Origin of the sequence: Thalassobacillus pellis (assembly GCF_016908295.1) — a bacterium.
Classification (GTDB): domain Bacteria; phylum Bacillota; class Bacilli; order Bacillales; family Halobacillaceae; genus Thalassobacillus; species Thalassobacillus pellis.
Genome location: NZ_JAFBDO010000008.1, coordinates 57,672 through 147,726, shown reverse-complemented (window position 1 = coordinate 147,726; position 90,055 = coordinate 57,672). Strand labels below are relative to the sequence as shown.

Annotated in this window: 93 protein-coding genes, 15 tRNA genes, 2 rRNA genes, 1 pseudogene and 2 riboswitches (1 of these 113 running past the window's edge); of the genes and pseudogenes, 86 read left to right on the top strand and 25 right to left on the bottom strand. The window is 39.3% G+C overall.

The window, feature by feature from the left end; genetic code table 11:
* The 20 genes from JOC33_RS18840 to JOC33_RS18745 all read left to right on the top strand — a co-directional run.
* A 23S ribosomal RNA gene (locus tag JOC33_RS18840) occupies nt 1-91 on the top strand; the annotation flags it as partial.
* A 134-nt stretch (nt 92-225) separates the two neighbouring features.
* Nucleotides 226-339: ribosomal RNA gene (gene rrf / locus JOC33_RS18835) — 5S ribosomal RNA — on the top strand.
* 22 nt (nt 340-361) lie between these two features.
* A tRNA-Asn gene (locus JOC33_RS18830) sits at nt 362-436 on the top strand.
* 1 nt (nt 437) lies between these two features.
* Nucleotides 438-530, top strand: a tRNA-Ser gene (locus JOC33_RS18825).
* Between the two features lie 8 nt (nt 531-538).
* A tRNA-Glu gene (locus tag JOC33_RS18820) sits at nt 539-613 on the top strand.
* A 19-nt stretch (nt 614-632) separates the two neighbouring features.
* Nucleotides 633-708, top strand: a tRNA-Val gene (locus JOC33_RS18815).
* A gap of 61 nt (nt 709-769) precedes the next feature.
* Nucleotides 770-846 (top strand) — tRNA-Met (locus tag JOC33_RS18810).
* Between the two features lie 64 nt (nt 847-910).
* Nucleotides 911-987, top strand: a tRNA-Asp gene (locus tag JOC33_RS18805).
* Between the two features lie 42 nt (nt 988-1,029).
* Nucleotides 1,030-1,105: transfer RNA gene (locus JOC33_RS18800), tRNA-Phe, on the top strand.
* 28 nt (nt 1,106-1,133) lie between these two features.
* Nucleotides 1,134-1,209 (top strand) — tRNA-Thr (locus tag JOC33_RS18795).
* A gap of 106 nt (nt 1,210-1,315) precedes the next feature.
* A tRNA-Tyr gene (locus tag JOC33_RS18790) sits at nt 1,316-1,401 on the top strand.
* A gap of 39 nt (nt 1,402-1,440) precedes the next feature.
* Nucleotides 1,441-1,514 (top strand) — tRNA-Trp (locus JOC33_RS18785).
* A 12-nt stretch (nt 1,515-1,526) separates the two neighbouring features.
* Nucleotides 1,527-1,602: transfer RNA gene (locus JOC33_RS18780), tRNA-His, on the top strand.
* A 14-nt stretch (nt 1,603-1,616) separates the two neighbouring features.
* Nucleotides 1,617-1,691, top strand: a tRNA-Gln gene (locus tag JOC33_RS18775).
* Nucleotides 1,692-1,698: 7 nt separating this feature from the next.
* Nucleotides 1,699-1,773 (top strand) — tRNA-Gly (locus tag JOC33_RS18770).
* Between the two features lie 27 nt (nt 1,774-1,800).
* A tRNA-Cys gene (locus tag JOC33_RS18765) sits at nt 1,801-1,874 on the top strand.
* Between the two features lie 11 nt (nt 1,875-1,885).
* A tRNA-Leu gene (locus JOC33_RS18760) sits at nt 1,886-1,967 on the top strand.
* A 159-nt stretch (nt 1,968-2,126) separates the two neighbouring features.
* Entirely contained in the window at nt 2,127-3,089 is a 963-nt protein-coding gene (locus JOC33_RS18755; protein ID WP_205094103.1) for a tyrosine-type recombinase/integrase, read from the top strand.
* A gap of 159 nt (nt 3,090-3,248) precedes the next feature.
* Nucleotides 3,249-3,995 (top strand): helix-turn-helix domain-containing protein, encoded by a 747-nt coding sequence (locus tag JOC33_RS18750; RefSeq protein WP_205094102.1) that lies wholly within the window; start codon nt 3,249-3,251, stop codon nt 3,993-3,995.
* Nucleotides 3,996-4,148: 153 nt separating this feature from the next.
* Complete coding sequence (locus JOC33_RS18745) at nt 4,149-6,179, top strand: hypothetical protein (protein WP_205094100.1); 2,031 nt, start codon at nt 4,149-4,151, stop codon at nt 6,177-6,179.
* A 116-nt stretch (nt 6,180-6,295) separates the two neighbouring features.
* Here JOC33_RS18745 and JOC33_RS18740 read toward each other — a convergent pair whose 3' ends face one another.
* The 3 genes from JOC33_RS18740 to JOC33_RS18730 form a co-directional block, all read right to left on the bottom strand.
* A complete protein-coding gene (locus JOC33_RS18740; RefSeq protein WP_205094098.1) occupies nt 6,296-7,015 on the bottom strand; it encodes a hypothetical protein in 720 nt (239 codons plus the stop codon).
* 75 nt (nt 7,016-7,090) lie between these two features.
* On the bottom strand, nt 7,091-7,330 hold the full coding sequence (locus JOC33_RS18735; protein ID WP_205094097.1) for a hypothetical protein: 240 nt from the start codon (nt 7,328-7,330) through the stop codon (nt 7,091-7,093).
* Nucleotides 7,331-7,662: 332 nt separating this feature from the next.
* Nucleotides 7,663-8,877, bottom strand: a complete 1,215-nt coding sequence (locus JOC33_RS18730) for a hypothetical protein (RefSeq protein WP_205094095.1) — start codon at nt 8,875-8,877, stop codon at nt 7,663-7,665.
* A 392-nt stretch (nt 8,878-9,269) separates the two neighbouring features.
* Between JOC33_RS18730 and JOC33_RS18725 the strand changes: the two genes are divergently transcribed.
* Both JOC33_RS18725 and JOC33_RS18720 read left to right on the top strand, forming a co-directional pair.
* Nucleotides 9,270-10,277 (top strand): HNH endonuclease, encoded by a 1,008-nt coding sequence (locus tag JOC33_RS18725; RefSeq protein ID WP_205094093.1) that lies wholly within the window; start codon nt 9,270-9,272, stop codon nt 10,275-10,277.
* A gap of 48 nt (nt 10,278-10,325) precedes the next feature.
* Complete coding sequence (locus JOC33_RS18720) at nt 10,326-11,702, top strand: toll/interleukin-1 receptor domain-containing protein (protein ID WP_205094087.1); 1,377 nt, start codon at nt 10,326-10,328, stop codon at nt 11,700-11,702.
* On the opposite strand, the gene JOC33_RS20755 is transcribed toward JOC33_RS18720, so the two are convergent.
* Together JOC33_RS20755 and JOC33_RS18710 are read right to left on the bottom strand one after the other, a co-directional pair.
* Nucleotides 11,608-11,865 carry a GerAB/ArcD/ProY family transporter gene (locus JOC33_RS20755; protein WP_205094085.1) on the bottom strand — a complete coding sequence of 86 codons (258 nt, stop codon included), beginning with the start codon at nt 11,863-11,865 and terminating at the stop codon, nt 11,608-11,610. The two genes, JOC33_RS18720 and JOC33_RS20755, sit on opposite strands and share 95 nt — an antisense overlap.
* A 13-nt stretch (nt 11,866-11,878) precedes the next feature.
* Nucleotides 11,879-13,360, bottom strand: coding sequence for a spore germination protein (locus JOC33_RS18710; RefSeq protein ID WP_205094083.1), 1,482 nt, complete (start codon nt 13,358-13,360; stop codon nt 11,879-11,881).
* A 304-nt stretch (nt 13,361-13,664) separates the two neighbouring features.
* On the opposite strand from JOC33_RS18710, the gene JOC33_RS18705 reads away from it, so the two are divergent.
* The 7 genes from JOC33_RS18705 to JOC33_RS18670 all read left to right on the top strand — a co-directional run bounded on the left by JOC33_RS18705 (nt 13,665) and on the right by JOC33_RS18670 (nt 21,099).
* On the top strand, nt 13,665-14,510 hold the full coding sequence (locus JOC33_RS18705; RefSeq protein WP_239534307.1) for a sulfite exporter TauE/SafE family protein: 846 nt from the start codon (nt 13,665-13,667) through the stop codon (nt 14,508-14,510).
* Nucleotides 14,511-14,522: 12 nt separating this feature from the next.
* Entirely contained in the window at nt 14,523-15,911 is a 1,389-nt protein-coding gene (locus tag JOC33_RS18700) for a bifunctional metallophosphatase/5'-nucleotidase (protein ID WP_205094081.1), read from the top strand.
* A 59-nt stretch (nt 15,912-15,970) separates the two neighbouring features.
* Nucleotides 15,971-16,282: a DUF1805 domain-containing protein gene (locus JOC33_RS18695; RefSeq protein ID WP_205094125.1), complete on the top strand. Its 312-nt coding sequence runs from the start codon at nt 15,971-15,973 to the stop codon at nt 16,280-16,282.
* Between the two features lie 217 nt (nt 16,283-16,499).
* Nucleotides 16,500-17,291 (top strand): sporulation protein YunB, encoded by a 792-nt coding sequence (gene yunB, locus JOC33_RS18690; RefSeq protein ID WP_205094080.1) that lies wholly within the window; start codon nt 16,500-16,502, stop codon nt 17,289-17,291.
* Between the two features lie 58 nt (nt 17,292-17,349).
* Nucleotides 17,350-17,530: riboswitch (Lysine riboswitch) on the top strand.
* A gap of 134 nt (nt 17,531-17,664) precedes the next feature.
* A complete protein-coding gene (locus JOC33_RS18680) occupies nt 17,665-19,245 on the top strand; it encodes a Na+/H+ antiporter NhaC family protein (protein ID WP_205094068.1) in 1,581 nt (526 codons plus the stop codon).
* A gap of 218 nt (nt 19,246-19,463) precedes the next feature.
* Nucleotides 19,464-20,993 carry a sodium-dependent transporter gene (locus tag JOC33_RS18675; protein ID WP_205094067.1) on the top strand — a complete coding sequence of 510 codons (1,530 nt, stop codon included), beginning with the start codon at nt 19,464-19,466 and terminating at the stop codon, nt 20,991-20,993.
* Nucleotide 20,994: 1 nt separating this feature from the next.
* Nucleotides 20,995-21,099: a methionine/alanine import family NSS transporter small subunit gene (locus JOC33_RS18670; protein ID WP_205094066.1), complete on the top strand. Its 105-nt coding sequence runs from the start codon at nt 20,995-20,997 to the stop codon at nt 21,097-21,099.
* Nucleotides 21,100-21,692: 593 nt separating this feature from the next.
* Here the strand turns inward: JOC33_RS18670 and JOC33_RS18665 are convergent.
* Both JOC33_RS18665 and JOC33_RS18660 read right to left on the bottom strand, forming a co-directional pair.
* Nucleotides 21,693-22,667: a M23 family metallopeptidase gene (locus JOC33_RS18665; protein ID WP_205094065.1), complete on the bottom strand. Its 975-nt coding sequence runs from the start codon at nt 22,665-22,667 to the stop codon at nt 21,693-21,695.
* A gap of 125 nt (nt 22,668-22,792) precedes the next feature.
* A complete protein-coding gene (locus JOC33_RS18660; protein WP_205094064.1) occupies nt 22,793-23,443 on the bottom strand; it encodes a YhcN/YlaJ family sporulation lipoprotein in 651 nt (216 codons plus the stop codon).
* Between the two features lie 140 nt (nt 23,444-23,583).
* On the opposite strand from JOC33_RS18660, the gene JOC33_RS18655 reads away from it, so the two are divergent.
* A complete protein-coding gene (locus JOC33_RS18655) occupies nt 23,584-23,859 on the top strand; it encodes a YutD family protein (RefSeq protein ID WP_205094063.1) in 276 nt (91 codons plus the stop codon).
* Nucleotides 23,860-23,902: 43 nt separating this feature from the next.
* Here JOC33_RS18655 and JOC33_RS18650 read toward each other — a convergent pair whose 3' ends face one another.
* Both JOC33_RS18650 and glpX read right to left on the bottom strand, forming a co-directional pair.
* Entirely contained in the window at nt 23,903-24,172 is a 270-nt protein-coding gene (locus JOC33_RS18650; protein ID WP_205094062.1) for a DUF3055 domain-containing protein, read from the bottom strand.
* Between the two features lie 12 nt (nt 24,173-24,184).
* Nucleotides 24,185-25,162, bottom strand: a complete 978-nt coding sequence (gene glpX / locus JOC33_RS18645; RefSeq protein ID WP_205094061.1) for a class II fructose-bisphosphatase — start codon at nt 25,160-25,162, stop codon at nt 24,185-24,187.
* Nucleotides 25,163-25,302: 140 nt separating this feature from the next.
* On the opposite strand from glpX, the gene hepT reads away from it, so the two are divergent.
* The gene (gene hepT, locus JOC33_RS18640) at nt 25,303-25,740 is read left to right on the top strand and encodes a type VII toxin-antitoxin system HepT family RNase toxin (protein WP_205094060.1); all 438 of its coding nucleotides are present in this window, start codon (nt 25,303-25,305) and stop codon (nt 25,738-25,740) included.
* Between the two features lie 37 nt (nt 25,741-25,777).
* Nucleotides 25,778-26,548, top strand: a complete 771-nt coding sequence (locus JOC33_RS18635; protein ID WP_205094059.1) for a TIGR01457 family HAD-type hydrolase — start codon at nt 25,778-25,780, stop codon at nt 26,546-26,548.
* Between the two features lie 242 nt (nt 26,549-26,790).
* On the opposite strand, the gene JOC33_RS18630 is transcribed toward JOC33_RS18635, so the two are convergent.
* Nucleotides 26,791-27,309, bottom strand: coding sequence for a phosphatidylglycerophosphatase A family protein (locus JOC33_RS18630; protein ID WP_205094058.1), 519 nt, complete (start codon nt 27,307-27,309; stop codon nt 26,791-26,793).
* 122 nt (nt 27,310-27,431) lie between these two features.
* Between JOC33_RS18630 and JOC33_RS18625 the strand changes: the two genes are divergently transcribed.
* Together JOC33_RS18625 and JOC33_RS18620 are read left to right on the top strand one after the other, a co-directional pair.
* Entirely contained in the window at nt 27,432-28,397 is a 966-nt protein-coding gene (locus JOC33_RS18625) for a protein kinase family protein (protein WP_205094057.1), read from the top strand.
* An 87-nt stretch (nt 28,398-28,484) separates the two neighbouring features.
* Nucleotides 28,485-29,450, top strand: a complete 966-nt coding sequence (locus JOC33_RS18620; protein ID WP_205094123.1) for an NAD(P)-dependent oxidoreductase — start codon at nt 28,485-28,487, stop codon at nt 29,448-29,450.
* A gap of 76 nt (nt 29,451-29,526) precedes the next feature.
* On the opposite strand, the gene JOC33_RS18615 is transcribed toward JOC33_RS18620, so the two are convergent.
* Nucleotides 29,527-29,748, bottom strand: a complete 222-nt coding sequence (locus tag JOC33_RS18615; RefSeq protein ID WP_062440865.1) for a NifU family protein — start codon at nt 29,746-29,748, stop codon at nt 29,527-29,529.
* A gap of 165 nt (nt 29,749-29,913) precedes the next feature.
* On the opposite strand from JOC33_RS18615, the gene JOC33_RS18610 reads away from it, so the two are divergent.
* The 5 genes from JOC33_RS18610 (at nt 29,914) to JOC33_RS18590 (ending at nt 33,442) form a co-directional block, all read left to right on the top strand.
* Nucleotides 29,914-30,243 (top strand): YuzD family protein, encoded by a 330-nt coding sequence (locus tag JOC33_RS18610; RefSeq protein WP_205094056.1) that lies wholly within the window; start codon nt 29,914-29,916, stop codon nt 30,241-30,243.
* Nucleotides 30,244-30,355: 112 nt separating this feature from the next.
* A complete protein-coding gene (locus tag JOC33_RS18605) occupies nt 30,356-30,592 on the top strand; it encodes a YuzB family protein (protein ID WP_205094055.1) in 237 nt (78 codons plus the stop codon).
* Between the two features lie 195 nt (nt 30,593-30,787).
* On the top strand, nt 30,788-31,618 hold the full coding sequence (dapF, locus tag JOC33_RS18600) for a diaminopimelate epimerase (RefSeq protein WP_239534316.1): 831 nt from the start codon (nt 30,788-30,790) through the stop codon (nt 31,616-31,618).
* 92 nt (nt 31,619-31,710) lie between these two features.
* Nucleotides 31,711-32,073 (top strand): HesB/IscA family protein, encoded by a 363-nt coding sequence (locus JOC33_RS18595; protein ID WP_205094053.1) that lies wholly within the window; start codon nt 31,711-31,713, stop codon nt 32,071-32,073.
* 424 nt (nt 32,074-32,497) lie between these two features.
* Nucleotides 32,498-33,442 (top strand): NERD domain-containing protein, encoded by a 945-nt coding sequence (locus JOC33_RS18590; protein WP_205094052.1) that lies wholly within the window; start codon nt 32,498-32,500, stop codon nt 33,440-33,442.
* Between the two features lie 149 nt (nt 33,443-33,591).
* On the opposite strand, the gene JOC33_RS18585 is transcribed toward JOC33_RS18590, so the two are convergent.
* A complete protein-coding gene (locus tag JOC33_RS18585) occupies nt 33,592-34,581 on the bottom strand; it encodes an NAD(P)/FAD-dependent oxidoreductase (protein ID WP_205094051.1) in 990 nt (329 codons plus the stop codon).
* 329 nt (nt 34,582-34,910) lie between these two features.
* On the opposite strand from JOC33_RS18585, the gene JOC33_RS18580 reads away from it, so the two are divergent.
* The 3 genes from JOC33_RS18580 to JOC33_RS18570 all read left to right on the top strand — a co-directional run bounded on the left by JOC33_RS18580 (nt 34,911) and on the right by JOC33_RS18570 (nt 37,544).
* On the top strand, nt 34,911-36,131 hold the full coding sequence (locus JOC33_RS18580; RefSeq protein WP_205094050.1) for an FAD-dependent oxidoreductase: 1,221 nt from the start codon (nt 34,911-34,913) through the stop codon (nt 36,129-36,131).
* Nucleotides 36,132-36,396: 265 nt separating this feature from the next.
* Nucleotides 36,397-36,714 carry a YuiB family protein gene (locus tag JOC33_RS18575; protein WP_205094049.1) on the top strand — a complete coding sequence of 106 codons (318 nt, stop codon included), beginning with the start codon at nt 36,397-36,399 and terminating at the stop codon, nt 36,712-36,714.
* 143 nt (nt 36,715-36,857) lie between these two features.
* Nucleotides 36,858-37,544 (top strand): 3D domain-containing protein, encoded by a 687-nt coding sequence (locus JOC33_RS18570; protein WP_239534304.1) that lies wholly within the window; start codon nt 36,858-36,860, stop codon nt 37,542-37,544.
* Between the two features lie 340 nt (nt 37,545-37,884).
* Here JOC33_RS18570 and JOC33_RS18565 read toward each other — a convergent pair whose 3' ends face one another.
* Nucleotides 37,885-38,361, bottom strand: coding sequence for a divergent PAP2 family protein (locus tag JOC33_RS18565; protein WP_205094119.1), 477 nt, complete (start codon nt 38,359-38,361; stop codon nt 37,885-37,887).
* 143 nt (nt 38,362-38,504) lie between these two features.
* On the opposite strand from JOC33_RS18565, the gene JOC33_RS20750 reads away from it, so the two are divergent.
* Nucleotides 38,505-38,750, top strand: a complete 246-nt coding sequence (locus JOC33_RS20750; RefSeq protein ID WP_420825725.1) for a DUF2642 domain-containing protein — start codon at nt 38,505-38,507, stop codon at nt 38,748-38,750.
* Nucleotides 38,751-38,781: 31 nt separating this feature from the next.
* Here the strand turns inward: JOC33_RS20750 and deoD are convergent, their stop codons facing one another.
* A complete protein-coding gene (deoD, locus tag JOC33_RS18555) occupies nt 38,782-39,492 on the bottom strand; it encodes a purine-nucleoside phosphorylase (protein WP_205094047.1) in 711 nt (236 codons plus the stop codon).
* 209 nt (nt 39,493-39,701) lie between these two features.
* Here deoD and JOC33_RS18550 point away from each other — a divergent pair, with 209 nt between their 5' ends.
* Entirely contained in the window at nt 39,702-40,190 is a 489-nt protein-coding gene (locus tag JOC33_RS18550) for a cation:proton antiporter regulatory subunit (RefSeq protein WP_205094046.1), read from the top strand.
* Nucleotides 40,191-40,194: 4 nt separating this feature from the next.
* Entirely contained in the window at nt 40,195-41,409 is a 1,215-nt protein-coding gene (locus JOC33_RS18545) for a cation:proton antiporter domain-containing protein (protein ID WP_205094045.1), read from the top strand.
* A gap of 46 nt (nt 41,410-41,455) precedes the next feature.
* Here JOC33_RS18545 and kapB read toward each other — a convergent pair whose 3' ends face one another.
* Nucleotides 41,456-41,836, bottom strand: coding sequence for a kinase-associated lipoprotein KapB (gene kapB / locus JOC33_RS18540; protein WP_205094044.1), 381 nt, complete (start codon nt 41,834-41,836; stop codon nt 41,456-41,458).
* Nucleotides 41,837-41,943: 107 nt separating this feature from the next.
* Here kapB and JOC33_RS18535 point away from each other — a divergent pair, with 107 nt between their 5' ends.
* Nucleotides 41,944-42,150: a hypothetical protein gene (locus JOC33_RS18535; RefSeq protein ID WP_205094043.1), complete on the top strand. Its 207-nt coding sequence runs from the start codon at nt 41,944-41,946 to the stop codon at nt 42,148-42,150.
* Between the two features lie 108 nt (nt 42,151-42,258).
* Nucleotides 42,259-42,840: a superoxide dismutase family protein gene (locus JOC33_RS18530; RefSeq protein WP_205094042.1), complete on the top strand. Its 582-nt coding sequence runs from the start codon at nt 42,259-42,261 to the stop codon at nt 42,838-42,840.
* A 344-nt stretch (nt 42,841-43,184) separates the two neighbouring features.
* Here JOC33_RS18530 and JOC33_RS18525 read toward each other — a convergent pair whose 3' ends face one another.
* A complete protein-coding gene (locus JOC33_RS18525) occupies nt 43,185-44,363 on the bottom strand; it encodes a MalY/PatB family protein (protein WP_205094041.1) in 1,179 nt (392 codons plus the stop codon).
* A gap of 420 nt (nt 44,364-44,783) precedes the next feature.
* On the opposite strand from JOC33_RS18525, the gene yugI reads away from it, so the two are divergent.
* Nucleotides 44,784-45,179: a S1 domain-containing post-transcriptional regulator GSP13 gene (gene yugI / locus JOC33_RS18520; protein WP_205094040.1), complete on the top strand. Its 396-nt coding sequence runs from the start codon at nt 44,784-44,786 to the stop codon at nt 45,177-45,179.
* A gap of 143 nt (nt 45,180-45,322) precedes the next feature.
* Here the strand turns inward: yugI and JOC33_RS18515 are convergent, their stop codons facing one another.
* Nucleotides 45,323-45,562 (bottom strand): DUF378 domain-containing protein, encoded by a 240-nt coding sequence (locus JOC33_RS18515; protein WP_205094039.1) that lies wholly within the window; start codon nt 45,560-45,562, stop codon nt 45,323-45,325.
* A gap of 151 nt (nt 45,563-45,713) precedes the next feature.
* Between JOC33_RS18515 and JOC33_RS18510 the strand changes: the two genes are divergently transcribed.
* From JOC33_RS18510 to JOC33_RS18500, 3 genes are all read left to right on the top strand, one after another.
* Nucleotides 45,714-46,880, top strand: a complete 1,167-nt coding sequence (locus JOC33_RS18510) for an iron-containing alcohol dehydrogenase (RefSeq protein ID WP_205094038.1) — start codon at nt 45,714-45,716, stop codon at nt 46,878-46,880.
* A 179-nt stretch (nt 46,881-47,059) separates the two neighbouring features.
* Nucleotides 47,060-48,406, top strand: a complete 1,347-nt coding sequence (locus JOC33_RS18505) for a glucose-6-phosphate isomerase (RefSeq protein ID WP_205094037.1) — start codon at nt 47,060-47,062, stop codon at nt 48,404-48,406.
* Nucleotides 48,407-48,687: 281 nt separating this feature from the next.
* Nucleotides 48,688-49,092: a YugN-like family protein gene (locus JOC33_RS18500; protein WP_205094036.1), complete on the top strand. Its 405-nt coding sequence runs from the start codon at nt 48,688-48,690 to the stop codon at nt 49,090-49,092.
* Here JOC33_RS18500 and JOC33_RS18495 read toward each other — a convergent pair.
* From JOC33_RS18495 to JOC33_RS18485, 3 genes are all read right to left on the bottom strand, one after another.
* Entirely contained in the window at nt 49,081-50,073 is a 993-nt protein-coding gene (locus tag JOC33_RS18495) for a potassium channel family protein (protein WP_205094035.1), read from the bottom strand. The genes JOC33_RS18500 and JOC33_RS18495 overlap by 12 nt on opposite strands.
* A 144-nt stretch (nt 50,074-50,217) precedes the next feature.
* Nucleotides 50,218-50,319, top strand: a riboswitch (purine riboswitch).
* A 159-nt stretch (nt 50,320-50,478) separates the two neighbouring features.
* Nucleotides 50,479-51,657, bottom strand: a complete 1,179-nt coding sequence (locus JOC33_RS18490) for a site-specific integrase (RefSeq protein WP_205094034.1) — start codon at nt 51,655-51,657, stop codon at nt 50,479-50,481.
* A gap of 34 nt (nt 51,658-51,691) precedes the next feature.
* Nucleotides 51,692-52,021: an ImmA/IrrE family metallo-endopeptidase gene (locus JOC33_RS18485; protein ID WP_239534302.1), complete on the bottom strand. Its 330-nt coding sequence runs from the start codon at nt 52,019-52,021 to the stop codon at nt 51,692-51,694.
* 507 nt (nt 52,022-52,528) lie between these two features.
* Between JOC33_RS18485 and JOC33_RS18480 the strand changes: the two genes are divergently transcribed.
* Both JOC33_RS18480 and JOC33_RS18475 read left to right on the top strand, forming a co-directional pair.
* A complete protein-coding gene (locus tag JOC33_RS18480) occupies nt 52,529-53,389 on the top strand; it encodes an alpha/beta fold hydrolase (RefSeq protein WP_205094032.1) in 861 nt (286 codons plus the stop codon).
* A 125-nt stretch (nt 53,390-53,514) separates the two neighbouring features.
* Nucleotides 53,515-54,057, top strand: a complete 543-nt coding sequence (locus JOC33_RS18475) for a GrpB family protein (RefSeq protein ID WP_205094031.1) — start codon at nt 53,515-53,517, stop codon at nt 54,055-54,057.
* Nucleotides 54,058-54,950: 893 nt separating this feature from the next.
* Here JOC33_RS18475 and JOC33_RS18470 read toward each other — a convergent pair.
* Nucleotides 54,951-55,442 carry an IS110 family transposase gene (locus tag JOC33_RS18470; protein WP_205094030.1) on the bottom strand — a complete coding sequence of 164 codons (492 nt, stop codon included), beginning with the start codon at nt 55,440-55,442 and terminating at the stop codon, nt 54,951-54,953.
* Between the two features lie 407 nt (nt 55,443-55,849).
* Between JOC33_RS18470 and JOC33_RS18465 the strand changes: the two are divergent.
* The 3 genes and pseudogenes from JOC33_RS18465 to JOC33_RS18455 all read left to right on the top strand — a co-directional run bounded on the left by JOC33_RS18465 (nt 55,850) and on the right by JOC33_RS18455 (nt 58,544).
* Nucleotides 55,850-57,123: pseudogene (locus JOC33_RS18465) on the top strand (IS110 family RNA-guided transposase).
* Nucleotides 57,124-57,558: 435 nt separating this feature from the next.
* A complete protein-coding gene (locus JOC33_RS18460; RefSeq protein WP_205094029.1) occupies nt 57,559-57,837 on the top strand; it encodes a hypothetical protein in 279 nt (92 codons plus the stop codon).
* A 326-nt stretch (nt 57,838-58,163) separates the two neighbouring features.
* Nucleotides 58,164-58,544 carry a DUF2512 family protein gene (locus tag JOC33_RS18455; RefSeq protein WP_205094028.1) on the top strand — a complete coding sequence of 127 codons (381 nt, stop codon included), beginning with the start codon at nt 58,164-58,166 and terminating at the stop codon, nt 58,542-58,544.
* A 300-nt stretch (nt 58,545-58,844) separates the two neighbouring features.
* On the opposite strand, the gene JOC33_RS18450 is transcribed toward JOC33_RS18455, so the two are convergent.
* The gene (locus tag JOC33_RS18450) at nt 58,845-59,960 is read right to left on the bottom strand and encodes a glycerol dehydrogenase (protein WP_205094027.1); all 1,116 of its coding nucleotides are present in this window, start codon (nt 59,958-59,960) and stop codon (nt 58,845-58,847) included.
* 450 nt (nt 59,961-60,410) lie between these two features.
* On the opposite strand from JOC33_RS18450, the gene JOC33_RS18445 reads away from it, so the two are divergent.
* The 3 genes from JOC33_RS18445 to JOC33_RS18435 all read left to right on the top strand — a co-directional run bounded on the left by JOC33_RS18445 (nt 60,411) and on the right by JOC33_RS18435 (nt 62,167).
* Nucleotides 60,411-60,998 carry a hypothetical protein gene (locus JOC33_RS18445; protein ID WP_205094026.1) on the top strand — a complete coding sequence of 196 codons (588 nt, stop codon included), beginning with the start codon at nt 60,411-60,413 and terminating at the stop codon, nt 60,996-60,998.
* Nucleotides 60,999-61,192: 194 nt separating this feature from the next.
* Nucleotides 61,193-61,615, top strand: coding sequence for a CBS domain-containing protein (locus JOC33_RS18440; protein ID WP_205094025.1), 423 nt, complete (start codon nt 61,193-61,195; stop codon nt 61,613-61,615).
* Between the two features lie 342 nt (nt 61,616-61,957).
* Nucleotides 61,958-62,167, top strand: a complete 210-nt coding sequence (locus JOC33_RS18435) for a hypothetical protein (protein WP_205094024.1) — start codon at nt 61,958-61,960, stop codon at nt 62,165-62,167.
* A gap of 68 nt (nt 62,168-62,235) precedes the next feature.
* Here the strand turns inward: JOC33_RS18435 and JOC33_RS18430 are convergent, their stop codons facing one another.
* Entirely contained in the window at nt 62,236-63,060 is an 825-nt protein-coding gene (locus tag JOC33_RS18430; RefSeq protein ID WP_205094023.1) for a manganese catalase, read from the bottom strand.
* A gap of 227 nt (nt 63,061-63,287) precedes the next feature.
* Entirely contained in the window at nt 63,288-63,476 is a 189-nt protein-coding gene (locus tag JOC33_RS18425) for a YjzC family protein (protein ID WP_205094022.1), read from the bottom strand.
* Nucleotides 63,477-63,848: 372 nt separating this feature from the next.
* Between JOC33_RS18425 and JOC33_RS18420 the strand changes: the two genes are divergently transcribed.
* Both JOC33_RS18420 and JOC33_RS18415 read left to right on the top strand, forming a co-directional pair.
* A complete protein-coding gene (locus tag JOC33_RS18420) occupies nt 63,849-64,352 on the top strand; it encodes a KGG domain-containing protein (protein ID WP_205094021.1) in 504 nt (167 codons plus the stop codon).
* A gap of 88 nt (nt 64,353-64,440) precedes the next feature.
* Nucleotides 64,441-65,871, top strand: a complete 1,431-nt coding sequence (locus tag JOC33_RS18415; protein WP_205094020.1) for a DUF2254 family protein — start codon at nt 64,441-64,443, stop codon at nt 65,869-65,871.
* A gap of 378 nt (nt 65,872-66,249) precedes the next feature.
* Here JOC33_RS18415 and JOC33_RS18410 read toward each other — a convergent pair whose 3' ends face one another.
* On the bottom strand, nt 66,250-66,717 hold the full coding sequence (locus tag JOC33_RS18410) for a helix-turn-helix domain-containing protein (RefSeq protein WP_239534301.1): 468 nt from the start codon (nt 66,715-66,717) through the stop codon (nt 66,250-66,252).
* Between the two features lie 140 nt (nt 66,718-66,857).
* Here JOC33_RS18410 and JOC33_RS18405 point away from each other — a divergent pair, with 140 nt between their 5' ends.
* The 25 genes from JOC33_RS18405 to JOC33_RS18285 all read left to right on the top strand — a co-directional run.
* Nucleotides 66,858-67,091 (top strand): helix-turn-helix domain-containing protein, encoded by a 234-nt coding sequence (locus JOC33_RS18405; protein WP_205094019.1) that lies wholly within the window; start codon nt 66,858-66,860, stop codon nt 67,089-67,091.
* A complete protein-coding gene (locus tag JOC33_RS18400; protein WP_205094018.1) occupies nt 67,092-67,415 on the top strand; it encodes a DNA-binding protein in 324 nt (107 codons plus the stop codon). It abuts the gene before it with no gap.
* 107 nt (nt 67,416-67,522) lie between these two features.
* Nucleotides 67,523-68,008 (top strand): XRE family transcriptional regulator, encoded by a 486-nt coding sequence (locus JOC33_RS18395; protein WP_239534300.1) that lies wholly within the window; start codon nt 67,523-67,525, stop codon nt 68,006-68,008.
* A 27-nt stretch (nt 68,009-68,035) separates the two neighbouring features.
* Nucleotides 68,036-69,052, top strand: a complete 1,017-nt coding sequence (locus JOC33_RS18390) for a DnaD domain-containing protein (RefSeq protein WP_205094016.1) — start codon at nt 68,036-68,038, stop codon at nt 69,050-69,052.
* Nucleotides 69,053-69,074: 22 nt separating this feature from the next.
* Nucleotides 69,075-69,302: a hypothetical protein gene (locus JOC33_RS18385; protein WP_205094015.1), complete on the top strand. Its 228-nt coding sequence runs from the start codon at nt 69,075-69,077 to the stop codon at nt 69,300-69,302.
* Between the two features lie 416 nt (nt 69,303-69,718).
* Nucleotides 69,719-70,159 carry a hypothetical protein gene (locus JOC33_RS18380; RefSeq protein WP_205094014.1) on the top strand — a complete coding sequence of 147 codons (441 nt, stop codon included), beginning with the start codon at nt 69,719-69,721 and terminating at the stop codon, nt 70,157-70,159.
* A gap of 64 nt (nt 70,160-70,223) precedes the next feature.
* Nucleotides 70,224-70,418 carry a hypothetical protein gene (locus JOC33_RS18375; RefSeq protein WP_205094013.1) on the top strand — a complete coding sequence of 65 codons (195 nt, stop codon included), beginning with the start codon at nt 70,224-70,226 and terminating at the stop codon, nt 70,416-70,418.
* A gap of 15 nt (nt 70,419-70,433) precedes the next feature.
* On the top strand, nt 70,434-70,694 hold the full coding sequence (locus tag JOC33_RS18370; protein ID WP_205094012.1) for a hypothetical protein: 261 nt from the start codon (nt 70,434-70,436) through the stop codon (nt 70,692-70,694).
* A gap of 15 nt (nt 70,695-70,709) precedes the next feature.
* On the top strand, nt 70,710-71,819 hold the full coding sequence (locus tag JOC33_RS18365; protein ID WP_205094011.1) for a hypothetical protein: 1,110 nt from the start codon (nt 70,710-70,712) through the stop codon (nt 71,817-71,819).
* Nucleotides 71,820-71,831: 12 nt separating this feature from the next.
* The gene (locus JOC33_RS18360; protein ID WP_205094010.1) at nt 71,832-74,330 is read left to right on the top strand and encodes a VirD4-like conjugal transfer protein, CD1115 family; all 2,499 of its coding nucleotides are present in this window, start codon (nt 71,832-71,834) and stop codon (nt 74,328-74,330) included.
* 24 nt (nt 74,331-74,354) lie between these two features.
* Nucleotides 74,355-76,055, top strand: a complete 1,701-nt coding sequence (locus tag JOC33_RS18355; protein ID WP_205094009.1) for a pLS20_p028 family conjugation system transmembrane protein — start codon at nt 74,355-74,357, stop codon at nt 76,053-76,055.
* Nucleotides 76,056-76,094: 39 nt separating this feature from the next.
* Nucleotides 76,095-76,406, top strand: coding sequence for a DUF5592 family protein (locus JOC33_RS18350; RefSeq protein WP_205094008.1), 312 nt, complete (start codon nt 76,095-76,097; stop codon nt 76,404-76,406).
* Entirely contained in the window at nt 76,403-77,059 is a 657-nt protein-coding gene (locus JOC33_RS18345) for a hypothetical protein (RefSeq protein WP_205094007.1), read from the top strand. The genes JOC33_RS18350 and JOC33_RS18345 overlap by 4 nt, the downstream gene beginning before the upstream one ends.
* Before the next feature lie 15 nt (nt 77,060-77,074).
* On the top strand, nt 77,075-78,988 hold the full coding sequence (locus JOC33_RS18340) for a VirB4 family type IV secretion system protein (protein WP_205094116.1): 1,914 nt from the start codon (nt 77,075-77,077) through the stop codon (nt 78,986-78,988).
* Between the two features lie 2 nt (nt 78,989-78,990).
* Entirely contained in the window at nt 78,991-80,091 is a 1,101-nt protein-coding gene (locus JOC33_RS18335) for a lysozyme family protein (protein ID WP_205094006.1), read from the top strand.
* A 15-nt stretch (nt 80,092-80,106) separates the two neighbouring features.
* Nucleotides 80,107-80,685 (top strand): hypothetical protein, encoded by a 579-nt coding sequence (locus JOC33_RS18330; RefSeq protein WP_205094005.1) that lies wholly within the window; start codon nt 80,107-80,109, stop codon nt 80,683-80,685.
* Nucleotides 80,682-81,545 (top strand): hypothetical protein, encoded by an 864-nt coding sequence (locus JOC33_RS18325; RefSeq protein WP_205094004.1) that lies wholly within the window; start codon nt 80,682-80,684, stop codon nt 81,543-81,545. Before JOC33_RS18330 ends, JOC33_RS18325 begins: the two co-directional genes overlap by 4 nt.
* A gap of 248 nt (nt 81,546-81,793) precedes the next feature.
* Entirely contained in the window at nt 81,794-82,054 is a 261-nt protein-coding gene (locus JOC33_RS18320) for a hypothetical protein (protein ID WP_205094003.1), read from the top strand.
* Nucleotides 82,047-83,210: a MobP2 family relaxase gene (mobP2, locus tag JOC33_RS18315; RefSeq protein ID WP_205094002.1), complete on the top strand. Its 1,164-nt coding sequence runs from the start codon at nt 82,047-82,049 to the stop codon at nt 83,208-83,210. The genes JOC33_RS18320 and mobP2 overlap by 8 nt, the downstream gene beginning before the upstream one ends.
* A gap of 9 nt (nt 83,211-83,219) precedes the next feature.
* Nucleotides 83,220-83,627, top strand: coding sequence for a hypothetical protein (locus JOC33_RS18310; RefSeq protein WP_205094001.1), 408 nt, complete (start codon nt 83,220-83,222; stop codon nt 83,625-83,627).
* A gap of 60 nt (nt 83,628-83,687) precedes the next feature.
* Entirely contained in the window at nt 83,688-83,969 is a 282-nt protein-coding gene (locus JOC33_RS18305; RefSeq protein WP_205094000.1) for a hypothetical protein, read from the top strand.
* Nucleotides 83,956-85,449: an ImmA/IrrE family metallo-endopeptidase gene (locus JOC33_RS18300; RefSeq protein WP_205093999.1), complete on the top strand. Its 1,494-nt coding sequence runs from the start codon at nt 83,956-83,958 to the stop codon at nt 85,447-85,449. Before JOC33_RS18305 ends, JOC33_RS18300 begins: the two co-directional genes overlap by 14 nt.
* Before the next feature lie 59 nt (nt 85,450-85,508).
* Nucleotides 85,509-86,444, top strand: a complete 936-nt coding sequence (locus JOC33_RS18295) for a toprim domain-containing protein (protein ID WP_205093998.1) — start codon at nt 85,509-85,511, stop codon at nt 86,442-86,444.
* 231 nt (nt 86,445-86,675) lie between these two features.
* On the top strand, nt 86,676-89,780 hold the full coding sequence (locus JOC33_RS18290; protein ID WP_205093997.1) for a site-specific DNA-methyltransferase: 3,105 nt from the start codon (nt 86,676-86,678) through the stop codon (nt 89,778-89,780).
* Between the two features lie 13 nt (nt 89,781-89,793).
* Nucleotides 89,794-90,055 carry the 5' portion of a DEAD/DEAH box helicase family protein gene (locus tag JOC33_RS18285; RefSeq protein ID WP_338054557.1) on the top strand. The gene runs 2,909 nt beyond the window's last position, so only the first 262 of its 3,171 coding nucleotides appear in the window; it begins with the start codon at nt 89,794-89,796; the stop codon falls past the right edge of the window.

The following is a 90,055-nucleotide window of genomic DNA, read 5'->3' as shown; positions in this document are numbered from 1 at the left end:
TCCCTCAGAGACGATGAGGTAGATAGGTCCGAGGTGGAAGCGTGGTGACACGTGGAGCTGACGGATACTAATCGATCGAGGACTTCCCTATACAACAAAGACGCATGTCGCGTGAATGTCTGCCGCTTATCTAGTTTTGAAGGTTTACAAAAAAATCAAAAAACCTCTTGAAATTTTTTGGAAAGGTGCATATAATATACCTTGTCCTTAAAATTTGAGAAAAGGTTTGGTGGCGATAGCGGAGAGGTCACACCTGTTCCCATGCCGAACACAGCAGTTAAGCTCTCCAGCGCCGATGGTAGTCGGGTTTATCCCCGTGAGAGTAGGAAGCCGCCAAGCCTGAAATACTCATTTAAATTATTCCACCGTAGCTCAGTGGTAGAGCAATCGGCTGTTAACCGATTGGTCGTAGGTTCGAATCCTACCGGTGGAGCCATGGAGAGCTGTCCGAGTTGGCCGAAGGAGCACGATTGGAATTCGTGTAGACCGTTACCACGGTCTCGAGGGTTCGAATCCCTCGCTCTCCGCCATGATTATTGGCCCGTTGGTCAAGTGGTTAAGACACCGCCCTTTCACGGCGGTAACACGGGTTCGAATCCCGTACGGGTCACCACTTAATTTTAAAATTGAATGGAGGATTAGCTCAGCTGGGAGAGCACTTGCCTTACAAGCAAGGGGTCGCAGGTTCGAACCCTGCATCCTCCACCATTTTTCAGACGAACAGTCTTTACTAATATCGTAAGCGTTCATTCGAACGTATTTACATTATCGCGGGGTGGAGCAGTCTGGTAGCTCGTCGGGCTCATAACCCGAAGGTCGCAGGTTCAAATCCTGCCCCCGCAACCAAATTACTTCAATTAAAGCATAATCCTAGTTAGTCGAATAAAGTTGATTTAATAGATTTTAAAATGGTCCGGTAGTTCAGTTGGTTAGAATGCCTGCCTGTCACGCAGGAGGTCGCGGGTTCGAGTCCCGTCCGGACCGCCACTTTTCAAACTTCATACATAATATGATTAGCATACTTAAGCGGGCTTGGTAGCTCAGTCGGTAGAGCAACGGACTGAAAATCCGTGTGTCGGCGGTTCGATTCCGTCCCAAGCCACCATTTACAATCCTGTTTACACTTTTGATCTGCCGGTCTAGCTCAATTGGTAGAGCAACTGACTTGTAATCAGTAGGTTGGGGGTTCAAGTCCTCTGGCCGGCACCATTATAAGTTTTCTAACTTCATTGAGCATACTTCTCAGCTAGAAAACGATTGTAGCACTTTAGTGCACCGGTGACTGAACCAATGCATACTTCTTATTGAATAATATGGAGGGATAGCGAAGTTGGCCAAACGCGGCGGACTGTAAATCCGCTCCCATCGGGTTCGTAGGTTCGAGTCCTACTCCCTCCACCATTTTTTCCTTGAATAATTTATCAGTAAAATAATATATATAGGGGTATAGTTCAAAGGTAGAACAGCGGTCTCCAAAACCGCCGATGTGGGTTCGATTCCTACTACCCCTGCCATTTATTATTATGGCGGCCGTGGCGAAGGGGTTAACGCACCGGATTGTGGCTCCGGCACTCATGGGTTCGATTCCCATCGGTCGCCCCATAATTTTTCCGTGTTGGGCCATAGCCAAGCGGTAAGGCAGCGGATTTTGATTCCGTCATGCGCTGGTTCGAATCCAGCTGGCCCAGCCATGATTTTGCGAGAGTAGTTCAGTGGTAGAACACCACCTTGCCAAGGTGGGGGTCGCGGGTTCGAATCCCGTCTCTCGCTCCAATTGTTATTTTTCGTCTGGTATCACAAGGCGGCATAGCCAAGTGGTAAGGCAGAGGTCTGCAAAACCTTTATCACCGGTTCAAATCCGGTTGCCGCCTCCATCTATACACATGCCGGTGTGGCGGAATTGGCAGACGCGCACGACTCAAAATCGTGTTCCTTCGGGAGTGCCGGTTCGACCCCGGCCACCGGTACTAAAAGAAAAGCCCTTAATGGGCGAGATATCAACGTTCTCTACTTCGGTAGGGAGCGTTTTTTCTATGCGTAAACATCTGAATTACCACGCAATAGTCGTATACGTTAAATCGTGTGTGATCCCCTTCAACGGTTACGTTTCGTAGGAGGCGTTAATAATGGCAAGACGGCAAAACTATTTATCCTCGCAACAGGTTGATCTTATTAACGGTAATATTCAGCCGATTCCTTTCGAAAACTTATTCGATATTTTTCTTGATGATTGCGATTTACGTAATTTAAGACCAGACACTCAACGTTATTATCGTAATGAGCTTCAAGCTTTTAAAAAAGTTCTGACAGAGCAAAATATTGATCCCACTCCAAACAATATAACCAAGTCGATAATACAAAAAAACTTTATACAATACTCCATAAAACAAGGTTTAAAGACTTCTTCAATTAATACAAGACTTCGTGCAATCAGGGCATTCTTTAACTATCTGTATAAGTACGAGCATATTGAGTTGAATCCTGTAAGTGAGTTGCAGCTGCTTTCTAATAGAAGAGAAGTTGTAGAGACATTTTCAAAAACACAGATAAATCATTTACTTAAGCAGGTGAATTTTAAAACATTCACTGGCGTCAGGGATTATACAATCATGTTACTCCTTTTGGAGACTGGCATAAGAGCTAATGAATGTGTGAATCTCAACGTTGATGATATTCGTTGGGAGGACTCAATGATAGTAATACGTCATACAAAAAATCATCGTCAAAGGTTAGTACCCTTTACTGCAAAAATGAGAAAGTCACTTGATCGTTGGTTGGCTCTTAGGGGTGTGGTGGAAACAAGAAGGATATTTATAACAGTTGATGACACTCCACTATCAAGAAGACAGTTATACACAAGACTTCGTCAGTATGGAGAACTAGCTAAGATAAATAATGTACGTGTAAGTGCACATACTTTTCGTCATACATTTGCTAAATATTGCGTCGAACAGGGGGCAAGTATATTCGACCTCCAAAAGCTATTAGGCCATTCTTCGATGGAAATGGTGCGGACTTATGTAAATATGTTTAGCACTGAAGTTCGTGACAATCATCGTAGTTTTTCGCCTTTACGCTTTATTGATTAAACAAAAAAAAGGACGCAACCGAACCAAAGTTCGATATACGCCCTCAATGCCTATGAGACCAGTCTATCGAAAAAATGTTATAGGGACAAGTGTGTGTAATATACTCTTGCAAAAAACATATGTTCATTATTGCGTCCTCAAGAGTTGGAGGACATAACATTGACAATATATTTAGCTGAATATAGCTCGTTTAGTAGTGTTCAAGAGCTGAATTATCACGTTAAACACCATACCAATTTACATAAGTATGATATGAATGAGACCCAAAGAAAACTTTTGCAGTTTCTTTCGCAATACTCGGTGAAGTTTCTAGGTGCTAGCCATCTTAAAACCGATACAATAGCGAATGGTCTCCGAAAATCCAAGCGAACAATAGAGCGATCTATTAACGTTCTTGAACGTTTAGGAGTAATAGAACGAATAAACACGGTAAGGTCTAGATCTGGAGGTAAGGGTGCGAACATTTATCGCATATTACCTCATAATGACGTATCGAAAGTGTCGCATTGCTCTAACAACGAAATCCTAACGCAGACAAGCGATGTGACCCACGAAAAGCAGAAAGAAACCGCCAATCCTATTAAGCGTAATAATACAATACAAGATACGAATATACCTGTTGAAAGTTTAAGAGGGACAATGCCAACAGTAATTTTCAATACCTTGTCTGCGTTTTTCAATGTAAACGAACTATATCGCATTTATGGAATCTTACTGCGTGCTAAGGCGAATGTAAATCGTCATATACGTATAGAGAATAATTCACAATTATTCATAGATGCTTTCTTAAGAGTTATTCGTAAATATAAGGCGGGAGGAGTACGAAATTTGTCGGGGTATTTATATGTAGCATGGCAAAAAGCAACGAGGAAAGCTATTTGGCTTTCAATTGCCGAAATGTACTAGAAAATAATCCGAAAGTATATAATGATTCTTATTTTTTATATTTAGTTTATATACTTCCCTATAAAGAATGCTACTGATGTTATATGTAATCAACAAGTGAAGAGTGGTAAAATTGACTTATTAATATAAGTGTTTCACGGAGGTTAATACCATATGACATCAATAAGTATTTCTGAATACCCTGCATCACGGAGCTGGGATACTAAGGTTTTCGCAATGCCAAATATACCTAGAGGGGATGTAGGTTACCAAGAATCTTTAAAGTATATCCTGACTGCTTTAAAAAATAATACTCCTCTTAATACTTTAGCGAAAATATCAGGTAGTAAGCGTAAAGTCTCCTTAGAGGATTTATATATAAGGTTACGCCCCTCAGGCTTCTTAATAAAGGAACCCTCAGGGTGGATAATCTCTAAAGAGGCTGAGAAATGGCTGGAAACACAGGATGACTTATATTTGGCGGCTTTTTTGAACGGGAACATAAAGTTTTTCGCTGAGATTCTTGCTCTTATTAAAGATGAGCCAAAAAAAATAAGAGATATTTTACAAGTTGCGACTAATGAGTATAGGTTGAATTGGAAAAGTAAAAATGAAGTTCTTAGTAGACTTAAGTGGTTAAAGGATCTAAATTTAATTAATTATGAGGACTTTTCAGGTAACTATTTTCTTACTGATCTAGGTGAAGGCTTTATTTCAACAGTGAGTTATCATAAACCTGAGGATCTTGAAACTTTTACTGATCCTACAATAAATGAAACAGAGGTGCCTATCTCACCATGGGCGTGGGATATGTGTAAAGAGATAGAGAAGGATGCGGGTAAAAGAAAAACAGGGATAGGTTATTTCCCAGGTAGCTTTCAAACGGTCCATAATACAATTTTGGATTATTTACTTATGATGAATAATCCTACTGATATATCTACGGTAATTGAATACTCATCTTCTACATTTGGTATATCTGAATCTTCAACTAGGGCATTTATTTCGAGTCTGGTAAATTTGGATTTTGTTGAGAGAAAGACGAAAACTTTATTCCAAACAAGTGACCTAGGAAGAAAGTTTCCTTCTGATAATTTTGAATTAGACTTTGCCTGTTGTATAAATCATAAATTCAACTTTACCTTTGAGATCCTAGAAGAACTAAAAAAAGAAGACTTAAGTGTAAAACAGTTAGCTGTAATTGGTAAGGTTTCTCACGGTTTCCCTAGTGAGAAATCTTCAGAGGTTAATAAAAGGCTTCATATTCTAAAAAACGCAAAACTTATTCAGGAAACTGGTGTGAATTTATATTGTTTAACTAAAAGAGGGGAAAACTTTTATGAGAACCTTAAACCATATATTGTTTCAACTGAAGATAGAAGTATACAACAACAAAGCACAGAAAATGAAATTAAAAATCCTACTGGAATAGAAGCACTTTTAAATGAAATTCGTATGTCTTCTAGAGATTCTTCCAATCCCGATCGTTTTGAAGAAGCATTAAAAAATGCATTTACCTTGTTAGGTTTTAAGGCAGAGTGGCTAGGTGGTTCTGGCAAGACTGATATTCTTCTTCAAGCACCAACTTCACCTAAATTTGCTTATATAGTTGCAGTAGATGCAAAAACCACTTATAGTGGTGCGATTTCTGAAAGCCATATAAATTTTGATACACTAGTCGATCACAGAAAGAAGCACAATGCCGATTTTTCATTAGTCGTAGGACGTGAATTTCAAGGAGAAAGATTAATAAACAGGGCAACTAAGCACAATGTAGCACTTTTAAACATTGAAGAGTTAGAATCCCTAATTAAAATGCACCTCGAAGTACCTTTAAAATCTGACTCATATAAAAAGATATTTAACCAAAAAGGCATTGTTGATACAAAAGTTTTAGAAGATAACAGGAGTAAGGTTGTTAGGGACGGAGATCTACTTAGAGCCCTCATGAGATGTCTATCAGAGGAGAGTGAAGACCCACTTACTGAAGGCATCATGCAGCCTAGGGAGATTTACTTGCTATTAAAAAATCATTTGCACTTTACTTCTTCTCCAACCTTAGAAGAAATAGAACAAATGTTAGACTTTCTTTCTTCTCCTTTGATTGGTTGTATTGGTTCTACTAAAGAGGGGTATTATGCTATAGGCTCATTAACTGATGCAGAACAAACATTTGGTTTTTATTTAAAAGCCTGTAGAGATTGAAATAATAACAACTATTCTAAATTATGTAATCTCCTATAAATGTAGGTTACTTATATACTATGGTGAAAAGAGGAAGACGGTGAGATCCCGTCTCCTCATAAAATAGGAGGTGATAATTACTCCTCACTATACTTTTTAAAGTAGCTTTCCGCATTATTAATATAATGGTTTGCCAACGGACTAATTTCCTTGAACGCCCGCTTTTCTAATCCGGAGAACATTGGTGTGTGTGATAGTTGATTTATAAATTCGATAGCCTCTCTGGCTTCATTCGTACCGTCCGGGAGTGCAGCTTCGTTTACTTCCTGATATATCTGGCTGAGTGTTAAACGCAATGATTTACCATCACTGGAATTACCGTGTTCTAGTAAATGCTTAGATATTTCCATTACGTCTGACTTTACTTCGTACGCCAATGCAGGTTCATCAGCTGTATCGACTATCTCTTGTAAAGCTTTAGTAGCTGTATCTACGCTAGTAGCAAATAGTGCCTTGCCTTTTAACTCGTCGACATTTTGAACGAAAAGTTCTCGCTTTTGTTTATCGACTGAAGGGAGTTTTTCCGTTAAGATTCTTTCAGCTTCATTCCTCGCATTAGTTAAGACTTCTTTTTCTTGATTTTGAAGTTTTAGAGCTAATTTTAGTACCTTCTTTTCATAGAATGTTTGTAGCTCATTTATTTTCTTCGTTTTCCCGGTGTGGCTTAAGTCTCTATCATAGCTTATTACTGATCTCTTATCTTGAAATTCCTCGAGTAACTCTCGACTTAGTTTGGCTGTTTCACCTCGGATAGTTTGTACTTTATTTACTGATTGCTTAAGCTTGTCTATTTTCATAATTGAACTCTCCTTTATTAAAATTTTAAGTTGCTAACTTACCGGTAATAGGTATAGCTGCCTTATAACGTTGCTCTAGATCTTTGTCTTGAGGGAGTACTGATGTTTCCATGTTGCCCCTATAGGAAGCTCTGTTTCGTATTTGCAAAGACCTCCTTTAATAACACACTCTCCATCTACATAAGACGCACAGTTGTTTACTGCTAGGTCAGCAGCTTCTTCTTTAAGCTTTTCACTCATATTGCGTATTTCTTGTGAATAGGCCTTACGACAGTTGTTAGGTATTGATCCTAAATTACATGCTTTATTTCTCATGCTTACCTCCTTACAGGTTATATACGGAATCTCTATATGAAAAAAACCGTTTAATTTAAATAATCTATTTTAGTAGGGAGGGAGTTTAGAAAGGCCTGAGACTGAACGAAAGGAAAGGAGGTCATTCACATCCTTTCATAATTAAATATTTTGTAACTCCCTCTCACCTAAGTAAGCACTCTACTGGTTAAAAACAGTACATAATTTAAGAAAAAATAAAAAAAGAGAACGCTAATAAGCGAACTCTAAAAAAGAGATTATCGTGTTAAGAAGTGACATATCCCCCCCTCTACTATAATAGAGGACTGTAGGAATTGAATTTGTATTAGATACTAAATTTCATAAGCTGCCCATTTTTTGAGTAACTTACGCATCCTACTCGAAGGTAAAAACAATGAGATCGGTTCATTATTTCTTATTCGTGACCTCCATACCCATTGGATTAGATCTGAAACTGCTAGAAGTTCTTGATTAATTCTTACTCCGTTGTCTTGGAAGAATGCTTGTTCTAAAGGGTTTAAATAACGGTTATATAAAAACGCTAAAGCATGGCGATCTTGGTATTCGTTAGTTGCACGAAGGTTGCATGATGCAAAAGATTTCGCATATCCACGTCCTTTAACCTTGTCTTTAACATCTTTAATAGTTGTCCATAGAATTTCGTGGCTTTTAGCATTGCGTTGATTTCTTAAGTAGTTATACAGATCTTTCTTAATACGTTCTCGCTTGATCGTATTTGTATTTCGAAGCCATGTAGCACTAAACGCATTTGGCCGTTTACCTACCTCATTCAACGGTCCCTCGTAAAGGTCGATTAGCTTCATTAATTCCGTTCTATTTTCGTCTTTGCTGTCGTGGCCTTTCAGTTGATAGCTACCGTCGTTTTTGGTGACGGACTTATATCGGTAACTAATTCCGTGAAGGTCGTAATAATAACGTTGAATCTGAGCGTCAAAAAGGTAGGTAAGAACAAATACATCATCGAAGGCTTCGAATATCTTCGCAGGCAACGCCCATAAGAAAAACTTTTCTCGATGTACCAAGAGGTTCCCAGCTTTGGCTAATCGTTTAATGTCGCTAAAACGGCCATCGTTGTACTCTTCGTTAATCCATTTCACAGAGTTCCCCTCAGTAACGATGTTTTCTCCTTTATTCAGGGTTTTTATATCTGATTGCGAAAGAGGTGCCTTTTCTATAACGTTCATAACCTCGTCTAAAATCAGCGTATAACCCGCATCGATTAGTAACTCTAATAATTCGTCATCAGCCGTTTGAAAAAGAGAGTGTGTCGCACAAATATCGTGACCAGATACGACTAATTCCTTTAAGCTTCGAAGTTTTCGACCTTCGTAATTAGCGTTATTAGGCGTGTGGAATGTACGATTATTGACCGTTTTTCTTACACGTTCCACTTCGTTCAGGTACGGGGTAATATAAATGAATCGCATATCCTCGTTACTTTCATTGATGTATTGTAACGCCCACGACGTTTTCCCCGATCCCATTATCGAATCTACTACTGTGATTTCCGTTTCTTGTTCTCGCATACTCCTCGACTCCTTTCGTTGTTGGGCTTGCTGCCCTTGCAACGTAGTAAGCACGAGTAGAGTGAAAAACGGTACATAAACGGGTGAATTTCTTTAGAGAGATCGCTACTGAACTTAAATATTTAGCACTTTTAATGTGCTAGTACATCGCATTGAAGACCGTCATAGAGCCTTTTTTAACGAAATTCCTTAGAGAGAAATGATATAGAATTAAAAATAGACTACGAACGACAGTGAAGTACTAGAGCGTAAAGCGATAGTAAATATTCGATAAAATAACCGTATTTCAACCGGCTGTTTAAGGGTGTGAAAATATTAATAATTTCCAGTTTTGTGATATCATTCATAATACAAGAATTGTCATATTGTTTGCGAAAAGGAGACAAAATTAGATGAATTGGTTTACTGTGCCAATCGGTAATGAGTATAAGAAAATAGAGAAGTCAATTTCCAATATGGTGCGAATTGAAGATATAGAGCACCTTTTAGATGGTGACGAAATTAATAGGTTATCACAACACGGGTACAGTGAGAGAGTGAATATCTGGGGGACCGCTAACAGAGACACCAAACGAAACGAATGGAAATGGATGAAAATGAAGCCTGGTGACAAAGTGCTGCTCTTCGCAGATAATACATACACGTTCATCGGCACAGTATTATTTAAGACTAGGAACAGAGATTTAGGCAAAGCCATATGGACTGAAGAAAGTGGAGTTTTTGAGTTTATTTACTTCCTTGGGGACGTTGAAAGAATAAGTATGAGTTGTGATGATTTCAACCCAGTTATCGGATACACCTCGGCTCCTCGTAGCTTTAATATGATATCTAAAAGAAGGATAACCAATGCTGAGAGCCAATACGGATCTGTAGAAGCAGCTATTCGCTCGATAACTGGAAAGGAAGTTTCTGAAGAGGCGTATAGCCAGATTATTTCTGAAGAGGTCGAAGATGATGTGAAATATCAAAGGGAAATCGAAAAAGCTACTCCTAACCCGCCGTCTGAAGACGTCCCTAAGGAATTACATGAGGTTTCCACTTATCACTCAAGGACAGGCAACTATTCAAGAGATGCAGGGGAAGCGTTAAGAGCCTTGATTGACGGAGGTTTTCAGTGCGAAGTTGATCCATTGCATGAAACATTCCTGAATAAAACAACAATGACTCATTTTGTTGAGGCCCATCACTTAGTTCCTCTATCTCAACAGAAAAACTATTCTTATTCCGTGGATGTTAAAGCGAATATAATTGCTTTGTGTCCGAACTGCCATCGTAAAATACACCACGCTAGGTTGGTTGAAAAGAGGGAGATGATAGAAGATTTATATAAAGAAAGAAAAGCCCGTTTGAAAAATGCAGGTATTATGACTTCAATAGAAGAGCTATTAACATACTATTAATTTCCTGTATTATGGTCCATTAACAAATATTAAAGGTGGGATGGAAACATGAGTGAAAAAAACGTAAAGGTGTTTATTTCCTACAGTTGGACTAGTCCAGAATTGGTTGACTGGGTTAGGGATGAATTAGCTACTAAACTATTAAGTGATGGAGTAGAAGTTGTTTTAGACCAATGGGAATTAAAAGAAGGGCATGACACTTTTCAGTTTATGGAAAGTATGGTGACGGATGCGAGTGTCAACAACGTGTTAGTTCTTTGTGATAAAGCGTACCAAACCAAGGCAGACGGTAGAACAGGGGGAGTGGGGACGGAGACTCAAATTCTTACACCGAAAATTTACGGAGAAGCAAGACAAGAGAAATTTCTTCCAGTAATAATCGAAAGAGATGAAGTGGGTAATCATTTCGTTCCAACCTATATCGAAGGGAGAAAGTACATAGATTTTTCATCCGAACAATTGTACATAGAGAATTATGAAGACTTACTTAGGACCATTTATAAAAGACCACAATATAGAAAGCCGAGTAAAGGCACTGCTCCCGCTTTTCTATTTGAGGATCAAGAGACGAATGACTACAAACTAAAGTTTTTGGCGAAACAAATAATTGCTGATTTAGAAAGAGATAAGCCCAGAGCTGCTGAGGGAAAGCTAAATGAGTTTAAAGAAAAATTCATAAATACATTCGATGAATTCAAAGAGTTCTCTACAAAGAGTAATGAAAAAATGTCTAGAGAAGTCGAAGGTAAAATAGATGATATGTTGTTGGTGAGAGATGCTTTTATTGAACTATTGGAAAGCACATTAAACTACGGAATAGTTACAATTGATTATCTGATAGAATTCTTTGAAGACATGCATAATAAACAAATAAGCATAAAAACTGGTTCTGATCGTTATGCTGAATTTCAATTTGACCACTATAAATTTTTCATAAGAGAACTATTTCTTTATACAACAGCAATTTTAATTAAGAAAGAACAGTTTCATCTTCTTCATGGACTAATATATGGGCGTTACTTTTTATATAGAGATTCGACTAGAAATAAGAAGATCGGATCTGGTTTTGAGATTTTCCGTTGTCACTTAACATCTTTAGAAGAAATAATTAACCCTAAACTAAGTCGGGGCTATATAAATTACATGGCAGAAAAAATTGTTAAACGGGCTACACATAAAAGGTATTCAAAAGTAGACTTATCGAATGCAGACGTACTATTGTATTACCTTTCTGACATGCGGGAGGATGATGCTTCTCCATACCAATGGTTCCCTAATCTCTACGTCTATGGTGTATATAGTGTTATAGAGGTTTTAAAAAAACTAGAATCTAAGCGACATTTTTGGAGTGATTTAAATAGAAAATATCGTTGTCTGAACGCTTCAAAATGCCATAAGAGAGCCATAGATACACATGTATTATGATACCTGCAATTATTACCGCAATCCAGGAATTATAGCCCATCCCTTGTACCAGGTATTTTTGAAAGCCTAAAACCCCTACACCAATTTGAAGGGATTGAATGATAAAGAAGACAAAAAAGGGCGATACTTTGGAACTTTCCGGAATGCTATAAGTACCTTTCATTTTTTAGTCTCCTTTATTCATAAATATCCTTCCGTTTTTTCTTTTTCTGTTCAGGAAAACGAATAGGTTGCTGCGTCCGCAAATAGATAGGACGTCTGTTCCGTTTATTTAACGTTAAACGTAAGACAGCGTCCCGAAAGTCACCTGGTCTGAATGGATAAATGGGTTCAAGATAAGGACGCCCTAACGATGTTAATTGGATCAAATGGGATAAAATATATAGAATACTTAGCACAACCCCCAGTAATCCGAATAAGCCTGAAAAGAGCAGTATGGGAAAACGAATAAGCCGAATCGTATTACCGATATTGTAGATAGGGGTCGTAAAGGACCCAAGGGCACTTAAGGCTACAATGATTAAAAGAATATTGCTCGTTAGCCCGGCCTGTACGGCTGCTGTTCCAATAACGATACCACCTACGATACCGATAGTTTGCCCGATTTTGGTCGGAAGTCGGGCTCCAGCTTCGCGTAAGAGCTCAATGGTTAATTCTAATATTAAAGCTTCGATAATCGGTGGAAAGGGGACATTTCTTCTTGAGGTAATCAATGTTCCAATCAAGTCCTGGGGCAGCACCTCATGATGGTAGGTCAAAACCGCCACATAAACGGGAGTAGCGATGATGGACAAGGTAACTGCAATGATTCTTATCAGCCTAAACATCGAAGCCAATATCCAATGGATATAATAATCTTCAAAAGCAGAAAAAAACTCGATTAAACTGGTAGGTCCTAACAATACATGAGGTGAGCGATCCATAACGATAGCTATTTTCCCTTCAGCTAATCCCGCACATGTACGATCCGGGCGTTCCGTGTCAATTAGCTGCGGAAATGGAGAAAAACTGTGGTCGCTGATTAATTCCTCTATGTTGGAAATATCATTTAATGTGTCTACTTCGATACTTGACAGTTTATGTTCGACTAAGGCTACATTTTGTTGGTTGGTCAACCCTTCTATATATAACAAGCCAACTTTAGTTTTTGAAAGGGAGCCAATTTTAAATTGTTTTAATTTTAATCTAGGATCGGGTAATCTACTTCGAATCAAATTTAAGTTCATTTCATACGATTCAATGAAGGACTCTTTCGGCCCGATTACACTAAATTCGACTTCCGGTGGCGCTATTTGTCTTGTAGAGTGTAATTCTGCACGTATAAGTAAACCCGTACCTAAATTATTTTCAAATTGAATATAAATAAACCCTCGAAATATCTTATCTATTATGAACGAGACATCTGAGGTTTCCATAACCACTTCGACTGGTATGGAATTTTTGATTTCATCTATATTTGTAGTGTTGCTGTAATATATATAGGGGAGTATGTCACGATGGAGAATAGTGACATCAACCAAACTCTTATGATAATTGACAAAAAAACCGCCTGAGGTTCCGTTGTTTTTATAATGGATAAAATCAGAAGAATCCATTAGGGATTCCAACCCGGGTAGAATATTGCTGGTTTTGCTGTTGCTTCTTCCTTTTCTTTTCATATTCTTATCAACCTCTAAACCATAATTACCTCTTATTCTTCCTTGCGATACTTCTGTTTATACACTCTATAAAAGGCTTCGGAAGAGCAATTATCCTTATATTAAACCAAACCTTGATAAATCAACCTGCTTAAAAAGGCTGACAATGTTGAGAGTGTAAATTAGTTAAATTTGGAACGGAAGGCCCAACCTACTGGTATGGGAACGTATTTATCCCGCTTCGATGTACTTTCATCGTCGCGGTTTTTTAATGGATTTCATTCCTTGTCACAGACATTTGGTGTTAAGATAAAGGTTAGAAGTTATGTCAGATGGAAGTGATGTTATGGTTTTTGTGTTGATTATTTCAGCTGTCATAGGATTAGTGACAGCTTTTCTCGGAAGCATTGCCGGGCTGGGAGGAGGGGTCATCCTCGTTCCATCTTTACTTTTCCTGTATCAGATATCAGATGCTTTCAGCTGGGCGACCCCTCAAAAAATCGTGGGTATCTCACTTGTAGTCATGATATTTACCGGGTTATCCTCAGCTATTTCTTATATGAAAAGCAGGAGAGTGGACTTTAAAAGTGGCGGTATTTTTTTACTGGGAAGTATACCTGGGAGTATTGTAGGTTCCTATCTTGTTCAATTTTTGGGTACAGAGCGTTTCTCCATTCTTTTTGGCATACTAATGTTACTGGTATCTATGATGTTTTTTATCCCCAGGAAAAAAAGGGCTGCCAACAATATGGCTGCAAAAGGTTTTCATAGAAGTATGGAAATAGATGGTCACACTTATAATTACTCTTACTCGGTAGTCATTGGATGTCTGCTTGCTTTCAGTGTGGGAATGATGTCTGGATTGTTCGGTATTGGGGGCGGATCCTTGATGGTTCCTGCAATGATCCTGTTATTTGGATTCCCTGCCCATATTGCAACAGCGACCTCTATGTTTATGATATTTTTTATGAGTATATCCAGTTCTATTACGCATATATATCTTGGACATGTCGATTGGCTCTATACACTTGCTTTCATTCCCGGGGCCTATATTGGCGGTACGCTTGGCGCTAGGGTCAATAGGCATTTAAAAGGGAAATATGTGGAATGGGTACTGCGTGGGTTATTATTTTTAATAGCATTTAGATTGATTTGGCAAGGGTTAGGATAAGGAGTTTTGAAGATGAAAGAAAAAATATTCTTTTACTATACAAATGACCTTCACAGTCACTTTGAAAACTGGCCGCAAATAGTGGGATATTTCAAGCAGGAAAAGACAAAAAGGGAAAAGAATGGCCAGAGCTATTGGGTAGTAGATAATGGGGATCATGTAGACAGATTCCATCCACTGACGGAGGGGCTGATGGGCAAAGGTAATGTTCAATTGCTGAATGAAGCAGGTTACCACTTTGCTAACCTGGGAAATAATGAAGGCATTACACTTTCCCGGGAGGGGCTTTTTGAGCTTTATGATGAAGCTGCTTTTGATGTGTTATGTGCAAATTTAGCCTTTGAAAAAGAACCTCAGCCCTCCTGGCTTCAGTCTTCAAAAGTTGTCAAAACCGTTCACGGTGTAAAAATTGGTCTTATAGGGTTGACAGCTCCTTTCCAGGCGTTCTATAGTCTGCTTGGCTGGGAAGTTGAATCACCCTTTGACACCCTTGAACGTGAATTACCAAAATTGAAAAACAAAACTGATGTCATAGTTTTGCTTTCTCATTTAGGAATTAATGATGATGAGGAAATAGCCCGCCGTTTTAAGGGAATTGATGTAATCATTGGAGGGCACACCCATCACCTGTTCCGTCATGGGGAGTATATCAACAATACTCTTCTTACAGCGGCAGGGAAATACGGGACACATTTAGGCGAGGTGTTCTTAGAGTGGGACCATACAGAAAATCGGTTAACAAAAAAAGAAGCTTACGCTATCCCTACAGAGAATATGGCAAAGGATCTGGACACCGCACAATCTATTAAGGGAATCGATTATGAAGCACAAAAGTATTTGCAGGAGAAAATTACTTATCTGGAGCATGAGCAACAGATTGGATGGTTTCAGGAGTCCCAACTAATGAAAGAACTGGTGCAAACCTTACAGGATTGGACAAATGCGGAAATAGCAATGCTCAATGCTGGAGTATTGCTCGACAGCCTGAAAGAAGGAGAGGTTTGCTATGCCGATGTACACCGGATCTGCCCTCATCCCATGAATCCTTGTAAAGTTGAATTGACCGGTGATGAACTCCTCGAAGTCATTCGTGCTTCTTATACAAAAGAATTTACAGAAATTAAGCTCAAGGGTTTCGGTTTCCGCGGAGAAGTCATCGGACGAATGGTTTATACTGGTCTGGATATAGTTACAACAGTGGACCAGTCAGGAACGGAACGTGTGAAATCAGTTTTATATCAAGGAAACCCACTGGAGGCAGATAAAACTTACCAAGTGGCAACCGCCGACACATTCACATTTGGCAGGCTACTCCCAGAGATAGCTTATTCAAAAAAGAAGAAATACTATATGCCGGAACTACTCAGAGATTTACTTGTGGAAACGTTAAAAAGAACCTGAGCTGTATGCACGCCCCTGTCTCTGCATTCATAAATTAATGTAAAAAGGATGTGGAGACCATTATAACTGTTAATCCAATATTTATTGAAGAACACCCTTTTACCGCGATAACGGTCGCGCTCCCAAAAACAAACCTGCTGATTGTTACAAATGAGGCAGGCTATATCATGTGCGGCGCTCTTGATGTTGATCTGCTTAGTGAGAAGTTAGCTGACCGAAAAGTTATCGCAGGGCGGGCAGTTGGCGTCAAAACCATTGATCAGTTGCTTACAGCGCCATTAGAAAAAGTGACGGATGCCAGTAAAGAAAAAGGATGGTATCCGGGCATTATTGGCCGGGAAGCCATGTTAAAGCTGATTGATGTATCCTGAGCCCGCTTTATAGAATCATTGGGACGAAATAAATAGCATGAATTGAGCGAAAGAAAGCAGTGGAAAGCTTTGACTTATTAAGCTCATTTTTAAAATACACTGGAAACACTCATCATCTAATAAAGTCGCTGGCTTGTCAGCGGCTTTTCTTCAGTTACAGAGTAGCTTATACTAATTTATCCCCCGAGTACATAAGATGTAGCGAGGGGGTATTTATATGAGGAAAAATTCCAATAACGGCGCGCCTCCATCTATGGGCAAAATCTTCGTAGTAACGTTCATCTTTTTTATTTTCTCAACATTTTTAAGTTTATGGATCATCAATAAAGGCATCACCCCTACATTAATTGAAATTGCAGAAAGTAAAACGCAGCAAATTGGACGTGATGCTATCCTGGAAGCCGTTAGCAAACGTATTGCTGACGATTTAAACTTTGAAGACCTCGTCCAGATGGAAAAAGATGATAATGGTAACATAGTTTCTATGGGCTGGAATTCCACCGTGGTCAACCGAGTACTCAGGAATACTACTTATCGGGTTCAGAACTATTTAAAGCAGATGGAGCGCGGGGAAGCTCCTGATCCGGCTACTCCCCTTGATGTTCCTTTAGAAGGGGAGATGGATGAAAGCATGAAGGAGAAAAAGGAATCTCCCTTATTAATTGAGATTCCGATTGGGCAAGCGACAAACAACGTAATTTTAGCCAACCTTGGACCTAAAGTTCCCGTCCAGTTTCAAGTAATAGGTTATGTACAATCCAATGTGGAAAGTAAAATTACTGAGTATGGAATAAATGCAGCATTTTTTGAACTTATGATACATATAGAAGTTGACGTAAGGATTGTTATTCCATTTTCAACGCGCACTACAGTAGTTACAGCAGATATTCCTGTAGCACAGCAGACGATTTTAGGTGAGGTTCCAGATTTTTATGGCGCTGGCGGCAATGAGAAATCACCATCGTTTTCCTTGCCAATGGACGGATTCCATGTCGACCCCTTGCCATGATATAATAATACTGATAGAATACTTATGGAAATTTTAATACTGCGTAACCTTATCAGATCGGTGAGGTAGAGGTGCAAGCAGCATGATTAATCAACTGGAGGATGACAACAATGAAGGTTGGTGGAAGGGTTGTTTGCCGAAGCAAAAAGTGGTGTCTGGCCGCTGATTGCTGGTGCATATCCGAATAGGAAATGTACTGTCATGCATAAAATAGCTGTGCATGATGCGCTACTGATCGAAATGGAGGATAATCAAGTTTGCTATAAAGGGCAATGATGGATTATTTTTCTTTCATTGCTCTTTTTTTATTCTTCTGTTTCAGGGTGGGTAGTGCAAGAGACGACTTGCAGAAACACATAGGAGGGGAAACACCTTGGAAGGAACTATTTATTCGTTAATCCCGGCAATTTTAATGCTTATTCTTGTTGTCTTAACTCGTAAGGTTTTATTGTCTTTAGGTGCTGGAATCATAGTAGGGGCGCTGATGCTCTATGATTTCCATATAATTGATGCCATAGGTGCAATATGGACTTTGTTCTATCAGATTTTTATCAGTGATCCATCCCAGCTTCTTTCTACAGCAGGATGGAACATGGGAAGTCTTTATCTATTAGCTTTTCTCATTTTATTAGGAATTGCTACTGCTTTTATGACAGCTTCTGGAGGCAGCCAGGCTTTTGGAGAATGGGCGATTAATCGTATCAAAACCAGAAAAGGGGCTCAGGCCACTCCTGCAGTTCTTGGAATCATTATCTTTATTGATGACTACTTCAATGCACTGGCTGTAGGGCAGGTGGCACGGCCTTTGACGGACCGTTATAAAGTATCACGTGCGAAGCTTGCGTATTTCATTGATTCCACTTCTGCACCAGTTACTGTCATTTCACCGATTTCAAGCTGGGGTGCTTATATTATCGGTACAATCGGCAGTATCCTGGCAGCTAATGAAATCACCAATTATCAGCCGTTAGAAGCATTCATTAAGATGATTCCAGCTAATCTATATGCTTTCGCAGCTATACTGCTCGTTTTCCTGGTAGCATTCTTAAAATTAGATATTGGCCCTATGCGGAAGCATGAGAAGCGAGCTCTCGAAACCGGGGAGCTGGTCGATCCATCAAAAGGAGATATTCCGGGGGATCTGAATGATGAATTTAAGGCACACGACAATGGCCGAATGTATCACCTTCTTTTCCCATTGCTAACGTTAATCATTGCTACTGTCGGTGCTATGATAATTACAGGCATCCGGAATGGCGGTTCCATGAATATTTTAACGATATTTGAAAATACCAATGTCAACATTTCCTTGTTTATAGGCGGACTTTTAAGCGTCCTTGTTGCACTGGCCCTGTATGTGATGCAGCCAGGTCCGAAGTCCAAAATAGGAAATGTGTTTTGGGAAGGTACAAAATCGATGCTTCCTGCTATCTATATATTGATTTTTGCATGGATGATCGGTGGGGTCATTGACCAGTTAGGTACAGGAGAATACCTTGCATCTGTTGTAGAAAATGCATCGATAAGCGCAAGTTTTCTCCCATTGCTGTTATTCCTTGTTGCTGGATTTATGGCATTAGCTACAGGCACTTCATGGGGAACTTTTGGTATCATGCTCCCAATTGCAGGGGAAATTGCAGCTGTAACTGACCCATCCATCATTCTTCCTGCATTGTCCGCTGTTTTAGCGGGTGCTGTATTCGGAGACCATTGTTCACCAATATCAGATACGACTATCTTATCTTCCACCGGTGCTGGTTCTAACCATATTGACCACGTATTGACCCAGCTGCCTTATGCTTTCATTGCTGCTGGAGCAGCTTTAGGGGGATACGCTGTTCTTGGCTTTACCAGTCAAATTTGGCTGCCTCTGTTAGTAAGTATAGTGCTGACACTTGGTATAGGTCTTTTTATCCATCTTTTTAACCCGGCTTATAAATTGAATAAAGAGTAACACGATAAAGGGTGCATGGCTCAACCATGCACCCTTTACTGTTTTTATTTACTTTTATTAGAAAGTTTTGGTCTCTGCAGATTTTCCTTTACATCCGTCTTTAGTCTAGTTATAATACAAGCAGGCAAATATTCTGAAAAAAGTAAATTTTTTTAACATTCTCTCTTGCAAAATCATATAGACAAGTAAGAGGGAAATAAAAAAAGGAGGGTCTACAAATGGAAAATCGTGCACAATGGGGGACGAGAGCCGGATTTGTAATGGCTGCCGTTGGTTCAGCTATCGGTCTCGGTAATATATGGCGTTTCCCTGCAGTAGCTTATGAAAATGGCGGGGGAGCATTTTTCATTCCATATCTTTTCGCTTTATTGACGGCAGGGATACCGCTATTGGTAATGGAGTTCACCATGGGTCACAAATATCGTGGGTCAGCACCGCTTACCTGGTTCCGCATAAACAATAAAAAAACGGAATGGATTGGATGGTGGGCAGTGTTAGTAGCTTTTGTAATTTCTACGTATTACTCCGTGGTTATTGCCTGGGCAATGTCTTACAGTGTATTTGCTTTCAATTTAAGTTGGGGAGATGACACAGAAAGCTTCCTGTTTAGCGATTATTTGAACTTATCCGTTGATCCTGGCCAAACGGGAAGCCTGGTACCTGGTGTATTCATTCCTCTTTTGATTGTATGGTTAGTCACTTTAGGGATTTTGTTTAAAGGTGTAAAAAAAGGAATCGAGGTTGCAAACAAAATCTTCATACCAACCCTTGTGATCCTTTTCCTAGTGATTGTACTTAGGGCGGTTACACTGCCTGGTGCTGCGGAAGGTTTGCAGGCTTTCTTCGAACCGAACTTTGAAGTGATTACTTCTGGTAGTGTTTGGGTGGCTGCATACGGCCAGATTTTCTTCAGTCTTTCTATTGCATTTGCCATTATGATTACTTATTCGAGTTATCTGCCAAAGAAGTCAGATATTACGAATAACGCTTTTATAACCGGTTTTAGTAACTCAGGATTTGAGCTATTGGCAGGTATTGGTGTATTTGCAGCCCTTGGCTTCATGGCTTCCCAGCAGGGAGTAGGAGTAGAAGAGGTTGTCAGTGGAGGCGTAGGACTTGCATTCGTTGTCTTCCCGCAAATCATTAATGAGTTTCCGGCATTGAATGGACTTTTTGGAGTTCTATTCTTTGTATCACTTGTATTGGCTGGTTTGTCATCGCTTATCTCTATTTCAGAAACCTATGTAGCAGCATTAAGGGAAAAATTAGGACTGTCAAGAAATGTTGCAGTTGGGGTCGGCGGTGGGGCTGCCGCTGTGATCTCTTTACTATTTGCAACTCAAGGCGGACTGTATTTCCTGGATGCTGCCGATTACTTTATCAACCAATTCGGTGTTGCTTTCCTTGGTCTTGTCGAAGTAGTCACGATTGCCTGGTTTGTCCGTAAACTTAACGACTTTCAAAGTCATGCAAACGAAATTTCCGATATTCACCTCGGCGGATGGTGGAAAATCTGCTTAAGCATTATTACTCCATTAGTTCTCGGGTATATGATGTTTGACCTGTTCCGTCAAAATATTCTTAAACAATTTGATACAGAAACAGGTAACTATGAAGGTTACTCGGATACGTTTATCCTTTTCGGTGGATGGGCAGTAGCAGCATTCGCACTGGTTCTCGGGATAGTCATCGCGATGAAACGCTGGCATACCACCACACTGGATGAGAAGCATAAGGAGGTAGGCTGATATGACTGGTAGCGCTATCTTAATGATGATTATCGGTATGGTCGTTATATGGGGAGGTTGGATCTTAAGCATTTTAAATGCAGTCAAAAAAGCTAAACAAGAATAAGCTGTTTAAGAATTACAGCTTTAATTTGGAAAACCTGGGGAGAATGTAAGTTCTTCACGGGTTTTTCTTTATAAAAATGAATTAAGCAATGTTTCCACCTGGTGTTGGAATGAGAGGTGATATTCTTTCGGCTTAGTGACATACATTTATTTTAAGAATTGGTAAAAAAAGGTAGGATTAGACAAAACTGAATAGAGCATTAGAAAAACTCGCATTCACTTGTCCTTTAGATAATGCGTTTAGTTTTTCTTATACTTGGTACTTTGAAATTTTCACTACGTCGAAAAAATTCTTTGCAAAATTTTATACTTTCTAAATGTATAAAATAATCCGAACGATTTCATATAATCTGTTCGGATTATTTGTTACCTGCAATACCATCGCTTCGTCCAAACACTTCGCTTTCCGCGGATACGGCCTCAAGCCTACTTGGTCAAGAAGATCGCTTGACAAAGTAGATCTTCGGCTCGTGCTGTTCCCGGAGGGAGTCTCCATATTCAGCCTACGTTAATGCTCTGCGTCTATAAAATTCAATGTTAATGTCCGTTTCTGATACCATTGTTTTACTTATGTTCCATCCTCTTTCTGCTGCGTTAATTTCTTGCCATTCTTTCCCATTTTCTTAAATAAGGGTGAGGGTCAAACGACCATTCACTATACCCGTTATCTTTATACATACCGTAGTGAAGATGAGGAGGAAACTTCCCTGAGGTACCTGGTGGACCATAGCCAGATGCTCCAACAGAACCGATTACGTCACCTGGCTTAACGACATCGCCGACTTTTACTCCATCTTCAAAGCCGTTTAAGTGAGCATAGTAATGGTAAATATTGAAGATGTCCCGAATACCAATCCGCCAACCTCCAAATTTATTCCATCCTTTTATTTCTACAACCCCGTAAGTAGTTGATTTTACAGGAACTCCGTAGTTCGCAAATATATCTGTACCTTCATGTATTCTTCTTCCGCCAAATCCCCTTGCATCTCCCCAGGTGCTTCTGTAACTGTAATTAGCCCCTAATGGAACAGGGAAATCCCTATCCTTCAATTCGATAGTTCCAAAATGCTTAAATACTTTTGCGTTGTTGATGATCGTTTGTACAGTCAAATCCCTGTGGTAATAATTCCATAAAGCTATCTTGAAATCGCTTTTAGTATGACCATAGGAAGCAATATATGCTGCTATCGTGGCAAGGACGTCTTCATCGTTATTTCGATCAGCAATGCCATCCCCATTCCCATCACTGGCCCAACCATTGAACATAGCTGCAATACCAGGTGTTTGCTGATCGCTCTGGTTAGGGTTTCCTAGCCCATTCCAGAAATATTGCTCGGGACGAACAGCTGTGACACGCCCTTCTGGGATTTCTTTGTGTATCTGCCGTTCAAATTGGTCGACAGCAGCTAAAAAGTACCAGGGAATCAAGGAAGGGGCGGCAGTTTTTTTATATAATTCCATTCTTAATTTATAATCATCGCTCTGTTTTTCCTGAGCCGATATAGTAATAACAGGCATTAATCCAAAAAAGAAAGCCAACATAAATATAAACAGAGGTACCTTTTTCATTTATCTGTCACTCCATCTGATTGATAACGTTAGCTTGTGGAAGGTAATGGTCATCTATAAGTGGTAAAATAGTGAAATTCCTTTCACCAAAAAAGGAAAGTTCCAAGACTTTCCTTTTTGGTTAGTTATCGGTTGGTTGTTTCGTTGCCAGTATCACGTTTGTCTTTCATGGACTTGGTTTCATCGTTATAAGTTACTTCCCCTTGAGGGCTTTTACGCATCCTTTCAATGATACTTTCAAGGACTTTATCGTAGTTGCGGTCACTGATTCTGGTATTACTCATACTTTGGATATCTTCAAATGCCATTGGATTATCTGAGACATAAACTTCGTAAAAACGGGGAACAAGAGAATAAGCAGTTTTCTTAGCCATATCAGCTGCCTGATTGCGATCCATATTTTCAGAAGTCTCGTATGCAATTAATACTTCATCATCGGTGACAAGGGTGGCAGCATTATTAAATTGCTCGTAGCTTAAAATCATTTTTGTGATCATATCAGCCGTTTCTTCCCGGTTGACTTTAGCCTCATAGTTACCTCGGGTATCAACTTGTGTCTTGTCATATCGTACATAACCGACATAATCATTCAAGTCGCCGTTCCTTGTTCCTGGAGCCTGATAATTATCCATTGGGTCGCCATTTAACGCCCCTTGATTTTGGTTCTCATTTCCTTCGCCATATTGATCCATAGCGCCGTTGTCATTTGCACATCCAGCTAGCAATAGGCCTGTAGTCAAAACAGCAGTGCTGATGGTGAAATGCACCTTTTTCATTTATGAAACCTCCCGATTCAGCATAACTCTCCCTTCGTAGTTATTTTTGGCTGAGGTAATCGTTTCATACGAAATAAATATTACCTGTTACTCCGTGCATTAATTATGATAAACTTTAAATATCGTAAGAGGTGATGGAAATGATTGAACTTCATGGAAACCAATATGAAATTCAGGAAAATCATAAAAATGGATTCGATGCTGAAGCCCTTGAACAAAGGTATAGCGACATTCTGAGCAAGTATGATTTCATTGTAGGGGACTGGGGATATGGGCAGCTGCGTCTTCGCGGCTTTTATCATGACCATAATCCGAAATCGACATTTGACACGAAAATAAGCACATTAGAAGATTATCTATACGAATACTGTAATTTTGGTTGTGCTTATTTCATTTTAAAAAAATTCGAATCATGAATCATAAAAAAATCCTCAGTCCCATTATGGACTGAGGATTTCTTTATATCGCTTCCCGCAGGAAGTCACGTAATTCTTCTGCATCTATTTCGTTGATATTGAAGGCATGTTCAAGATACCCTGGCTCTTCAAGATCGTCATGACCGATAATGGCAAAACGGTTTCCTTGGATATCAAGCACCAACGTTTTGCCATAATATCTGCTTGTTTTGACTAACGCTAAATCGTGGCGATGAGATTCTCCCATAAAGCTTACAAACCTAGTATCACTTTGCTCTTTTTCATCGTATAAAAAGAAGCGCTCTTCCTCCATATGCCTTCCTCCTTATGCATTCTCATCTGTAACCAAGTGCGGTTTATGCTCCAGATGGTGATGAGCTTTAATAAAGCGAACAGTTTTCGTTTTTGCCCGCATGACAATCGAATCGGTCTCTGTCAGGTCGCCGCCAAGGAATTTCACACCGTTTAACAATTCCCCTTCGGTTACTCCGGTTGCTGCGAAAATTGCATCATCACTTTTCACGAGGTCATCTAACGTAAGAAGTTGTTCTGGATCTCTTAATCCCATTGTTTTACAACGTTCAGCTTCTTCGTCATTCTGAGGAGCTAGTCTAGCTTGCATGTCGCCGCCGAGACTTTTGATGGCAGCAGCTGAAATAACCCCTTCAGGTGCGCCGCCTTTTCCTACGAATAAGTCTACCCCTGTATGGGAAAGGCAGGTGGCAATAGATGCTCCAACATCTCCATCACCAAATAATTTGACTCTTGCGCCTTTTTTAATTACACGTTGAATAATATCTTCATGGCGATCCCGCTCCTGGATGATAACAGTGAGGTCCCTGACCCGTTTGTTATTGGCTCTTGCGACGATATCGATGGTTCTTTCGATCGGATCATCGAGGTGGATCAGTCCTTTGGCATATTTACCAACGGCGATTTTGTCCATATACATATCCGGTGCATGGAGCAATGCGCCTCTTTCAGCAGCTGCAATAACAGCCATGGCGTTGTTATGTCCCTTAGCAACAATATTGGTCCCTTCCAGGGGATCGACTGCAATATCAACTGCAGGACCGCTCTTATTGCCCAGTTCCTCGCCGATATACAGCATTGGAGCTTCATCTAATTCGCCCTCTCCAATGACCACAACTCCATCCATCGCCACAGAATCAAACATCGTCCTCATGGCTGTTGTTGCTGCGTCATCAGCGTTCATTTTATCCCCGCGCCCCATCCATTGTGCCGAAGCTATCGCAGCAGCTTCTGTGACCCTTACTAGTTCTAATGCCAATTCTCTATCCAATAAATTCTCCTCCGATACATTTAAAGTCCTCTTTTATGATAGCAGAATGCATGTAAAAACGTAAATATGCATCCTTTTCCTTTTCCATTGGCAAATATGGTATCATGGTGGGAGATTAATGCATCATCAGGAGGTGCGGTATGTATTTTGTCGATCGAAAAAGAATGGAAAGTATATTGCTCTATATGGAAGGAATGATTCAGGAATATCAAAATCACGATTACCAGTCGTTTTTAGAAAGGCTGAGCCTCGAGCGGATGACACACATGACTATAGAGACCATCATTGATGTCGGGAATATGATGATTGATGGTTTCATTATGCGTGATCCTGGAAGCTATGATGATATCATAGATATCCTAACCGATGAAAAAGTCATTCCTCAAGAACAGGAAGAAGCTTTCAAGACATTTATCAAGCTTAGAAAAATGCTTGTCCAGGATTATTTGGAAATCGATCATGACGAAATCCGTAACCTTTGGGAACAGCATGTAGAGGTTATCGAACAATTTCCTGGGCATGTCAGAAGATACTTAGATGAAGAACTAGGACCAGTTTCTGCTTTTACTAACAATTGATTTCTCTGGAAGGATGGTATATTAGGTTGGTGTCTGTATGAAGAAGTATGAAGCTTATTTAATTGATTTAGACGGAACGATGTATCGAGGTTCGGAACGGATTGAAGACGCTGTACACTTTATCGAAGCATTAAACAAAAAAAAGATTCCACATTTATTTGTGACCAATAACTCATCCAGAAGACCGGAGCAAATAGCTGAAAAGTTGAACGGAATGGATATTCCAGCGGAAAATAAACAAGTTTATACGAGCAGTATGGCAGCAGCTCAGTATATCAGCGAGGAACAGCCCGAGGCAACCGTGTATGCAATTGGGGAAGAAGGGCTGTTTTATGAGCTCGATCAGGCAGGACTGAAACTGACCGAAAAAAAAGCAGACTATGTTGTCATAGGTATCGATCGGGATATATCGTATGAAAAATTGACGAAGGCATGTCTGAACGTCCGCGATGGTGCCCGTTTTTTATCCACCAATGCTGACGTGGCTATCCCGACAGAGAGAGGGATGGTGCCGGGGAATGGGGCGATAACATCTGTTATCACTATCAGCACAGGAATAGCACCCGTTTTTGTCGGTAAGCCAGAAGCTGTAATCATGGAACAAGCCATTAAAACATTAGGTTATCCTAAAGAAAAAGTATTGATGGTCGGAGATAATTACCATACGGATATTTTGGCTGGTATGGATGCAGGTTTGGATACTCTCATGGTTTTTACAGGAGTTACTTCCAAGGAAGATTTAAATGGCTATGACAGAAAGCCAACATATACAACTGCTACCTTGCTTGATTGGATTAAATATATATAAAGAGAGCCGTTACCCTTTCACGGGTAACGGCTCTCAGCTTGTGAAGAACCCTTTTTACCGCAAGCTTTTCTTGTCGCCAGGAGCGAATGACCCTTCCCTTTCCGCGGACGAGCGCCCGAGCTTCCTCGCGAAAACCACGCTCAGCGATCGCGGCGCACTCGTTCTTCCGCTGGAGTGGAAGGATCCTTGCTCCTTGGGAAATTCCTTAAGACAAAAAGAATATCTTCCGGCTCTAGTTCACTCTATTCGTCATCTTCTGCTGATTCTTCACCGACCGCACTGTGAGCAAGACGACTTGAAGCAGCGGCGGCAATTGCCCCAACAATATCATCCAGGAATGTATGACATTCGCCGGTAGACTTATCGTTTAATTTTTTAAGAATGCCTGGTTTTTGCTTATCTATATACCCATAATTTGTAAATCCGATGGAGCCGTAAACGTTGACAATGGACAAGGCAATGATTTCATCCACACCATAAAGCCCTTCATCCATTCCGATTGTGCTTTGGAGTGGTTCCTCCAGCTGATTTTTTTCGGCAAAAACATCAAGCTGGATACCCGTCAGGATCGCATTTTGGACTTCGCGTTTGGTAAGCACCTTTTCCACATTATAAATGCAATCATCCATGGTCAGGCTTTCATGGTATCTAGATTGAAGGTAGTAGACGAGCTCAGCGATGTCGGTTATATCAACTCCGCGGTCTTTCAGCCAGTCTCGTGCTTTTTTTTCTAATTGACTCATTTTTCTATTTTCGCTCATATATACTCTAGTGACCTCCCTTTTATAAATTGCGCTTCCCTGCCTGGCAAGTAGTGAAACAATTTAAGATTTCGTCATGTTGTATTGGTCTATTATAGCATTAGGAATGAGGTGCAGACAGAATGGATCAAATTTTATCCAATTATATTGATATCAGAGCAGCTTCAGCTGTTAATATCGATGACAATCATGGGTATGAATATCAGGGGGATTATTATTTTATACTTCCCGCTTTTGGCGGAGAAGGTACTTACCATGAGCTTAGTGATGCGTGTAGTTTTCTTATGAATGCTGGTGTGCATAATATAGTATATCCCGTACTCGGAAAAGAAAATCGTTATTGCACATCATTTGATCAACAGACGTTTGTTGTATGCCGAGCCTCCTATAACCCTCAGCGTACACCCCCTTTAACAGCAACTCAGCTGGCAAGCTTTCACCAGATTGGATCTACCTATCCATATCAGCTTACCAACCTGAGCAGCTATGGACAATGGAAGCAGCTGTGGGCACAGAGAATTGATCAATTTGAGGCGAAAATTGGACAATTACATCAGGAAAGGCCAGTAGGTAAGTTACATCGGCTCTGGTTGGATAGTGCCCCTTATGTGGTAGGGATGGGGGAGAATGCGATTCAGTACCTTCAGGAAAGTGAACAGGAGAAACGCCACCAGGAGGGGGATCAGGCGACGTTTACATTTGACCGGTATCCCACTGAACCCCAGCGTTATATCTGGTGTGACCAGCTGAGATCGGATCACCCATCTCGTGATCTTGCCGAATCATTAAGGAGGAAGCTTTTAGCTGATGAGAACCCCGCTGGGGCTGCAGCTTTTTTAAGTGAATACCAGTCAGCTGCCCCACTATCTGTGTTTGGGTTAAGGTTATTATATGCCAGGCTGCTTTTCCCGGTTCATTTACTGGATCAGTTTGATTATACTGCCTCCCGTATTTTTGAAGAAGGATTATTAGTTGAGACAAAAGAAATGTTTGATAACCAGAAATATTACGAAAAGCATCTGCATAATTTTTTCCATATGATCAAAATGTCCCCGGAGCAGCTTGATATCCCAACACTTGATTGGTAACTGGCACTTAATCCTAAACCTCCTGCAATTGGAGACCGGAAAGGAGGTTGTGCTAAAATCAGGTTAAGATTGTAAGGGGGCCTGATTATAATGAAAAATTATGTATACATTACACGCAAACTTCCTGATGAAGTAGTTGAACCATTGACAAATATGTTTGATGTCGGGATGTGGGATTATGCAGAAAAACCAGTCGAACGGGATATACTGCTTAAAGAGGCTGCCAGGGCAGATGCATTGGTGACGGTGCTCAGTGACCAGGTGGATTACGAACTGTTGTCAAAGGGGAGTAATCTGAAAGTTGTAGCCAATATGGCTGTCGGCTTTGACAATGTCGATATTAACTCAGCAGCTGATTTAGGCATTCAGGTAACCAATACCCCCGACGTACTTACCGACACCACCGCAGATCTGACATTCGCCCTATTGATGGCTGCTGGTCGAAGAATGATGGAAGCAAGTGAATACATTAAACAAGGTAAATGGAAAAACTGGTCTCCGCTCTTTTTAGCAGGAACAGATATTCACCATAAATCTATCGGCATTGTCGGAATGGGACGAATCGGAGAAGCCGTCGCTCGTCGTGCCAGGGGATTTGAGATGAACATTCTTTATCATAACCGGAATAGAAAACCGGAAGTAGAACAAGAGCTGGATGCAAGGTATTGTTCCTTCAACGAGCTTCTTGCTACAGCAGATTATGTTGTGTGTCTTGCGCCTTACACGAAGGAGACGGAAAAGCTGTTCAATAAAGAAGCATTTAATGGAATGAAACCCTCAGGAATCTTCATCAATGCTTCACGCGGTCAGCTTGTCGATGAAGAAGCACTGTATCAGGCTTTAGTAAATAAAGAAATACAGGCAGCAGGCTTAGATGTGTTTGAAAATGAACCCATTTCCCCTGATCACCCTTTATTAGAGCTTGAACAGGTGGTTTGCCTCCCCCATATTGGGTCAGCGAGTAAGGAGACAAGGTACAAAATGATGGGTTTATGTATCGATAATGTGATTGCTGTGTTACAAGGGAAAAAAGCGGTTACTCCCGTAAACTGATAAAAACATCTATACTGTCAGACGGTATATAAAAAATCCACACAGGCTCCTGTGTGGATTAACATATATCATTAAATTAAAATACTTGTTCGACTTCACGGATGCCTGGTACTTCTTCAACCAATGCGCGTTCAATACCCGCTTTCAATGTGATGGTTGAACTTGGGCAGCTGCCGCAGGCGCCCATCAAACGCAGACGTACGATACCTTCCTCTACGTCTACCAACTCAACATCCCCGCCGTCACGAAGTAAAAAAGGACGGAGTTTATTCAACACTTCTTGCACCTGTGTTTGCATTAGCAATCTTCCCCTTTCTCATATTCTCATTATAAAACCTCAGCAGAAAAAAATCTATTCTTTGGTCTTTCTATTTGGATTGAGAACTATTTTCATTTTATCTTTTTTCTGTGATTTTGTAAAATAGAAATGAACGTACATAACAACATATGTGGAGGCGTTTTCATGGAAAGTAAGCCTGTTCGGCTGGTCGTATACGGAGCGGATCAGATTTGTCCGAGCTGTATCAATTCACCTGGATCAAAAGAGACCTATGAATGGCTGCAAGCTGCCATTTCTAGAAAGTATGGAGAAGGAAGTATTATATACGAATATGTTGATATATTCAATCCTCCAGAAGATGAACGACATCAGGAATACGTCCAACGTATATTGGATGAAGAATTATTCTATCCACTCGTAGTGGTAAATGACACTATCGTCGGGGAAGGAAACCCCCGCCTTAAGACCGTTTATAACTCTCTCGAAGAAAGAGGACTCGAGGGGAAAAAATAACAGCGGTGATGTTTCTGGCAGGAATGGAGTCGTTCTATTGTTTGTATAATAAGGATTATGGTACTATAAATGTTTAGTGGGGGATTCATCCAGGCAATAATGAGGTGATGTGATGAATCCGATAATCGAATTTTGCATTAACAATTTAGCAAGTGGTTCTCAAAAAGCCATGGAAGAACTGGAAAAAGATCCGGATCTTGATGTAATAGAATATGGCTGCTTAAGCCATTGCGGGTTATGCGCCCAAACGATGTTCGCCCTTGTCAATGGGGAGCGGGTAACTGCTGACAGTCCAGAAGAACTAGTCGAAAATATTTACCAGCATCTGGAGGAGAATCCCCTTTTTTAGTACCCGTTTACTTGAAATAAGAGAAAAACAGACAAGGCCATTAAATTAATTAATCAGTACTCACAGCCGTTCAGTTGATGTACGGCTTCTTTTTATAATTGGACCCAGGAGCTTTAAATGGGGGTTCGGTGGCTAAAGGTTATTAGCTATAATAACTAAAAGGGAGTGGTCAGGGTGGAAATTCCATTTATTAAAATGCATGGCTTAGGTAATAATTATATATTCGTTGACTTGTTCGAAACTACATTAGAGGAAGAAATTTTTTCTGATTTGGCGCGTAAGGTTTCTGACGTACATACCGGAATCGGCTCAGATGGACTGATTCTTATTCATCCCAGTGATAGCGCTGAGGTAGGGATGCGTATATTTAATAAAGATGGATCGGAAGGTCGCAATTGCGGAAATGGGCTGCGTTGTGTCGCAAAATATGCTTATGAAAAAGGGATCGTATCAACTGAAAGTTTTCATATCGAAGCTAAATCCGGTATCGTTGACGCGGAAGTGTCACTGAGGGGCGGGAGAGTTTCCGAGGTTACAGTTGATATGGGCAGCCCCAAATTGTCCCGAAGTGATATCCCAATGATAGGGGATGAAACCAGCAAGGTTGTTGCTGAATCTTTTTTAGTCAAACATCACCCGATGGAATTAACGGCAGTTTCTATGGGGAATCCCCATGCCGTTTTTTTCGTCGATGATATCCACAATGCTCCATTAGACGAGCTTGGTCCTATGATAACGGATGATAAAAGATTTCCGGAAGGGGTAAATGTTGAATTCGTGGAAGTCGTTTCGCCAAAGGAATTGCAGTTTAGAGTGTGGGAAAGAGGTTCCGGGATAACTCAGGCATGTGGAACAGGAGCCTGTGCAGCTGGTGTTGCTGCTATTTTAAACGGCTATTCCAAACGCGGGTCGGATATAGTGATTCATTTAGCCGGAGGAGATCTTGTGGTCAACTGGGATGAGGAAGGGCGTGTTTGGATGACGGGTCCTGCGGAAAACGTGGCCACAGGAAACTTTATATATTAATTAGAAAATAATTCCAAAATTAAAGCTTGTGATTTGATAGGAAGAGCTGGAGTTAGTATACTACAGGTAACGGAATGAAAGGAGAGACACGGATGATTCTCAATATAACAGATGCTGCAAGTCAGCAGATCAAGGAAATGATGAAGGAAGAAGAATCTGAGAGTGTACGTTTGCGCTTTGGTGTCAAAGGCGGCGGCTGCAGTGGTCTTTCATATGCAATGGGTTTTGAAGAAGACATCAATGAAGAATTAGATCTTCTGGAAGACGCGAATGGAATTCCAGTTGTCATCCATCGTCAAGATGCTCCAATAATTGAAGGAACAACCATTGATTTTAAGCAGAATATGATGGGTGGAGGTTTCACGATTGATAACCCTAATGCCATCGTTTCCTGCGGATGTGGGTCTTCTTTTAAAACAGCAACAAATGCCGGGACACCAGACGAAAGCTGTTAAAATATATAGGAGAAATATATCGGTTCAGGATTGTGGATGACATTGGGAAGTTGCGGATCCCCAACCCAATAACCACAAGGATAAATATGGAGTGTGAACTACCACCTTCTCGATAGTCAATGAATGACTAATTGAGAAGGTTTTTTAATGGAAAAAAAGAGAAGGAGAAAACAAGTATAAAGAGATACAGGTTAAGAGAATTATTCCCAATTTAACTTTAGGTCAAGCGACCTTCCTGGCCAAGTCAGTTTTTGGCCATGCCCACATAATTGGAACTGACTTCAATAAAATTGTTCGGATTGTTTATGCTTCAGTTTTTCCCGGTATTTATACTCTAAGTAATATTAACCAATTTCAAATAGGCTACCTTACCCGGCATGACTTTTTCGAAACCTATAAAAAAACTGCATGGAGGAAATAGTCTATGGATATCAATGATTTTTTGAATTACTATGTACTGGGTGTAGTCATTATCGGTTTAGTGTTAGTTGTTTTTGTTCTGATGTTTTTCTTATACAGAATTAACAAAGCCAACAAGAAAGTGCTAGGGGAACTTGAAGTAGAAGCCGTGTCAACGATCAATAAAGTCGAAGAGAAATATAAACACAGGGAAAAGGAACAAAAGGAAAAGGCAAAAAAAGACTATGAAAAGAAAGTCACCGAGTTTAAGGCCTATGTCCATGATATGGAAAAAATATCGAAGACAACATGTGAGGTAAATACCTATCACATACTTAGCAGCTTAAAGGAAAAGCTCGTGACTGAAGGCACAATCAAGCCTTCAGAAATGATAATTCTTCCTAAAGTATTCTTACCTTCTAACACACAGGATGATATATCTGCAGTCAAGGTGGGGCATATCGTCTTGCTGAAAACAGGGATCTACCTGATTGATACAAAGGCTTTTCAAGGAAACGTCTTTTACGGTATTACAAAGGAGAGAGCGAAAGATTTTTCATTCATACTTAATGATCTGTTTCCCATGGAAGAAAAGGAAATAGAAAAGACTATTGTTTTTGACAACAGGCAAGAGACTGGTTTAAAGGTAGTTGCTGTTGAAAATCCTGCCAAAAGAGTAATGGAGGGTGTGGATCATCTTCAGCCAATCGCTGAAAAGCATACCGTTCATAACCCTATCACCCCGATTCTATTTATTGACCATCATGGCAACCAGCTCGTCAATTATTCAAAAACTACTACACCGTATGTGTTCGATGACCAGGAAGCGCTAACCAGGTTTCTGGTGAAGCGTCTTGAGGAATGTGATTCAATCTATACGGAGGATGAGTTGGAAAAGCTTAAGCATAGCATCGAGAACGCCGGCATGGATAAGCATATAAGCCTGTATAACTCTAGCCTTACGCTTTAGGAGGCGAAAGGCTAGTACTAAGGTTTGTTATCTGTAGCAGTAATAGGGGCACAGGTTGTCCTGTTGTTATAGTTAGTGATAAACCTGTGGGAAGTTTTTAATAACGATATAAACACACAGCCGCAGCTTTCATAGCTGCGGCTGGTTTGTTACTGCCCGAACATGCTGGTAGAATGTTTTGGCTGGACACGGGCATCCGGATCGATGTAGTTTTTAGCATTGTTTACAGCGGTCGGCCCTTCTCCAAAACCAGAGGCGATCAGTTTGACCTTACCTGGGTAAGTACATATGTCACCAGCTGAGTATATACCAGGGATATTTGTTTCCATCTTAGAGTTGACGACAATACTATTTTTCTCGATTTCAAGCTCCCATTCTTTGATAGGACCTAAAGAAGAAATGAAACCATAATTAACGAGCACATCGTCAACATCTACTGATTCGACACGTTCACCTTTTGTTTCCTTCAAAATAATTTGTCTGATACAGTCATCACCGACTACTTCTTTTGGAGTGAAAGGGGTTTTGATATTTACGCTGGAATTCATCAACTTTTCAACACTGTGTTCATGGGCACGGAATTTATCACGCCGGTGAACCAGGGTCACTTCCTTTGCAATCGGCTCAAGCATCAACGCCCAATCCACTGCTGAATCGCCACCGCCGCAAACCATGACACGTTTACCCGTAAACTTATTCATGTCATCTACATAGTAGTGAAGGTTGACACCTTCATAATTGCTGCATTTTGGCAATTCCAGTTTACGTGGCTGAAATGCTCCGTTTCCGGCAGTGATTATGATTGTCCGGGATAAATGTTCCCCTTTATTAGTTGTCAATTTGAAGGTATCATCCTCCAAACGCTCTATTTTCTCAACGGATTGCTCTAATGAAACCGTTGGATTAAATGCCATCGCTTGTTCTTTAAGGTTATCGACGAGTTCCTGGGCACGTACTTTTGGAAAGCCCGCTACGTCGTAGATGTATTTTTCAGGATAGAGTGCGGATAACTGGCCACCTAATTGAGGGAGACTTTCAATGATATTGACGCTTGCTTGTCTCATCCCTCCGTAGAAAGCTGTGAACAAGCCCACGGGACCTCCCCCGATGACCGTAATGTCATACACTTGATTACTCATAACGCTTCCCCCTATTCCAGACTGTATTTTTTTACGACCTTTTCTATTTTATCATAAATTACTCTGCCATGTAGCTGTCCGCCGCCAATTACAAACCGGCAATTTACCGAAAAATTATTAAAATTCGGTCAAATGACGAAAGGGTTGAAAAATTCGTCGAAAAAGAATAAGATGGTGACTAGAAAAGTTATTACGATTTTGTGACATTATAAGTTGCAATTATATGCCTTTTTTTATGTTACCGTGTGTGAAATGTGTCACAAATTCAAAGAAGTCCGATATTAAAGGACTTGCAGCAAAGAAAATTAAAGTAAATGGAAGTGATTATCGTGAAGAAACCGAATATTGTCATCCTAGGAGCAGGTTATGGCGGTATCATGACGGCAGTCAAGCTTCAGAAGAGTCTTGGAGTCAACGAGGCGAATGTTACCCTGGTTAACCGTCACAGCTATCATTACCAAACTACGTGGCTGCATGAAAATGCTGCCGGCACCCTACACCATGATCGGACTCGTATTCCAATCAAAGACGTGATCAATTCGAGCAAAATCAATTTTGTCCAGGATTCCGTCATATCGATAAATCCGGATGAAAAACAAGTAACATTGGAAAATGGAGAGCTTGAGTACGATTACCTTGTGATTGGTCTTGGATTCGAAGCGGAAACCTTTGGCATTCCTGGCCTTAAAGAGCATGCATTCGGGATTAGCAGCATTAACAGTGCACGGCTGATCCGACAGCACATAGAATATAATTTCGCGCGATATAACAATGAAAAAGAACCGAACGAAGAGCTTTTAAACATCGTTGTCGGAGGGGCAGGCTTCACTGGTATCGAGTTTGTCGGTGAACTGGCTAACCGCGTGCCGGAATTATGTAAAGAATATGATATCCCTCGCGAGAAAGTAAGGCTTATCAATGTAGAAGCTGCTCCGACTGCTCTACCGGGCTTTGATCCAGCCCTTGTCGAATATGCCATGAATTCCTTGGAATCACGCGGAGTGGAATTCAAAATTGGTGCAATGATTAAAGAAGTTACACCAAATGGTCTTATTTACGAAAAAGATGAGAAACGTGAAGAAATCCGTTCCAACACAGTTGTATGGGCTGCAGGTGTAAGAGGGAATTCAATCGTGGATGAGTCTGGTTTCGAAACCATGCGAGGCCGCGTAAAAGTACGGGAAGATTTACGGACACCTGATTACGATGATGTATTCGTTGTTGGCGATTGCGCTTTGATAATTAATGAAGAAACTGACCGCCCGTATCCTCCAACTGCACAAATGGCCATTCAGATGGCTGGTACTGTTGCACATAATGTGAAGGTACTTGCTCGTGGTGAAACGGACCTTGAACCATTTGAACCCAATATCCAGGGGACTGTGGCATCACTTGGTCATGATGATGCTATTGGCGTTGTTTTTGATGACAAAAAATTGTTTGGCTGGTCAGCGTCTGTTATGAAAAAAGTGATCGACAATCGTTACCTGCTGAAACTTGGAGGTATCGGACTGTTACTGAAAAAAGGCAAGTTCAATATTTTCCATTAACCAAAAAGCAAAGGCGGCGTGGTCTGTCTTTGCTTTTTTCAATTCATGACTAATTAAGAGGGATGCTTTCTGCGGAAAAATGAGCGTTTCACCTGGTATGAACATGAAATCGTAAAGCACCTTCGATTTAATAACTGCCCGGCACTCTGAGTGATATAGAGGCGTCTGTATGAACGGATGACGAGTTGCGCTTTTGCCCTTTACATAATAAAATGGATTTTGGAATAAATCATCAAGGTTACATAGTTAGAGGAGGAACACCTTTTTGGATTTTATACAGCTCTTCATTGGAATATTGCTTTATCTTGTTTTGTTTTTCTCCATTGCATTTATTTTAAATATGCTGCTTCGTTCTACCTGGTTCATGGCGTTTGTCTATCCTGCAGTTGTTCTGTTGATTGTGGATGATTTTTCTTTAGGTAAGTACTTTACTGAACCTGCCTGGGCTTTTCCAAGGGTATTGGAAATGATCGCTAATCTTAAAATGTTTGATATTTTAATATTATCCGGGGGTCTGGCAGGTACGATCGTTGCTGGTGTAGTGATTCGGTTATTACGTAAAAGCGGATATCAGATGTTTTGAAAAAAAGCCTGGTATGCTTCAGAAACGAGGGCATGCCAGGCTTTTTTGTACATTTAGTAAACGCTTATCATATCCCCCCATATTCCAATTACGAATAAAAACTGAAAATTTTGGACAGGATGACACCTGAAAGAGGTGTTATCATGAATTGGAAAAAATGGATGTACCGAGGCCTTTTCAATTTTTTATTCATTGCCGCACTATATTCAACCGCTACCCAGATTTCCAACGTCACGGCAGAGGATTTGAAAATATGGTTTACGAAAAATCATCAGCCTGTCACTTTTCAACCAGAGAAACTTGACAAAAGGTCAACCGCTTTGCAAAACAAATCGCTGAATCACAAATTACCAGATCAGCATTATATCAGCAGTTCGACGGGAAACATGCCAGCCACATTGGAAGAAACCCTGGATTTGACTGTTTTCCCCAGTTCAACAGTTATCGCAACTGGCTACACGGCAGGAGCTGAGTCAACAGGCAAAACACCGGACCACCCTTCCTATGGAATTACTTATTCAGGCGTCAAAGTAAAAAGAGATCTTTATTCAACCATAGCAGCTGACCTGTCTATTTATCCTATCGGAACTATACTGTTTATACCTGGGTATGGATACGGGGTAGTAGCAGACAAAGGTTCTGCTATTACCGGCAATAAAATTGATCTTTATTATCCGACTGTGGAAGATGTATACAAACAATGGGGAAAGCAGGAAGTTGAAGTATATATGATTAAAAAGGGAAACGGTAAGATTACTGAAGAAGAATTAACCAGGTTAAATAACAATGAAGCATTACAAGTGTTCAGAGATGAGATATTAAAAAGGTAATAAAAAGCGGAACCCTCCACCTCAAGGAAGGTTCCGCTTCTCTTTTTGTCAGGGAATCTATATAGGGTTTGCAGTAGACAGTTTCGAGCTCCAGCGCCTACCCCCTCGAGGTCTTAAGCCGATCCTCTCTGTGACAAGAGCCGTCACGTCGAGGCTTGGCTTAAGCTTGTCGGGGGTGAGCAAGGCGCTTGCGCTTTTTTCGCATCCAGCTCCAGCGCCTGCCCCCTCGAGGTCTTAAGCCGATCCTCTCTGTGACAAGAGCTGTCACGTCGAGGCTTGGCTTAAGCTTGTCGGGGGTGAACAAGGCGCTTGCGCTTTTTAACATCAAACACACTAGATTTTAATAAATAATAAAATACAGGATGATGCTCCATATGATTCCGGTAACTCCGCCGAAAAATACTTCAATAGGCTGATGTCCCAGCAGCTCTTTAAGTTCTTGACGTTTCTCGAACTGCTGCTTCTTATTCCATCCCCGAGCTTCTTCCACAAAACGATGGAAGTCGTTGATCAAGAGATTCAGAACAACCGCTTGTTCTCCTGTCTGCCTTCTTACCCCTGTCGAGTCGAACATGACAATGATACTGAAGACGGTAGCGACTCCAAAAATCGCCGTATCAAATCCTTGCTGAAGCCCAACAGCAGTTGCAAGGGAAGTGACAGCGGCAGAGTGGCTGCTCGGCATGCCGCCTGTGCTGAAAGCCAATTTTGGATTGAACTCCCTGGTAGCAATCATTCTGATCGGTACTTTCACTCCCTGAGCTATAAAAATTGCTGCCACAGAAGCCCAAAGAGGAAAATTATAGAAAATTTCTATCAAGTCCTGACATCCTTTCCGACTCTGATAACTTAGAAAGATTGTTCCCTTTCGTATGGTAATAGTAACTTATTTTCGGCATAAGTAGGTATAAACCCACCCTCTTCCTGACGATACAGATAATATAAATATCATAACAAATTATGGGGGCGAGCAGGGTGGAGGTGACTGGGAAAATCCTGGATGTTTTAACTTTAGATACATCTTTATGTCAGTCGCAGTCATGTTTACTTGCTTGTATAGGCACAGTTATTACAATTGAGACGGCCTACCGGACAATAAGAGGAAAGCTAGAAGTAGTGTCACCTGAATTTATTACGGTAAATATGGGAGATTACTTCCTTACGATCCCGTCCAAAGAAATAATACAAGTGATAAAGAAGGGCTGATCCTGACTGGATCAGCCCAACATTGCTTACTCTATGCTCTGACAGCTGCTTCTAACGCCACTTCAATCATTTCATTAAAGGTGGTCTGACGCTCTTCTGCCGAAGTTTCTTCTCCTGTTAGAATATGATCACTGACTGTTAATACAGACAACGCTTTACGCCCATACTTAGCAGCCAATGTATAGAGAGCAGTGGTTTCCATTTCAACTGCAAGCACATTGTAGCTAGCCAATTGATTAAACAAATCCATGGCGTTGTCCCGATAAAAGCTGTCGCTTGTGAACACGTTACCGACTCTAAGCTTTAAGCCTTTTGCTTCACCAGCTTCATAAGCATTTTTCAGAAGGTTGAAATCTGCTCCGGGAGCATAATCGATCCCTCCGAACACCATACGATTCATTTGGGAGTCTGTTGAAGATGTTGATGCTAGGATTACATCCCGTACCTCGACATCTTTCTGGAGTGCACCGCAGGTCCCTACCCTGATAAGTGTCGAGACGCCATAGCTTTCCATTAATTCATTAATATAGATGGAAATGGATGGGACACCCATCCCAGTTCCTTGAACGGAAATTTTTTCACCTTTATAAGTACCTGTATACCCATACATGCCTCTTACTTCATTGTAACAGACAGGATTTTCAAGAAAATTTTCTGCAATATACTTTGCACGCAAAGGATCGCCGGGGAGCAGTATTTTATCTGCAACTTCCCCTTCTTTCGCACCAATATGTACACTCATCGATCCAAAACCTCCATTTCATTCTATTTACAAGTCTAAAATTATCACACCACCCCCAATAAAACAAATTTCTGTACAGTTATAGGATGATTTTTGGAATCTCACCGGTATTTACGATAATATATTAGAAGAGCGTAAAAATAGGAAAGACACTGGATATATTCTTTTAGGGAAAAGTAACTTTACAAACAAAGAGGAGTTTAGCCAAAATGAATGTTTCTATTTCACAGCTGCCAGGAATCGGACAGAAAATTTCACTTAAAACCGGTGAAGACAGCATGCTGGTGTTAATCGTCCACCATACAGGAAAAAGAGAGCTGTATTTTTTTGAAGATAAAGATAGCGAAGAAGCGGATTTTGCAATGGATTTGACAGCGGATGAGACAAGAGAATTCGGCGCCCAGCTGTTGGGAGCGACATATCAGCCAGTTGATGCCGACAAGCTGAAGATTTTCCAAAACCAGATCGTGATGGACTGGGTGGAAATAAAGCAGGTTTCCTCACTTTCAGGGAAGACTATTGAGGAATCTGAAGTCAGGAATAAAACAGGTGCGACTATTATAGGCATTGTTCATGGGGACGAAACAATCGCCATCCCAGAAGCGGATACAGAGTTAAAAGCGGGCGATGTGCTGATGATCATCGGTAAGGAAGAGCAGATTGCCAGCCTGACAGCTCTATGTAAAGGAGAAGAATAACAACGTGTCATTCAGTTATCCTTTACTACTAGGAGCAGGTGCTTCTGAAGGATTCCCTGCCCTGCTGGGAGCAGGGTTAATTCTCCTGTTCATATTTTATCTGGGATTCTTAAGCCTTAAAATCAAGTTCCCCAATGTCATCATGTATATATTACTAGGTATTGTGCTGGCGGATGTCGTAAGCGGAAACGAAATACTCCATTTCGCCAGTGAAGTTGGAATTGTATTGCTCTTCTTCCTATTAGGTTTGGAATTCAATGTTCGACGTCTTGGAGGAATTGCTAAAAGAGTATGGCCAGCCGGACTTATGGATGTAGTGCTGAGCCTTGGTGTTGCCATGCTGCTTGCGATCGGATTTGGCTTTGATTTATTGACGTCCTTTCTAATCGGAGCCGTTGCCTATGCCACAAGTTCTTCCATTACCGCCAAGCTTTTGGATGATAAAGGCAGGATGGCTAATACGGAAACGGAATATATACTGGCCATACTGATATTTGAGGATCTGGTGGCGCCGATTGCCATCGCTATCCTGATCGGTATCAGCTCGGGAGAAAGCTTTACAGCGCTGGATACACTTGGTCTTATCGGGAAAATTGTGGGTCTGACAGCAGGTGCCATTCTCCTGGGCAAAACTGTCTTCAAGCATTTTGAAGCCTTCTTAGAAAAAATTGATGATGAAGATTTCAAAATTGCATTGCTTGTAGGTATTGCTCTGTCTTATGGCGGTTTTGCGTTATACCTTGGTTTATCAGAGGTTTTAGGAGCATTCCTGGCAGGTATGATGCTTGCTGAAATTGGAAAAATTGACAGAGTAGAACAAACTGTTTTTCCAATCAGAGATCTAATGCTGCCGACTTTTTTTGTTTATTTTGGGACAACCATTGAATTTGGGGACGGGGTTCCGTTCATGCTTTTCCTTGTTGTACTGATTTTCTGGTCAATTATTGCAAAGATAATTGTTGGCATAATAGGCGGCAGAATGTATGGATTATCAAAAAGAAGTGCGCTCAGAGCCGGCTTGTCCTTGTGTGCAAGAGGAGAGTTTTCTGTGGTTATAGCAAGTATTGCAACTGGCAGTATAAAAATATTCAGCGGTATTTATATAATTGCAGCGGCCTTTTTAGGGATGATTTTATTTGAATTCGCTCCGAAAATCACCTATAAAATTTACGGAAAACCGGAGCGTAAGAAGAAGAATCTCCGGGTTCCTGGTTCGTAATCAAAAAAGATCGCACCAATCATGCAGTTGTGCGATCTTTTTGGGCCTAGCTAAAGTAACTGCGCTCCAAATTAATAAGCTGATCCTTCGCTTTTTGATTAAAAACTGTTTTTTTCCGCTCCAGCTTAGCTTTTAGCTCATCGACAGCAGTACGAAGGGAGTCTTCGTATGGAGGAACATCTCCATCATAAGCCTTGACCGCTGATTTAGCGATGTTTGCTTTCTCATAATGACTCAGTGCCTTCCGTTGATGGAAGAATACATCTTCCGTTTCTCCTGGATTATGGAGGTCTCCTTGCATAGGGTGTTTGGCCACTGCAAGTACTTCAACCAGATAGAAGCGGCCTCTATCCTCAATGATTTTTCCATAATATTTACCCGATTTATAATGGGCGATGACTTGATCGCCTGCCTTCAGTTCTGACATGTGTCTCACTCCTTCTTTTATCATTGTAACAAAGTTACCAGCATATTTTCGATCAGTCAGATATCTGTTATAATGGACAAGTATTTCTTAAAGGAAGTGATGCCATTATGATGGAGTTTCTTTATTTTCCAGAAGACAAGACAGCATATATACCGGCCGTTTTGAATTTACTTATTTTTGTGGCTTTGGCAGCTTTGGCAATGTATATTTTTATTAAGGTGTCACGCAAACAGGAAGAAAAAGCTGCCAAACAATATGATTCATCTACAACGTATGCAGAAGATAAACAAGCAGAAAATAATAATCCGAAATGAACCAGAGAATGAGTCTCTGGTTTTTCTTATATTCCCCCCTCCTATTTCCTCATCATAATAACATGCAAGTTGGTTAAGCTATGGAAAACGAGGGAAAGGGCGTTTTTCATGGGTACAAGATTCGTAATAGGCTTGAGCTTTGCTATATTGTTATTATCCAGCTGCCAGCAAAGTGAAAGAACTTCGTTGAAAGTTGGAATGTATAACCCGGCTGGGGATATGATCGGTACAGCAAAATTGACTGAGCGGCCGGAAGGTGTAGAGGTGAAACTAAGTGTGGAAGGCCTTGAGGCAGGACCCCATGGCTTCCATGTATATGAATTCCCTAAATGTGAAGCACCCGATTTTAAAAGTGCCGGTAATCATTTCAACCCGACAAGTAAAATACACGGGTTGATGAATCCAGAAGGGGCCCATATCGGTGACTTGCCGAATGTGGAGGCAGATGGGTCAGGAATGGTAGATACAGAAGTAATGATCCGCGAAGCCACTCTGAAGGATGGCAAGTATTCCCTTCTTAAAGGTGATGGCACTTCCCTTATAATTACAGAAGACCAGGATGATGGTTTTTCACAACCGGCAGGAGATTCTGGCAACCGGATTGCCTGTGGGCTCATTCAAATACAAGACAATAAAGAAATGCCGACCGACCCGACGGAACAAAATAAGAAGAAAAAGGAAAAGAAATGATTTCACAACTGGGCAGGACAAGTTTAAAAAATCAGGTTGAAAGAAGAAAAAGGCTATGGCTGATTTAGGAGGGCACTGAATAACTGCTGACTTTTTGAGTTATGGACTAAAAAAGTAACCGGATGGACGTTCCATCCGGCTACTTTTGTTATAAATAAATGGGACTTTCCCTCTCATTCTTTGTAACTGGATCTGGTATACGTAGCGTCCAAAATGACGGACTTGGATTCGATCACTTCCTTTTCCATGGCTAGCTGAACGCTTTTCTGAATCAAAAGATCAATAACCCGAACAATGTACTGAGTACAAATTGTTCGGGTTTTCTTTTTCGATAATTTTTTTGTTCAGCCTTTATACTGTTGCAGGGCATGAATGATTCGGTCGACTCCTTCTTCCAGCGTAGCTTTTGGACATGCGATATTCATACGCATAAATCCTTTTCCTGCTTCACCAAACGAAACTCCATCGTTTAAGCCAACTTTAGCATTGGATTGCATGAATTTTTTCAATTCACTCTGGTCAAGCCCCATCTTTCTACAATCCATCCATAGCAAGTAAGTACCTTCCGGTTTGATGATGTCTACCAAATCTGTCTCATTCTGAAATCTGTCAATGACGTAATCTCGGTGATTTTCAACAGTTGCAAGGAGTCCATCCAGCCACTCCTCACCTTGCTGATAAGCTGCTTCCAATGCGGTTATTCCCATTGTATTAATCATGAACATACCCTGGCTGTTGAACATATCCTTCAATGACTTTCTTTTTCCTTCATCTGCCGTAATCAGGTAGGACACCTGCAGGCCTGCTAAATTGAACGATTTGGTCGGCGACATGCACGTAACTGTCTGGTGATTGATTTCTTTTGACAAAGAGGCGATAGGAATATGCTGATATTCTGAAAAAGTGAGATCGGCGTGGATTTCATCAGAAAAAATCAGTACATCATGTTTCAGGCAGATTTGTGCCATTTCTTCTAGCTCTGATTTATCCCACACCCTGCCGACGGGATTGTGCGGATTACATAAAATAAACGCCTTAACATTATTTTTAACAATTTTATTTTCAAAATCCTCGAAATCAATTTCGTATCTTTCGCCTTTCAGCATGAGTGGATTTTCAATAATGTTCCGATCATGCTGTTTAATTACAGAATAGAAGGGAGGATAGACAGGTGTCTGAATCAAAATATGGTCATCCTTTTCTGTCAATGCCTGTACCATCATATGGAGGCTGGGAATTACCCCAGGACTATAGGTGAGCCATTCCTCGTTGATTGACCAGCTATGCCTTTTCCTCAGCCATTCGGATATATATCCCTCAATCAGCTTATCGGTCATAGTATAGCCGAAAATTCCATGTGCAGCTCTTTCTGTAAGTGCGTCGATTACTGACTCGGGTGCTTTGAAGTCCATGTCTGCCACCCACATTGGCAAAATACTTTCGCTTTGGAATAGAGAAGCAGCCATGTCCCATTTGACAGATCTCGTACCTGTTCGATCAGTTAGCTCGGTAAATCGGCTCATGATTATTCACTCCTTTTTGATCCTGTATTTATCTTAACCAATCCATTACAGATTAGGAAACAACATGATTTGAGAAATGTTTCTCAGAAAGCTTCCTTACAAAAATTTTTTACACTTTGAATGAACAAAAAAAAGCAAAGCGAACGATCCGCTTTGCTTACACAGGGGGAATACGAGAAAGTCTTACGGAAATAGTATTACCACATTCTATCTCTTTTAAACTCTTTTTATGAAAAAAATTCATAGTTTTATAGATTTTTTACGAAACGGGATGAAAGGGTAATTTCGGGCTGGATTTCTCTTCTCCGATAGCAGGTTTAATATCATTATAATGCCTATAATCTTTGCCAGCATCGTAAATGTATGATAGAATCAATAATTGCGTAAAAAGTATACTAAATAAATCAGGAGTTGTATAGCATGTCAGAGAAGTTTGAAACAGGTCAAGTATTAGAAGGTAAAGTTACAGGAATACAACCATACGGTGCATTTGTTGCCCTTGACGATCAAGTTCAAGGCTTGGTCCATATTTCTGAAGTGACACACGGTTACGTGAAGGATATTAACGAGCATCTTTCTGAAGGTGACGAAGTTAAAGTTAAAATTCTTAACATCGATGAGGAGAAAAACAAGTACTCTCTTTCCATCCGTGCTACTCAGGAAGCACCAAAAAAGCAGCAACGTCGCCCTCGTAAAACTCAAAGTGCTCCCCAAGGACAAGAAGGGCAGCCAGCAGGCTTCAATACGTTAAAGGATAAGCTGGAAGAATGGATCGAGCAATCTGAAGACCGTTCTAGCACTTACCGCAACAATTAAGGGAAAAAACCCGGCCAATTATGGCCGGGTTTTTTTATGACTAGCCCCCTTGAGGTCTTAAGCCGATCCTCTCTGTGACCGAGAACGTCACGACGAGGGCTGGTTTAAGCTTGTCGGGGGAACAAGCCGCTTCACTTTTTTAGTTACTTTGTTGTGGACGGCTCTGAATTGTCAGCTAATTCTTCATCTGGCTTGAACAGAAGAGAAATAGCAATAATTCCACTGATCCCTACTAGTGAATAGATGATCCTTGCAAAGGCCCCGCTTTGTTCTCCGCCGCCAAATAAGCCAGCAACGAGGTCATATTGGAAAAGACCGACTAATCCCCAGTTGACAGCACCTATTATGACGAGAATTAATGCGATTCGTTGAATTACGTTCATCAAGATTACCTCCATTTAGCAAATATGTTTTGTTTCTCCGTTAGCATAACTCTGATGAAAAAATTTATGCATACAGACATATGTTTTGAGAAACGCTGGAATTTACGGGATAATGAAGTGAGATTCTTATAAAGAGAGGTGTTTGGAAATAATGGAGGCATTTACATTCCATAATCCGACCCGATTGATTTTCGGCAAGGATCAATTACAGAAATTACCTGAAGAAATTCCGGAAACCACCGAAAAAGTTCTTGTTGTTTATGGTGGAGGAAGTATTAAAAAGAACGGTTTATATGATAAAGTAATGGCTCAACTGAAGAATATCGGCGTTGAAACTGTCGAGCTGCCAGGCGTTGAACCGAACCCCAAACTTTCTACAGTCAGAAAAGGGGCAGAAATTTGTAAAAAAGAAAAGGTGGATTTCGTGCTTGCTGTAGGTGGAGGAAGTGTCATTGACTGCACGAAAACCATTTCAGCTGCAGCCAGGTATGATGGCGACGCCTGGGATCTTGTCACAAAGAAAGCTACCCCTGATGGGGCATTACCGTTTGGTACAGTACTTACACTTGCTGCTACCGGTTCAGAAATGAATGGTGGTGCTGTGATTACTAATTGGGAAACAAATGAAAAATACGGGTGGGGTTATCCGCCATATACCTATCCTAAGTTTTCTATCCTGGATCCTGTTCATACAATTACAGTCCCAAGAGACCAAACCGTTTACGGTATCGTCGACATGATGACTCATATCCTCGAGCAATATTTCCATGCATCCACAAATGCACCTGTCCAAGATGAAATGTGTGAAGGAGTACTTCGTACAGTGATTGAAACTGCACCTAAGCTTTTAGATGATTTAGAGTCTTACGAGCACAGGGAAACTATTTTATATGCAGGTACAATTGCACTGAATGGTATGCTTCAGATGGGTTACAAAGGTGACTGGGCAAGCCATAACATTGAACACGCGGTTTCAGCCGTTTATGATATTCCACATGCAGGCGGTCTGGCCATACTGTTCCCGAACTGGATGAAATATAACCTGGATAAAGAACCAACACGATTCAAACAATTAGCTGTCAAGGTATTTGATGTCGATCCATCCGGGAAATCTGACAAAGAAGTGGCGCTGGAAGGAATTGAAGCGTTACGGAACTTCTGGAGTTCCATCGGGGCTCCGGAGACACTTTCCGATTATGAAATTGATGACAGCCAGTTTAATGTTATTGTAGATCGTGCAATGAAACGTGGTGCATTTGGTAATTTCAACGAACTACATGAAGAAGATGTAGAGGAAATCCTCACCATGTCCAAATAAGTAAGCTTCAACCACCTGATTTTGCAATTCAGGTGGTTTTTTATAGGTATGTAGCCGTTAAAAAAATAATTTCATGGTGTATCCGTTTACATACGGGAACTCGCTTGAATTGCTTTAGACGTTCCGATAAAGTGAAGATGGATATAGTGTTATTAACGACGAAAGATGGAGGGATAATTTTGACCCACGTAAATTTTGATTATACAAAAGCACTGCCTTTTTTTGGAGAACACGAACTGAAATATATGGAAGATGCTGTGAAGTTGGCTCATGATGCACTTCATGAGAAAAAAGGACCTGGTAACGACTTTTTAGGCTGGCTGGACCTTCCTGAGAACTATGATAAAGAAGAATTTTCCCGTATCAAACAGTCAGCAGAAAAAATCAAATCTGATTCTGATGTATTACTGGTCATCGGGATCGGAGGGTCTTATCTTGGCGCCCGAGCAGCAATAGAGATGTTAAATCACAGCTTTTATAATGAATTAACGAAAGATCAACGGAAATCGCCACAAGTGTTTTTTGTAGGAAACAGTATCAGTGCACCTTATATCAACGACTTATTTGATGTACTTGAGAACAAAGACGTCTCCTTAAACGTAATCTCCAAGAGCGGGACTACTACAGAACCTGCAATCGCTTTTCGGATATTCCGTAAGTTTATGGAAGAGAAGTATGGAAAAGAAGAGGCTCGGAAACGTATTTATGCGACTACAGATAAGGAGAAAGGTGCCCTTAAAACTCTTGCTGAGGATGAAGGCTATGAAAGCTTTGTCGTGCCTGATGATGTTGGTGGCCGTTATTCTGTATTGACAGCAGTTGGCCTGCTGCCGATAGCAGCTGGCGGAATTGATATCGATTCGATGATGGAAGGCGCAAAAGCGGGTATGAATGAACTGAGTTCTTCTGAATTGAACGATAATCCTGCCTATCAGTATGCTGCTGTCCGTAATGTTCTTTATAATAAAGGTAAGCCAATCGAAATGCTTGTCAATTATGAACCAGCACTTCAATATTTCTCTGAATGGTGGAAGCAGTTATTCGGTGAAAGCGAAGGAAAAGATCACAAAGGCATCTTCCCTGCGTCTGCGAATTTTTCCACTGACCTTCATTCTCTTGGTCAGTATGTCCAGGATGGCCGGAGGGAGTTGTTTGAAACTGTCCTGAAAGTAGAGGAACCGAAGTCTAATATCACCATTGATGAAGATCCGCAGAACCTTGACGGGCTCAATTACCTGGCTGGGAAAACAGTTGACGAGGTAAATGAAAAAGCATATGAGGGTACATTGCTTGCCCATACAGATGGCCAGGTTCCTAACTTGACAGTTCACGTACCGAAACTAGATGCATACACATTCGGCTATCTTGTTTATTTCTTCGAAAAAGCATGTGCCATCAGCGGCTATATCCTTGGAGTCAATCCATTTGACCAGCCTGGAGTGGAAGCTTACAAGAAAAACATGTTTGCTCTGCTCGGTAAACCAGGGTTCGAAAAAGAAAAAGACGAATTAGAAAAGCGTTTATAAGAAGAAGAGGCTGTCCCATAAGTCTGATATAGACTTTCAGGACAGCCTTTTTGTATTTTAATGAGACCTCTCTATTGTCAGCAGTAAGGGAGGACTCTTTTATTTCAGGAAAAATATTTTAGCTTAGCTGTTATATTATTTGACTGCTGTTACCAGTTTTTATCAAGTCTTTTGTAAAACCAGGATCTCCCGAAGCTCCAGCACGTGCATAAGTTGACATTTCACTTTTTTTCATAACCAACTAAAAAAGGGGGACGATAATTAGAAAAGGAGTGATAGTGATGATACCAGTTCCTTCAAAACTTGTAGGTGAAGTCTTTACGCTCGCTGATCTGGAACGACAAATAAAGCCGCTGGGATACCAAATTGGAAGCAATTGGGATTATGATCATGGATACTTTGATTATAAAATCGCTGACGAGGTAGGTTATCAATTTTTAAGGGTGCCTTTTGAAGCAAAACAAGGCTCGCTTGATTCCTTTGGTACCACAGTAGAAATCAAGCAACCCTTCTTACTTTCCCATAAATATCAGCGTGGCTTGGATGATCACGTCCATCTTGGTAATTTTAAAGCTTCCTTCGACCAATTCCAGGAACCGCAAGATCCTGATGCAGAGTTTCCGGAAGAATATGTTGAAATCGGAAGAGAGCTTGTACGTGAATTGGAAAATAAATTACTTCGGTAACAGGGTGATAAGGCGGGTGTTTGCTGTAATTATTTCCTCCGGGCGTACATTGATGACTATTTTTCCTTCCTTTATTAAACCAAGAAGTACCACTTTTTTTTCGGCATAAAAACGGACGCCCTCCAGGAAGGATGAGTCAATCACTTCCTCTGGGGGCTCTTGTTCATGAAATTGTTTTTCGGTCAAAATTTTTAGTAGTAAATCAAATGGCTTAACTGTGTTGTTCCGATACATTTCATGGAAAAACACCGAGCTCATGAATTGGTTAGAACGAATGACTTCTCCTGCACCGGCACGAATCGCATTGATGATTTGTCTTTCCGTTAATATTTCAGCGAATACTTCCAAATTCGGATTGCATCCTTTCATGGCAAGGATTCCAATTATAATTGCCTGGTCTGCCTGCTCTTCCCGTTTTGAAGGGTCAGCAGTTATAAGTGCAGCACGGGCTTTGGCAATATTTGCTTTAACCAACGTGTCATCATCTGATACGTTCCCACGGATAAAATGCACAGGGGTCTTACGAAAAGGGAGTTCCCGCATGCTGCTGTCTATGACTACGACCTTTTCCTTCTCATTATGTTCATGAATGATTTCAACTAACTTCCTCGTCCTTTCATTCCATCCCACAAGAATCAGGTGATTTTCTCCAGTAAAAGCAACCTTCCCACTGGAAAGGTCACGCTCATAATTCACTGTACCTGCAGATATAGTTGCCATGTAAAAGGTTAAAATTCCACCGCCGGTCAATATCAGAAGAATTGCAAGCAGTCTTCCTAGAGTGCTTAAAGGAACATAGTCACCATATCCTACAGTGGAGCCTGTTACAAAAGCCCACCAAAATCCGTCAAAAATGGTAGGGAAATGACTGGGTTCTATAAAATGAATAACCATCCCAAAAATGATCATGGATAGAATTACAGTAAGGAAAAGCCGAAGAAAGATAGGCAGGCGAAAGTAAAATTGTATTACAGTATACATACCGCCCCTCCTTTTTACTTACCATTATGGACCTGTGGGGAAATATTTATAATAAACACGAATATTAACTGTCAAAAACATTAATTTGTTCGATTTTTAACCGAAAATTGCTTGACGAAGCTGATGAAACTGCTATAATGGGAGATAAATTAATACGGGAGTACTCATATAATCGCAGGAATATGGCCTGCAAGTTTCTACCGGGTTGCCGTAAACAACCCGACTATGGGTGTTATGGTGTTCCATGGCATAGGTATAGTCTATGTTTAGCTTTGTCATTGTTAGTGCTTCATGGGCAGTATGATACGCATGATGTACACATGGTCGGATTTCCCTTGATACAAAAGGTTTTGCTTTACCCTCAATGTCAAATTGACATACTTTTGACATACTTGGCACTTGGCTTTATAAATCTAGAGAGCCTTTCATGAAATCACTGAACTTTTGGGAGGCTTTTTCTTCCATGTTTTCAGTGATATGCGCATATATGTTCATTGTAGTATTGATGTCACCATGGCCTAAACGTTGTTGGATTTCTTTAATTCCAACCCCGGCTTCTATGAGAAGGGAAGTATGGGTGTGTCGTAAAGAGTGAGGCGTGAGTTTTTTGTCTATCCCACTTAGTTTCAATAAGCGCTGCATCCGTATGTTTACGGTCTTTAAGAATTCGGGGTATCCTCGATTATTAATTTCCTTGGCAAAAACAAAATCTAACTGATTGTAATAATTGTTAGATTTTTCAATGAGTGTCTCTTGGTGTTCCTTGTGTTTTTTTAATGCAGCTATCACATCTGTATCCATCTTAATTGTACGAATCGATCCCTTTGTTTTTGGAGTAAGCAACTGGTATTCTTTTGTACGATTGGAAGGGTTATAGTAGGTTTTTGTCACTCTTAGGGTTTCTCTAGCCATATCGATATCTGTCCACTTTAGTGCAATAAGCTCTCCAACACGTAGTCCACTATAGGCTAGAGTTAAAAACATGGGAAAGTCTTTATCAATTCCGTCTTCCTTTGCAGCTGTTAGAAAACGAATAAGTTCAGCTTTCTCCATGAATTTAATTTCTCCTTTATTATTTTCAACCTCCTCAACCGTTTCTAACTTCCGTGGTATTTTAGCAAACTCACATGGGCTATTTTTAATAACGTTAAATTCCACAGCTTTTTTAAATATCATCCGACCTGTTGAATGTATACCATCAAGCGTGTTAAAAGCATAACCTTCTTTATGAAGAGAAGTTAGCATAGATTGATACTGTTTTCGGCTGATATCTTTTATCTTCCTCTGGCCAAAGAATCGATTTAGATGGTCTATATTTTGCTTTCGATTTCTTACAGAGCTTATTTTGGCACTTTCACTATATATTTTAATCCATTCGAAAGTGAAGTCTTTGAATAATACATCTTGTTCTTTGAAATACGTGTTCTCATATACTTCTTTTTCAATTTCTGCTGCAGCCAGCTGGGCTTCTTTTTTTGTTTTAAATCCACCCTTAGATGAAAATTTCTTCTTTCCAGTAGTGGGCTCTATTCCCAAATAAATTTGAAAATACCATTTATTACCTCTTTTTCGGAAATTGGCCAATGTAATTCTCTCCTTTTTACATCATCCTACTTGATTATGTTGTAATTTTCGGTACAACCCTACCTTTGATTTTCTCTAATCGCTCTGCACATAAGTATCTTGGAATATTAAAATCTCTAGACCATTGTTCTATAATATCAGGGTTATGTAATGAATAACCTTTAATCATATGAAAAGGAAGAGAAGCATAAAGGGTAAAGTGCTTTGCATCCCTTTCTTGAAGCTCATAAAAAGCTCTAGGCATTTTTGACTGGCAGCCAAAGTGTCTTAAAGCATGACATAGTTCATGAAAGAATTGCTCTCTTTGGTATTTTATAGGTAATCGACTATCAATAATAATCTCTTGGTACCTTCCAACTTTCATGTAACTGGCTTGAGTGGGTTTTCGATGAAGGGAGATCCTGGATTTAAGCCCAATTCTGTTAATACATAAATCCTCAGGGTGTATAAATTTATTATCTAGGTACCATTTAGTTACTACGTCTTCAAGGGTTGTGGTCGTGTAGGATGGAAAACCCAAAACCAATCACCGTCCTTTGATAATGATTATTATACGAACATATGTTTGCATAATCAACATTATAAGTTACAAAATCTGGATTTTATTTTTGAGTAAAGGACAAATGATAACTATTATTTGGTAAATTAAATAATTTTGATGAAAACAGATACAAACTCTTGCGATAATAAAATTGGCTTGTATCAAAAACCTAAACGCTTATTACATAACTCTTATGGATATAAAATCATTGTTTATCTTGAATTCGAGTTTTCCATATAAGGGCAGCATTCTGGAAGACTTGATTTCGAGGTATTTCCAAAAACTAATATGTTAAAATTTAGATAAATTAAGCTAAGAAAGGAAATTATAATGGGGGATTGGAAAAGGAAGTTACTTGATACAACTCGCGGAGTATTTGAAATATTCATAAAGGGGAAGGGAGCACCAATGTGTGTGACTCATCTTTATTCTGAATTTAACCAATCAGGAGATTACTTTGCTGAAACATTTACAAGAACTCACAAAGTCTTCTTAGTAAACTTAAGAGAAACTGGGCACTCAGAGAAAGCGACGGAACCGTATCAACTAGGTATGTTGGAAGCTATTTTTGATTTAGAAGCTATTCGTGAAGAACTGGGATTTAATAAGTGGGGCTTCGCTGGCCATTCAACTGGAGGAATGTTAGGAGTTATTTACGGAATTTACTATCCAGAATTTCTAAATTATAATGTGATCGTCGGAGCAGCTGTAAGAGAATATATGACATTTTCAAGAGATTGCATTTATAATTCAGCGCATCCTAAATTTAATAGAATGCAGGAACTAAACGAAGCTTTGAAACGTAAGGATTTACCGCAAGAAAAAAGAAGTGAGCTAAAAGTTGAAAGGACAAAACTATCATTATTGGCTCCTGAAAAATATAATGACCTTTTTTCTTTAAACATACATAAAGGTTTGTCTGCAATTCGAATGGAGTTCTTCAGTCGAGAATTGCAAGTTTATGATGTAACTAGAAAACTGGAGCTTATATCAACACCTACTTTAATAATATGTGGGAGATATGATGTCCAATGTCCATTAAAGTACTCCATTGAAATGGCTGAAAACATACCTAATTCAAAATTAGTCATCTTTGAAGAAAGTAACCATTACCCATTTTTAGAAGAAACAGTGCGTTTTACTAATGTGTTTGATTCATTTTTAAAAGATGAAGGTTTACTATACAGCTAAGGGTTAGGTATTAAAATTGATTTTTGAAGAATGGAGCCATCCGTACCAAGAGGTGTCTGATGTATCCACGGGCAAAATCTTTAGGATTAATAATTAAGGCAGACTTCGTTAAAGGGGGGTAAACCTTGAAATTAGGACTTAAAAGGGATGAAGTTAGATTAGTGGACTATACCTCCGAATGGAATGAAGAATTTTTTAGAGTGAAAAATGAGATAGTGGAAAACACAAATTTGGAAGAATCTCGGATTGAGCATATTGGAAGTACAGCAATTAAGGGGATGTCAGCAAAACCAATAATAGATATATTAGTGGGTGTTGATTCCTTGAGTAAGGTAGATAAACCCTTATTTAAAGATTTTTTCAAAGTGGGTTTTTTAAGATTAAAAGTTGAGAGGCCTGGAGAAATTGTATTAGCAAAGTTTACTGATAATACTTACAAAGAAAAGACACATTATATCCACTTGGTTGAATATCAAAGTGAACTATGGAACAATCTAATTTTCTTTAGAGATTATCTAAATTCAAATGAAACAGCAAAAAAAAGGTATTTAGAAGTGAAGATGGAGTATCTAAAAAAGTCATCCACAGGAGTAAATGAGTATACTGATTTTAAAGAAGAATTTGTTAAAAGTATTTTTAAAAAAAGAAAAAAATCTAATATTGGCTAACGAGGGCTTAGCATAGGAGGAGGTTATAAAGTGGAATTTGTATTAAGTCTAAAAAACCATAGAGTCATATGGAAGACTACCTTTTCCCAAAAGAGCTTTTTTTGGGATTATTCAAAAAGTGTTAGATGGTTACCGAAGTGAAGAGGTTTCTTTTCCATATGAATAGATAGAGCTCCTTGAATTAAGAAATTACATCTATTGTAATTTACAGGATCTACTAAGATGAAAGAATGTAAACTTACGTAGTTTCTCAGCTTCGAGCTTTCCGCATAAGTGGGCGATAATGGCTATCGATTACTGAGCTATAGGAATAAACAGTTGAACTGGAGTGGAACAATATTAAAACTATTTTAAGTAATGTAGCATTTGCAATAGTGACAGTATTTACGTTGGTTCATATAGTGGATAATTATTTATTAGGGATAATTCCTTTAATTAGTCTTTGGGTAATATTTGACTACATCAAAAATCTTGAGCATAAAGCCTATATTAATACAAAAACGAAAAAAATAGGAACAATTAGTTATATTTTAACTGGCATTATCGGGTTGTTGTTACTAGTGTTCTTATTATAGTTATTAAGCATTAGTAGCGTTTGGATTCAAAATATCTCGAAATCAAGTATTCCGCTATACCAGCTAATAGAAGGTCAATAGGTAAGGGTAAAAAAAGTGAATCAGACATGGTACAATAAAAATGAACATACTAAATAAACTTCAACAGTAACGATTTGAAGTATTTTCTATAAAAGTATTTTATTGGTTGATTCTAAATCGCATAAGTCTTTTTACTTTTTAAGATGGCATAAATCCAATGAATGAGCTTGTTAGCACAAGCAATGATTGCCACCTTATGTGGCTTGCCTTCTTCACGTTTCTTATCGTAATAAGCTCTTAATCCAATACGGTTTGGAATTGAAGTTTAATTTGTACATAAGTTCCCGTTAGAGCGTCATGTTGGCGGGCTAGGTTCCTCAAATTCATGATTTTGACGGCTTTCTTTTTGAAAGGTTGAAGGTCATCATATAGATAATACAACTCCCCTAAACGAAAGGCATCAATGGCGTCGGTCTTCACTTTCCTTAAGCTCATCTTTTTAGCTTCATAAGAAAGAACCGGATTCACCAAATAATAGACGATTTGATGCTCTTCTAGGAACTGTAAAACGGGTTCATGGTAATGACCGGTAGATTCAAAAACGACGACCGGAGGTCGCCCTGTGATCTCTTCCACCTCTAACCAAAAACGATGAAAATCATGTAACCCTAGGATGTTATGCTCGAAATAAAGCTCTTTTTGTAAGGGTCTTTCTTCTGTAAAAAGGCTTGTACTTGGCTTTTTCCCTTCGCAATATCCAGGCCGATGACTGGATCCATGTTTTATCACGTCTCCTTTTGTTAGATTCGCCGGCAGCCCCTAACCTACCTTGTAGTGTCATAGCTTCGCTTGTTTTACGGGATCCAGGTCCCAACCAGCCTCAAACATGTTTCTACAAGTAGGGGGTGGACAGTATAGCGGACGGGATCAGAGTCCCGCGGGGGCGAACGTCCTACCCGGCTACTTAAAGAATAACCCATAAAAAATAGGTCAACCAGAAACTGGTTAACCTTATAATACGATAGGGGGCTATAGCTGCACATTGACTATCGCTTATTGTGCTAAATCACTAACAGGGCAGCATTCCTGTTATGAAGAAATATCGTATTTAACGAAAAAATGACCTCTTGGTATGATAGATATGTCCTGAAGCTGGCCAGCACAAAGGACAAATTCATATACCAGGAGGCCATGAAATGAATTATAACCAAAATAAGAAGCTTGCTCAAATAACATCTCAAACACTAATTGTAGGCGTGGATATTGCGAAACACAATCATGTCGCGAGGGCTCAAGATTTTAGAGGTGTCGAGCTTGGATCATCTCTAACATTTGAAAATACACAAGCAGGATTCGATGGCTTTTTTGAATGGATTCAGCAGTTACTTACGGACCATAATAAGCACCAAATTTTGATTGGGATGGAGCCCACCGGTCATTATTGGCTCAACCTAGTTCATTTTTTAAAGGATAAGAATATCAAGTTCGTGGTAGTGAACCCTTCACATGTGAAGAAATCAAAAGAGTTGGATGATAATTCACCTACCAAGAATGACATTAAAGATGCGAAGGTCATTGCCCAATTAGTGAAAGATGGGAGATACGCTGAACCAAACATTCCGCAAGGAGTTTATGCAGAACTCCGTGGTGCTAAAAAAATTCGTGATCTTCTATCTGTCGACCTTCAAGTGGTGCAGGGGCAAATCCATAACTGGATTGATCGGTATTTCCCTGAGTTATTAACTGTGTTTAAAAATTGGGAAGGTAAAGCACTTCAAATATTGAAACTTAACTTACTTCCACACGAACTTATAAACCTCACAGATCGAGAATTAATGATTCACCTTAGAAAGACAGTCAAACGTGGCGTAGGTTTAGATAAGATGCAGGAATTAAAGCGAGTGGCTGGTTGTTCAGTAGGTGTTCGTCAAGGTTCGGATATGGCTAAATTAGAACTCCATACCTTGTTAGAAAAGTTCATCAAAAGTTGGAAGAGCTTGAGTCCAGAATGGACTCTTTTCTTGAACAGGTCCCTGGCGTAAAACAAATGCTAGGAATCACGGGCATAGGAAGAGACACTCTGGTAGGGTTCTTTTCAGAGGTCGGAGACCTTAATGGCTACTCTCATCCTCGCCAGATTATAAAGTTAGCAGGCTTGAATTTGAAAGAGAATACTTCAGGACAACATAAAGGTCAGACGAAAATTACAAAGCGAGGCCGAAAGAAATTAAGAGCCCTTTTGTTTAAAGTTGTCATGCCTCTTGTCGCCAAGAATTCTGCTTTTAAAGCTCTACATGAATACTATACGAAACGACCCAACAACCCTCTGAAAAAGATGCAATCGATGATTGCCTTGTGTAATAAACTGATAAGAATATTGTTTGCCATCAGTAAAAAACAATTTGAGTTTAGTGAAGAGAAGATGTTAAGAGATATTCCTCATATGAAAGAATTGCAGACAGCAGCTTAGTTTTTTGTAGTCATAGTTATCTTAGCTATATAGACATTTGAAGCACGGATTAGTCAGTCAAACCAACTAACCTACGGACATTGATCCTGCAGGGCAGCATTACTGACATCCACCTCATGGAAAGGTTGTACGAAGGAATTTTAGAGCATTGACTCTGTGAGACATGGGAGGGTTCACCTCCATGAGAATTGTGGACATCCATAAATGCGATTATAAGTTAATCACAACCCAAAATTTAAAGAAACTAGCAATTGGGTGTACACTGTCAGACTCTAAAAATCCATAATTCGACATAAATACAACTAAATTCCATTATTTAAATATAGTCTATATACGAACGACTATGAAATTCTGAGAAAACTGGAGAAATCGTAAGATTTTCCTTTCTTTATAGAGGGAGTTTAATTGAATAAAAGTTACAGAGGGAGACTAATTATGACAAAAAAGTATTGTTCAATATTATCAGTATCTTTTTTCATTTTGGCTGTTTTTCCACTACTAGCTGGTTTGACTGAATGGGGTAATGCACTATATGTTGCTGTAATTAATATAAGCATCTTTTTACCTTTGATTTTAGTAGTTTTGGGCTTAATATTTGCTTTAACTGGGATTAAAGGCAAGGTCAAAATTAGCCTTGCTTTGATGAATGTGTTAGGAGTGCTTCTATCTGCATTTTTAGTCTTTATTGCGATGTATGGTTTTCAACAAGCATAAAAGGATTATCTTCAACTGTCGGGGCGTAAGTTAAAGATCTAATGAAAGATGTCTCGATATCAAGTATTCGATAATAGGGGGTTTATCTGTAGAAAAGATAAGCCTCTAGCCTTTGTGAATAAGGATTGAGTTCCTGGATGCTATTTAGGGCTATAGAATCCGGCATTCGTACTGCTTATAAAGTAAATAATAGGGAGTGCCCATAAATCTCTTCGTTGGATAACATTACAATTTTTGAAATATATGGTAACCAAGTTTTCCCTTTTTTTATCCGGGAATAGGAGAATATATATACTATTACACCAAAAAGAAAAGGGAGGTATGACATGGCTCACTTAAAAGCTTTGGCAATTAAAGGTGTTATGACCCTTGTTTTGCTATGGTTAGTATTAAGCTTAGGATTTAACTTTTCATTTCTAAATGTATTAACTATCACCATTGTTTTAGGAACTGTCGCTTATTTAAGCGGAGACCTTTATGTATATCCTAAAAAGGGTAACATGGTAGCGACAACTGCGGATTTTGGACTTACCTTTCTTGCCGTATGGCTGATAGGAATGGCATTTGGAATCACTACTGGAACTGCTGCTATAGCAGGGGTAGTAGCTGGGGTGGTTCTAGGTATGGGTGAATATATCTTTCACTTTTATATTAAGCGGAAAAACCTCGCAGCTAATGAGCAACTGCGTAGTGCTTACACCAACTAACATTTAATTTACATGTGTGTTTAAGGTGATGGACATCGGAATAAAATTTCTGGTGTCCATTTTTATACAGCAGATAACTCTTCTTTCTATGTTCGGTGTGTATTTTTAGCTTCTACAATTAATTTCGTATATTTTTTTAAACACCTTCCTGATTTACAGGGAGGTGTTTTTCCTACAATTTAATTACTTTCCATTAGTATATTGGGAAGGGACTGGGTGTTGTGCTGATGAAGGCTGTAATTACCACGAAGAAACAAAAATATGTAAGAAAGCTGGAGAGTGAAGCCCCAGCTTTTTGTGTCACTTTTCTAGTTGTAACATTCCTTTGAAGCTTTTGGCATACTGATCGGTAGCAATAATCGCATCAGCTACTTCATCCGCTGTTACTGAAAAGGCCTGATGGATAGTTTCTCCTTCGGCAGTCGCAGCTTCGGATACTTTGAGGATATCTTCTTTGGAAGCATTTTTTAGTTTGATATCTTCTAAAGTGATTGGTAAACCAAGGCTCGTATACAACGCCATATATTGTTCAATTTCTTCTTGAGGATGTTCTTCCAATGTTAATTGAACAAGAGTACCAAAGGCTACTTTCTCTCCATGTGTGAGATGGTGTATTTCACCTTCTAGTGCGGTAAAGCCGTTATGAATAGCGTGGGCAGCACCTAGTCCACCACTTTCGAATCCAAGCCCACTAAGCAGAGTGTTTGCTTCAATCACATTTTCTAAAGCAGGAGTTACCACCTGACGTTCATTCGATTGATAAGCGAGTAATGCATAATCAAAAAGTACTTTTTCACATTTCTCAGCTATTGCCTGTGCTGCCAGAGTCGTTTGTCCTCCTGCCATCGTGTTACCCTTGTGGTTCACCACACTCCTCACCTCTACGAAAGTAGCCAGTGCATCTGCAATACCGGAGGCTAATAACCGTGTCGGTGCTTCGGCAATGATTTTGGAATCTAACAACACCAGGTCTGGGTTCTTGTTATAAAAGCGATAGGATTCAAACACACCTTCTTCGGAGTACACCACGGAAAGTGCACTCGTAGGAGCGTCTGTAGAAGCAGTTGTGGGGACAATCACCGTAAAACCTTGGACCTCATCAGAAACTGCTTTTGCAGTATCTAATGTTTTACCACCACCGACACCGATAACGATTGATGCCTCAGCTTCTTTCGCAATATCAGTGATTCGGTCCATTTCTTTGGGAGATGCTTCCCCATTAAATACAACGTTTTTCGTATTAAAGTTTGCATCTTTTAAATAGGATACCACATCATCCCCTGCAATCTTCCAAACTGTTTCATCTGCAATAACAATAGCAGTCTCCCCAATGCCTTCTAAATGTTGTCCGATATTTTGAATGGCGTTTTTATCTTGAACATATTTTGCTGGGCTAATGTAAACGCGTTTCTTCATTCTGAACCCCTGCCTTTCATAATCTATTATACTTGTTTCCTACCCTTGGGATGAAGAATGTTAAACACATATGTAAGGTTTATAGGATACCTCTGGGAGTAACATCGCAGCCCTGATGGTGTTGCAGAGGTATAGATTTATGGGGAAAGGGTGAATCGTTTAGAACGCTATTGGGCTTATAGTTCGGTATTTTTCTCGACCTTATTGGTATAATCCGAGACTAAAAAAATCTTTCAAGCTGAAATATGTGACTTATCTAACTGGCGTCAAATTGTAATTTCTTTGAAATAATTAATGACCGAGGAGATATTACTAAATAGTTTTCAGGGCTGTTATATCGCGAATCGCATCAAGCTTGCACATAAAAGGAATTTTTTTCAACGGATTTACGTTTGAGAACAAAACGTACTTGTCTAATGATTAACAAACACCTTGAAAGGAGAGATAAAAATGAATGTCTTTGATATTAGTTCCTTTGTTCCCTTGGCGATTGGTTTTTTTGGACTTGGTACTGGTTATCTAATATGGGGAGGACAAGCCTTATTCGGAATCCCAAGTGGTGATGAAAGTGACAATAAAACTCTTGGAATCTGGGGAATATGGATGCCAGGGTTTATGCAGTTCATCACTGGCGTTTATATTATGATAGGGCTCACATGGTTTCAGGTTTTCACTAACAAACCCGCCCATTATATGGCTGGCTTAGCCTTTACTGCCTATGGAATTCATTGGTTTGCATTAGGCTTACGAAGATATAAAGGTTTAAAAGACACCGCAGATGGTTGGATGGCTATTGCATTCCTTATCATTTCATTGTTAGGAATGTGGGTATTCTTCGGCGTAGGAAACATAGCCGTTGCAATTTTATTCATCGGGCTCTCACTTATTTATTTGACAGAGATTCCAGCTCGCTTCGGAGGATCAACCGGCCTTGGAAAACTTGTTGGTACCTGGCAGCTGCTAACTGGTCTTTGGCTTATGTATCTAACTTGCGCCGTGACCCTTAACTATACTATAAGTGCAGGGTGGTGGATGTAGATAAAAGGTTCCTTATTATTAAGTGATTTATTTTGGAAATGAATCTTTCCCTTATTAAGAAGTAACCTTTGTTTCACTTTCGTAACCTTCACCATGATAAATGGATTAAACTTAAAATACGAAATTATGTTTAATATTGGTCAAAAAGGTAATTAATTCTATATAATCGTTTCATTTAGAAAGGTGGAATAACCATGAGCATCATCAAGGATTATATGAGCACTTCTCTTGCTACATGCAACCCTTCAGATAACTTAGCAACTCTTGCAAAACACATGAAAGAGGAAGATGTAGGCTTCATTCCCATTGTGGAAAATGACAAGTATGTCGGAGTGGTGACAGATCGAGATATCGTAGTCAGAGGGTTAGCCAAAGGGACAGCAGACAATATTCATGCCTCTGATATCATGACGGAGAAAGTAATTACCGGGTCTCCAGACATGGATGTAGAAGAAGCCGCACGCCTTATGCAGGAACACCAAATAAAACGATTAATGGTAGTAGAAAAAGACAGATTCAGCGGTGTAGTAAGCTTGGGCGATTTAGGTATAGAAGGCGCCGATGAAGTTGCAGCTGATATTGTAAGTGAACTTTCCAAAGGCAAAGGAAATAATTAAGGGCAAAAAGTTGCGTGACATGGAAACCATGGCACGCTTTTTTTTCTCTAATGTTAAATGGTTGTCCGTACGTACATATACTTAGCAATTTTTTATAATTACCTCAATATGTCCCCTAAATAAAGATGGACAAACAATGTCTTACACAATTGTTATATTTACTTATTAGCCCCTATAATAGCGCTTTCCTGGAATAATAGAAAGAAGAAATATTAAGATTTTTTTAAGTTCCTGAAATATCCCTTTAAATACTTTATAATATATAGTATTTTTAGGGTCACAAAGCACTTAACTTTAATGGGAAATCCCTATTCTTTTTAAGCTTGCAGGGAGGAGGGTACTATGTTGGTGCAAGTGCAATGGATCAACTATTGTAAAGAAAGTGAGCTCGATCGTCCTGAGTTATTCAAAAGAATCGATGATATCTATTTAGAAGATACGAAAGAGGAAAAGGAAATCATACAAGAAGAAGTTAAAAAAGAAATTTCAGAAGCTTTTGCATTATCATTGGAAGGTATACAGATTTTAGAGTGCCACGTCTTAAATAACTGAGTGCTTTATATATGGGAAAAGGATTCTTAATTAAAAGAAGAGACGGTTAAAAACCGTCTCTTTTTGACTCAATCCTCCAATGGGGGAATACCATGAACATAAGCTGGCGCTGGTTTCAGTTCTTGTTTTCCGCCATAAGCTTCAGGCTTTTTCACGTAGCCAAAATCCCCATTGCCATCCGGGGTTTTACCGGATGTCCAGTTTCCTTTTTTACTATGTTCCCCATCAGAAAAATTCAGAAAATCATAAGAAAAATCTGTTGCCTCCCAATCAGCGGGAACAGTAGCAGGAACAGTGGTCCCATACTTCTCTTCCAATTCCTTAATAGCAGCAATCCACTGATTTTGGTGCATGGTATCACGAGCTAATAAGAAGGAAAGCATTTCTTTTACGCCTTTGTCTTCCGTCATTTCATATAACCGTGCCACTTGTAACCTGCCTTGGGACTCTGCATTTAGATTAGCACGAAAATCGGATAATAAATTTCCGCTTGCTACGATATAACCAGCATTCCAAGGGACACCTGTACTGTTTTCCGGCATGGCCCCTAATCCGGAGACAATAGCGTGGTGAGGGTTCATTCCTCCCATGATTGCCCCGATTACCGGATCCTCGGAAGCTTTCTCTTGTTCATTAATGGGGGCATCGTCTAATAAACGTGCAATCATGGTTGCAATCATTTCCACATGCCCTAGTTCTTCCGTTCCTGTGTCCATAATTAAATCTTTATACTTTTCGTCACCTCTCGCATTCCAACCTTGGAACAAATACTGCATCGCAACAGAAATCTCTCCGAATTGTCCGCCTAAAATTTCTTGAAGCTTTTTGGCATAAACCGGATCAGGACGTTCTGGCTTCGCATGGAACTGTAATTCCTTTTGATGAAAAAACATTATCTCCCACCTCTTTGGATTATAATTGGAACTCTTGAAGGTTCTACTTGAACCTTACCCAAAAAATTCCTTTCAGAAACTAAGGGCTTTATTTACCTGTTACTGGTGGTATATTACTCCCTGTTTTATTAGAACTCTTTTTTTATTAGCGAAAACTGTATGTATAAATAATAAAAGAGAAGCACGGCTCGTTGATAGCACGTGCTTCTCTTACCTTTAGTCTTTTATTAAGATACTTTCACCCAGTGAGCAGCTTCATTGCTTGACGGGGAAGGAGGGAATTGCTCTCCTTCTTCTAGCTTAATTTCTGTATTATCATTTTCTGTAGAGCCACCACTGACAAGACTATCTACTTTGTAAGTTCCGTTCTCTTCTGCTTTTTCTCCCGTTTTGTAAGTCTTCTTATTGTTAGCCATTTTATTGCACCTCCAAAAGAAATTTAGAAAGTCCACTGCTTTCTATACTTATTTAGATTACCGATTTTCTTGTCTCTAAACAGAAATACCAAGAATTAACCTATTTGTTATAAAACTGTAAAATTTCATTTAGGGAATCTGTACCCGCACATCCTTATTCCTAAGGGGACAATAGTTAAGATGGATAAAGGATATATTCCGATGAATTTTTTACTATTAATTATTCCTTCCATCTACAGATAATCTAAAAAAGAAACATAAGTACACGGGGAAAGGGGATATAAAGTAAAAGGGAATTATCAACAATGAATATGTTTATTGAAGCTTTTTCCGTGGTAGGAACTGAATATAAGCTTAAAAGGAGGTTTTATCATGGCAAAAAATAATAACAATCGTAAGATGAGTGTAGAGGAAGCTGGCCAAAAAGGTGGAGAAAAAGTAAGCGAAAAATATAACCAGGAACACTTCGAGGAAATCGGTCAAAAAGGCGGAGAAAAGGTCAGCGACAAGTATGATCAGAAACACTTCGAAGAGATCGGAAAAAAAGGCGGGGAAACCGTCAGCGACAAGTATGATCAGAAACACTTCGAAGAGATCGGAAAAAAAGGCGGGGAAACCGTCAGCGATAAGTATGATCAGGAACACTTCGAAGAGATCGGAAAAAAAGGCGGGGAAACCGTCAGCGATAAATATGATCAGAAACACTTCGAAGAGATCGGAAAAAAAGGTGGCGAAACCACCAGTCAAGAAAAGGATAAAGAATTTTATCAGGAGATAGGCCAAAAAGGCGGCGAGACAACAAGTGAAAAGCATGGAGAAGAATTTTATGAAGACATCGGCCAAAAAGGCGGAAAAAACGCAAACCATAAGCGGTAAGGAACCAACAAGGCGGCCTATTCTGTTGAAAGAATAGGCCGCCAATTTTTTATGGATAAGTCTAGTTTATACAAAAGTAGGTGAAAATGTGCTCTTTAAAAAAGCCCCTGCAAAGTGGGAAGAGTTCAAAAAAAAATCTCCAAGAGAAAAATGGTTGGAATTGTATGGGAATCTATGGGTAACCCCTATTATTTATGGGTTTTTATCAATCCTACTTTTAGTTTTGGCGGTTACGTTGGACTTAACTACAGACTCAGGAAAGTTTATTCCGCCAGCTCTAACTATTGAATATCAACTGACTAGAACCATATTAAGTACGTTGACTGGGGGTATATTATCTCTGACAACTTTTACTTTTTATGGCGTTCTAGCGGCCTTAACTACCTTTTCTGTCCAATTTTCCCCACGGATCCTTCAAAATTTTATGAGGAATAAAATGACCCAGAGAACGCTTGGAATATTTATTGGAAGCTTTACTTATGTGTTGCTTTGTCTCTTCTTCCTTGATAAACAGAGCACTTTTTTCTTTATACCGGTGCTGGCAATCTTATTCACTATGCTGACAATGGCAACTTTCATTATCTTTGTTAACCATATTGTTAATTGGCTGCAGGTTACCAATATGACGGAAGATATGAAAGAAGAGTCTGCCATTGTTGCTAAGAATTTGTTAGTAAAGGAAATGGATGCCTACCGTGTAAAGAATAGTGCTTCCATAGAACACCAGGTGCCGGAGAATAGAGAGCAGGCCTGTTCCATCTACGTAGAAGAATCAGGCTATATTCAAACGATTGATTTCATAAATTTAATTAAAGAAGCGGAAAAAGATGATCTTATCATAGAGTTACATTATAAGGTAGGGAACTATGCGTTTGTATCCACCCCCTTACTGTCCTACTGGCCAAACGGGGCAAATTCCATCGATGAATCAAAATATTATTCCATGATCCGTATTGGAAAAAATCAAAACGAAGTACAGGACATAGAATTCAGTTTAAGCAAATTGGTGGAAGTAGCCATTCGGGCCATCGGAAGTAATGATCCGAAAACGGCTACTAGAACAATCTATCAAATTGGTGATTTGTTAATCAAAATTTCCCAGTTATCCTTTTTTACGCCTTATTTGGCAGATGAGGAGGGGAATTTACGCATCATTTTAGACAATCTTGAATTTAAGGATTATCTATACATTGGCTTATCCTCTATCCGTCATTACGCCCGAAAGAATGTTATTCTTACGGTGGAAATCTTAAAAGTATTACATGCCATCGCTAAAGTAAGAAAGAAGCATGACTGCACACCTGTTTGGGACTTCGCCGTATATACGACGCGTTCGTTAGAAATTAATTATATCCATAGCCTGGACCGGGAAAAACTTTATAACACCCTATTGGATATGGCAAAAACAACCGGACATGAAATGGAATATAATAAACTGGTTCGAAAAATGATGAGGACTATCACGGATGAAGATGATCGTAAGGAGATAGAAAGAAAAATTCCATTAGGATGTTATTAACGAGGCATTGTGAAATAAACGTAATAAATATAGAACTAGACTATGATTAAGAAAAAGTAAGATTAATGATATGAACCACTTTGACGGTGGAAGTTTCTATAAGCAACGTTCTAAGAAATGAAATGAATACCCAAGCCGGGACAAAAGGGAAACGAGGAAAAGGAAAGGGGTATTTCTTACAGAAAAGAAGTTTTGAAATGTAAAGCAGAGTTTATAGAGTCAAGGATAATATATCCATGGAGATATTTTGTAAATAAGTCTTCAACTTAAAATCGCTTTCTGAACATTCAATTCACAAAAAAATTAAAAATAGACAGAGTATTTTCAGTTATTGAAAGTGCTCTGTCTATTGTTTATATACTTATGTCAGTTTATCTTTTATTTATTACCTTTATCTTCAAGTTCCTTAGACTTTTGGACTAGGTATTGAAAATAACTTTCCAATTCTCGGATTTGCTCTGGCCCCATGGACTTCCATTTGTCTATATCAAAAAAAGCGGCGTCTTCAATTCCGTATTTATCCATTAGGTTATTCACTTCTTTAATTGAATCAAAATCACTATTTCCAGCATTATAATTTATTTTGTCTGATCTGCCTAAAAGATAATCTGTGGAAACGTCAAATAAATCAGCTATCTTATTCACAGTATCCAAAGGTGGAATTTTTGTACCCCTTTCATAAGCAGTGTAGGTAGTACGGGCAACTCCTATTTGCTTTGCAATATATTCTTGAGTCCACACAGGGTTCTCTTCTTTTTTTATTATTCGGCATTTTTGCAGCCTATCTGAAAATTTCATTTTTAACCACCAAACTTTTCCACTAAAATGCAGTGTGATATCTTTCATTATAAATGTTTCTGATAGTAACTTAAAGGTGAGATATTAAAATTTCAAATAAATATGATTGATATTATTGACAATGTTACCTAAGGGAACTAAAATGAGTTTTATAAAGTTCCTTAAAGGAACGTTAGGGGGTGTAAAAGGTGAGAATGTGGTTGAAAACACTAAGGCTTCAGAATAAATTCACTCAAAAACAGACTGCTCAAAGATCCAATATATCTAGAAGTTATTATACACATATAGAAGCTGGTGTTAAAAATCCAACAGTAGAAACAGCTAAAGATATAGCTTCGACTCTAGGTTTTGAATGGACAAATTTTTTTGAAGAACGATGTTCCTTAAAGGAACGTAAAAACTTAGAAAAGGAGATGTTGTAAATGTTTGAAGCCAAGCTGCAGCCAGAAGCTGATTTTAATAATAAGGTTTACGATATTTTTTATGATATTGCCAAAAAAGCACAAGAAGATGCGAGCAAGGAAACTGAATTGCCATATTTGTTGGACCGCACAAGCCTAGCTGAATATGTTTTCAATGTTAGCGTTCAGTCATTAGATGCTCATGTCTTGAAACGTGAAGACTTTCCAAAAGTGAAAGTTGGAGGACGTACACTTTATCCAAAAGACCTTGTGATTAGTTGGATAAGAGATCATGTTGAAGTGTCCGATCAAATAGCTCCCAAAAGAAATTTTGGGGTCATTTAATTCTATAAATTTATCTTAAATCAAACGTCTATAGATTACTGGTACAAATAAACTCAGAAGAGGTGAGCAGGATCAAAAAAAGTAAGTCAGCGCAGCTCATGAAGGAAATGAGAAGAAGTAAAGATAAGACACAGCAACAGTTATCAGTCGATATGTTTCAATCCAGGGAGTATATTTCCAAGCAAGAAAGTGGAGAAAGAAAGATTCCTCCGGTTACAACCAAATATTTTATTGAAAAATATAACAATCCATGGTTGGCATTAGAAACCGTTGATGAATATATTGGGTGGGGACTGACACGGTTAAACGGACCTGCGGCTAATAATGATAATTATTTTTTACAATTGATGGTAGAGAAGGAATTACAAGAAGCTATAGAAGTGATGACTAAAATTAAGTGGACAGATAGTTTATACACTGATCGCTCTGTGGAATTGCAGGGTATTCAAAAATCAGCAGAGTCACTAGCGAATGTTGTTCATTTTTCAACCGTATATTTAGCAGCGCTGTGTGATAACTATGGAATCAACTGGTTAAAGATTTGGAAAAAACATCATTCTGACTTAAAAGCAAAAGGCTATATTAATGAGTGAATTGATGGCCGGGAGAGAGGTGAAAGAATGCAGGGGTGGGTAAAGCTTCACCGAAAAATCCTCCATAGTGAAATTTTTGAAAATGAAAAGATGTTAAAGGTCTTTATTTACTGTGTTGCCAAATCCAGTCACAAAGTTACTGAGTCCAGAGTGGGTAGACAAAAGGTAGAGCTTGAACCTGGGCAATTCATATTTGGCAGAAAACAAGCTGCATCCGAATTGAATATGAATGCATCTACCGTCCGTGATTATATAAAAACATTAGAAGAAGACGGTGTAATCACGGTTGAATCCACCAACAAATATAGTGTTGTGACCGTTGAAAATTGGGCGTTCTATCAATCTAATGGTGAAGAATACGACAACAAAACAACAGCAGAAAAACATCAAGACGACAACTACTCGACATCAGAAGGACAGCAAAAAGACACATACAAGAATGAACGAGAACTTAAAGAAGTTAAGAATGTAAAAGAATTTATTACTACAACTACATCTGAACAAAATAGCGAGGCTGTTCAATTTTACCAAAACAATTTCGGAGTATTATCTCCTCATATTTCTAATGAAGTAGCTGGGTGGATAGCGGAGCTTGGGGATGAATTAACCATTGAGGCTATGAAACGTTCATTGGAACGAAATAAGATTTCGTGGGGATACGTGAATAGTATACTTCAATCCTGGCTAAATAAAGGAATTAAAACCATTGAACAAGCTGAAGAAGAAGAGGTTGAACATAGGGATAAAATTCACCGCAAGCGACAGTTTTCTAAAGGACCATCGAGTCAAGAAGTACTACCTGAATGGTTTAAAAACCGTAACGAACAAAAACAACAAGAAAATAAAAAGCCAACCATTGATGATACGGCTCGGACGATTGAGTTAGGAATTAAGTTAAAAAGATCCAGGGAGAGTATTCTTGAAGCGATTCATAACAGATATGATCTTTCCGAAGAAGATCTTGATGCTATTCGGGAAGGGGAAAGCTCAGCTAAAGACATTTTATTAAGCAAATCAAATTTGAAAGTTGTAGGAGATTCATGACCTTTCTAAGGGAGGTGGTTATATGAAGATATCTCGTTTCGCCTTTTATGATATTTCCTCACAAGCAGATAATGTAAAAACCTTTGAAGGAAAAGTGTACAACGTTCATGGTCCTTGGGCGATAGATAGAAATGGTGCTGCTGAAAGGCTATCTAAAATCTATTATCGAATCCGAACTGTAAAGAACAAGCATTTTAGAACCATTGCAAAACGGAAAAATCCTATGAGTGAACTGAAATCCGTAAGGTGAAATATAACGATTTTAATACGTGCTTGAACAGCACTTATTGAACATTGAAAAGTACATATCTATGTTAGGAAAAGAAATGTCACGGTATTTTCCTAGCAGTCGATAAGCGTTCGGTGCGTGTAACGTGAAACGCATCTTGTGGCTCGGAAAAGCGTTGCGTCAATAATGGTTATACTCTTTAGGTGAGGTTAATACCAATGAAGCTCTGGAGAGTCTGACCTAGATGCATAAAGTTCTTCGTATATGCTAGAAACGATGTACGTTGCAGTGCATGATATAAATTAGATGTCGCTGCATAGGGTTGATTGTACCTAGCCATAAACAATCAAATTCATTCTATTCCTTTCCATTATGTGGTTTTTTGTTTGAGTAGGTGTTAGAATCGTTATACAAATCACTTGTGAAAGGATGATCTGATGAAAAGATATTGGGTCGGTGGTTTGGCTGGATTATTATTGGCCGTAATTCTTGTAGGTTGCGGAACTCAAGGAGCCACTGGCCAAGTCGAGTCTTTATCACCAGAGGAAATTAAAGATAAGATACAAAATAGTGAAGAAGCTTATATATTAGTTACGGATACTTCAGAGGAAGAGGAAAGAGAAGAATATATAAATTTAGTTGAAGATAACATTGAAGAGATCGATGTGCAGGAAATTAATGCTCAGAACCCAAAGATCCTGGACGGAGAAATAAAATTAAGTGAGATAGGGTTAGAAGGTAGTGAACTATTTCAATCACTTAGTTATTATGAAGATGGAAAACTACAGGAGCGAATTTCTTTAAGAGAGCAAAAATATGAAACTCTGAAAGATAGAAAACAAGCTATCCATCAATTTATAGATGAAACTTCATTTTAAAAGGAAGTGATCTTAATTAGATCGCTTCTTTTTTTATGTCAATTTTTTAAAGGGGGTGATTTTCGTGGGAGCTACGAATCGTGAACTAAAGCAATCTAAAGACTTAGTTCAAACTTTATTAACCATACAGGACCTTTCTTATAACAATTGGCTGCATAGCAAACACCAAGAGTATATTCAGGAAAACCAAGATGTAGTTATGAAATCTTTATTGCATTACAAAGGGATAAGTGAAGAGAAGGAAGATACAAACTTTTAAAGGAGCGAATAAACGATGAAATTAACCGACATTGTTCTTCTGTCAGCGATAAGTAACCTTCAAGCTACAGGGGCGTCTATCCTTACGGCAATGCAATTACTGGGAATTATTTCGGCAGCGATTGCTTTTGGAATTGGTGCCTACCACCTTATTTGGGGAGGTGTTCGAGGCCGTCAGAGTTCCATTGTATGGTTTATTGGTGGAGCTGTAGGACTTGTAGTGCTTATGGGAGCAACCGCCATTGCGGAGTACATTGACAGCCAGGTGGTCTTTTAAAGGGGTGATATAGAAATGCATGTGTTATTCACATCGAAAATATCTGGAGAGATTACTAGTTTTCAGCCTTATTCCTTCAAAGAAATTGTAGAAAAGACGGACAAACTAGATGCAAAATGGAAAAAGAAAAATGCAGAACCAATCTCTCTTGATTTTATGATTTTTAATGAAGAAGGAGATAAACTTTATAATGGCACATATGTTGTGGGGGCAAAAGAGACTACAAATATTTATAACCATATATGCCAAAAGCTCTTAAATCTACCATTAAAAGATCGTTATCAAGAAACAGAAAGAGACATATTTCTACAAAAATTAACATCTCATGTTCCACCTTCTTATCGAGTTGATATGAAAAAACAGTTGGAACAGAAAAAGACAGAAGCAAAAGGCTGGAATAAACTTAATAATCAAGAAAAGGCTATTGCCGGATCTCTCGCAGGTTTACTAGTAATTGCTGTAGTCGCATCCATTACGTTAACTATAGTATTTAACAGCCAAGCACAAACATTAAACAAAATGGAACATGAATTGATGGATTACAAAATAGTAAAGCGAATATACGAAACAGCATTGAATGGCGATACCGAAAAAGCTGTTAATCGTATGAAAGAACAAGAACATCTTAGCGAGTCTGAACAAAAGATATTGGTTCACCTTCTTATAGCGAATAAGAACTATGAAGAAGCTTTACAAAAGGTTGGGAAAGACAACGTTTCTTTAATAGCTGGGCAAGTGATGCAAATTCATGGATTAGAGGAACTGGAAAAGTTTCAAAAGTCGCATCCAAATCCTTTAGGAGATTTTAAAGTAGCGTACCACTCAGGAAATTACAAAGAAGCCATTGTTGTGGAAGATGTTCCTATGTCCACAGAAATTTATAAAGAAAAAGGATTCGCTTATTTACAGCTCGATCAAATTGAGGAAGCAAAGAAAATGGCCTCCGAAGCCAAAAGTGATCAGTTGAATCAAAAGATTAATCAATATAAAGAGCTTCAAGGAAAGTTGAATAAACTTCAGGAGCAAATAGAAATAGAGAAACAGTCCGAGAATAAAGACAAAAGTAAGATTGAATCGTTGAAGAAACAAAAAGCTAAGATTGAAAATCAATTAAATAACATTTAGGAGATGATGATTTTGAAGTCGGTCATCGCTACGAAGCAGGTGCTTATCCCAATGAGCATCTGTTTTTTTATAGCGACCATATGTGTAGCAACATTTATTTGGAATACAGGCCTTGCTATGTGGGATACCATTCAAACCTTTCCAAAGTTTGGCCAACCGTTAGTTATCAAATGGTCGTATTTCACGAACTTTCACATTAAGGAGCAGCCTTATTTTTATGGACTGGCAGCTTTAACTGGTCTTGTTGGTATTGCTCACATGCTCTATAAGCTTAGAAGTAACTTTAAACCAATTGGGACCGATGAAAAAGGTTCTCAGCGTTTTGCCACACGAAAAGAAATTAATCAGCAGTACAAGGCTATCCCTGACCGGAAGCAACGTTACACAGGTCAGGGAGGTCCTGTATTAGCTCGGAAGGGGGACAAAGCTTACATTGATCCCTCTCCTGTCAATAACTTAATTATAGGAACAACCCGAAGTGGAAAAGGACAAACGTATGTCATCCCTACAATTGATGCCTATTCCCGGGCAGAGAAACAGCCCTCTTTAGTCATCAATGATCCCAAAGGGGAACTGTTCGCCTCAAGTCGTGAAACCCTCGAAGATAGAGGATATGAGGTAGAAGTGCTAAATTTGATGAATCCCATGCAAAGCATGAGCTTTAACCTCTTAGAACTGGTTAAACAAGCGTATCAAGATGGTGATTATTCGACAGCTCAAACGTTATGCGAAACGATCACTCATATGCTTTATCACAATCCGCAAGCGAAGGAACCTATGTGGGATGATTCAGCTAAATCTCTTGTGAATGCTATGATACTTGCGATTACCGAGAAAAGTATTACAGAAGGAACTGAGGAAAAAATTACGATGTACACGGTGGCCAATATGTTATCTGAACTTGGAACAAAAAATGAAATAGATAAAAATGGCCAAGAGTATAATGCGCTGGATCAGTACTTTCAGGAGTTGCCTCAATCACATGTGGCCAAAGAACAATATGCAACGAGTAATTTTTCAAAAGGAAACACTAGATCAAGTATTTTTACAACGGCTATGAATGGCTTAACGAAGTTTACGATGAGTGAAACAGCCAAAATGACAGCGAAAAACTCTTTGGACCTGAAGAAAGTCGGTTTTGGGCAATTTATCAAAGGAAGAGGTACTCCATTTTCCAAGGTTTATGTTACATTCCCGAACGGAGTAACAGAGACGAATCAATCTGGGGAGAGTGGCACCTGGACCATTAATTTCTCATCTTCACTGAAGTCTGGGGATCGTCTAAAGGTCCAGCAGGATCAAGAGCCGTTATCTGCCAAACAAAAGCGAAAGCAAACGGATGATCAATCTTTTAGGCAGATGAGCGATCTGGAACTAGAAGTTGAAAAGATTGATAAGGAAACGGGTGAGGTTCAATTTTCCTCACCCTCTAATCAGGAGTTGGTGGTTGAACGGATTACTTCTTTTACGAAGCCGATAGCCGTTTTTATGGTTACGCCGGATTATGATACGTCCACTCACGCGATTCCATCTATTTTTGTGAGTCAGTTGTATTATGTACTATCCAAAAATGCAGCTATAGCGAAAGGACAGAAATGTTTGCGGGAAGTCGTCTTCATGCTAGATGAATTCGGGAATATGCACGCTATTGCTGATATGGATAATAAGATCACGGTTTGTTTAGGAAGGAATATCCGTTTTCACTTAGTCGTTCAATCCTATGCTCAATTAAAGGATCTTTACGGGGAAGACGGACAAGCAACTATCCGTGGTAATTGTGGTAATGAAATTTATATCCTGAGTGCCGATTATGACTCTGCCTCTTATTTTTCTTCTAAATTAGGGAAGAAAACGTTGCATACACACACACGATCAGGATCCACCTTGTCTCTGGATAAATCTAAGACAGAAAGTACAGAGGGGCGCGAGCTGCTAACGGCTAATGAGCTGCAGGAATTGGAAGAAGGGGATACGGTGGTGCGGCGTGTATTGATGAGACGGGATAAAAAAGGGCGAAAAATTCGAGCATTCCCTATCTACAATACAGGGAAGCACAGTATGAAATATGCGCACACTTATTTGAGTCAGGATTTTGATACAAGCCGGTCCATCACTGAAGAGGAAATCGACACTCCTCATCGTCACGTCACACCCAAGGAATTGGTGATAGATTTTTTTAATCCGCCGATTACAAATAGGAACAATGAGGAGCAAAACCAAATAGGAGATGGTCTGTATGAGGAGAATCCTGGTACAGAATCATGGTTGGAGAAAAGAGTCGAAGCATTTTTCGATAAAAGTACCCTTCATATTATTCAACATCAGATCGCTCCTCTGTTAGATCACAGCGAAGAGGAAATGAATCGAGAGCCTATGGAGGTTTTTCTATACAACCTTAAACTGCTGGGGGAGGGTCAGGAAATTAATCGACAAGTGTATGATCATATCCGTAAGCAGGTCGATAAATGGAAAGAACAACAGGGGGATTCTTCTAAAGAACAAACGGCTTAGGATTGATAAGAAGGGGGTGAAACAATGTCCGATGAAGAACTATTAGAAAAGCTGATAGAGTTCTCCGATGTCCTTTCCACGAACAACATCTTTATATCCGGATTACGGATCATGGGATGGGGCATTATAATATTTTTGAAAATGATTGTTGATGGTTTAGAAGGTATGGTGGACAACATATTGACATTAACGGATTTCTTTATGAGTGAGCCTGTGCAAGGTTTTCTCGAAACCATTCAGCCGGTTCTCTATATATTGCTAGCTATTTCATTGGCGATGATCGGTTTCCGGTTGATTTTCAATAAAGAAAGGAACAGGTCTGACATTCCTATGAACCTTTTCATTTCGATTATGACGATTTCTCTTTTAACGTTTGGCATGGGGCAGGTGAACGAATTTGCTGGGGATGCAGTAGAGGTTGCACAAGTCGAAACTGACTCCTTTACTACATCTGACAAAGTAATGACTGATTACATTACTGATATTACCATATATGATGAAACAGGCTGGGAAACTCCCGATGTTGAGGTGCAGCATCATATAAGTCCAAGCTCCATTGACAAGATATCTATAAATGAAACTGTTGACGATAGTTTTGACAAAGCAAATGGTGATAGCTTATCTCCCGAAAGTCAAAAAATTATAATGAATAAAGTAGGTTTAGAATCAAATGGAGAGGAAGGGCTTGTCTCTCTAGGAAAAGACGAATGGTACGACTTTTTACCGGAAAACTATTATCGGTGGCATGTTGAGTGGTTTACGGCAATCGTAACGCTCGGGGTTATGGCGTTTACGATGATTTTGATATCTATTAAGGTGGCCAAGCTTTGTTTTGAGCTTGGCTTTAATCATATTGTGGCGCTTATTATGGCCTATGCTGATATTTCTAATGGGCAACGGTTAAAAGCTGTAATAAAAAATATTGGCAGCATATTCGCTTCTATTATTATGATCTTCTTAAGTTTGCGTGTGTATATGTATTACACCACCTTTATTGGCGAGAATTTAGAAGGCATGGGATATTTAGTCGCTTTGGTTGCTGGAAGTTTGGCTGTTATTGATGGGCCAAATATTGTACAGAAGCTCTTTGGTATTGATGCTGGTCTGAAGAATGCTTGGCATGTTGCAATGGGAGGTTATCTTGCCTCTAAAACGATGGGTCCTCCGGCTAAGAAAGCTGCAGGTGCTATTGCGAGTGGAGGGACCAGTGCAGTCATGAATATGGGAGCTGGGGCAGCTGGTGCCGTTGCAGGAATTTCTAGGGTAAAAACAAAAAGGCAAACGCAACGTTCAGAATCACAGAAGCAAGAACCGAGTCCGATAGATTCTCCTCAAGCTGCTGATCAAACCCAAAATGGTCATTCAGGTGGTAATGGAGAGAAGAATGCTTTTAATAGTAAAGGAAAAAGCAACCCCACCAAAGGTGATAACAAGAAAGGAAATCCAGTTAACAATGACGTTTCAAGCTCTTTGAAAGTACCGAATGCACCGAACAATTCTAATGACTCTGCATTACAAAAAGAATCTGGAGATACTGGAGATATTCCAATGCCTAACCAATATCGCACAGAACAAAGAACAATGGGTCAATATTTAAAAGATCAAGCAAAGGAGCGAATTCGTAATAACAGCAGGATTCAGGGAACGAAGCGAACCTATGAGCTTTCACGGAATACCACGGAAAACTGGAAAAATAAAATGAAAAAACGCGGACAAGGGTCATGACTTTGTTCGCGTTTTTATTTTGAGAAAGGAGTCTTCATTTTGCAGTATAAAATCCCTTCTGAAATTGGAAGTGAGCTCAAGATTAATCAGCTGTTTTATCTCACTGATCTACTCGTTGTCTTAATACTTGGAGGATTGGGCTTTCTATTTCGTTATGCGGTTCACTCTTCCTTCATTTGGTATTACGGAATCTTTTGGGCTTTATTGATGGTTGCATGGTTGATCCGTCCAAAAACGAATCCGAAGCTTCGCATGGTAAAGGCACTGCTGTTAGCTGTTACCAGTGACCGTATAACTTATTGTGCCATCGATAAAGAAGAAAATGGGTTCACAAAGGAGGACTCTAAATGAAGAGGAATCACAAAGCGCCTCACTTCAAAGAAGAAGGATCAGAACAATTTGCGCTATTTGATGAACGAAAAACGGAAAGGCGAAAGGGAATCCGACATAAATCTAAAGCCCGAAAGAAAAGGAGAGAGATGGCTAAAGCATCTGTGGCAGATCTTATTCCTATTCGGAATATGACTGATGAAGGGTCTTTCGAACTGAAAAATAATCAGGGTTACATGGACGTCATGCAGCTGCAAAGTAAGGACATTTATTCTCCGTCCACGCAAGAAACAGAATATGACATTATGATGATGGCAAAGTTCTTTCAGTCCTACGCGCACGACATTAAAATCGTGTCTATGAATTTCCCCGTGGATATGCAAAGACAACTTAACGCGATTAATTATAAAATCACTCAGAACAAAACTCCATTATATGAAAAATTCTTACTCAAGAAACGAGATGAATTGCAGTTCCTAGAAACTCATCGGACAAACCGGGAGTTTTATTTGTATATTTACGCTGCAAGCCTGAAACAGCTTGCAGAATATCGTCAAAACTGTCAAAGGTATTTAGGCCGGGTAGCACCACTCATTAATCTACCTGAGGAGAAAAAGCTTGATTTAGTCCATAAACTTCACAATCAGAATACAAAATTAGAAAAAAGGGGGTAAATCATTGTGTTAAAAATGTTGAAACGGAAAACAGATGAAGAGAAAACAAGGAAAAAAGGATATAACCCTTATTTGCTCGCTCATATTCAACCACAGGGAGGCGTTAAGTTTCAGGAATCTTTTACTCGCAAAGGCGATGGTTATGAAACGTGCGTACACGTGTATTCATTTCCTAAGAACGTATCAGACTTTTGGTTAGAACCTATATTTAATATGGAAAACGTGATTACGACCATGGACATTGTATCCGATGATCGTTACAAAGTCCGCGAGGGTTTAAATAAAGGAATGGCAGAACAAAGCTCTCGGATCATAAATGAAAAAGACAATGCGGGCATTATTGAAGCCCAAAATAACTACGATGATTTACGTCAACTCTACAATCAGGTCTCTGAGGAGGGGGAAGTGATCAAGCGTGTGCATTTAAGGCACTATGTCAGCGCACCTACAAAACTTGAATTAGAGGATAAGGTCAAAAATGTTCTCTCCACCTTACAAGATGAAAACTTTCGAGGATCTATTTTCTTAAATGAACAGGAGTATGAATGGCAGTCCCTATTAGCTAATTACACGGAACAGTCAAAATATCGAAACAAGAGGGAAGGCCAGCCGGTTCCAGCGTTAGGATTAGCTGGCGGTTTTCCTTTTCATTTTACTAGTTTAAATGATCCCTCTGGTACGTTTTATGGCACGACATTAACAGGAGGAAATGTTGTCTTCGATCTTTTTCATCGTGACCGTCAACGTAAAAGCTATAACGGTGTGATGGTCGGGGCTATGGGAGCCGGTAAATCTACGACTCTCAAAAAAATAATGCTAGACAATGCGATCAAAGGATATAAAGTTCGAACCTTTGACGTAACGGGGGAATTTGCCGAATTAACAGAAGCTTTAGGTGGAAAACAAATTGCCTTAGATGGGTCTGATGGTGTGATTAATCCTCTTCAGGTCTATCGAACGGCTGAGGATGAAACCACATCTTTTACGCAACATTTATCTAAATTAACGATATTTTATAAGTTTTTAGCTCCAGAAGCCAAAGATAGTGAGCTGAAAGAATATGAGAATCTATTACGAAAACTCTACGAAAGAACGGGGCTGTGGAAGGACAAAGAAGAAACAAATATAACGCAACGTCCGGTCGAAGACTATCCGATATTCACAGATTTCCTTACGTTTATAGAAGAGGAACTATATGAAGATATCCATGAAGGGAAGCAATGGGAGAAGGTCAGCCAAGAAAGAAAACAACGCCTGGAAAGTATCGAATTAAATATACGAAATATTGTAGAAACCTATGCTCACCTGTTCAATGGCGTATCAACCATTGAACATTTTAATGACCAGCAAGTTGTCACATTTACGCTGCGAGGGTTGTCTCAAATGCGAGCAGAGGTATTTCAAGCCCAACTTTTTAATGTCTTAAATCTACTATGGGATTCCATGTTAACGAATGGGGCTCCTCAATTTAAAGCCTTTGATCGAGGGAAGCTAGCCTTTGAAGATGCCGTTCGCTATTTAATTTTAATGGACGAGGCTCATCACATTATTAATACCAAGAAGAAAAGTGAAAGTGCGCTTGATTTCCTTACCAAATTTAGTCGGGAAGCTCGAAAATACTTTGGAAGTCTGCTCTATGCCAGTCATACCATTCGTGACTTTGTTCCAGAAGGATCGGATCAAAGCATGGTAGAAGAAATTAAGAAGCTCTTTGAACTCACCCAATATAAAATCATCATGCAGCAAGACAGCAACAACTTAGAAATGATGCAGCAAATTTTCACCGGACAATTGAGTCAAAGTGAGCTAGAGGATATCCCCTATCTTCAAACCGGGGAAACCATGTTAAGTATCCGCGCTGTAGATAATATACGCTTTAAAGTGGAGGTCTCCGATGAAGAGTTAGCCCTGTTTGGTGGAGGTGCATAAGTATGCCTTGGTCCTTAGTAGTTGGACTAGTACCACGCAAGGTTTGGCTGTGGCTTATGGGAGTCATTCTTGTTCTTTGTTTCCTTCTAATGGTTTTGTTTACTTCAGCAATTACGACGTTAATTGGCTTTCAAAAGAATAACTCGAATGAGAACGTCGAGTCGGTTCAATTGGTGAACGGAAAAGCACAAATCTCGAAAGCTCTAGAGCAATATCGTCCGTTATTCGAGAAGTACGCAGCTAAATATGGAGTGTCTGAGTACGTGGAACTTTTGTTAGCTAAAACCATGCAAGAGTCAGGCGGGCGGCTTGCAGATGTGATGCAGGCTAGTGAATCATTGGGCCTTCCTCCGAACACCATTCAAGACCCAGAAAGAAGTATTAAAGTGGGCATTCGATACTTCGCGAATATGTTAGAAAAAGCTGGTGGAGATGTCAAAGTGGCGATCCAAGCCTACAACTTTGGGGGAGGGTTTATTGACTATGCCAACAAGTATAACAACGGAGAATACAGCAAGGAAATAGCCATTGAATTCTCTCGAATGAAATATCAGGAATTGAAGCATACAGGGATGTATTCCTGCATTCGACCAGAGGCAACAGCAACTGGCGCATGCTATGGGGATATAGGGTATGTGGAAGCCGTGCTGAGTTACCTTGAAGGTGGTACGGTTAATGCTGATGCCCAGCCAACAGGCGAGTGGATAATGCCCATTGGAGGAGCTCTTACGCAGACATCGGACTATGGGATGCGTTCGGATCCTTTTGATGGAAGTCCTGCTATGCATCGAGGCATTGACTTTGTATGCACGAATGCTGTTACCCCTATTCAGAGTGTCGATAATGGTGAAGTTGTTGAGGTGGAAAGAAGCAACTCAGGGTACGGAAAAAACGTTCTTGTTAAACATGAAGAGGGACTATATAGTCACTATGCTCATTTGTATGCGATAAGTGTACAAAACGGAGAGGTTCTACAAAGAGGGGACGAAATCGGCAAGTGTGGCACAACAGGAGACTCCACAGGTCCTCATTTACACTTCGAAGTGATGACTACGAAACACTATGGATCAGATGTAAACCCTGCTCCTTATCTTGGGCTATAGGAGAGGTGATTATGAATGAATAAGCGAACGCTTTTTAGCCTGTTTCTGACATTACTCATTACGATTACAGCGTTTAATGTGTACGTTCAATACACAAGTTCAAACGATAAACTTCAGGCAGAAATAAAACATCTTAAACAGGAAAATCAGCAGGTGATAAAGGAAAGGAATTCTTTAAAACAGACTGTGAATGAACAGGATCCCTCGACGATTCAGAAACATCATGAAGCTATAGTAGACCAAGTTAATCTTTTTATTAAGACGGCTTTCGTGCACAAAAAAGAAACTTATCAGGAACAAAAAAGGAAAGCAAAGTCGATTATGAGCAAGGAGTTAGTGAACACGTTTTTTACTACAGAAATTTATAAAGGAGATACACAAACCAGTGTGGATAATGTTGAAGTGTTTATTAAAACAGGGAATCTATCAAACAATCATGCGACAGTATTAGTCAGGCTAACTCATACGCTGTATTCTCTAAATAGTGACCAAAAGCAGATCTCTCCTGTGTTTCTGGAGTTAAGCGTTCAGTTTCAGGATGACCATTGGGTGGTCACGGATTTTAAGGATGTGAGAAAGGAGAGAACCGGATGAAACGACAAGCGAAAATGATTACAGAACACACCTCAAAAAAATATTTATTTGGAGTAAGCGTCATGGCTATGGCGCTTCTTTTTTTCTTATTTTCCGGCTTTTTGTTTGGAGGTGAAAGTCGCTCGAAAGTTCAACAAACACCACTCGATGAGCCTTTAAACTTACGCGGTGCCGGGAATTTAGAAGTTGAAAATTGGGTCTACAATCCATCAATGAAACTTATGGTCGTCACTTTGAATATTGATACATCCACTTCCTTACTCCATGATAAATTGAGCTTTGCTGCTCAAGAGAAAGAACATCCGAGAAGGAAGATTCCCACCACCGTGGAGTACCAAAATGATGGTCGCTATGTCATTAGTATCCAACAGGTAAGCCCTTCTTTTGACGTGATGGCATTAGACATAAAAAAGGAAGAAACAAACAGGCTTACGTTAAAAGAAGATGAATTACATTCACCGAAAGGAGGTGAGGAAAGCAATGAGTTGGCACGGATTTATACCGACCAGACTAAAGTCAAAACGGATCCCAACCTAAGTATAAAAACAACGCTAGAATATGAACTTGCTGCCCTATCCCATGACGTTAAAGAAACGAAAGAAACAATAAAAGACAAGGAGAAAAGCATCCTATCTATTGATAAGCGTTTAGAGGAAATGGACCAAAAAATTGTTGAATTAGAGTCAGAGCGTCTTTATGAAACGAAGGAGGAAAAAGAACAAACCAATGCACAAATCCGCGAACTGACAAATGAAAAAGAACGACTTCGCCGAGATGTTTTAGAATACGAAACGGCCATTAATACTCTTCAAGAAAAGCTCCAATTATTAAAAGAAAAGCAACGGATGATTTCAAGTTAATTGTAGATATTGGAGAGAAAGTGTCAACACATGAGGCGCACACCTCCTGTGCAGGGACCACACATCAGGTAAATGACCGAATAAACGTTCCTGTTTTGGCCGCACAGCGACCGCACATCTGGAGATTTTCTTGTTCCCTCGTTTTGCCCGGCTCTGCCGGGATTCACACGCCAAGTGGGAACAAAAACCCCTTATGCTCTTCTCTTTATTCACTAGTTTTAGAGACTTTATCAAAAGGAGTGATTGTAATGGAAATAAGAATTCGTTATATGGATCCGAAAACCGTTCAACGAATTGATGAACTTGCGGAAGAAAAAGGGTTAAGTCGGCAAGAGTTTTTACATGCTCAGTTGCAACAGTTAGCTGTCTTTCGAGAAGAGAACAATCGTGAACAAAGACTGCAGCAGTTAGTCGATCGAAACATCCAAACGATGGCTCATTGTTATACAGCAATTCGAGAAATGAATGAGTTCTTACATTTTGATGAACCAGGTGAGGAGTATGAATGAAACTGTGACTCCGGGAGTAGTCTTAAAAACAAAATTTGTGACAGCCAATAAAAAAGGATTCCAAGATTATGTACAGTACGTCGATCGTGAAGAAGCAAAAGGAAAAGGGGAAGTTCATCGGTCCATGTTTAGTTTATATAATCACTATATGGACGATCCGGATAAAACATCTGCCTTGTTTACTCAGCAGTCGGATCGTTTATCGGTGGAAGGAAAACAGGGCATTAAATCATTGTTTGAGCAGGCTCAAAAGAAGAATAGTATCATGTGGCAAGATGTTATTACATTTGATAATGATTGGCTTCAAAATCGAGGCGTTTATGATTCAAAAACGCACACCTTAGATGAAGATACTTTGAAGCAAGTGACAAGAAAATCCATGCAGGCGATGATGAAAAAAGAAGGGTTACAAGAAAGCGCTATCTGGTCGGCGGCGATCCACTATAACACCGATAACATTCATATTCATGTAGCGACGGTCGAACCAAATCCAACTCGGGATCGTGGAAAGCGAAAACCGAAAACGTTAGACGCGATGAAAAGTGAAGTGGTCAATGGATTGTTAGATCGAACCCAAGAACGAAATCAAATAAACGCTTTGATTCGTGAACACATGGTGAATCGGAAGAAAGATAATAGCAGCATGAAATGGAGCAATCGGGAGATGAAACCTTTGTTCCTGGAAGTGTATAATCACTTACCTAAGGATAAGCGACAGTGGCACTATGGCTATCAAACGTTGAATCCTCTTCGACCAAAGATTGATGAATTAACGACAAGGTATTTAGATAAGAATCATGGCAAAGATATGAAGCAGCTGCATGATAAATTGGATCAAGAAGTGAACGAATTAAAACGTGCTTATGGGGATGGACCTAAAGATAAGAAGCGATATCAACATTACAAACAAAACAAGTTGGATGATCTCTATAAACGAATGGGCAATGCTTTCTTGCAAGAAATGAAACGGTACGATCACCAGCAGTATCCTAGACAAACCACACACACGAATGCCCCTTATAAATCCATGCCTTCAGGTATTCAATTACAACGTTCTTTGAGAAGCATTCAACGTTCGATGGGGCAAACCTATGACCAGTTTATCAATGACTTGGATCATCAGAAATTGGAACGAGAAATCGAAAGGGAAAGGTAGGGGAAATGTATGAGACGACGTCAAAATGTCACGCTGCATGAAGAAACGATAGCGTTAATCAACGAGTATCAGGAAAAGCATCATATTCGTTATCCTGGTGAAGCTTTAGACCGTATGATTGAGGAATGGGAAGTTCAGCAATCGAAGGACCATTCTCAAGAATACCTCTTGAGTTTGATGGCCCATCGATTTCAAGAAGTGTTTTCAGAAGAGATGAAACGGTTACGGTTAGCAGCAAATCAAAGTGATAAAAATACGCAGATACTTCTGGAATTAATGAATGGTTTTGCAATGGATCAAAACTTAGAAAGCTGTGTTACGACACCGATCTTCGAGAGCCAAGCGATGAAGGATGCGAGACAAGCAGTAGAAGAAAGAATCAGTAATCAGCGTCAGAAGAGAATAAGCGCAACATAGACACAATTAGCATCAATCTAATAGTATTCTTGAGGAATTATCAATTAAGGAGATGAACGGATGTTCTTGTTTAGCAGCAATTATGAGGTAGGCGTATTCAAGCGTTTAAGCGATAATAACGAGCTTATAATGGAAGTGGGCCAAGAGGAATATAGCCTGACATTGAATGATAAAGAAATGGTCGATCTTGAGCAGCATTTAATGAATCAAGAAAACTTGCTCATTCCTTTTAATAAATCAACAAAGGAACTGATTCTGGATACCCAACCAAACTACGATGAAGAGGAAATGGAAGAGCTCATGAACATCAGTGAGGGAGCTGAATGTCATGGCGAAGACTAAACGATCTTATAAGAGGAAATCGCCTGAAAAGGTGAAAGAAGAGATTAATCATTTGACGGAAGGCATGGAGAAGAGCATTTCCAATCACTTTCATTCTCCTGAACAAATGAAGGAGTATCTAAACTTTATGGGGAAGTTCCACCGATATTCCCCACGCAATACAGCGTTAATCGATTCCCAGTTTCCAGGTGCTGAAGCTGTAGGTTCCTACGCATTCTGGAAAGAAAAAGGATTTTCCGTAAACAAAGGAGAGAAAAGTTTAAAAATTCTCGTGCCCAATCGATTAAGTCAGCAATTTCAAAATGAAGAGGGTGAATGGAAACCTTTAAAGTATGCGACGAAAAAAGAAAAGCAATTAGTTAAAGACGGTCAACTCGACAAACGAGATGGCCGTCTTGTTTATTCTACAGGAAGTGTATTCGATGTTTCGCAAACATCAGCTACTCAAAAAGATATACCCCAGATCTTTCCTAACAAATGGATAGATGGAAAGGTTGAAAACTATAGTCAGCTTCGAAAAGGGATGGAGGCTATAGCCGAGAAAAATAACATTCGAATTGTAGAGCCTTATGAAGAATTAGGGGCAGCCAAAGGAGTGAGCTATACCGGCCGAGGAGAAGTGGCCTTAAATCCGCGTAACTCGGAGCGTCAGGACACAAAGACGCTGTTACATGAACTAACTCATGCCAAGCTTCATGCAAAGGAAGACATGAATGACTACACTAAACCAGAGAAAGAATTTCAAGCAGAAATGACAGCTTATACCGTTGCATCTTATTTCAACATTGATACCAGTGACTACTCATTGGATTATCTGCACCACTGGACCAAGGATCATGAATTTAAAGACCATGAAAAGCTATTACAAGAAGTTCAGTCAACAGCTAAAGAATTCATTATGACCATTGAAAAATCAATGGAACAAGAAAAGGAAGGGGAGAAAAGTATGGATGCTAAAGAACAAAATAATGAGGTAGAAGAGGAGAATCAAGAAAGGGAGAAGTTACCTTCAGAAAAACTTCGGGATATGTACAGAAGCCAAGTGAGCAAGTCTGAGAGGGATAGCGGACCATTTAGTAAGGAAGAAAAGCCAAAAGAGGAGTATTCCCACCAAGATTTCAAAGATGCTTATAAAAAGGAGCTCATGAACTTTATTGAACCAACCGTCGGAAAAGAATTAGATAAAGAAGAAAGCACTGACAGGCAAGAACGTTTAAATAAGATGCGTGATTTTCAAGAGAATCATAGTAAAGAAGAAGTTTATCAACTCAAAAAGGAATCTCTTCAAGAATTGAAAGAACTGCCATTAACGGATCGCGGAGAGCAACGACTATCGCAAATTGAAAGTAAGTTGGATCGAGAGTTCCATGAGGAGAAAGAAAAAGAAAGCACCACTTTGGAAATGAAGAATGGAAAGGGGAGTAAGGAGGCTTTTCAGGAGAAGGAAAATCAAAAAGAAAAGATAGAGGTTGAACGCTAGGCAGGGAGGTTTCTCCCTGTCTTTTTTTATATCAAAATTTAGAGAGGAGGAAGTGCTGCATGGCCAAACATGTATGCGCGGACCAAGTGGAGGTTGCTCGTAATGTAGATCTCATAGATTATCTTCAACGTAAAGGAGAGCCTTTGAAAAGAGAGGGAAGATACTACCGACATCAAGTGCATGACAGCTTAGTAATTAAAGACCAAATGTATGCATGGAACTCCAGAGACGAAAAAGGAGCTGGAGTCATAAACTTTGCCAAGATGTTTTATGGGATGAGCTTCCCGGAAGCTGTTCTCGATCTGAATGCGCAAGGTTACAGAGTCAAGGATAACGTACAAGAGCAAAAGCCTAAGGAGCCTTATCAATATCCTTCTCATTATGAAGTGAACAATAAGACAAAAGCTAAAGATTATCTTACGAAAGAACGGAAGATTCATCCTAGGATTGTTAATTGGCTTGATAATAAAGATTTAATAGCGCAGGATAAGCTCGGGAATGTAGTGTTTAAGTGGAAGCAGCAAGGAGAGGTGGTAGGTGCAGATCGACAAGGTACTTCTTCGATGAAAGATGGTCGTATGTTTAAAGGTATTGATAGAAACAGCCATGGTTCGAGTGGTTTTTCCGTTGATATCGGTAAGCCGAATTCTATTTATCTTTTTGAGAGTCCCATTGATGCACTTTCTTATTGGAGTATTAAGAAAGAAAAGCTACAAGATACTCGCTTAGTTTCCATGTCTGGACTAAAGCGTCAGACCATGATTGATGAAATAAAACGGATGGGGAAGGAAGGCCATAAGGTGAATCACATAACTTTCTGTACGGATAATGATAAGGCTGGACGTGAGTTTGGTGAGAAATACCATGAGTTGTTACCTAGTAATTTATCTAGAATCGATTTCCCTATCAACAATGATTGGAATATAGACCTTATAAAGGTTAATAGGGTAAGAACTCATGATGACCATAAGTCTAGAGGATATAATGGGGGGTAATCTTATTTTTGGATATCAATAGAGCGATAGGCAAATATTATGTGCAGTGTTTTTTAAATTTGTATGATACCATAATTATGTTGAACAAGTATGTACTGATGGAGTAGTGTATGCTATGTCAGTCCAATATAATAGGTTTTTACTTGTATTTTTCATAATGGTATATCCATTAAAATAATAATTGAAAATAGTAAATTTTATATCATTTATATTTAAACCGGGGGTATAAGAATGAGTACTCAATTAAGTAAGTTTATTAAAACTTTAGAAGAAATGTTTCAATTTGACCAATCCGATCTTGATTTTGGTACATATCGTATCATGAACCAAAAACGTGAAGAGATTACACGTTTTTTTAACTACCAATTAGTACCACAGGTTAAACAAGCTTTTGAGAAATATAGAGATGCAGACATTAATACTTTAAAACAAGAAATGAGAAGACTGGAGCAACAATTATCAGATATGGGTGTGGCTAAAGAGAGCTCCGAAAAGTATCAATCCCTTAACGAAAGAGTGAATAAAGGAATTGATATTTCTTCTTTAGAGAATGAGGTTTATTCGGATTTGGCAAATTTTTTCAAGCGTTATTATCACGAAGGTGATTTCCTTTCATTACGTCGTTTTAAAAAAGATGTTTATGCTATTCCATATGAAGGTGAAGAAGTTAAGCTTCATTGGGCAAATGCAGATCAGTATTATGTGAAATCATCTGAATATTTTCGTGATTATGCATTCAAGCTACCTTCTGGTAAAAAGGTGCATTTTAAAATAATTGAAGCTGAAACTGAACGAAATAACAACAAAGCCCAAAAAGATAATGAGCGACATTTCATATTAGTGCAAGATTTCCCCGTTATTGAAGAAAATGGAGAGCTCTATATTAGGTTTGAGTACAAACCAGATGAAAAAAGAAGAAGACGAGAGAAAATAAACTTAGATACAATTGATCAAATTTTTAATTCTAGTGGATATTATGAATGGGTTAATGAATTAAAAGAGTTGTCTCCAACAGAAAAGAACCCACAACGTACTTTGTTGGAAAAACACTTGAACGATTACACAGCCAGAAATACATTTGATTATTTTATCCATAAAGATTTAGGGGCATTTTTAAGAAGAGAATTAGACTTTTACATTAAAAATGAGATTATGCACTTAGATGACATAGATACAGATAATGAGAAGCGATTTGAACAGTATCTTTCCAAAGTGAAAGTTATAAAGTCAATCGGTGGAAAAATTATAAGTTTTCTTGCACAAATTGAGGACTTTCAAAAAAAACTGTGGCTTAAGAAGAAATTTGTTGTAGAGACAAACTACTGTATTACACTAGACAAAGTTCCAGAGGAATTTTATGTGGAAATTATTAATAATAAAGATCAAGTTGATGAATGGATAAGGTTGTTTTCTATAGATGAAATTGTTGGTGATTTAACGTCAGTTGGCTATAGTGAGCCATTAACAATAGAATTCTTAAAGAATAACCAATATTTAATGATAGATACCAAATTCTACGAAAAATCGTTTAAATATAAGCTTTTAAGTCACTACAATAATCTAGATAGTCACATTGATGGCACTCTTATTCATAGTGAAAATTTCCAAGCAATGAATTTGATTCATGAGAAGTATAATAAACAGATTAAGTGTATATATGTCGACCCACCTTTTAATACTTCAGCCTCTGAAATAATATATAAGAATAGTTACAAACATTCTTCATGGCTTTCTATGATATACGACCGAGTGAAATTCGGTAAGAGCTTGCTAAGTGACAATGGTGTATTTGAAATAGCAATTGACGATGCAGAATTCTTTAGGCTTCAAGGGGTAATGAATCAAATTTTCAAAGATGAAAACCATATTTCTAATATTGCAATTATGCATAATCCTAAAGGAAGAGAACAGGCTTTTGTATCAGATGCCCATGAATATACTCTACTCTATGCAAATAATAGGGATAAAATATCTTTGAACCGGTTAAAACTTTCAGATGAAGAGTTAAAGGATAAGTATCCAAAGGGAGGAAAAGGTGAAAAAAGATATAGAGAGCTTCCGCTAAGGAGAAGGGGGACAGCGCCTTTTCGAGAGGATCGTCCATATATGTATTTTCCTTTTATTTACAACCCTATAGATGATCATGTTTCAATAATTGATCGTGATGAATATGAAAAAATCTATGATGGTAGTAATTTTGATGATGACTATATTGAGGATTTAATTGCTAAATATAAAAAGGATGGATTAGATTTGATCTTTCCTATACGTCAAGATGGGAGACTAGGTAGATGGCGTTGGGGTTACGATAGATGTAAAGAGGGATGTGAAAAAGATATTTTCTTTGTGACAGGTAATGAAGCACCTACGATTTACCATAAAGACTTTGCTAATAATACTGTCTTACCTAAATCACTATGGTATGGAGAACGGTTTGATGCTTCCACAAAAGGCACAAATATATTAAAGAATATCATACCAGGAAATGAATTTGATTATCCTAAAAGCATATTCGCAGTAGAGGATTTTATCCAAATTGGTGCTTCTTCAGATGACTTAGTTTTAGATTTTTTTGCAGGATCTGGTACTACAGGTCACGCGGTAATAAATCTAAACAGAGAAGATAGTGGTAATAGAAAGTACATTCTTGTTGAAATGGGAGAATACTTCGATTCAGTAACAAAACCTAGAATTCAAAAAGTGGTATATTCCAAGGATTGGAAGAATGGTAAACCTGTATCACGCCTAGGATCTAGTCACATGTTTAAGTACATACGGTTAGAATCATATGAAGACTCTCTAAATAATATTGAATTGCAGCGAACTTCACAGCAAGAATTGGCACTTCAAAATAATATGCACGAAGGTGCAAAAGAAGATTATTTTCTATCTTATATGTTAGATGTGGAGTCTGAGGGTAGTGCGACATTAATAGATATTGATGAGTTCAAAGATCCATTTAACTATAAATTGCAGATAAGCAATGGTTTAGAGAGTAAGACACAACCTATTGACTTAATTGAGACTTTTAATTATCTACTTGGCTTAAATATTAATCAAATCGATTATAAGAGAGGTTTTCAAGTGATAGATGGTTATTTGAATTCGGGAGAAAAAGCATTGGTTATATGGCGAAATTTGCTGGAATCTGAAAATGAAGACTTAGAAGTTTTTTTCGAAGAGGAAGGCTATGGTTCACTTAACTCCAACATTGATAAAATATATGTTAATGGAGATAACAATTTAGAAACTCTTAAATCAGAAAAGGATAATTGGAAAGTAATTCTCATTGAAAAAGAATTTAAACGGTTAATGTTTGATAGTCAAGATGTATAGGGGGTGATGAAAAGTGAATGTATCAAAAAGAACTTCTTCAAAGAAGGCGTATATTAGTAACCAACTAATCCTTAATAAATATATGCTAGATCTTTTTGGAGCGAAAGACTTCGAAGATCTAACAAAGGATATGAAAGATTCCTCATTAGAAGAATTAGATATAGATAACGTTTCGCGCTTCTATAAGCACATTGCTTCACGCTTGTCTGATAACAAGTATCTAACAAGAGAGATGCTAAGACAATATGATGAAAATATAGTTCGCTTTACCTTTG

Excerpts from the sequence above, each read along its gene's own strand:
- JOC33_RS18755 (WP_205094103.1), top strand. The coding sequence starts at position 2,127 with ATGGCAAGACGGCAAAACTATTTATCCTCGCAACAGGTTGATCTTATT.
- JOC33_RS18745 (WP_205094100.1), top strand. The coding sequence starts at position 4,149 with ATGACATCAATAAGTATTTCTGAATACCCTGCATCACGGAGCTGGGAT.
- JOC33_RS18740 (WP_205094098.1), bottom strand. The coding sequence starts at position 7,015 with ATGAAAATAGACAAGCTTAAGCAATCAGTAAATAAAGTACAAACTATC.
- JOC33_RS18735 (WP_205094097.1), bottom strand. The coding sequence starts at position 7,330 with ATGAGAAATAAAGCATGTAATTTAGGATCAATACCTAACAACTGTCGT.
- JOC33_RS18730 (WP_205094095.1), bottom strand. The coding sequence starts at position 8,877 with ATGCGAGAACAAGAAACGGAAATCACAGTAGTAGATTCGATAATGGGA.
- JOC33_RS18725 (WP_205094093.1), top strand. The coding sequence starts at position 9,270 with ATGAATTGGTTTACTGTGCCAATCGGTAATGAGTATAAGAAAATAGAG.
- JOC33_RS18720 (WP_205094087.1), top strand. The coding sequence starts at position 10,326 with ATGAGTGAAAAAAACGTAAAGGTGTTTATTTCCTACAGTTGGACTAGT.
- JOC33_RS20755 (WP_205094085.1), bottom strand. The coding sequence starts at position 11,865 with ATGAAAGGTACTTATAGCATTCCGGAAAGTTCCAAAGTATCGCCCTTT.
- JOC33_RS18710 (WP_205094083.1), bottom strand. The coding sequence starts at position 13,360 with ATGAAAAGAAAAGGAAGAAGCAACAGCAAAACCAGCAATATTCTACCC.
- JOC33_RS18705 (WP_239534307.1), top strand. The coding sequence starts at position 13,665 with ATGTCAGATGGAAGTGATGTTATGGTTTTTGTGTTGATTATTTCAGCT.
- JOC33_RS18700 (WP_205094081.1), top strand. The coding sequence starts at position 14,523 with ATGAAAGAAAAAATATTCTTTTACTATACAAATGACCTTCACAGTCAC.
- yunB (WP_205094080.1), top strand. The coding sequence starts at position 16,500 with ATGAGGAAAAATTCCAATAACGGCGCGCCTCCATCTATGGGCAAAATC.
- JOC33_RS18675 (WP_205094067.1), top strand. The coding sequence starts at position 19,464 with ATGGAAAATCGTGCACAATGGGGGACGAGAGCCGGATTTGTAATGGCT.
- JOC33_RS18670 (WP_205094066.1), top strand. The coding sequence starts at position 20,995 with ATGACTGGTAGCGCTATCTTAATGATGATTATCGGTATGGTCGTTATA.
- JOC33_RS18665 (WP_205094065.1), bottom strand. The coding sequence starts at position 22,667 with ATGAAAAAGGTACCTCTGTTTATATTTATGTTGGCTTTCTTTTTTGGA.
- JOC33_RS18660 (WP_205094064.1), bottom strand. The coding sequence starts at position 23,443 with ATGAAAAAGGTGCATTTCACCATCAGCACTGCTGTTTTGACTACAGGC.
- JOC33_RS18655 (WP_205094063.1), top strand. The coding sequence starts at position 23,584 with ATGATTGAACTTCATGGAAACCAATATGAAATTCAGGAAAATCATAAA.
- JOC33_RS18650 (WP_205094062.1), bottom strand. The coding sequence starts at position 24,172 with ATGGAGGAAGAGCGCTTCTTTTTATACGATGAAAAAGAGCAAAGTGAT.
- hepT (WP_205094060.1), top strand. The coding sequence starts at position 25,303 with ATGTATTTTGTCGATCGAAAAAGAATGGAAAGTATATTGCTCTATATG.
- JOC33_RS18635 (WP_205094059.1), top strand. The coding sequence starts at position 25,778 with ATGAAGAAGTATGAAGCTTATTTAATTGATTTAGACGGAACGATGTAT.
- JOC33_RS18630 (WP_205094058.1), bottom strand. The coding sequence starts at position 27,309 with ATGAGCGAAAATAGAAAAATGAGTCAATTAGAAAAAAAAGCACGAGAC.
- JOC33_RS18625 (WP_205094057.1), top strand. The coding sequence starts at position 27,432 with ATGGATCAAATTTTATCCAATTATATTGATATCAGAGCAGCTTCAGCT.
- JOC33_RS18615 (WP_062440865.1), bottom strand. The coding sequence starts at position 29,748 with ATGCAAACACAGGTGCAAGAAGTGTTGAATAAACTCCGTCCTTTTTTA.
- JOC33_RS18610 (WP_205094056.1), top strand. The coding sequence starts at position 29,914 with ATGGAAAGTAAGCCTGTTCGGCTGGTCGTATACGGAGCGGATCAGATT.
- JOC33_RS18605 (WP_205094055.1), top strand. The coding sequence starts at position 30,356 with ATGAATCCGATAATCGAATTTTGCATTAACAATTTAGCAAGTGGTTCT.
- dapF (WP_239534316.1), top strand. The coding sequence starts at position 30,788 with ATGCATGGCTTAGGTAATAATTATATATTCGTTGACTTGTTCGAAACT.
- JOC33_RS18595 (WP_205094053.1), top strand. The coding sequence starts at position 31,711 with ATGATTCTCAATATAACAGATGCTGCAAGTCAGCAGATCAAGGAAATG.
- JOC33_RS18590 (WP_205094052.1), top strand. The coding sequence starts at position 32,498 with ATGGATATCAATGATTTTTTGAATTACTATGTACTGGGTGTAGTCATT.
- JOC33_RS18585 (WP_205094051.1), bottom strand. The coding sequence starts at position 34,581 with ATGAGTAATCAAGTGTATGACATTACGGTCATCGGGGGAGGTCCCGTG.
- JOC33_RS18570 (WP_239534304.1), top strand. The coding sequence starts at position 36,858 with ATGAATTGGAAAAAATGGATGTACCGAGGCCTTTTCAATTTTTTATTC.
- JOC33_RS20750 (WP_420825725.1), top strand. The coding sequence starts at position 38,505 with ATGGGGGCGAGCAGGGTGGAGGTGACTGGGAAAATCCTGGATGTTTTA.
- deoD (WP_205094047.1), bottom strand. The coding sequence starts at position 39,492 with ATGAGTGTACATATTGGTGCGAAAGAAGGGGAAGTTGCAGATAAAATA.
- JOC33_RS18550 (WP_205094046.1), top strand. The coding sequence starts at position 39,702 with ATGAATGTTTCTATTTCACAGCTGCCAGGAATCGGACAGAAAATTTCA.
- kapB (WP_205094044.1), bottom strand. The coding sequence starts at position 41,836 with ATGTCAGAACTGAAGGCAGGCGATCAAGTCATCGCCCATTATAAATCG.
- JOC33_RS18535 (WP_205094043.1), top strand. The coding sequence starts at position 41,944 with ATGATGGAGTTTCTTTATTTTCCAGAAGACAAGACAGCATATATACCG.
- JOC33_RS18530 (WP_205094042.1), top strand. The coding sequence starts at position 42,259 with ATGGGTACAAGATTCGTAATAGGCTTGAGCTTTGCTATATTGTTATTA.
- JOC33_RS18525 (WP_205094041.1), bottom strand. The coding sequence starts at position 44,363 with ATGAGCCGATTTACCGAGCTAACTGATCGAACAGGTACGAGATCTGTC.
- yugI (WP_205094040.1), top strand. The coding sequence starts at position 44,784 with ATGTCAGAGAAGTTTGAAACAGGTCAAGTATTAGAAGGTAAAGTTACA.
- JOC33_RS18515 (WP_205094039.1), bottom strand. The coding sequence starts at position 45,562 with ATGAACGTAATTCAACGAATCGCATTAATTCTCGTCATAATAGGTGCT.
- JOC33_RS18510 (WP_205094038.1), top strand. The coding sequence starts at position 45,714 with ATGGAGGCATTTACATTCCATAATCCGACCCGATTGATTTTCGGCAAG.
- JOC33_RS18500 (WP_205094036.1), top strand. The coding sequence starts at position 48,688 with ATGATACCAGTTCCTTCAAAACTTGTAGGTGAAGTCTTTACGCTCGCT.
- JOC33_RS18495 (WP_205094035.1), bottom strand. The coding sequence starts at position 50,073 with ATGTATACTGTAATACAATTTTACTTTCGCCTGCCTATCTTTCTTCGG.
- JOC33_RS18485 (WP_239534302.1), bottom strand. The coding sequence starts at position 52,021 with ATGAAAGTTGGAAGGTACCAAGAGATTATTATTGATAGTCGATTACCT.
- JOC33_RS18480 (WP_205094032.1), top strand. The coding sequence starts at position 52,529 with ATGGGGGATTGGAAAAGGAAGTTACTTGATACAACTCGCGGAGTATTT.
- JOC33_RS18460 (WP_205094029.1), top strand. The coding sequence starts at position 57,559 with ATGACAAAAAAGTATTGTTCAATATTATCAGTATCTTTTTTCATTTTG.
- JOC33_RS18455 (WP_205094028.1), top strand. The coding sequence starts at position 58,164 with ATGGCTCACTTAAAAGCTTTGGCAATTAAAGGTGTTATGACCCTTGTT.
- JOC33_RS18450 (WP_205094027.1), bottom strand. The coding sequence starts at position 59,960 with ATGAAGAAACGCGTTTACATTAGCCCAGCAAAATATGTTCAAGATAAA.
- JOC33_RS18445 (WP_205094026.1), top strand. The coding sequence starts at position 60,411 with ATGAATGTCTTTGATATTAGTTCCTTTGTTCCCTTGGCGATTGGTTTT.
- JOC33_RS18440 (WP_205094025.1), top strand. The coding sequence starts at position 61,193 with ATGAGCATCATCAAGGATTATATGAGCACTTCTCTTGCTACATGCAAC.
- JOC33_RS18435 (WP_205094024.1), top strand. The coding sequence starts at position 61,958 with ATGTTGGTGCAAGTGCAATGGATCAACTATTGTAAAGAAAGTGAGCTC.
- JOC33_RS18430 (WP_205094023.1), bottom strand. The coding sequence starts at position 63,060 with ATGTTTTTTCATCAAAAGGAATTACAGTTCCATGCGAAGCCAGAACGT.
- JOC33_RS18425 (WP_205094022.1), bottom strand. The coding sequence starts at position 63,476 with ATGGCTAACAATAAGAAGACTTACAAAACGGGAGAAAAAGCAGAAGAG.
- JOC33_RS18420 (WP_205094021.1), top strand. The coding sequence starts at position 63,849 with ATGGCAAAAAATAATAACAATCGTAAGATGAGTGTAGAGGAAGCTGGC.
- JOC33_RS18410 (WP_239534301.1), bottom strand. The coding sequence starts at position 66,717 with ATGAAAGATATCACACTGCATTTTAGTGGAAAAGTTTGGTGGTTAAAA.
- JOC33_RS18400 (WP_205094018.1), top strand. The coding sequence starts at position 67,092 with ATGTTTGAAGCCAAGCTGCAGCCAGAAGCTGATTTTAATAATAAGGTT.
- JOC33_RS18395 (WP_239534300.1), top strand. The coding sequence starts at position 67,523 with ATGAGAAGAAGTAAAGATAAGACACAGCAACAGTTATCAGTCGATATG.
- JOC33_RS18390 (WP_205094016.1), top strand. The coding sequence starts at position 68,036 with ATGCAGGGGTGGGTAAAGCTTCACCGAAAAATCCTCCATAGTGAAATT.
- JOC33_RS18385 (WP_205094015.1), top strand. The coding sequence starts at position 69,075 with ATGAAGATATCTCGTTTCGCCTTTTATGATATTTCCTCACAAGCAGAT.
- JOC33_RS18380 (WP_205094014.1), top strand. The coding sequence starts at position 69,719 with ATGAAAAGATATTGGGTCGGTGGTTTGGCTGGATTATTATTGGCCGTA.
- JOC33_RS18370 (WP_205094012.1), top strand. The coding sequence starts at position 70,434 with ATGAAATTAACCGACATTGTTCTTCTGTCAGCGATAAGTAACCTTCAA.
- JOC33_RS18365 (WP_205094011.1), top strand. The coding sequence starts at position 70,710 with ATGCATGTGTTATTCACATCGAAAATATCTGGAGAGATTACTAGTTTT.
- JOC33_RS18355 (WP_205094009.1), top strand. The coding sequence starts at position 74,355 with ATGTCCGATGAAGAACTATTAGAAAAGCTGATAGAGTTCTCCGATGTC.
- JOC33_RS18345 (WP_205094007.1), top strand. The coding sequence starts at position 76,403 with ATGAAGAGGAATCACAAAGCGCCTCACTTCAAAGAAGAAGGATCAGAA.
- JOC33_RS18340 (WP_205094116.1), top strand. The coding sequence starts at position 77,075 with ATGTTGAAACGGAAAACAGATGAAGAGAAAACAAGGAAAAAAGGATAT.
- JOC33_RS18335 (WP_205094006.1), top strand. The coding sequence starts at position 78,991 with ATGCCTTGGTCCTTAGTAGTTGGACTAGTACCACGCAAGGTTTGGCTG.
- JOC33_RS18330 (WP_205094005.1), top strand. The coding sequence starts at position 80,107 with ATGAATAAGCGAACGCTTTTTAGCCTGTTTCTGACATTACTCATTACG.
- JOC33_RS18325 (WP_205094004.1), top strand. The coding sequence starts at position 80,682 with ATGAAACGACAAGCGAAAATGATTACAGAACACACCTCAAAAAAATAT.
- JOC33_RS18320 (WP_205094003.1), top strand. The coding sequence starts at position 81,794 with ATGGAAATAAGAATTCGTTATATGGATCCGAAAACCGTTCAACGAATT.
- mobP2 (WP_205094002.1), top strand. The coding sequence starts at position 82,047 with ATGAATGAAACTGTGACTCCGGGAGTAGTCTTAAAAACAAAATTTGTG.
- JOC33_RS18310 (WP_205094001.1), top strand. The coding sequence starts at position 83,220 with ATGAGACGACGTCAAAATGTCACGCTGCATGAAGAAACGATAGCGTTA.
- JOC33_RS18305 (WP_205094000.1), top strand. The coding sequence starts at position 83,688 with ATGTTCTTGTTTAGCAGCAATTATGAGGTAGGCGTATTCAAGCGTTTA.
- JOC33_RS18300 (WP_205093999.1), top strand. The coding sequence starts at position 83,956 with ATGGCGAAGACTAAACGATCTTATAAGAGGAAATCGCCTGAAAAGGTG.
- JOC33_RS18295 (WP_205093998.1), top strand. The coding sequence starts at position 85,509 with ATGGCCAAACATGTATGCGCGGACCAAGTGGAGGTTGCTCGTAATGTA.
- JOC33_RS18290 (WP_205093997.1), top strand. The coding sequence starts at position 86,676 with ATGAGTACTCAATTAAGTAAGTTTATTAAAACTTTAGAAGAAATGTTT.